This is a genomic window from Mesorhizobium sp. CNPSo 4671 (assembly GCF_057784245.1).
In genome coordinates, this window is the sequence record NZ_JBWLUW010000005.1 from 114,600 (window position 1) to 226,186 (window position 111,587).

Below are 111,587 nucleotides of genomic sequence, written 5' to 3' on the forward strand. Positions count from 1 at the left end.
CGACGTGCGCGCCGACATGCGCGGCCGCTATCCCAAGCATGTCTGGCCGGAAAATCCGCTGCTTGCCGCCGCTACCGCCCGTGCCAAGCCACGCGGGACCTAGCGCTCCTCCTTTCCCGGCTATAATCCTTGGCCATGATCAACATCCTGAACACGCCCGATTTCCAGCAGAGCCAGAGGCTGCGCCTCAACACGCTGATCCGGCTGCGCTGGCTGGCTATTGTCGGCCAGAGCGTGGCGGTGCTCGTCGTCGCCTATGGGTTGAAATTCCCGCTGCCGGTCAGCCTGTGCTTTGCGCTGATCGCCTGTTCGGCCTGGATGAACCTGTTCCTGGCCTTCCGCTTTCCAGCGGCGCACCGGCTCACCCCGTTCGCCGCCTTCGGCATCCTGATCTTCGACAGCCTGCAGCTTGCCGGCCTGCTCTACATGACTGGCGGCCTGACCAATCCGTTCTCGCTGCTGATGACGGTGCCTGTCGTCATTTCGGCGACGTCGCTGCCTCTGCGCCTCACCGCTATCCTCGGCGGGCTGGTGATGCTGGCGGCCACCTTGCTGGTGTTCTTCCATCTGCCGCTTCCATGGTATGAAGGCGCGCCGCTGGCCATGCCCTTCATCTATGTCGCCGGCATGTGGATAGCGGTGCTGTCGTCGATCGCCTTTACCGCCATCTATGCGTTCCGGGTGGCCGCCGAAGCGCGGCTTCTGGCCAATGCGCTTGCCGCCACCGAACTGGTGCTGCAGCGCGAACAGCACCTTTCGGCGCTCGACGGCCTGGCGGCGGCCGCCGCGCATGAGCTCGGCACGCCGCTCGCCACCATCACGCTCGTCGCCAAGGAGATGGAGAAGGCGCTCGGCAGTGATCCGAAGTACGGCGAAGACGTCAAGCTGTTGCGCTCGCAGAGCGAACGCTGCCGCGAAATCCTCAAGCGCCTGACCAGCCTGTCGTCCGAAGGCGAGGCGCATCTGTCCCGCTTGCCGCTGACCTCGCTGGTCGAGGAGGTCACCGCGCCGCATCGCGACTTCGGCATCTCGATCAAGCTTCGCCCGGGCGAGCGCATCGGGCCGGAGCCGGTCGGGCGCCGCAATCCGGGCGTGATCTACGGCCTCGGCAATCTGGTCGAGAACGCCGTCGATTTCGCCCGCAAGAACGTCACGGTGCGGTGGAGCTGGGACGAGGCCGCCGTCACCTTCTCGATCATCGACGACGGGCCTGGTTTCCCGCCCGAAATCATCGACCGTATCGGCGAGCCCTATATGTCGACGCGCCAGGGCACCGAAGCCGGCGGCGGCCTGGGGCTCGGCCTGTTTATCGCCAAGACTCTGCTCGAACGCTCGGGCGCCACGCTCGATTTCCGCAATTCGAGCGGCCTGGGCGAGGGCGCCGTGGTGCAGATTTCGTGGCCGAGATCGGTCTTCCTGAATCCCGAAACGGCCCCGGCCACCATGTTCGACACTGCATAAATTGGACAATAGCGGCGCAAAACTATATCTGCGTAAAATTAAGGCAGCAGGAATTCTTACGACGATGACAGGCGATGAAAATATTGGCGCAATGGTTGAGGGCGAGGACACCTCGCTTCTGATCGTCGATGACGACAAGCCGTTCCTCACACGCCTTGCCCGCGCCATGGAAACCAGGGGTTTTGTGGTCGAGACCGCCGAGAGCGTCGAGGAGGCCGTGGGCAAGGCCCGCGCCAATCCGCCGGCCTATGCCGTGGTCGACATGCGGCTTGGCGACGGCAACGGCCTGGATGTCGTTGCCGCCATCCGCGAGAAGCGCGAGGATTCGCGCACCATCATCCTGACCGGCTACGGCAACATCGCCACCGCTGTGACCGCGGTGAAGCTTGGGGCCGTCGACTATCTTTCGAAGCCCGCCGACGCCGACGACATCTTTGCAGCCCTCACCCGCACCTCGGGCGAGCGCGCCGCACCGCCGGAAAACCCGATGTCGGCCGACCGCGTGCGCTGGGAACATATCCAGCGCGTCTATGAAATGTGCGAGCGCAACGTCTCCGAGACCGCGCGCCGGCTCAACATGCACCGCCGCACGCTGCAGCGCATACTGGCCAAGCGCGCGCCGCGCTGAGACTGTTTGGAAATTCTACTCCGGCGGCCATCTGATGGCGTTTTCTGCGCTTCCGGTGCTCACGGACCCAAATGTCCGCTCCGCCCCGGTTCTCGAAACCACCACCATATGACTCGCCGGAGCGAATTTCGAAACAGTCTCTGAGGCACTGAAAGACGGTCCGATTACTTGCCCGGAGACTGGAGTTTGAGCATCATCGAGAATGACGCGGCTTAACGGAGGCGACATGCAGGATTTGAAGCAGCGGCCGGTTTCCGTCTTCCGCGAATTTCTCGACGGCGAGGCGGCCGGCGGCATCATCCTGATGGTGGCGGCGGCCCTGGCGCTGATCGTCGCCAATTCGCCGCTTGCCGGAACCTATTTCGCCGTTCTCCACGCCTATCTTGGCCCGCTCAGCGTGTCGCACTGGGTCAATGACGGGCTGATGGCGGTGTTCTTCCTGCTCGTCGGGCTGGAGATCAAGCGCGAGATGCTGGACGGCCAGTTGTCGACGTGGCCGCGCCGCGTGCTGCCCGGCATTGCCGCGGCCGGCGGCATGGTGGTTCCGGCACTGGTCTATGTCCTGATCAACCGCGACAATTCGGCGGCACTCTCCGGCTGGGCCATCCCGACCGCCACCGACATCGCCTTCGCGCTCGGCGTGCTGTCGCTGCTGGGCAGCCGCGTGCCGGCCTCGCTGAAGGTCTTCCTGACCGCGCTTGCCATCATCGACGACCTCGGCGCCGTCATCATCATCGCCATCTTCTATACGAGCGGGCTGTCGCTGGCCTATCTCGGCGCCGCCTTCGCCGTCATTGCGGTGCTTATCGTGCTCAACCGCATGCGGGTGATGACGCTGGTGCCTTATCTCGTGCTCGGCGCGATCCTGTGGGTGCTGGTGCTGAAATCGGGCGTCCATGCCACGCTTGCCGGCGTCGCGCTGGCGCTTACCATTCCACTCGAACGCTCCGCCGGCATCGGCCACGATCTCGACCATTCGCCGCTGCACCGGCTCGAGCATGGCCTGCACAAAATCGTGCCGTTTTTCATCATTCCGATCTTCGGCTTTGCCAATGCCGGCGTTTCGCTCGCCGGCCTGAGTTTTGGCGCGCTGATCGAGCCGTTGACGCTGGGCGTCGCCGCCGGCCTCGTGGTTGGCAAGCTGGTCGGCGTGTTCGGCTCCTCGGCGCTTGCAATCCGGCTCGGCCTGGCCGACCTGCCGGCCCATGCCGGCTGGCCGCACATGCTCGGCATCTCGCTGCTCTGCGGCATCGGCTTCACCATGAGCCTGTTCATCGGCCTGCTCGCCTTCGCCAGCGATGTGGCCCTGCAGGACGCGGTCAAGGTCGGCATCCTCGCCGGCTCCTTCATCGCCGCCATCCTCGGCGCCGCGGTGCTGTTGATGGCGCCGGCGACGGGTGAGGTGGAAGAGGGCGAGGAGTAGAGTTCAGCACTACTAAGTTGGAGCGCTCTTTTACACGCTGCGCCGCCCCTCATTGCCCTGCCGGGCATTTCTCCCCGTGAACGGGGAGAAAGAGGCTGGCCGCGACGCCGGTGCTTATCCTCCCACCTCGGCAATTGGCGAAATCCCCGGTGCGAGCGTCCTTCGCCCCGTTTGCGGGGAGAAGATGCCGGCAGGCAGATAAGGGGCAGCGCCGACCGTTGGAGGATATCTATTGGTGGTCCTGCGGGAACCTCCGCTACTCGCTCTCCCCCTCCAGCGCCGGCACCGAAACGCCGGCCAACTCCGCCGCCAGCAGCCGCGCCGCACCGGCCCGCGCGATGCGCAGCATCAGCGCCTTGCGCGTTGCCGCTGCCATGCGATGCTCCGGCGCCTCGCGCAGGATTTCGGCGCCATAGCCGTCGGAGAGGATGAAGCCGCATTCTTCCGGGAAGATTTCCGAGGGCACGCCGGGATGGGTGGCAAAGAAGAAGCGGTCGGAATGCAGCCGGTAATCGGGCCATTTGCGGTCGACCCGGAAATCCTCGATCGAGGATTTGATCTCGATGATCCAGATATCGCCCTGCCGAGTCAGCGCCACGAGGTCGGCGCGGCGGCCGGTGGCCAGCGACAATTCAGGCAGCACATGCGCGCCCATTTCCATGAGCAGCCGCTGCACCCCGCGCCGCACCAGCATGGCGCGTTCGGACTGGCGACCGTCGATGAGGGGGTTGATTGCGATGGGGGAAATGATCGGCATGGCGGGCACCATGCCAGATTTTGTTCACGGTTTGAACCCTCTTACGCAAGGCGATTATGTCGACATAATCGCCTTACGCAAGGCGATTATATATTTGACAGACCCGCCAAAATCATAGGAATATAATCATGACAGGCCGGCGATCCACCAACCACGTATCAGACTGCGCATTTCATGCTGACGAGGCGTGCGACTGTGGCGGTCTAGATCTGGCAATATATGAAGCTGAAGACTTTCGCCCCACGCTTATACCCAGTACGGGGCGCTTCGGATTTTTCGTCGATCACAGTGGGGGTGAATGCTTCATCGAGGAGCATAGTCTTCCAACCGGTACGCTCATTGCTATCGCTGCCGCCGCGCACTTGATAGACGCTCATGCCATCGTTGCCGGAGGTCAAGACGCCAACAGTATGGACCTCAACTACTCGAAAGAAGCCGTCATAGCGAAGCTCAAGGCGCTTGCCTTGGCGTAGCGCATCACAGGCCACCGACTTCCACATTCGCCGTCTCTACCCCGTCTTACCGGCAACGTGAGGGAGCAGCCAGGCTGTCTCTTGCGCAAGGAGCTTCAAGAGCAGACCGCGCTTTACGGGGTCTGTTTCCGTTTCCAGCATCTTCTCGAAGTGCTTGATATTCTCTCGGTGTATGAACTCGGCTTCGCTGACCGACATCTAGCACTCCTTTCAGGAGGCTTGAGGCAGACGGCACGGTACGCTTATTGCGGCGATGCGTCCAACGAATGAATCTGGCGTATGCGCTACCCAGCCGTAGGGGAATGGCCGGTGCAGGCAGGGGCACTTGGGGGTGGCGGACCACACCGGCCACTGCGGGAAGCATTTGACGTCCCTCCCACGCTGCCTAAACTATAGGCATATTAGCAATCGCGCAATTGGCCTATAGGCGCTACCCAGCCGTAGGGGAATGGCTACAGGGCTGGGCGTTTGCGTTACTTGTTAGGCCTCAATCTCCAGATGAGCCCAAACAGGAACGCGCCAATCAGAGCAGACATCAGAAGCCCGCCGAAATTGAAGTAGTCAGGGCTTTCTAAAAACCCGCGAGCACCAAATGCAGCGCCGCAAAGGGCCCCGATCAGGATAGCTTTGCGAGTGCCGCCCATTTCATTTGTTTTCCGGCTTTGGGGTCAAGTCCGAGGCAAACTCCTGGCCGACGCGGCGATAGATACCAGCCTCGTCAGTCATCAAGGCGCTTTCCTTGGCTATGTTGGCGCGAACGATAGGCATGACGGTGCCGATGCGGGCGATATCGACGTGGAAGGAGCGAGCGCGGCCACCACGCTCGACCAGCGTGACACGGTATTCTTGTGAGCGCCGCCACCCGACTTGACCGGGGTATCCTTCAAGCGACCGATATACGTCTCATCCACCTCGATGGTCTTGCCTTCACCGCCCATGGGCGAGAAGTCGCCCGAGCGCATGGCCTCACGAATGCGGTGGCAGAGAAACCAAGCGGTCTTGTAGGTGACTTCCAAGACGCGGTGCATCTGGTGGGCGCTGATACCCTTCTTGGACGATCACATGAGGTGGATAGCCTGCAACCACTTATGCAGGGGCAGATGGCTTTCCTCGAAGATCGTGCCCATGCGGACGGTGAACTTCTTGCGGCAATCGCTGCACTTGTAGAGGCCATGGATTTCGACGCCGTGAGGGTTCTTCTTGGACGCCTTCGTGCGACCGCCCTTCAAGGCGTAGTGCTTTTCCATAGAGCCGCAATGGTAGCAAACCGGACCCTGCGGCCAAAGCATACCCTCGACATGCTCGAAGGCGGCGGCTTCGTCGTGGAAGTAGGGGCGGGACAGGACGGACATAGCGATAACTCCTTGGATTCGTTACCGCATATCGAATTGGGTCTGTCAAATATATAATCGCCTTACGCAAGGCGATTGTATATTTGACAGACCTATAGCCCATACAGGTCCGAGGAGAGCCGGTAGGAGGAGGTCGAGTCTATCCAGTGGATCGGTTCGCCAACCTAAGGCTGGGGATCAGTTCGACTCACGCTGGAGAACTCTTTGTCTTTCGAGGAACCGCTTGGCGTGTTCCCCCCACTCCGCAGCCGTTGTTTTGTGCTCTTGAGCGTATGTTTCGAAAGCCCTGCGCAGAGCGTCCAAGTCCAAGGCCCAAAACTGCTTGTCTTTATCGTCGTTCAACATAGTGTCACCAACCCCATTGGGCTGACGGTATGCCCTTCAAATCAAGCCTTCAAGAACCGATCCTGACTTCTTTTGGGTGTATCGGCTCTGTCAAATATTCATCCAGTGAACAGCACAGAACGGTTTCTGCCCTCTGCAACTGGGCAGTCCGTGGGCGGGACTTCAGTCTCAATTGAGCTATTCCTAATATGCATATAACTTAGGCAGTGCGGAGACGATCCCAAAAGCCTGACCCGCAACGACCCGGCACGACCCCATGTCCCCCCGACTGAGCGTGCCGGGTCGTTCCTACGAGGTGCCTGGCAAGCGGCGCATCCAGGGCGCGATCGCTCACGCGACAAAGGTTTGTCAAATGTACAAACCGGCCCGCCCGAAGTTGCCTTCCGTGATCGCGCAATATTCGCCTGATTGCGGCCTAGTATTGATCCTTTGCAGAACGGCCTTATGTCGTGCCTATCAACTTCCGTTCTCTGTTAGGGAATGGCAGGACTAAGGTCTTGCGTGCCGAGCGCAAAGGTCTGAGGGGACTGCTTAGGTTCCGTCAATGTCTATTGGACGTTCCGTTACTTTAGTTAGTCGGCATATAATGGCTGGCGTTGGGAAATACGGCTGGCGAAATGGCCGGCGCAGCTTGGCTTGGGTTTATAGGGGGGCTGCACCGGCCATTGCGGGTGTGGCTTTTGGGTGTGATTGTCCCCGCGTCGATTAATCTATATGTATATTAGCAACGGCGCAAATAAGACTGAAGTCCCTTGTTCCTCCGAATGGGCCGGCCTTCCTCATTGTTTTGACTTCTGCAAGCCAGCCTCCGAGCTTCTTGTTCGGAACAGAACCAGCGTTCGCCCTTCCACAGGCTGATCCGGGTCTCGTTGTAGTATTGCTGTCCGGGAACGTGATAGATGCGCTCGCCCGTGCTGTAGCTGATATTGCCTTTGACGTTGCAACCGACGAGAGGCGGCCCGGCCTTGACGGCGATCAGGCTGCCAGGACAGTGATTGCCGTAGCGATCAATGTCCACGAGATGGCGTTTCGTGAGGGACGCCAGCGCCGGCGGCGCATGGTACGCTTTCGCCAGCGGTCGGAACGATTGTCGTGGCGAAACTTGTCCATTCCCCCTCCCGACGGGAGAATGCGGCTGTTGTTCCAAGGGGTTTATAAGCACGCGATTCCATCCGCCCGATGGCCAACAGCGGCATTCAATGCGGCGCCGGACGGAAAGCCACCTCGCCCGGCCCACCCGAAATCCCTTGCTATGGTCTCGCTGAAACGGCTTTGTCGCCAGGCGCCACTGCCCCCGCCATGTCATCCAGGATCGGGCAGTCCGGCCTGTTGTCCCCATGGCAGGCGTGGATCAGTTTCTGCAGGGTCGTGCGCATCGATTGCAGCTCGCGCACCTTCTCCTCGATCGCCGTGACATGGGCGGCGGCGATCTCGCGCACGTCGGCGCTGGCGCGGTCGCGATCCTGGTAAAGCGCCATCAACTGGCGGCAATCGTCGATGGAAAAGCCGAGGTTGCGCGCGCGGCGCAGGAAGGCCAGCCGGTGGATGTCGTCGCCGGAGTAATCGCGGTAGCCGTTGGCGGCGCGCGCCGGCGCGATCAGGCCGATCTCCTCATAGTAGCGAATGGTCTTGGCCGGCAGGCCGGACCGCTGGGCTGCATCACCGACGTTCATGACTGGTCCTCGATTCCCGGTAACCGTTTGATGTCGCCCTCATTGAATTTCCTTCACAATCCGGTGAGGGCTGTTGCTGAAATGCCATAGTGATACGCCTACCAGCATGTAGGGCCACGCATATAGGCATCGTGTGCTTGGCAAGCAAAGCAAATGCCAGCATGAATGATGGCCAAGAAAGCGGTCGACTCGTGCCGCTGCTATTTGGGCGGGGCTCCGGATCACCACATGCGCATGAAGTCGCTTGCAATAATTGCCGCATTGGCGCTGTCCACGGCCATCGCCGGTTGCAGTACCATTGGCGGGCAGATCTTCTCCAACGACTACGGCGCGGTGACCGATGCTGGTTACCAACTGCCGCGCATCCCGATCGAAAAAGTGCCGAGGCAGTACCACCGGCAGGAAGTCAATTACGACACCAAGGAAAAGCCCGGCACCATCATCGTCGATACGCAGAACAAGTTCCTCTACTTCGTCGAGGGCGACGGCCTGGCCATCCGTTACGGCATCGGTGTCGGCCGCGAGGGCTTCGAATGGCATGGCACCGCCCATATCGCCCTGAAGCGCGAATGGCCGACCTGGACGCCGCCGCGCGAAATGATCAAGCGGCAGCCGGAGCTGGCCAAGTTCGCCGATGGCATGGAGCCGGGCCTGAAGAACCCGCTCGGCGCGCGTGCCATGTACCTGTTCAACAAGGGCGGCGACATGGGTTACCGGCTGCACGGCAGCCCGGAATGGAATTCGATCGGCAAGGCGATGTCGTCCGGCTGCATCCGGCTGATGAACCAGGACATCATCGATCTCTATGACCGCGCCTCGGTCGGCGCCAAGGTCATCGTGATGTAGCACCAAGATCCCTCGCGGGATCATGGTCTAACGAGAAGACAAGTTTCGTACGCGGACCGTCTAGGCAACAACGGACGTCCCAAACAGAAAACCGGGCAATTCGGCCCGGTTTTTTGTTGTTTGCGGATAATTGAATGTATTGGCCGGTTCTGCGTCCGGTTGAACGGTCAGGAGACCTGTTCGACCTGCTGCACTTCGGGCACGAAATGGCGAAGCAGGTTCTGGATGCCGTGCTTCAGCGTCGCCGTCGATGACGGGCAACCGGCGCAGGCGCCCTTCATGTGCAGAAACACCGTGCCGTTCTCGAAACCGCGGAAGGTGATGTCGCCGCCGTCCTGGGCCACCGCCGGGCGCACGCGGGTATCGAGCAGTTCCTTGATGGTGATGACGAGTTCCTCGTCCGCCTTGTCGTAGAATTCGCCGGTCTGGCTGGTCTCGGCGGCCGGGCCGGTCTTGGCCATGACCGGCGCGCCGGACATGAAATGCTCCATGATGGCGCCCAGGATCGCCGGCTTCAGGTGCTGCCAGTCGGGACCGTCCTTGGTCACGGTGATGAAGTCGTAGCCGAAGAAGACGCCGGTGACGCCGGGGATTTCGAACAGCCGGCCAGCCAGCGGCGAGGCCGTGGCTGCACCGTCGGCATCGCGGAAGTCGGCGGTGCCTTCCAGCAGCACTTCCTTGCCGGGCAGGAATTTCAGCGTCGCAGGATTGGGCGTCGATTCGGTCTGGATGAACATGGCCGTCTCCGTGCCCGTCTTTGGGCAGCTAGTTTGGAATAGTTCTAAATAGGCTCTATCGGCTGGACATTCAAGCGAAACACATCGCTGGAAAGGCTGGCTGGCGGAATGTTTTGCCAAGGATCTGGCTGGCGAATCGAATCCCGGGCGGACCTCAGGCGAGACTGTCGATTTCCTCGTCCGAAAGGTTTTGCGGCACCACGGTCACTGGGATCGGGAAGGCGGCACCCTTGCCGGCCACCGCACCGACCAGCGGTCCGGGACCTTCCTTGCCGGCGCCGGCCGCCAGCACCAGGATGGCGATGTCCTGGTCTTCCTCGATCAGTTTGTGGATCTCTTCCGTCGGCTTGCCTTCGCGCACCACCATTTCCGGCTCGATGCCGAGCTTCTGGCGAACCTTGTTGGCATGGCCGTCGAGAGCCGCGCGCGCCGTGGCGTTCGCCTCCTCGCGCATGATCTTCTCAACACCCAGCCAGTGCTGGAAATCGTCCGGTACGATGACATAGAGCAGCACCAGCGTGCCGCTGGTGCTCTGCGCCCGTTTCGAGGCGTATGCGACGGCGCGCTCGCACTCGGGCGTGTCGTCGATGATCGTCAGGAATTTCCTGCGATGACCGGCTTCGCGGCTGAGGCGTTTGGAGACCATGTCTATCTACTCGGTGTCTATTCGGCCGCAATCTGCCACCGCGGCGGACCGGCGGCAAGCCGCCGGCCTTGGGCCAGTATCTGTTGGAGCCAGTCTGTCTTGGCGAGCGCAGTGCAACCGACGATGCGGATCAGCCCTGCAGCAGGCCGATAATGTCGCGCACGGTTTTCATGGTGGTCTCGGCCAGCACGCCGGCGCGTTCGCCGCCGTCCCTCAGCACCGCGTCGACATAGGCGCGGTCGCCTTCGATGCGGCGCATCTCGCCGGCGATCGGCGCCAGCTTCTCCACCGCGAGATCGGCCAGCGCCGGCTTGAACACCGAAAACTGCTGGCCGCCGAACTCCTTCAGCACATCGGCCTTCGACATCTCGGCCAGCCCGGCATAGATGCCGACCAGGTTTTCCGCTTCCGGGCGGCTTTCCAGCCCGCCGACCTCGCTCGGCAAGGCTTCCGGATCGGTCTTGGCCTTGCGGATCTTCTTCGAGATGGTGTCGGCATCGTCGGTCAGATTGATGCGCGACAGGTCCGACGGGTCCGACTTCGACATCTTCTTCGACCCGTCGCGCAGGCTCATGATGCGCGCCGCCGGCCCGCCGATGACCGGTTCGGTGATCGGGAAGAAGCCGTTCACCGTCTCCTCGCCGACCTGCATCTCGACGCCGACGCCAAGCTTGGCGATGCGGTCCGAAAAATCATTGTTGAATTTCTGGGCGATGTCGCGGGTCAGCTCCAGATGCTGCTTCTGGTCCTCGCCCACCGGCACATGGGTGGCGCGGTAGAGCAGGATGTCGGCAGCCATCAGCGAGGGATAGGCGAGCAAGCCCAGCGAGGCATTTTCGCGGTCCTTGCCGGCCTTGTCCTTGAACTGCGTCATCTTGTTCATCCAGCCGATGCGCGCGACGCAATTAAAAATCCAGGCAAGCTCGGCGTGCTGCATCACCCGCGACTGGTTGAAGACGATGTGCTTCTTCGGGTCGATGCCAGAGGCGAGGAAGGCGGCGGTGATCGAGCGCGTCTGGTCGGCAAGGTCGTCATGCACGAGCTGCGCGGTCAGCGAATGCAGGTCGACGACGCAATAGATGCAGTCGGACGTGTCCTGCAGCGCGACGAATTTCTTGATGGCGCCGAGATAGTTGCCGAGATGCAGATTGCCGGTCGGCTGGACGCCGGAGAAGACGAGTGGCTTGAAGGCGGACATGGGTTTCCTCATGGCTTGTGGAGGGCCGTTTCGCGCGCGGCGAAAGTCTTTCGACGGCGCGCTTATGAACGAGAGTTTGGAGAGGATCAAGAGGCTCTTCGGAGGTCCAAAGGCTTCTCCAGATGTTGACGCAATGATGTAGATAGCTACATAATATCTACTACATCGGATCGACGAGGCTGCGATGACGATCAACATCAACAACAAGGAGGCGGACAGCTTGACGCGTGCCTTCGCCAGAATCGAAGGCGTAGGCATCACCGAGGCGATCGTGATTGCCATGCGCGAAGCCCTGGAGCGGCGCCGCAATCGCGAGACGCCGCTGGAGACAGCGGCAAGGCTGCGCGCCGAGTTCGGAATCAAGCTGAGCGACCAGGCGCGCAAACCGCTTCCGCGCTCGGTATACGACGAATTCTCCGGCGAAGACTGATGTTTGTCGACGCGGGCGCTATCGTCGCGATGCTCAGCCGTGAGGCCGAAGCCCAGCGCTGTGCGCAGGCGGTCGTGGAAGCATCAGCTCCGTTCACATCGTCGATCGCCGTCTGGGAAGCGGCAATGGCCCTTTCGCGATCCGAAAAGCTGGCAGTGCCGGTCGAAGTGAGCCTTAAGATAGTCAGTCGTTTTCTCGAAGAGCGGGCTATCGCTTTGCGGGAGCTTCCGCCGGTCTCCGACGCAACGTCGTTGTCCATCGAGGCTGCGTCGCGGTTTCGCAACAACGCTATCCGATTGAACTTGGCGGACTGTTTTCACTACGCTTGCGCGCGTTACTACGCTGTTCCGATGCTTTCGACGGCCGACGAATTCAGGCTCACGGATCTGGAGACTGTTCCTTAGGCGCCGGCGATCCCTTGCGCTTCACATTGCGCCGGATCATGCCGAAATCGGCGCCGCCGGTGGCAAAGGCGGTGATGAAGTAGAGCAGCGCCCCGCCGGCCACCAGCGTCAGCAGCGTCGTTGCTTTGACGACCAGCGGCGAGCCGGGACCGAGCCTGACGGCCAGCCAGTGCTCGGCGAAATACAGCGCCACTGCCATCACCGCCGCCGACAGCACCAGCCAAGGAATGCGCTTCAGAAGCGGCACGTCGCGGCCCCAATGGCCGCGCCGGATCAAGACGGCAAGCAGCATCAGCGCGTTGACCCAGCCGGCCACGGCCGAGGCGACCGCAATGCCGGGCGCGCCCATCCTGGGAAACAGTGTCAGCGCGATGGCGACGTTCACCGCCACCGAGATGGCGGCGAAGGTCATCGGCGTGCGCGTGTCCTCGCGGGCGAAATAGCCCGGGGTGAAGGCCTTGATCAGCACGAAGGCCGGCAAGCCGAGCCCGAAGATCGCCAGGATCGCCGCCACGGTTGGGGTCGAATGGTTGGCGGCAAACGCGCCGCGCTCATAGACCAGCCGCACGATCGGCTCCGCCATCACCCAAAGCGCCGCCGCCGCCGGCAAGGTCATGAACAGGGTGAACTCGACCGAGCGGTTCTGCAGATTGGCAGCCTCAATGAGATTGCCTGATTTCAGTGCCCGCGACAGTTCCGGCAGCAGCACGATCGCCACTGCAACACCGACGACACCGAGCGGCAGCTGATAGACGCGGTCGGCATAGGCGAGCGAGGACACCGCACTGTCCTGCGCCGACGCGATCGCCGTGCCGATCAGCTGGTTGATCTGGGTGATGCCGCCGGTGATCGCCGCCGGCAGGGCCAGGATCAGCAGGCGCTTGACGTTCGGCGTCATTTTTGGCCGGCGGAAGCCGATCGCGATGCCGGCGTTGCGGACCGCCACCCAAACGATGGCGAGTTGCACGAGCCCCGCCGCCAGCACGCCCCAAGACAGGCTGAAGCCGACGGCATGGGCATCCAGCCCGTGATACCAGGCATAGCCAAGCACGCTGATCAGGATGATGTTGAGGAACGCCGGCGCGATCGCCGCAGCGAAATAGCGGCGCAGCGAATTCAGCATGCCCGCCATCATGGCGGCGAGCGACATGCAGATGAGGTACGGGAACATGATCGTCGCCAACAGGACGGTCGTCTCGAACTTGCCCGGCGTGTCGGCGAAACCCGGCGCCACCAGGTAGCGCACGATCAGTGGCATCGCCAGTTCCATGGCAATGGTCAGCGCCAGCAGCGCCGAAAACAGCACGCCGAACACTTCCTCCGAAAAGCGCTTGGCGCCGTCGGTGCCGTGCGTTTCGATCTCCTTGGCAAACAGTGGCACGAAGGCGGCGTTGAAGGCGCCTTCGGCGAACAGCCGGCGAAAGGTGTTGGGGAACTGGAAAGCGGCGTTGAAGGCGTCGGCGACCGGTCCGGTGCCGAGTGCGGCGGCCATCAGCATCTCGCGGCCAAAGCCGAGCGCGCGGCTCATCAGCGTGCCGGAAGCGACGGTGGCGAATTTCTTAACGAGGCTCATGCGTTCTAGGACTGCCTGTGGGATTGGGACAAAGTGAGGATGGCAGTCACTCGGCGGCCGCCTTGGCCTTGCCGCCGCGTTCGGGCGCGATGCCTTCGAGCGTCGCCATCAGCCGGTTGCGGATGGTGGCGATGCGGGCCGGGCTGTCGATCTTCTGGCTGGTGAGGTCGGTGACATAGAAGGTGTCGATGACCTTTTCGCCGAACGTAGTGATGTGTGCCGAAGCGATGTCGAGCGACAGGTCTGACAGCGTGCCGGTGATCTCCGACAGCAGGCCCGGGCGGTCGAGCCCCTCGACCTCGATGACGGAAAACCGGTTCGACAGCGTGTTGCGGATCTCGGCGCGCGGCGGGATTTTGAACACCTTGGCGCCGCGCTTTGGCTTGGTGCGCTTCTCGATCATCTCCGGCAGCCAGCTCTTGCCCGACAGCACGTCCTCGATCAGCCGGCCGACGCGCTCGGCACGACGGCGCTCGTCCTCGTCGCGGTCGAATTCCCGCGAGATCAGGATCGTGTCGAGGGCGCGGCCGTCCGAGGTGGTAAAAATCTGCGCGTCGACGATGTTGCCGCCGGCGCCGGCGCATGCTCCGGCAATGACCGAGAGAAGACGGGGATGGTCCTGCGCCAAAACGGTGATCTCGGTCACCGCCTCGAACTGATGGGTCTTGACCATGGTGGCAAGCTTGTTGCCGGCCGCGTCCGCCTCGCGGATGAATTCGGCGTGGCGAATCTGGTCCGGCAGGTCGACGGCCAGCAGATAGTTCTCGTAGTGCAGTCCGACATAGCGCTTGCGGGCCTTGTCGGGCCAGTCGGCGAGCGCCTCGGCCAGGCGTTCGCGCGCCGCCGCCGTGCGCTGTGCGCGCGACACTTCCGAGAAGCCGCCGGTCAGAAGCAGTTCGGTCTCGTAATAGAGCGTGCGCAGCAGCTGGCCTTTCCAGCCGTTCCAAACACCGGGTCCGACACCCCTGATGTCGCAGACGGTGAGGATCAAAAGCATCTTCAGCCGCTCGACCGACTGCACGATCGCGGCGAAATCCTCGATGGTCTTGCGGTCATTGAGGTCGCGGGTCTGTGCCGTCATCGACATGACGAGGTGGTTCTCGACCAGCCAGGCGACCGTTTCCGTATCCGCTGGCGACAACCCCATATGCGGGCAGATGCGCCGTGCGATGCGGGCGCCGGCCTCGGAATGATCTTCCGGCCTGCCCTTGGCGATGTCGTGCAGCAGCACGGCGACATAGAGCGCCTCGCGGCTCTTCTTCAGGCCCGGCATCAGCGAATGCGACAGCGGATGCACCTTCTCGCCGTCGCCGCGTTCGATTTCTGCCAGCACGCCGATGCAGCGGATCAGGTGCTCGTCGACCGTGTAGTGGTGGTACATCGAGAACTGCATCATGGCGACGATCTTGCCGAAGTCGGGGATCAGCCGCCCGAGCAGTCCGGCCTCGTTCATGCGCCGCAGATTGAGTTCGGCGTTGCGGTCCGAGGTCAATATGTCGAGGAACAGCCGGTTGGCTTCCTCGTCGCGGCGCAGCGACTTGTTGACCAGGCCGAGCGAGCGCGTCAGCAGCTTCAGCGCATCGGGATGGAATTCCAGCCCGTGCTTGTCGGCGAACCAGAACAGTCTCAAAAGATTGACGGGATCGCGCTCGAACACCTGGTCGTCGGCGATGTTGATGCGGTGGTTGTCGACAATGAAGTCCGACGTGCCGGCGAGCTTGCGCTTGCGGCGCTGGAAGGTCAGGAAGATGCGGTTGAACCCCGGCACATGCTTGGCCTGCTCTTCCTCAAGCGCGGCGCAGAAGATGCGGGTCAGGTCGCCGACATCCTTGGCGACGAGGAAGTAGTGCTTCATGAAGCGTTCGACGGCCGACAGGCCGGGATGGGTGGTGTAACCCAGCCGCCCGGCGATCTCGCGCTGGATGTCGAAATGCAGCCGCTCCTCGGCCTTGCCGGTGAGGAAATGCATGTGGCAGCGCACCGCCCAGAGAAAATCCTCGGCCTTCTGGAACTCGCGGTACTCGGCTTCGGTGAAGACGCCCTTTTCGACCAATTCCTCGCCGGTGCGCACCCGGTAGAAGTATTTGCCGATCCAGAACAGCGTCTGCAGGTCGCGCAGGCCGCCCTTGCCGTCCTTGACGTTGGGCTCGACCAGATAGCGGCTTTCGCCGGCCTTGGCGTGGCGCTCGTCGCGTTCGGCGAGCTTGGCCTGGACATATTCCGGCCCGGTTGTGCGCACCACCTCGTGGTCGAAGCGCAGCATCAGCTCGTCATAGAGCTTGCGTTCGCCCCACAGGAAGCGCGCTTCCAGGATCGAGGTGCGGATGGTGATGTCGGTGCGCGACAGCCGCAGGCACTCATCGATGTTGCGGGTGGCGTGGCCGACCTTTAAGCCGAGATCCCACAGCATGTAGAGCATGTATTCGACGGTTTGTTCGCCCCACGGCGTCTGCTTGTAGGGCAAGAGGAACAGGAGGTCGATGTCTGATCCTGGCGCCAGCGTGCCGCGGCCATAGCCGCCGACCGCGACGACGGCCATGCGTTCGGCCGACGAACGGTTCTTCACCCGGTAGACATGCGTCGCCGCGAAATCGTAGAGCGCCCGGATCAGCTCATCCATCAGGTGCGACAGCCGCTCGGCACAGGCATTGCCGCCGCCATCCGCTCTCAGCATGACCTCGGCGATCTTTCGGCCTTCAGCAAGCCGGGCCTTGAGAAGCTGCAGAACGCCGGCGCGGGCGGCCGCTCCGGAACCGTCGCCGGCGGTGGCCGTGGTCAGCGCGGTCATCTCGCGGCGCAAGGCTTCGCCGTCGATCAGTTCATCGAGCTTCAGGGAGATTTTCGCCATAGGTACCGGTTGGCCTTGCCTTTTGGGCGGCGTCTATAGCGCGTTTTCGCGGCGCTGGGTATGGGGCTGGCCGACAGCCGGTAAACGACCTAGTCCGTTGCCTCGATCGGGTCGAGCGGCACGACAATCCGTTGCCGGAATCTGCAGAAATCGGCGATCCACCGTGCGGTTCGCCCGGCCTCCCTGCTGATTCTCACAGCCATCGGCTTCCTCTGCCTTCCCATAAGCCCGCTCGCGGTCCGCGCGGCATCGCGTTCCTGGTCAAGCAGGCTAGGCAGCTTTCCGCCGACGAACTGATCCTGTGCGCAGAGCGCCGGAACAAGTTGGTAGATGGTCTTGCCGGCCGACAGGACGGGGTTGAAGATGAGATCATCGGTGGCAATGCTGACCTGCGCCGTTGCCTCCAGAAAGTCGCGCGCCGTCCGCCGCGAGAGCAGATAACCGCCGGCCCCCGGATGCCCCTTGCGGAGCCGGACCATGGAAAAACCATGTCCGGCAGAGGTCCTTCTCCTCTGGATCACGGTTGTGGAGAAGAATGTCTCGAGCTTCACGACGTCGGCGTCCGCCGGCACCCAACTCGTATCGGCCAGCAACGTCCCGGCCCTGCTGGAGAAGACCATGTCGTCCTCGAACACGGCGCCGTAGGGGGCCTCGTCCTGCGCAATGATCGTCCAGCAGGCTCGATGACTGTGCAAGCAGGCGATTTCGCTGCCGGAGAGCGGCCGGATGGCATGTATCGCGTGCTGCGGCTGCAGCATCAGGTCGGGATGTTCCTTGCCATCGATCCCCGCGACCCGCTCGAAGCCGATGCCGATACGGGCGAACTCGGCTGTCATATGGGCAAGCCGGTGGGGAGATCGATCGAGATTGATAACCAGGCGCTTCATTTTTCGAGCTATTTTGTATGAAAACTTTGTTTACGAAATTGTAAGGTTCACAGGAACCGCCAAGCACCGCAGGAGCCTTCTAGCGCAGGTGACGTCGTGGTTTGTTGACCGCCTCAGAAGTGGATATTATGCCACAACCTGAAAGACAAGCTTTTAAACCCAGCCATTTTCCCAGGATTACCGGGGGATTACATGTTTCTGGCGGCTGGGGGAATTTTCTATTCAAGGTCACCGGCGGCAAGATGGAGTTCGGCCGGAGCCCAGGATTTCTCTCGGTAGCTCAAGCGAACCTGAGCTTTTGCTGGGCGAACAGCCCGGTCGAGGCCCCAAATGCGAAAAATCGGAACAGCCCTTGACCTTCCAGTTACTGGAAGCACTACCTCCGTACCAGACAGAGGCATAGAGGCATTTTGGAATGACGCATCCAGACCATGATCACCACGGCAACCACCATGCACATGGCGCGCATGGCAGCTGTTGCGCACCGAAAGCTGTGGATGCAGCGGCCGTTCTGCGCGATCCGGTCTGCGGCATGACCGTGGATCCGGCCGCCGGCAAGCCGACATCGGAGCATGGCGGCCGCCTCTATCATTTCTGCAGTGAAGGCTGCCGTTCGAAATTCCAGGCCGGGCCGGAACAATATTTGACGGCCACCGACCCTGTCTGCGGCATGAGCGTCGACCGCGCCACCGCCAGACACTTTGTGCGCCATGAGGGGCAGGGCTTCTACTTCTGTTCCGCCGGCTGCAAGGCGAAATTCGAGGCGGCGCCGCAAACCTATCTCGGTGACAGGCCGGCGCCAGTGCCGGCGCCCAAGGGCACGCAATACACCTGCCCGATGCATCCAGAGATCATCCGCGACAAGCCGGGCTCCTGCCCGATCTGCGGCATGGCGCTGGAGCCGATGGGCGTACCATCCGGCGATCAAGGGCCAAATCCCGAGCTGGTCGATTTCACCAGGCGGCTCTGGGTCAGTGCTGTCCTGTCGATCCCGCTTCTGATCATCGCCATGGCGCCGATGGTAGGCCTGTCGTTCGAAGGCTTGGTCGATGACCGGACGAAGGTCTGGATCGAGCTGGCGCTGGCAAGCCCGGTGGTGCTGTGGGCTGCCTTTCCTTTCTTCCATCGCGGCTGGGAGTCGATCCTCAACCGCAGCCCCAACATGTGGACGCTGATTTCGCTCGGCGTCGGCGCGGCCTACCTCTACAGCGTCGTCGCCACCCTGTTTCCGGACATCTTCCCGCATCAGTTCCGCGGCCATGGCGGTGCGGTGCCAGTCTATTTCGAGGCCGCTGCCGTCATTGTCGCGCTGGTCTTTCTCGGCCAGGTGCTGGAATTGCGCGCCCGCGAAAAGACCGGATCGGCGATCCGCGCCTTGCTCGATCTGGCGCCGAAGACCGCGCGGCGTATCGCCGAGGACGGTTCCGAGACCGACGTGCCGCTGGACAGCGTCAAGGCCGGCGATCGCATGCGCATCCGGCCCGGCGATGCCGTGCCGGTCGACGGCACCGTGCTCGAAGGCCGCTCTTCCATCGACGAATCGATGATCACGGGCGAGCCGCTGCCGGTCGAAAAGGCCGAGGGCGACGCCCTGACTGGTGGTACGCTCAACAGGAACGGTTCGCTGGTCATGCGCGCCGAACGCATCGGCGCCGAGACCACGCTTGCACGCATCGTCGAACTGGTCGCCAAGGCACAGCGCTCGCGGGCGCCGATCCAGGGCTTGGCCGACCGCGTTTCCTTCTACTTTGTCCCGGCCGTCGTCCTTGTCGCGATCGTGGCCTTCATCGCCTGGTCGGTTTTCGGCCCCGAACCCAGCCTCATCTTCGCCATCGTCTCGGCGGTCTCGGTTCTGATCATCGCCTGTCCCTGTGCGCTCGGCCTCGCCACGCCGATGTCGATCATGACCGCCACCGGACGCGGGGCGCATGCCGGCGTGCTGATCAAGGAAGCCGCCGCGCTCGAACGCTTCGCCTCCGTCGACACGCTGATCGTCGACAAGACCGGCACGCTGACCGAAGGCCGGCCAAAACTGACGGATGTTGTCGCGGCGAACGGCTTTTCCGAAGACGGATTGCTGGGGCTCGCCGCGAGCCTGGAGAAGGGCTCGGAGCATCCGTTGGCCGAGGCCATCGTCGAAGCGGCTGGCGCTCGTGGCCTGAAGATTGCTGAAGCCAGCGATTTCGAGGCAGTCACCGGCAAGGGTGTATCCGGCACGGTGTCGGGCAAGACTGTCGCGCTCGGCAACGCCGCGATGATGCGCGATCTCGGCATCGACATTTCCGCCGCCTCAGTCAGTGCCGAAGCGCTGCAGGGCGATGGCAAGACGGCGATGTTCGTCGCCGTCGACAAAAAGCTGGCCGGCATCGTCGCCGTCGCCGATCCCATCAAGGCGACCACTGCCGAGGCGATCAAGGCGCTACATGACAGCGGCTTGAGGATCATCATGGCGACCGGCGACAATGAGCGCACCGCCAAGGCGATCGCCAAAAGCCTCGGCATTGATGAGGTTCGCGCCGGTCTGCTGCCGGAACAGAAGGCAGCCCTGGTCGAGGAACTGCGCGGCAGGGGCGCCGGCGTCGCCATGGCCGGCGACGGCGTCAACGACGCACCGGCCTTGGCCAGCGCCGATGTCGGCATCGCCATGGGCACCGGCGCCGATGTCGCGGTCGAAAGCGCCGGCATCACGCTGGTCAAGGGCGACCTCACCGGCATCGTGCGGGCCCGTACGCTTGCCCAGGCGACGATCGGCAACATCCGCCAGAACCTGTTCTTCGCCTTCCTCTACAATGTGCTTGGCGTGCCGGTCGCCGCCGGCGTGCTCTATCCGCTCACCGGCATGCTGTTGTCGCCGATGCTGGCGGCAGCGGCGATGAGCCTGTCCTCCGTTTCGGTCATCGCCAACGCATTGCGGCTGCGGACGTTGAAACTGTGATCCAAACCCCCAAATACGAAAACCTACAACAGGAGACCATGAATGACCTTAGCCAAGAAACTCGTGCTTTTGCTGATGGCGGCCGGAATGCTGCTCGCCGTTTTCCTCGAAAGCGTTCCGGCGCAGAGCGAAGAGATGAAACATGACATGGCCGGCATGGCGATGGGTGCGCAAAGCCCTGCCACCGCTGGCTACAAGAAGGCGATGGACAAGATGCACAAGGACATGATGGTCAAATACACCGGCAATGCCGATGTAGACTTCGTCCGCGGCATGATCCCGCACCATCAGGGCGCCATCGACATGGCCAAGGTCGAGCTTGCCAATGGCAAGGACCCGGAAATCCGCAAGCTTGCCGAAGGCGTCATCGCCGCGCAGGAAGCCGAAATCAAGCAGATGCAGGATTGGCTTGCCGCTCATCCGGTGAAGTGAGCCGTTTCGCGACAGGGAGATTTGGTGAGAACGCCTCTGGATTTCTCGCCCGCCCTGTGATGCGATCCGGCCTCGAACGGAGCCTGCCATGCCATCTGCCACCAGAACCACCATGCTGCCCTCTGGCGAAGCCATTGCGGTGCTCGGCCAGGGCACCTGGAAGATGGGCGAGGATTCGCGTCGCCGTGCCGATGAGGTGAACGCTCTCAAACTCGGCCTCGACCTTGGCATCACGCTGATCGACACCGCCGAAATGTATGCCAGCGGCGGCGCCGAGGAGGTGGTGGCCGAAGCCATTGCCGGGCGCCGCGCCGAAGTCTTCGTGGTCTCGAAAGTTCTGCCGTCAAACGCGTCGCGCGCGGGCGTGCAGCGCGCCTGCGAGAGCAGCCTGAAGCGCCTGCGCACCGACCGCATTGATCTTTATCTGCTGCATTGGCCTGGCAGCGTGCCTCTGGCGGAGACGGTCGAGGCTTTCGAGGCCTTGAAGAAGGCCGGCAAGATCCGCCATTGGGGCGTCAGCAATTTCGACACCGAGGACATGGAGGATCTGGCCGGCTTGCCCGACGGCGGCAACGTCCAGACCAATCAGGTGCTCTACAATCTGGTCCGCCGTGGCCCCGAGTTCGATCTCGCGCCCTGGAGTCGCAAGCGAGGCATCCCGCTGATGGCCTATTCGCCGGTCGAGCAGGGCGCGCTGGCGCGCAATGCCAGGCTCGATGCCGTCGCCGCCCGCCACAATGCGACCCCGGCACAAATCGCCCTGGCCTGGGTGATGCACCAGGACGGCGTCATCGCCATTCCGAAAGCCAGCAGCCAGGAGCATGTCCGTCAGAATGTCGCCGCACTCGACATCAAACTTACGCCGCAGGACATCGCCGATCTCGACCGTGGTTTTCCGCCGCCGACACGCAAGCGCGGCCTGGAGATGATCTGAGCGGCGATGAAGTTGCCAATCTCCCCCCTCGTGGGGGAGATGCCCGGCAGGGCAGAGGGGGGCGCTGTCCCGCCAACATATCAATTTTTTACAACGACTGTCCTGCCCGCCATTCTCTGCCGAGCACCATCGGAGGCAAGTTAAGCAAGGTCAGCACTCTACGACGCCCCCCTCTGTCCTGCCGGACATCTCCCCCCTCGAGGGGGAGATTGGCAGTTTCGGCGCCGCCCGGATGGGAAAATTATTTTCCGGCCAGTCCCTTCAGCCGGTAGAGCGCTTCCAGCGCCTCCCTTGGTGTCATCTCGTCGGGATTGATCTCGCCGAGGGCGGCGCCAAGCGCGTCGCTCTTCACCGGCTTTGGCGCTTCCCGCTTCACCGCCACGGAAAACAGCGGCAGGTCGTCGACCAGCCGGTTGGTCTTGCCGGAAACCTCGCCTTCCTCCAGCTGGTGCAGCACCTGCTTGGCGCGGTCGACCACCGCTTCCGGCAGGCCGGCGAGCCGCGCCACCTGGACGCCATAGGAACGGTCGGCCGCTCCCTTGCCGACCTCATGCAGGAAGACGACGTCGCCTTCCCATTCCTTGACCCGCATGGTGACGTTGTGGAGCCGCGCCAGCTTGCCGGCGAGCGAGGTCATTTCGTGGAAATGGGTGGCGAAGATTGCCCGGCAGCGGTTCTTCTCATGCAGATATTCCACCGCCGCCCAGGCGATCGACAGGCCGTCGAAGGTCGCGGTGCCGCGGCCAATTTCATCCAGGATCACCAGCGCCCGTTCGCCGGCCTGGTTGAGGATCGCCGCCGTCTCGACCATCTCGACCATGAAGGTCGAGCGGCCGCGCGCCAGATCATCCGAGGCGCCGACGCGCGAGAACAGCCGGTCGACGACGCCGATATGGGCCGATGCCGCCGGCACGAAGGAACCGGTCTGGGCCAGGATGGCGATCAGCGCGTTTTGCCGCAGGAACGTCGATTTACCGCCCATGTTCGGGCCGGTCAGCAGCCAGATCGCACCGTTCTTGGCACTCCCCTCCGGCGAGAGGTCGCAATCGTTGGCGACGAACGGGCCGTCGCCGGAACGGCGCAACGCCTGTTCGACCACCGGATGCCGGCCGCCCGAAATCTCGAAGGCAAGGCTCGCATCCACCACCGGCCGGCACCACGCCTCGCTTTCCGAAAGCAGCGCCAGCGCCGCCGACACATCAAGCGCGGCGAGCGCATCGGCGCCGGCGCGGATCTTTTCCGCCTCGCCGACCGATTCAGCCGTCAGCGCATCGAAGGCCGCCAGTTCGATGCTGAGCGCCCGGTCGGCGGCATTGGCGATCTTGGTCTCTAGTTCGGCAAGCTCGGTCGTGGTGAAACGCATGGCATTGGCCATGGTCTGGCGGTGGATGAAGCGCGCCTTGGCGCCATCGCTGCCGGTCATGACCGCGTGGTGGTTGGCGGTCACCTCGATGTAGTAGCCCAGCACATTGTTGTGCCGGATCTTCAGCGAGCGGATGCCGGTTTCCTCGATCAGCGAGCGCTCCAGCCCGGCGATCACTTTTCGTGACTCGTCGCGCAGCGCCCGCATCTCGTCGAGTTCCGGATGGTAGCCGCCGCGCAGGAAACCGCCGTCGCGCTTCAACAGCGGCAGTTCCTCGCCGAGCGCCTGCATCAGATGCTGGGCAAGCGCCTGGGGCAGCGCCTGGATGGCGGCCATTGCATCAGCCAATTCCTGGGGCAGGGCGGTCGCGGCGAAGATCTCGGCGATCGCGCCGGCCGCCTCGAAGCCGGCGCGCAGCGCGCCGAGGTCACGCGGGCCGCCGCGGTTGAGCGCCAGCCTGGACAAAGCGCGCGGCATGTCGGCGACCCTCTTCAGGCTCGTCCGCACCGCGTGGCACAGCCGGGTTTCGGAGCGGAAGAACGACACCGAGTCCAGGCGCGCGCCGATCGCCGCCGGGTCGGTCAGCGGCGCCATCAGCCGGTCGGCGAGCAGCCTGGCGCCGCCGCCGGTCACCGTGCGGTCGATCGCCTTGAACAGCGAACCCTCGCGGCTCCCCGACAATGTACGCAGCAGCTCCAGATTGCCGCGTGTCGCCGGATCGATGAACAGCGTCGAGCCCTGCTCCTCGCGCTCGGGCCGCGACAGCGGCGGCCGCTCGGCCTTCTGCGTCTTCTCGACATAGGCGATGGCACCTGAGATCGCCGACAGTTCGGCGCGCGAAAACGTGCCGAAACTGTCCGGCGTCGCCACATCGAAGAAGCGGGCGATGCGCCCGGTGGCCGAGGCCGAATCGAACAGCGATGGCGGCTGCGGGTTGGCGACACGGCCAAGCACGTCGAACACCGGCCTCAGCTCCGGATCGTGGAACACCGGCTCGGCGACGATCAGCTCGCGCGGATCGACGCGGAAGATGTCGGCGAGCAGCCGGTCGGCGGTGGTCTCGGCAACGCGGAAGGCGCCGGTCGAGATGTCGATCCAGGCAATTGCGAAGCTGTGGTCGCTGCCGCCCTTCACCCGTCCCAGCGCCATCAGGAAACTGGATTCGGACGGCGCCAGCAATTTGTCTTCGGTGATGGTGCCTGGCGTCACCAGCCGCACCACATCGCGGCGCACCACCGATTTGGAGCCGCGTTTCTTGGCTTCGGCCGGATCCTCGATCTGCTCGCAGACGGCGACGCGGAAACCCTGGCCGATCAGTTTCTGCAGATAGTCGTCGGCCGCATGCACCGGCACGCCGCACATCGGAATGTCGTGGCCCTGGTGCTTGCCGCGCTTGGTCAACACGATGCCCAGCGCCCGGCTCGCCTTTTCGGCATCGTCGAAAAACAGCTCGTAGAAATCGCCCATGCGGTAGAACAGCAGCGAATCCGGGTTCGCCGCCTTGATCTCGATGAACTGCTCCATCATCGGCGTCACGGCGGCAATGCCGGGCTGCGGCGGCGTCATCACCTCGGGGGCGTCGGGCTCGTTCGGGCTGTGCATGTTCATGGCGCGGCACGCTAGCAGATGTGATGGCCGGGTTTAATGCCGGGGCCTCGAAAAGCAGGGGAAGACCGAGGCGATCTCATGCACGCAATTGCCCCTCGGTCTGCGATTCCCGCGCACCGGCGGTTTACACGCGGCGGCGTGTGGTCTTAATTCGGACCGAAACAAAGCACCCGCCTCAAGGAGGTGCTGCACCGGCGAGGAAATCAAAAGCATCATGGCCAGGAAAACCGAAAACAGCGGTCCGTCCGTCAGCGCGCAGGAAGCGCTCGAATTCCACGCCATGGGCCGGCCGGGCAAGCTGGAAATCGTCGCCACCAAGCCGATGGCCACGCAGCGCGATTTGAGCCTTGCCTACTCACCTGGTGTCGCCGTACCCGTGCGTGCTATCGCCGAGGATCCCAGCCGCGCCTTCGACTACACGACGCGCGGCAACATGGTCGCCGTCATTTCCAACGGCACCGCCATCCTTGGCCTCGGCAATCTCGGCGCGCTGGCCTCCAAGCCGGTGATGGAGGGCAAGGCGGTGCTGTTCAAGCGCTTCGCCGATGTCGATTCCATCGACCTCGAGGTCGACACCGAGGATGCCGACGAGTTCATCAACTGCGTGCGCTTCCTGGGGCCGTCCTTCGGCGGCATCAACCTCGAGGACATCAAGGCGCCGGAGTGCTTCATCATCGAGCAGCGGCTGCGCGAGCTGATGGATATCCCGGTCTTCCACGACGACCAGCATGGCACCGCCATCATCTCGGCCGCCGGCCTGATCAACGCGCTTGAAATCACCGGCCGCGACATGAAGACCACGAAGATGGTCTGCAACGGCGCCGGCGCTGCCGGCATCGCCTGCATCGAGCTGATGAAGGCGATGGGCTTCGCGCCGGAAAATATCACTTTGTGCGACACCAAGGGCGTCGTCTTCCAGGGCCGCACCGAAGGCATGAACCAATGGAAGTCGGGGCATGCGGTCAAGACCGAGGCGCGCAGTCTCGCCGACGCGCTCGACGGCGCGGATATCTTCCTCGGCCTCTCGGCCAAGGGCGCGCTGACCACCGCCATGGTGCAGTCGATGGCCAAGAACCCGATCATCTTCGCCATGGCCAATCCCGATCCCGAGATCACGCCGGAGGAAGTGGCCGAGATCCGCACCGACGCCATCATGGCGACCGGCCGTTCGGATTATCCGAACCAGGTCAACAACGTGCTCGGCTTCCCCTACATTTTCCGCGGCGCGCTGGATGTCAGGGCAACCACCATCAATGACGACATGAAGATCGCCGCCGCCCAGGCGCTGGCGGCACTGGCGCGCCAGGACGTGCCCGACGATGTCGCCGCCGCCTATCAGGGCAACAGGCCGAAATTCGGCCCCAACTACATCATCCCGGTGCCGTTCGACCCGCGCCTGATCTCGGCCATTCCGCTGGCGGTGGCCAAGGCGGCGATGGAGTCGGGCGTTGCCCGCAAACCGATCCTCGACCTCGACCGCTACGCGCAGGAGCTGTCGGCCCGCCGCGACCCGATCGCCTCCACCCTGCAGCGCATCTACGACCGCGTGCGGCGCCAGCCCAAACGCATCGTCTTCGCCGAGGGCGAGGAGGAGCAGGTGATGCGCGCCGCCGTCTCCTATGTGAACCAGCGCCTCGGCACCGCCATCCTGCTCGGCCGCGACGACGTCATCAAGGAAAACGCCAAGCAAGCCGGCATCGACCTGAACAAACAAGGCATCGAGATCATCAACGCCCGGCTATCGCGCCGCAACGGCATCTACACCGACTATCTCTACGAACGCATGCAGCGCAAAGGCTTCCTGTTCCGCGACTGCCAGCGCCTGATCAACAACGACCGCAACCACTTCGCCGCCTGCATGGTGGCGCTGGGCGATGCCGACGGCATCGTCACCGGTGTCACCCGCAACTATTCCACCGCGCTCGACGACATCCGCCGCGTCATCGACGCCAAGCCCGGCCACCGCGTCATCGGCGTCTCGATCGTGCTGGCGCGGGGCAAGACCGTGCTGGTCGCCGACACCGCGGTGCACGACATGCCCAATGCCGAGCAGATCGCCGATATCGCCGAGGAGGCCGCAGGCTTCGCCCGCCGCATGGGCTATGAGCCGAGGCTCGCCATGCTCGCCTATTCCACCTTCGGCCATCCGCAGGGCGAACGCTCCGAACGCGTCCAGGAAGCCGTGCGCATCCTCGACAAGCGCCGCGTCGATTTCGAATATGACGGCGAAATGGCCGCCGACGTCGCGCTCAATGCGCGCGCCATGGCGCAATACCCGTTCATAAGGCTCACCGGCCCGGCGAATGTGCTGATCATGCCGGCGTTCCACTCGGCCTCGATCTCAACCAAGATGCTGCAGGAACTCGGCGGCTCGACGGTCATCGGCCCGCTGCTGGTCGGGCTGAACAAGCCGGTGCAGATCGTCTCCCTGAACGCCAAGGACTCGGATATCGTCAACATGGCGGCGATCGCGGCTTATACGGCTGGGACTTGAGGGGCGGGCCCCCCTAGACGGCGGGAGCCAACGATCCGGCTTTCGAACGAGGCGGCGCTTGAAACGCCGTCGCACCCCCATAACAGATTGATAAGATTCAGCTGATATACGGAAACTCTTGCCGCATGCCGTAACGGCATCCACGGCGCGCTCAGACCGCCAAAATGGGGGTGCGGCCATGAAGCATGACGGAGTTTCTGTATCCGTGGTCGGCGAGCGAGCCTACCACGACGAGCGGCTGGACGCCTTGCTCAGCATCACCGGCCGCATGGACGGTTATCTCTACCGCTGCCGCAACGACGCGTCCTACACCATGCTCTATATCAGCGACGGCATTTTCACCGTCAGCGGTTACCGGCCGAGCGATTTCATCCACAACGCGGTGCGCGACTATGTCTCGGCCATCCATCCGGATGACCTGCCGTCGGTCTATGCCGCCGTCGACGCCGCGCTCGAGGCGCGCTGCAACTGGAACGTCGACTACCGCATCGTGCCGCGGGTCGGCGAAGCGCTCTGGGTCCGCGAGATCGGCGGCGGTGTCTGGGACGAAGCCGGCGAACTCGAATTCCTGGAAGGCTTCGTCGTCGACATCAGCGACCGCAAGGTCGTCGAGGACCTCAACGCCCAGCTGGTCCTGGATCTGAAGACCGCCAACGAGGAATTGTCCGCGCAAAAACGCGAGATCGAGGTGGCCAAGCAGCAGAGCGACCATTCGGCCAACCACGATGCCTTGACCGACCTGCCCAACCGGCGTGCCTTCCACAACGAGCTCAAGTCGGTGGTTACCCGCTGCGGCGCCACCGGCAAGGCGGCCGGGCTTTTGTTCATCGACCTCGACCGGTTCAAGGAAGTCAACGACACGCTCGGCCACGAGGCCGGCGATGCGCTGCTGCAGCGCGTGTCGAGCCAGCTTCGCTCGATCCTGCGCAGTGCCGATTTCGTCGCCCGGCTCGGCGGCGACGAGTTCGCCTTCCTGTTCTCGGCCGACACCGAACTGGCACAGCAGAAGGCCGTGCGCGTCGCCGAGCGCATCCTGGAAAGGTTGCGGATCAAGGTTCCGACGCCCAATGGCGCCATCCAGGTCGGCTGCACCGTTGGCGTGGCGATGTATCCGGCGGAAGCCACCGACTCCGAAGCGCTGATCGCACTCGCCGACCGGCTGATGTACATCGGCAAGAAGAGTGGCCGAAACCGGCTGGTCACCGCCAGGGAAATGACACCGCAACAGCCGTCGTCCAGGCCCCGCCTTCGCAAGACGGCGTAGCGCGCCGACTCCGAAATCCGAGGGTTGACCGCGCCGGCTTCAGCCTGGCGCGAACGCCCGTGCCGCTTCGACCACGTCCTCGATCTGGTCCTGCCGCAGCAGGTCGATCGGAATGCGGCCGTCGAGTTGCGCTGCCGGCCGCGTCAGCCACAGCCAGGCCAGTCTCGGATTGCCGATCAGCGACTGCACGTCGCTGATGCCCGCAACCGGCCTGCCGTCGACGAACTGCGCCAGCGGAAAGACATGTTTGCGGCCGCCCTTGCGCAAGGCAATGACGTCGCCGCGCCTTTGCCAGCGATGCAGGGTCGAGCGGGCGATGCGCAGGTTTTCCTCGAGATAGGTCGAGCCGGCGACCCGGCCCGCCCAGTCCTCGATCAGCATCGATTCGAGGTCGTCGGACTGCGGCGACAGAGGAAGCGGCTCATCGGCCAACATAGCCGCCGGCAGGTTTGTGGCCCCGGCTTCGCTGCGACGCGCGGCTTCCGCCGCCAGCGCGCGCACGAATTTCGAGGCGAGGCCGGGAAGGTCGGCATGGATGGCATCGATGGCGCGCTGGTGCTTCGGTGACAGCAAGGTGACGGCTGACGCTATGCTGCCGGCGATCTTGCCGACCGAGACCACGGTGGATTGGTTTATGGCTTCGTCATAACGGGCAAGCGCGCGCTCGACATCCTCCGCGACCATCTCCGCGAAGTCGTCCTGTCCAAGACCGGTTGGCTGAAATCTGCTCATGAATCTGTCTTCCGGCCGCGCGCTCCTCCCTTAGCCGCGGCCGATTGCTGAATTTCTAGTGCGGAAAACGGAAATCATGGCGGCAACGAAACGCGCCGCCCGACAGCTTGCTGTCTTGCATCTTTTCAACATCCCATCTGACTGCGGGCGCGCCCCGAAATGTCAGTCACGGGACGCTCTCGATTTCGTGTAGGAGCGATGTGTGACAGTCACGCGACGGTGAGAAGCGAGGCGCTCTTCCTTCTCCCCCTGTGGGAGAAGGTGGCCTCGCGAAGCGAGGTCGGATGAGGGGTGTTCCAGCTTGGCAAAGCCGGCGCTCCGTCACGCACCCCTCAACCGTCTTGGCGCTGCGCGCCAATCCACCTTCTCCCACAGGGGGAGAAGGGAAAGGCGCCCTACAACAACCCGGCCTGTTCCGCTTCACGGCGCAAATTCTGCCTTGGCCTTGGGCCGAGCTGCTGGATCACCAGGCCGGCGGCCAGGGAGCCGAGGTCGCCGCAGGTCTTGAGGTCGCGGCCTTGCGTATAGCCGTGCAGGAAACCGGCGGCGTAGAGATCGCCGGCGCCCGTCGTGTCGACCAGCTCCCGGATGGCGGTGGCCTGGATGACCACGGTCTCGTCGCCGCGCACGATGACCGAGCCCTTTTCCGAGCGGGTCACGGCAGCGATCTTGCAGTCCTTGCGGATTTGCGCCAGCGCCTCGTCGAAGGACGATGTCTGGTAGAGTGACTTGATCTCGTGGCTGTTGGCAAAGACGATGTCGACCGTGCCCGAGCGCATCAGCTCGAGGAACTCGTCGCGGTAGCGGTCGACGCAAAAGGAATCCGACAGCGTCATCGATACTTCGCGGCCTGCCGCGTGGGCCAGCCTGGCCGTCTGCCGGATCGCTTCCTTGGCGCGCGGCGGGTCCCACAGATAGCCCTCGAAATAGGTGACCTTGGCGCCAGATGCCTTATCGGCCTCGACATCCTCCGGTCCGAGCTCGACGCAGGCGCCGAGATAGGTGTTCATCGAGCGTTCGCCATCGGGCGTGACGAAGATCATCGAGCGTGCCGTCGGCGGCTCGCCGGTGAGCGGTTTGGTGTCGAACGCGACGCCCTGCGCATGGATGTCGTGCGCGTAGATTTCGCCCAGCGCATCATCGGAGACCTTGCCGAAGAAGGCGGCGCGGCCGCCGAAGGAGGCGACGCCGGCCGCCGTGTTGCCGGCGCTGCCGCCGGAAGCCTCGATCGCCGGGCCCATGCGGCTGTAGAGCAGTTCGGCGCGCTGGGTATCGATGAGGTTCATCGCGCCCTTGATGATGCCGTTGGTTTCGAGGAATTCCTCCTCGCACTGGGCGATGATGTCGACAATGGCATTGCCGATGCAAAGCACGTCATAATCCGGCATCAATGTCTCCGCCAAAAACCCGAGCCGGCTTCTTGCCACGCTCGGGCGGGTCTACAGCATGACCCCGAAAATTGGCAACCGATTTTCTATCGTCGGCGGTGTGCTGGCGACAAGCCAGGCGCTACGACAATTCGACCGTGGACGAAGCATTTATTCGCGGCGTTGCCTACAAGTCAGGCCCGATCGACCGCATCCGAAGACGGCAGGCCCATGACCGCAAAGAACGACACGACAACCGACCTGGCCTTGCTCGGCGTGCTGGCGATGCTGTGGGGCGCCTCCTACACCTTCATCAAGATCGGCGTCGAAACGATCCCACCGGTTACCTTCATCGCCGCCCGCACCTTGATCGCCGGCGGCATCCTGTTCGCCATCATCCGCTGGCGCGGGCTCGCCTTGCCGCGCGATGCCGCCATGTGGCGCCGCTTTGCGTTCCAGGCCTGCCTCAACAGCGTCATACCGTTCACGCTGATCGCCGCCGCCGAGCGCTCGGTCGATGCCGGCCTCGCCACCATCCTCAATGCAACCTCGCCGATCTTCACCTTTCTACTGACGGCGCTTATCACCCGCCACGAACCGGTCACGGTACGCAAGCTTATCGGTGCCGGCGCCGGCATAGCCGGTATCTGCCTCATCGTCGGCACCGAGGCACTGGGCGGTCTCGGCCACGAATTGTGGGCGCAGGTGGCCATCGTCGTGGCAACGATCTGCTATGCCGGCGCCGCCATTTTCGGCCGCGGCTTCAAGGGTCTCGATCCGATGCTGCCGGCGGCAGGTTCGATGCTCTGCGGCGCGGTTATGCTGGTGCCGCTCAGCCTGGTGGTCGACCAACCCTGGACGCTCACGCCCTCGATGGCATCGATCCTGGCCCTGCTCGGTCTGTCGGTGTTCTCGACGGCGCTCGCCTTCGTCATCTATTTCCGCCTCATCCACACGCTGGGTTCGGTCGGCACGACGTCGCAGGCCTATCTGCGCGTGCCGATCGGCGTCGGCATCGGCGCCGTCTTCCTCGGCGAAAGCCTGGGGCCGACGGCATGGCTGGGCATGGGTTTTGTCGTGGCTGGCGTTGCCGCCATGACCATTCCGGTCAGAAAGCCGGCGTTTGCCCGCTAGCAATACGCGCTTGTGCTCAAGACCCGCGCTGCCTATCTCGGGAGCGTCCGCCTTTCCGGCGGCGTCCGCTGACCTGGGATTGAAGCACGGTGATATTCGACGCTGCCCGCACCGCGGCCCTCGAGCTGCTCTCGCCGCCGTTTCGTGCTGTGTTCCTCAAGACGCTGGGCCTGACCGTGCTGGCGCTGGTCGCCTTGTGGTTCGGCCTGACCAGCCTTGTCGAGTGGCTGGCCCTGCCGTGGCTCCAGGCCTTGTTGCCCGGCATACCGTCATGGGCCGGCTGGCTGGGGGGCATCATCGCGGCAATCGCGCTGGCCTTCGGCATGGCGCTGCTCATCGCGCCGGTCACGGCTGTCATCGCCGGCCTGTTCCTCGACGATGTTGCCGAAGTGGTCGAGCGCACCGACTATCCCCGCGACCCGGTCGGGCGCCCCATGCCGGCGTTGCGCTCGCTGGTGCTGGCGATCAAATTCTTCGGCGTCGTCATCTTCGGCAACATCGTGGCGCTTCTGCTGCTGCTGGTGCCGGGCATCAACATCGCCGCCTTCTTCATCGTCAACGGCTATCTGCTCGGGCGTGAATTCTTCGAATTCGCCGCCATGCGCTTTCGCCCGGAGGACCAAGCCAGAGCCCTGCGCCGGCAGTATGCCGGCACGGTGTTTCTCGCCGGGCTGGTCATCGCGGCCTTCCTGGCCGTGCCGCTGCTCAATCTGCTGACGCCGCTCTTCGCCGCCGCCATGATGGTCCATCTGCACAAGGCGATCAGCGCGCGGGAAAGCCGCCGGTGACCGCAAGTGTCATGCAGTCGGCCCTTTAGGCTGAGGATTTGCCGTACAGCGCTTGCAATTTGCCGAACGGCATGGCGGCGCGGGTGAAGCCGAACGTGCCGTCCTGCTGGATCTCGCGCGCCGCCGTCTCTAGCATGCCGTAAGCGAAGTTGGTCAGCCATGGCCCGAGCGAAATGCGCTTGACGCCGGCCATCGAAAGATCGGCGATGGTAAAGCCCGGCTTCGCCATGACGTTGACCGGCTTGCTGACCGCCGAGCAGAGCGTGCGCACCATCTCGACGTCACCGATGCCCGGCGCATAGAGCACGTCGGCGCCGGCCTTCTCGAAGGCTTGCAGCCGCTTGATGGTGTCGTCGAGATCGGGCTTGCCCCACAGGAAATTCTCGGCCCGCGCCGTGAAGACGAAATCGCGTTTCAGGGCCCGCGCCGCCTCCACCGCCGCCGCGACGCGCTCGACCGCATGGGAGAAGTCATAGATCGGCCTGTCCGGATCGCCGGTGTGGTCCTCGATCGAGCAGCCGGCAAGGCCGGCCGCTTCCGCCGCGAAGATGGTTTCGGCCGCTCGCTCGGCGCTGTCGCCCTTGCCTTTCTCGAGATCGGCCGAGACCGGCAGGTCGGTCGCCGCCGTCACCTCGCGGCAGTGATGGATCATCTGCTCGAAGGTCACCGCGCCGTCTGGCAGGCCGCGCGAAAAGGCAAAGCCGGCGCTGGTGGTCGCCAGTGCCTTGAAACCGAAGGACCCGAGCAGCTTGGTCGTGCCTGGATCCCAGGGATTGGGCATGACGAAGGTTGAGGCATGCAGGTCGCGAAAGATCTTGCCCTTGTCCATGAATGCTCCCCATCACAAGTGTTTGGGGGCGGATGCTATCGCGCCGTCTTCGGTCGGGCAAATAAATGCGCTTGGTTCAGAAGCGTTTCTCGTTCTCTGCTGACAATTTCTCGAAGGCGTCGGAATCCGCGACGTAGCGCGATGTCTTCTTGTCCCAATGATAGGTGACGGAAATGTCGTGTGATGCCGCCTCGGGCGGCGCGTCGTCGCAGCTTTCATCGCTCGGAATGGTGCTGTCGGTCACCGTTACCTTGAAGGCGGCATAAGGCTGGCCGTTGGCGATGGCCTGGAAAGCCACATCCTGCTTGCGGCTGTAGGCGCAGAGCCTTTCGTCGAACGTGTAGATCATGTCGATCAACTCGAATTTGTCGTCGCGGACCATGATCAGCGGCGTGATCACATAGCCCTGGCTCGAATTGAAATGCGTGCTCATGGTGATGAGCATGTCGTCGCCGGCGCCGATCGAAAGCTTGTTCGGTTCGCGGAAATAGGTGCTGCGGTCGACCGCGACATTGGCCGCATCGAGCAGTTTCGGCTTGGCCGTGACGTCGTAGAGCGCCAGTATTGCATAGCCCTCGGCGCTGTCGGGAGAATCGCCGAGGTCGAACAACATGGCCAGCCGGTCCTTGCCGGCGGCTCTGATGGGCAGCACGGCGGCGTTGGGGAAACTGGATGTCTCGGGCGGTGAACCGCCGCTATCCGGCCCCGCGATGTGGCGCATCTCGATCGGCAGCCCGCCCTTGTAGAAGCCCTGCCCGTCCGAGGCGAGATCCGGGATGACCATTTTGGCCAGGTCGAGGTAAGTCACATCGGTGCGGCCGGGCAGGGTGCTGCTGAGTTCGGGAAAGCTCACAGTTTGCGCGCCGGCCGCGGTCCACAGCAGCGGCAGCAGCATCAGGGCGAGAATGAAGCGGAGAAGGTTCGTCGGCATGAGGCTCCCCAAGATCAGGCCACTCACGCTAGCACGGGTTTCCGGTTCCATGCAGCCGTGCCGAAATCAGTGGATCGGCACCAGCCCGGCCAGTTCGCGCATGTCGTCGAACAGGATGCCGCCGGCCTCGGTCAGGCCGTCGCGGTCCGAATAGGGGTCGCCATGATAGGAAAACACCCGCATGCCGGCGGCGATCCCGGCCTGTGTGCCGGCAACGCTGTCCTCGATGACGATGCAATCGGCGGGCGCGAAGCCCATGGTCTTGGCCGCATGCAGGAACAGGTCGGGAAACGGCTTGCCGCGCCCGACCATGGTCGCGGAAAACATTGCGTGTTCGAACAGCGGCAGCAGCCCGGTCTGGCCAAGCGTGATGTGCATCTTCGAAATCCTGGCCGAGGTCGCGACGCAATAGGGAATGCCGGCCGCGCGCACCGCCTCGATGAACTCCCGCACGTAGGGGATCGCCTCGACGCCATGGGAAAACAGGTCCGGCAGGCCGGCATTCCAGCGATCGACGAAATCGGCACCGAGCCGCACCTCGGTCTGCTCTTCGATCTCCTTCTGCACCGAGGCCATGCTGCGGCCGGAGAAATTCTTGCGGCAATATTCAAAGTTCGTCGAATAGCCGGCAGCCGTCAGCCATTCGGCGAGGCGCCGGTTGGCGAGATTTTCGGTGTCAACGAGGATCCCGTCGCAGTCGAAGATAACGAGTTTCGGAATTTGCATTCAGGCGGTGCCGGTCGATCCGAACCCGCCCGAGCCACGCGCCGTGCCGCCGGCCAGCGAACGCTCTTCCACGGCCACTTGCGTCACCGCGGCGAAAACGATCTGGGCGATGCGCATGCCGCGCGTCACCGCAAAATCCTCATCGCCGTGGTTGATCAGCAGCACCTTCACCTCGCCGCGATAGTCGCTGTCGACCGTTCCCGGTGAGTTGAGGACGGTCAGGCCATGCTTGAAGGCAAGCCCGGAGCGCGGCCGCACCTGGCCTTCCATGCCTTCCGGGATTTCCAGGATCAGCCCGGTCGGCACCAAAGCACGTTTGCCCGGCAGGATCAGCAGCGGCCGGTCGTCGGGCACCGCCGCACGCAAATCCATGCCGGCGGCGCCGGCGCTTTCATAGGCGGGGAGGGGCAGTCCTTCAGCATGCGGCAATCTGACGAAGCCGACAGTGGGACCGATGACGGAGGAGTTTTGGAGGGCTGCGCGCATAAAATCGATCCTATCGGCGCGAATGCCGATTCGGTCAATTCGCCCGCACCGCTATCAACGGCTTTCTTTCAGGCATCACTATGACCTGGCCATCGGAACCACCGTCGTCTCCTTGATCTCCTCCATCACGAAGGAGGCCGACACATCCGACAGCGCCACCTTGGCGATCAGCCGCTGGTAGAGCCGGTCATAGGCCTTCACATCGGCGACGCGGGCGCGCAGGACATAGTCGAGGTCGCCTGACATGCGGTAGACGCCGGTGATCTCGGGAAAGCCGGTCACCGCCGCCCGGAATTTCTGCAGCCAGTCGGGATCATGGTTGGACGTGCGGATCAGGATGAACACCGAAAGGCCGAGCCCGAGCTTGTCGGCATCGACCAGCGCCACGCGGCCGGTGATGACGCCATCCTCCTCCAGCCGTTTGACGCGCCGCCAGCAGGCATTGCGCGACAGGGCCACCCGTTCCGACAGCTGGTCGACCGACAGCGTGCCGTCACGTTGCAATTCGCTCAGCAGTTTGCGGTCGATTTCATCGATATCCAACGCCATATTGGGATGCTTGTCCCATAAAATGGCAAAAGACAAGGACATTTTGAGATCGATGAACCGGCGAGGCGTGTCAGGATACTCATATCGGAACGCAAGCGCTGAAGGGGACCTCAATGTCGCTCGCAAGCATCTTCACCTCCCATCCGGCCAAGGTCGGCGAAACCTATTTCGGCCATATGGGTTTTGCCGCCTGGTTCTCCTCGCGCCTGCTGATGGCGGCCGGCGCCGCGCTTGTTCACGCTTTCTTGCCATTTCTCTTCGAGACTACCGCCAGCCGAATCGTCCGCGAGCTTTACGAGCGGACGCACAACAGAGGCACACACGCGACCAAGGGGCCTGCGGCTCTTCCGGATCGCGCCTAGAGGACGACAGAAGCGATGTGCCGGTGGGCGGCCTATCTCGGTGAAGCGGTCTTTCTCGAAGACATTCTCACGGCACCCTGTCACTCGCTGATCGCCCAGAGCCATTGTGCCCAGGAAGCCAAGTCGCCGACCAATGGCGACGGTTTCGGCCTTGCCTGGTATGGCGAACGGCCGGAGCCTGGCCTCTATCGCGATATCCTGCCGGCCTGGTCCGATCCCAATCTGAAGAGCCTGTGCCGGCAGATCAAATCCGGCCTGTTCCTCGCCCATGTGCGCGCCTCGACCGGCGGCGCCACCAGCCGCATGAACTGCCATCCTTTTATCTCGGGGCGCTGGTCGTTCATGCATAACGGCCAGATCGGCGGCTTCGAAAAGATCCGCCGCGCGCTGGAGAACTCGCTGTCCGACGTCGTCTTCGACCAGCGCGAAGGCACCACCGATTCCGAACTGTTTTTCTTACTGATGATCGACGAGGGATTGGCTGGCGATCCGCAGGGCGCGGTCTCGCGCGCCACTGCCCGCGTGCTCGAAGCCTCGCGCCGGGCCGGCCTCGAACCGGTACTGAAGCTCACCGCCGCTTTCTCCGACGGGCAAGCGCTGCACGCGGTGCGTTATGCCACCGACGCCCACGCGCCGACGCTCTACACCTCCTCCTTGCGCAAAGGCGGCGGCCGCTGCATCGTCTCCGAGCCGTTCGATCGCGAGGGCGGCGACTGGCAGGCGATCCCGCCATCGAGCTTCGTCACCATGACCGGGGATGGGATCGCTATCAGGCCTTTTGCTCCGGCCGCGGCGAAGCTGGCGCTGGTCGGGTAAATCCTTCTCTAGAAACGCCGCGGGCCAGGGTGGCGCCGTAGAGTGCCGAACTCAACAGACGGCCGGCACAATTCCGATCAAACGCAGCCAAGCTCCGAATGTTTCAACTTCGCTTGAAGTCGTGTCGCTGTCCGCCATTTTCCAGGCAAGCGGCCAAGCCGGAGCATTTGCCATGGACATCGCTTTCTCCTCGACAACCGAACTCGCTGCCGCGATTCGCAACCGCAAAATCTCCGCCGTCGAAGCACTCGACGCCCATCTGGCGCAAATCGACAGCCACAACGCGGCGATCAACGCCGTCATCTCGCTCGACAGGGAAGGCGCGTACGAGCGCGCTGAAAAAGCCGACGCTGCACTCGCGCGCGGCGCCACGCCCGGACCGTTGCACGGCGTTCCCTTCGCGCTGAAGGACACGCACGAAACCGCCGGCATGAAAACCACGGTCGGCTTCCCGTCCTTCGCCGACTATGTCGCCAGCCACGACAGCCCGGTCGTCGCCCGGCTCAAGGCGGCCGGCGGCGTGCTGATGGCCAAGACCAATGTCGCGACCATGCTGTCGGACTGGCAGTCGAACAACCCGTTGTTCGGCCGCACCGACAATCCATGGAACCTTGAACGCACCGCCGGCGGCTCCAGTGGCGGTGCGGCAGCGGCGGTCGCGGCTGGGATGACGCCCCTCGACGTCGGCACCGACATGCAGGATTCGATCCGGCTGCCCGCCGCCTTTTGCGGTGTCTACGGCCTCAAGCCGACCGAACACCGCGTCTCGCTGGCCGGCGCCTTTCCCGGTCCAGGCGGCGCAGCGCGCAGCGTGCGGCTGATGTCGTGTCTCGGACCGCTGGCGCGCGGTGTGGACGATCTGTCGCTGATCTATCAAATCATCGCCGGGCCGGACGGGCGCGACACCGATCTGGCGCCGGTGCCGGTCGAAACCATGCCGAAGCTCGACCTCAAGGCACTGCGCATAACCTTCGCGCCGTCCTTTGCCGGCTTCCCGGTGGCCGGCGACATTGGCGCCGCGGTTGAAAATCTCGCAAAACAGCTGCAATCGGTCGGCGCGATCGTCGAGGAAGCGAACCTGCCCAGGCTCGACCTGCACGACGATCTTGCGCAAGGCGGCGCGCTGATCGGCATGATGATGGAGGCCGCGCAGCCCGAACCGCCGGAGCAGCCGACGTCAGTCTCGTGCTGGTTTGAGGCGCTCGCCCGGCGCGACAAATCCATTCTCGCCTGGGAACAGTTCTTCGAAAACTGGGATGCGCTGCTTTGCCCAGTCGCCATGACCACGGCCTTCGGCCATTGCGAACCGGGCGCGCCGATCAAGGTGGACGGCAAGGACCAAAGCTACTGGATACTGCCGGCCTACGGCGCCGTCTTCAACTACAGCAGTCACCCAGCACTTTCGATACCGTGCGGAGAAGATCGCGACGGCCTGCCGATCGGCCTGCAACTGGTCGGCAAGCGCTGGTCGGAGGCGCGGCTGCTTGGTATTGCAGCGGCGATAGAGCCGCTCACCGGCGGCTTTCGCCGTCCGCCGGGTTATTGAGCGAAGCGCGACAACCCATACGGCGCCAGCAGCGGATCGCGTTCGCCGCCAAGAATTTCCCTTGTAGCAAACAAACCAACAGCCGGCGCCAGCGTGATGCCGGAATGCATGACCGCGACATAGAGGCCGTCCATGCCCTCGGCACGACCGACAATCGGAAAGCCGTCGATCGGATTGGGGCGGTAGCCGATGGTGTGGAAATCGAGTTCCAGCCCGTCGGCGCCGCGCAACGCTGCCTTCGTGACCGCGAACAGATCGCGCGCCGTCGCTTCGGGGTTCTCGCCGGGATCGCCGCCGGCAAAATCCGAGCCGGCGATGATGCGGCCTTCGGTCGTCTGGCGCATATGCAGCCTATCGGCGTGCACCAGACCATTGAGCAGCTTTTTGTATGGCCGCGAATGGACAATCAAGCCAGGCGGCGTTTGGATCGGCAGGTTGATGCCCGCCGTCGCGGCGATGGCCGGGGCGCCAACGCCGGCGGCGATCACCACCTCGTCGGCGGCAATCAGCCCATGCGATGTGTCCACGCCGGTCGTCCTGCTGTTGGTCTGGGCCAGCGCCGAGACCGTGCCGGCGATGACCCGCGCGCCACGCCGTTCGGCATCCGCCAGCAGAGCCCTGGCCGTCGCGACCGGCTCGGCCACGCCTTCCTCCGCGACATAGACGGCGAATTCAGGAGGCGCGACGAGGTTTGGTTCGATCTGCGCCGCCCGCTTGGCGTCGACGCGCTCGATGCCGTAGCCCCAGGAAGAATGTTCGGCCGCATAGGCTTCGAGCCGGTCGGCCGGCAGGTCCCAGCAGAGCCCGCCGCACCAGGCGAGCGGCAGCCCTGGTAGCTCGTTCGCCAGCCGTTTCCATTCGGCCATGGCGCGGATGCGCAGCCGAAAATAGATTTCGGGGTTGCCCCAGCTGGCGTTGATCCAGGCAAAGGAATTGGGCGTCGCGACGCCACCTGCCCCGCTTTCGGAGACGACCGTCACCCCCGCGCCCGCCTTGGTCAGATGCCAGGCGATGGAGGCGCCGATGATCCCGGCGCCGATGACGATCACTTGTTTCGCCGCAGCCATGTTCGCTCCTTGCCTGGTGGTCCGCCGAGGAGGTTCTTCCAGTGCCACCCCATTCGTCACTTGCCAACATCGGACACGGCAAAAATATGCGCTTGACGACAATACGTACGTACGTATTATTACCACCATGGCTAGACAATCACTCCGCGAGAAACTCCTCGACGCCGGGTTCCGGACCATCTGGGATTCAGGCTATGCCGCCGCCGGCGTGCGCGACATCGTTGCCGCCGCCGCCGCGCGGCCGGGCTCCTTCACCAATCATTTTGCCTCCAAGGAGGCGTTCGCCGGCGAGGTGCTGGACCGCTACTTCGCCTATGTCAGCGGACTGGTCGAGAAAGCGCTGGCGCAGGACGGCACGCCGCCCATCGGCAGGCTGCGCCGCTATCTCGATCTCATCACCTCGAAGCTCGAGGCGCATGACTGGGCGCGCGGCTGCATGATCGGCAATCTCAGCCTCGAGACCGCGGTGCACAGCGAGCCGCTGCGTTTGCAGCTCGTCGCCATCTTCGAGCGCTGGCGCCAACCATTCGCCGCCTGCATCGCCGAAGGCCAGGCAGCCGGCGACATCACCAAGGCTTTCGACGCCGACGACCTCGCCGACTTCCTGCTGTCGTCCTGGCAAGGCGCCATGCTGCGCATGAAGGTCGAGCGCAGCCCCGAACCGCTCGAGCGGTTCAAGAAAATCATCTTCAGCACAGTGTTCGCAAAGGAGACGACCCCATGAGTTCGAAAGCCAACCCGTCTCAGCCCGTCGCCACCACGCCCAGACGTTCGCAGGTTCCCGTACTCGATTCGACCATGTCCTATGTCGAGGCCGGAACATCCGGCCCGGCCGTGCTGTTCCTGCACGGCAACCCGACTTCATCCCATATCTGGCGCAACATCATCCCGCATGTCGCGCCGTCCGGCCGCTGCATTGCGCCGGACCTGATCGGCTACGGCCAGTCCGGCAAGCCCGATATCGACTATCGCTTCTTCGACCATGTCCGCTATCTCGACGCTTTCCTCGACGCGCTCGACATCCAAGATGTGGTGCTGGTCGCGCAGGATTGGGGCACCGCGCTTGCCTTTCATCTCGCGGCAAGGCGGCCGCGGCGCATTCTTGGCCTCGCCTTCATGGAATTCATCCGGCCCTTCGCGCGCTGGGAGGATTTTCATCAGCGCCCGCGCGCCCGCGAAATGTTCAAGGCGCTGCGCACGCCCGGTGTCGGCGAAAAGCTCGTCCTGGAAGACAACGTCTTCGTCGAGAAAGTGCTGCCGGCCTCGGTGCTGCGCACGATGAGCGACGAGGAAATGGCCGCCTATCGGGCGCCGTTCCCGACGCCGCAATCGCGCAAGCCGGTGCTGCGCCTGCCCCAGGAATTGCCGATCGAGGGTCAGCCCGCCGACGTTGCCGCCATCAGCGCGCACGATCATCGGGCGCTGCGGCTGTCCACCTATCCAAAACTGCTGTTCGCGGGCGATCCTGGCGCGTTGATTGGGCCGCAGGCCGCGCGCGAATTCGCGGCCGGTTTGAAGAACTGCAGTTTCATCAATCTCGGGCCCGGTGCGCACTATCTACAGGAGGATCATGCCGACGCGATAGGCAGCGCCATTGCCGGCTGGCTTCCGGAGATCGTTTTGGCGAACCGGATGGGCGAGTTGGCCTGAGCGGCCAATAGCATCCGGCGGCACCCGCGCCGCCGGACCGGTCGACAGCCCGGCACTACGCTGCTAGAAGCCCGGCCTGTCACACGGAAATCCCAGACGAATGCCCGAAACAATACCAGAAGAAGTGTCGCGCCGCCGCACCTTCGCGATCATCGCGCACCCCGACGCCGGCAAGACGACGCTCACCGAGAAGCTGCTGCTGTTCGGCGGCGCCATCCAGCTTGCCGGCGAGGTCAAGGCCAAGAAGGACAAGATCCAGACGCGCTCGGACTGGATGAAGATCGAGCGCGAGCGCGGCATTTCGGTCGTCACCTCGGTGATGACCTTCGAGTATGAGGACAATGTCTTCAATCTGCTCGACACGCCCGGCCACGAGGATTTCGCCGACGACACCTATCGCACACTGTCGGCAGTGGACTCGGCCGTCATGGTCATCGACGCCGCCAAGGGCATCGAGCCGCGCACGCTGAAACTGTTCGAGGTCTGCCGGCTGCGCGACATCCCGATCATCACCTTCGTCAACAAGATGGACCGCGAAAGCCGCGATCCGTTCGAGATTCTGGACGAGATCGAGCAGAAGCTGGCGCTGGATACGGCCCCCATCACCTGGCCGATCGGCCGCGGCAGGACATTTTCCGGCACTTATCATCTGGCGTTGAACGCGGTGCGCAAGGGCGACGACGAGAAGGAGCGCACGCCGGTCAACGGTCCCGATTCCAACCGCGTTGCCGGGCTGCTGCCGGAAAACGAGCGCGAGGCCTTCATCGAGGAACTGGAACTCGCGCGCGAAGCCTGTCGGCCGCTCGACATCGACGCCTTCCGCGAGGGCCATCTGACGCCGGTCTATTTCGGCTCGGCGCTGCGCAATTATGGCGTCCGCGACCTGATCGAGGCGCTCGGCGCCTTCGGGCCGCCGCCGCGCGCACAGGAGGCCGACACCCGCAAGGTCGAGGCGACCGAGGACAAGATGACCTCCTTCGTCTTCAAGATCCAGGCCAATATGGACCCCAACCACCGCGACCGCATCGCTTTCGTGCGCGTCTGCTCGGGCAAGCTCGAGCGCGGCATGAAGGCCAAGCTGGTGCGCACCGGCAAGCCGATGAGCCTGTCGGCGCCGCAGTTCTTCTTCGCCCGCACCCGCGTCACGGCGGATGAAGCCTTCGCCGGCGACGTCGTCGGCATTCCCAACCACGGGACGCTGCGCATCGGCGACACGCTGACCGAGGGCGAGGAGATTCTTTTCAGGGGCGTGCCGAACTTCGCCCCGGAAATCCTGCGCCGTGTCCGCCTCGGCGACGCCATGAAGGCGAAAAAACTCAAGGAAGCGCTGCACCAGATGGCCGAGGAAGGCGTCGTGCAGCTGTTCTCGCCCGAGGACGGCTCACCGGCCATCGTCGGCGTCGTCGGCGCCCTGCAGCTCGACGTGCTGAAGGAACGGCTGAACTTCGAATACACGCTGCCCGTCGAATTCGAAATGTCGCGCTTTTCCGTCTGCCGCTGGATATCGGCCGACGACAAGGCCGAAGTGCACCGCTTCATCGAAGCGCATCGCGGCGACATCGCCAGGGATCTCGACAACGATCCGGTGTTCCTGGCCCAGCACGCCTTCTCGCTCAACTACGAAGCCGAACGCTGGAAAGCGATCCGCTTCGCCACCGTCAAGGACTACCAGGTCCGCGACAAGGCAGCGTAGGCGCCAGTTTTTCCTTCTCCCCTTGTGGGAGAAGGTGTCGCCGAAGGCGATGGATGAGAGGTGTTCTGGAACACCCCTCATCCGTCTCGGCGCTGCGCGCCGATCCACCTTCTCCCATAGGGGGAGAAGGGAAGATCGCGCAGCTCTCACCCCTTCGCCGCCTCTTCGATCTTGGCGATGTCGATCTTGCTCATCTGCATCATCGCCGCCATCACCCGGCCGGCTTTGGCCCGATCCGGATCCATAAGCAGGCGCGGCAGTTGCTCCGGCACGACCTGCCAGGAAACACCGAACCTGTCCTTCAGCCAGCTGCATTGCGATGGTTCGCCGCCACCTTCGAGGAGCCTGTCCCAGAAATAATCCACCTCTTCCTGCGTCTTGCAGTCGATCGACTGTGACATCGCCTCGTTGAACTTGAATTGCGGTCCACCGTTGAGCGCCTGGAACTGCACGCCGTCGAGCTCGAACGTGGTCACCAGCGCCTTGCCCTCATCGGCGTGGCCTTCGGGCCAACGCATCACGCTCAGCACCTTCGAATTCTTGAAGATGGAGACATAGAAATTCATCGCCTCTTCGGCCTGGTCGTCGAACCACAGGCAGGTGGTGATCTTTTGCATGTCATGCTCCTCGGGTTGCTTTTTTGCTGTTGCGGTGAAACGGCTGACTCCGAGAATGGTGCCATTTCGTTTGCCGTCTGCCCAAGGACGCTTGTGCGGCTCGCGATCCGACAGCGGCATGCGATTTTTTCGGCGGCTCTCGTTTTTTCGTGGAATCTGGCGCATTGCAAAAATGTGGCCAGACCATACTTGCGAGTCTATAAAGCCAGCGATCCAAATTCAGCTCCGCCGCGCCATTCCTCGGCTGCGGCCAGCCACCAAGGAAAAGACATGCCTGCCTATCGCTCCCGCACCACCACCCATGGCCGCAACATGGCCGGCGCCCGCGGCCTCTGGCGCGCCACCGGCATGAAGGACAGCGACTTTGGCAAGCCGATCATCGCGGTGGTCAATTCGTTCACCCAGTTCGTGCCGGGCCATGTGCATTTGAAGGACCTCGGCCAGCTGGTCGCGCGCGAGATCGAAAAGGCCGGCGGCGTCGCCAAGGAATTCAACACCATCGCCGTCGATGACGGCATCGCCATGGGCCATGACGGCATGCTCTATTCGCTGCCGTCGCGCGAGCTGATCGCCGACTCCGTCGAATACATGGTCAACGCCCACTGCGCCGACGCCATGGTCTGCATCTCCAATTGCGACAAGATCACCCCCGGCATGCTGATGGCCTCGCTACGCCTCAACATCCCGACCGTGTTCGTGTCCGGCGGGCCGATGGAAGCCGGCAAGGTGGTGCTGGCCGGCAAGACCCAGGCGCTCGACCTGGTCGACGCCATGGTCGCTGCGGCCGACGACAAGATCTCCGACGAGGACGTCAAGGTCATCGAGCGTTCGGCCTGCCCGACCTGCGGCTCTTGCTCGGGCATGTTCACCGCCAATTCCATGAACTGCCTGACCGAGGCGCTCGGCCTGTCGCTGCCCGGCAACGGCTCGACATTGGCGACGCACGCCGACCGCAAGCGGCTGTTCGTCGAAGCCGGCCATCTCATCGTCGATCTCGCCCAGCGCTATTATGAGCAGGACGACGAAACGGCGCTGCCGCGCAGCATCGCGTCGAAAGGCGCCTTCGAGAATGCCATGACGCTCGACATCGCCATGGGCGGCTCGACCAACACCGTGCTGCACATCCTGGCCGCCGCCCATGAGGGCGAGGTCGACTTCACCATGGAAGACATCGACCGGTTGTCGCGCCGGGTTCCGGTGCTCTGCAAGGTGGCGCCGGCCAAGTCCGACGTCCACATGGAGGACGTCCACCGCGCCGGCGGCATCATGGCGATCCTCGGCCAGCTCGACAATGCCGGGTTGGTCAATCGCGAGCTGCCGACCGTGCACACGGCCAGCCTCGGCGAGGCGCTCGACCATTGGGACATCTCCCGCACCTCCAGCCAGAATGTCCGCGACTTCTTCCTCGCCGCGCCCGGCGGCGTGCCGACACAGGTCGCCTTCAGCCAGGACCGCCGCTGGGACGATCTCGACCTCGACCGCGAGAAGGGTGTCATCCGCTCGGCGGAAACGCCGTTCTCGAAGGACGGCGGCCTTGCCGTGCTGAAAGGCAATTTGGCGGTCGACGGTTGCATCGTGAAGACGGCCGGCGTCGACGAGTCGATCCTGAAATTCACCGGCCCGGCGCGGGTGTTCGAAAGCCAGGACGCCTCGGTGAAGGCCATCCTCTCCAACGAGATCAAGGCCGGCGATGTCGTCGTCATCCGCTATGAGGGGCCGCGCGGCGGCCCCGGCATGCAGGAAATGCTCTATCCGACCAGCTATCTGAAGTCGAAGGGCCTGGGCAAGGCCTGCGCACTGGTCACCGACGGCCGCTTCTCCGGCGGCACGTCTGGCCTGTCGATCGGCCATGCCTCGCCGGAAGCCGCCGAAGGCGGCACGATCGGGCTGGTCCAGGAGGGCGACACGATCGAGATAGACATCCCCAACCGCACCATCCGTCTCGCTGTCAGCGACGCCGAACTTGAAGCGCGCCGGGCGGCGATGGTGGCCAAGGGTGCCCTGGCCTGGAAGCCCGAGGAAAAGCGCAAGCGCAAGGTGACAACGGCGCTGCGCGCCTACGCCGCCTTCGCCACCAGCGCCGACAAGGGCGCGGTGCGGCACGTGCCGGAGTGAATAAAGGCGGCGACTCCTACCTCCCCCTTGTGGGGAGGTCGGACCGAAGGTCCGGGTGGGGGCGGCGCCGCACCCCCGCCCCGCTGCTGAGCAGCGACCCTCCCCACAAGGGGGAGGGTAAGGCTCACGGCATCAACTGATACTCATAAAGCTTCTGGTAAAGCCCGCCCTGCTTGAGCAGCGCCTTGTGCGGTCCGCTCTCCACCACCTTGCCGCCCTCCAGCACCACGATCGTGTCGGCCTGGTGCACGGTCGACAGGCGGTGGGCGATGACGATCGTCGTGCGGCCTTCGGTCAGCTGCTGCAGCGCGTCGCGGAACAGCGCTTCCGATTCGGCGTCGAGCGCGCTGGTCGCCTCGTCCAGCAGCAGGATTTCGGCGTTGCGCAGCATGGCGCGCGCGATCGAGATGCGCTGGCGCTGGCCGCCCGACAAGAGCCCGCCATTCTCGCCGACATCGGTCTCGTAGCCCTTCGCCTGCGCCATGATGAAGTCATGCGCGTTGGCGGCCTTGGCCGCAGCGATCACCTCGTTGTCGGTCGCGTCCTGCCGCCCAAGCCGGATGTTGTGCATGATGGTGCCGGCGAACAGGAATGTGTCCTGGCTGACATAGGCGATCTTTTCCCGCAGTGAGGCGAGCGTCGCATGGGAAATGTCCTGGCCGTCAAGCAGCACCTTGCCGCTCTTGGGGTCATACATGCGCATGATCAGGTTCAGGATCGTCGACTTGCCGCCTCCGGAAGGGCCGACCAGCGCCGTCATCTTGCCGGGCGCAAGGGTGAGGTCGAACCGGTCGAGCACCGGCGGGCCATTCTGGTAGGCGAAGCTGACGGCATCGAACCGGATCTCGCCCGGTCCGGCCCGGAGCGGTTTTGCATCGGGCTTCTCGGCCAGTGTCAGCGGCGCGTCGGCGAGCTGGAACATCATGCGCACGCCGACGATGCCGCTTTCCAGCGAGATGCGCACGCGCGCCAGGCGCTTTGCCGGCTCATAGGCGAGCAGCAGTGCTGCGATGAACGCCATGATGTTGCCCGGCATCTGCCCGCCCTGCAGAACCAGGAGACCGCTGACCATGACCGCGCCGGCGATCGCCAGCCCGGCCAGCGTCTCCATCACCGGGCTGGTCACCGCTTCCAGCGCGGCAATGTTGTTGGCCCGATCCTCGACGTCTGCCACCGCCTTGTACATGCGCTTGCGCATCAAGCCTTCGAGGTTGAAGGATTTGACCACACGCACGCCGATAGCGGTTTCCTGCATCACCTGAATGATCTGGCCAACCGAGCGGAACTCCATGGCGGCGAATTTACGCACGCGCTTCAGGATGCGGTTGACGCCATAGATGGCCACGGGCCCGGCGACGAAACAGATCAGCGACAGCACCGGCTGCTGCCACACCATGACACCAATCAAGGCAAGCAGGGTCACCAGATCGCGCACATAGGAGGTGACGATCAGGTCGAGCACGTTGCGTGCCGCCTGGGCATTGTTGGTCATGCGGGTGATCAGGTCGGATGACGAGGTCGAATGGTAGAATTCGATGCCTTGCGCCAGGATGCGGTCGTAGATCTTGCGCTGCCGGTCGGCAATGATGGCATTGCCGACCCGGCTCATGAAATAGGCCTGGACGAAATTGGCGAGGCCCTTGAGGATGAAGATCCCGGCGACCGCCGCGGCAATCATGTTGACGCGGTCGACCCGCTTGTCGATCACGAATTCATTGGTGATCTCGCGCAGGATCCAGGCGCTGGCGGCCGTCATGCCGGCCACCACCAGCATCGACACAATGGCGGCGCCATATCCGAACATATGCTGCCGGAAGGACTCTTTGACCAGCCTCACGATAAGGCGCTGGTTCTCCGCCGAGCGTTCGTCGCGTTTCAGGAACGGCAAGTTCAAGTTCACACGGGACTTCCATGGTTTGCGACTATGGCCTTGGGTCCGAAGCCGATCGCTGCGTGGGCGAAAGGCGGCTTATAGAGCGAGTTACCGCCAGAGGGAACCTTTCGCGGTCGCCTAAAGAAACGGCTGCGGCAAGCTGTCTTTTGCGCCACCATGGCTGGGTGATTCTGGAAATGGGATGACGACAGATGGATTTCGACCTTATCGTTCGTGGCGGCACGCTGCCGGATGGCCGGATTGCCGATATCGGCATCAGCGGCGAGACGATCGCGGCGATCGAGCCCAATCTGCAGGGTTCCGCCCGGGCCGAGGTCGATGCAAGCGGCAATCTGGTCTCGCCACCCTTCATCGATCCGCATTTCCATATGGATGCCACGCTGTCCTATGGCATTCCGCGCATCAACGCCTCGGGCACGCTGCTCGAAGGCATCGCGCTATGGGGTGAGCTGAAACCGCTTTTGACGCATGAAGCGGTACGCGACCGGGCGCTCGCCTATTGCGACTGGGCAGTGTCGATGGGCCTGCTCGCCATCCGCACCCATGTCGATGTCTGCGATGACAGGCTGCTGGCGGTCGAGGCCCTGCTCGACGTCAAGAAAACGATCGCGCCCTATATCGACCTGCAATTGGTGGCTTTCCCGCAGGACGGTTTCTACCGCTCGCCAAAGGCGCGTCAAAACACCATTCGGGCGCTGGACATGGGCGTCGACATCGTCGGCGGCATCCCGCATTTCGAGCGCAGCATGGCGGACGGCACGCGCTCGGTGACCGAGCTTTGCGAGATCGCGGCCAAACGCGGCCTGATGGTCGACCTGCATTGCGACGAGACCGACGACCCGCTGTCGCGCCACATCGAGCAACTGGCCTATGAAACGCAGCGCCTCGGCCTGCAGGGCAGGGTTGCCGGCTCGCACCTCACCTCGATGCACTCGATGGACAATTACTACGTCTCGAAGCTTCTGCCGCTGATTGCCGAGGCCGGCGTTTCGGCCATCCCCAATCCTTTGATCAACATCATGCTGCAGGGCCGTCACGACACTTTCCCGAAGCGGCGTGGCCTGACCCGGGTCAAGGAGATGCAGGCGCTGGGCATTCGTGTCGGCTGGGGCCAGGATTGCGTGCTCGATCCCTGGTATTCGCTGGGCACCGCCGACATGCTCGACGTCGCCTTCATGGGCCTGCACGTCGCGCAGATGTCGAGCCCCGCCGACATGGCGCGCTGCTTCGACATGGTCACCAACGTCAACGCCGCCATCATGGGGTTGGATCATCTTGGCCTGGCTGTCGGCAAGCGCGCCAGCCTTGTCGTCCTCGACGCCGGCAATCCGATCGAAGCCCTGCGCCTGCGCGCCGAGCGCGTCTGCGTCATTGCCAGGGGCAAGGTGGTGGCGGAACGGACGAGGCAGGATACCAGGCTTTCCATCCCTGGCAGGCCGGCGCAGTTGAACCGCAGGCACAAAGCCATGTAGGCCCAGCCGATTCCCGGTTCTGGTCCCGCGATTTCCCGGATTCTTCTCGTCAAAGCCGCTGCTTCCGTCTAGGACGCGGCTTAGAGCAATTCCAGGAAAAGTGTGAAACGGTTTTCCCGGGCAAAGCACGCCTTGCCCTTGGGAATTGCGTCAAAATAAAGAGTTAGAGCGGTTCGCCGTTTCCGTGAAACGGTGAACTGCTCTACGCGAGGGAGGAATCGGGATCGGCATGACGCAACCCGTGGCGCAGAATTCCACGATCAGGAACGTGCTTCTGGCCGGCATTCTGCTGATGCTGGCCGGTGACTTCCTGTTTGCGTTGAACGACGCGATGGGCAAGTGGCTGGTCGCCAGCTTCTCCGTCGGCCAGGTGGTGCTGATCCGCTCCATCGGCGCCTTTATCGTGCTTGGCCCGATGATCGCTAATCAGGGCGCCGGCAGACTGTTCCGGATGGAGCGGCCCGGGCTGCAGATCCTGCGCGTGCTGGCGACGACGCTGGACACCGCTTTGTTCTATGCAGCCGTCGTCTATCTGCCGCTTGCCGATGTGATGAGCTTCTACATGGCCGGGCCGATCTATGTCGCGGCGCTGTCGCATTTCCTGCTTGGCGAAAAGGTCGGCTGGCGCCGCTGGGTGGCGATCCTGCTCGGCTTCTGCGGCGTGGTGATCATGCTGAAGCCTTCCTCGGCGGCATTCTCGCTGTCGTCGAGCTTCGCGCTCGTCGGCAGCCTTGCCTTTGCCTTCGCCATCATCCTCAACCGGCGGCTGCGCGGCACCAGCGACACCAATCTGGTGACATGGCAGACGATCGGCACGCTGCTGGTCGGCGGGGTGCTGACCATCGGCGCCTGGCAGACGCCCTCGGCGCTCGATTTCAGTGCCATGCTGCTGCTTGGCATCGTCTCCTGCAGCGCCCATCTGATGATCACGCGGGCACTCAAGCTGGCGCCGGCCTCGACGCTGGCGCCGCTGCATTACACGCTGCTGCTGTGGGCGGTGGTGTTCGGGCTGGTGTTCTTTGGCGATGTTCCCGGCCCGCGCATCCTGATCGGTTCCGGCATCATTGTTCTCGCCGGTCTGTTCATCTTCCACCGCCAGAAGGTGGTCGACACCGCGGTGCCACCCGAAAATGTCCCGAAGGGCGTCAATTAGGGCAGTTCCAGGAAAGTGTGAAATCGCTTTCCGTCCGCGACTGCATCCAAACAAAGCATACAGCGCGTCGCACGAAACGATGCGCTTAGCCGCTGAAGGCTATCACCCGGAATTGCCTAGGTTTCCGGTCAAGCAGTTCGGTATTTACATCGATATTTTGCGGTGTACGTTGCTTTTCGGGCGCAATACGGGATTGATTCTTCGCCGGGAGAGGCAAGAACAATATCTCCGCAAAGACTGCGATAGAGGGGGGATAATGGGCAGTTTCTCTATATGGCATTGGCTGATCGTTCTAGTCCTGATCGGCTTACCATTGGTGTTTGTTCTAAGAGCGGCACCAGCTGGCGGCAATCGCTTCGGAGAAATGCCGCCTCCGATGAGTTTTAGTGAAGCTGTTTCAAGTTTCTTTCGAAATTATGTGAATTTTTCAGGCAGGGCCAGTCGCTCGGAGTTCTGGTATTCCTACCTCTTCCTTTTCATCGTCGGCGTCATTCTCGTCATAGTCGATGCCGTTGTGAAGAATGAAATTATCTCATCGATATGGAATCTGGCCGCCCTCCTGCCGACACTGGCCATGACCACCCGCCGGCTGCATGACATCAACCGAAGCGGTTGGCATCAGCTCCTGGTGGGATTATTCCCCATCGGCACCATCGCGCTGATCATCTGGTATTGCAAAAAGTCTGACGACACAGTGACGTTGAGTGAAATAGAGCGGGTTTTCAGGTAGACGCGGCAACAGGCATTTGGGCGCTTGATGGAATCGCGGGAACGCCAAAACCGCTGTCACTTGGAATTGCTCTCCCCCAAACGCACAGCCGCCAGGTGCCGGGAAAATTCCGGGGCTTCCATCAGTGCCTTGCAGCGGGCGAAGCGGCCATCGGCATAGGCGCGGAAATCGTCGACCGGGTTGTTGTTGGCGAGCTGGATCAATCCCCATAGCGTCCACAACAGATCGCACATTGCCTTGTAGATGACGACCCGGCCGCGCTCGGCCGGCCTCGCCTCACCGCCGAAATAAGCTCGCATCAGCTCCTCGTCCTGGTCCGCATCGAACTTGCCTTCCACGCTGAGGTCGCCGAGATCCCAGAGCGGGTCGTTCATCCCCGAATATTCCCAGTCGACGATCCACATCCGCTCGCCCGTATCGAGAAAGTTCTCGCACAGCGGGTCGCAATGGCAGGCGACGAGCGGCAGCGGATGGGCGGCCAGCGCCGAGCGCACGCTGCCGGCCTCGCGCACCACGTCGTGATAGCCGGCGGGCAGCGCGACGTCCTTGGTCGACAGCACCTTGAGATAGTCGTCGATCATCGAAAACAGTTCGAAGCGAAAGGGAAACACCGCGCCAGACGCATGCAGCTTGCGGAAGGCCTCGCCGGCGCGAGCCGGACTGCCTGGGCGCTCTTTGAATTTCTCTGGTGACATCGTCTCGGCTCCGGCGATGAAGCGTGTCACCATCACGCCGGTGCCGGCATCGGCATGCAGCACTTGCGGGCTGACGCCGGCTTTAGCCGCCTCGCGCGCGGCCACTGCTTCGTTGGCGCGGTTGATGTATTCCTCGGTGCCTTTGCCTGGAATGCGCAGGCAGAGATCGCCGGCCCTGAAGACAAGGTTGGTGAGGCCACCAAGCCGCTCCAACGGCCCGGTATAGCCGGCCAGCACCGGAATGGCGGCCAGTTTTGCCCGCGCCTCTTCTGTCACCATGCCCACGCCCCCACGCCGTTATTTCTCACCGCAACGGTTCCACAATTTTCGCGGTTTGGCTATCATTGGTCGAAGGCAACTCGATCAGGCGACAGACCAGCGATGACGGACGGCAAACATTTGGGCGCGCTCAGCGCAGCCTATGCAGCGACGCGGCCCGAAGAAGTGGCGGCGCTGTATGACCGCTGGTCGCAGACCTATGACGCCGACATGTCGGCCGCCGGTTATCGTCATCCGACGATCTGCCTCGCTCTGATCGCCCGCCATTTGCCGCGCGGCGCGGCCCCGCTGCTCGATGCCGGCGCGGGCACCGGGCTCATCGGCGAATGGCTCGATATTGCAGGCTATCCGCAAGTCGAGGCGCTGGACATCTCGCAGGGCATGCTGGACCAGGCCGCTCGCAAGGGTGTCTATTCCGCGCTGCATTGTCTCGCGCTCGGCAACACGCTGCCCTTTGCCGACAATGCCTATGCCGGGATCGTCTCGGCCGGGGTCTTCACCTCAGGCCATGTCGGTGTCGAAGGGCTGGACGAGCTGATCCGCATATGCCGGCCCGGCGGGATGATCGTGCTGACGGTCAAGAACACACTGTGGGATCAGGGTTTTGCCGCCCGCATCGCCGAGCTCGAAGCGCAGGGCCTCCTCACCAGCGTTGAGGAAACGCGCCCTTACGTCTCGATGCCGGGCGAAGCTGACACTGTGCCCAGCCGTGGTCTCGCCCTGCGGGTGAACTAGGCCTTTACCCGCTCCGCTGCCGGATCGTACATTGGCTCGAGATGGATTTGGGCCGGCGTCCGCTCCATCGCGACCACCAATTCATAGTCACCCGAAGCAAGGAAATCGTCGCTCACGCCGTCGCCGTTGCGCACATAGCCGTAGCCGATGTTTTTGCTCACCGTGTAGCCATAGCCGCCGCTGGTCAGATAGCCGACCGGCTCGCCATTGCGCAGGATGGTCTCGCGGCCGAGCAGCACGATTTCAGGATTGTCGACCGTGAAGCCGGCAAAGCGTTTCTTCAGAGGCGCCCCGCCGATCGTCTCCAGCGCGCGCCGTCCGACGAAATCGGTGTTCTTGCGCAGCTTGACCGCCCAGCCGAGCCCGGCCTCCTGCGGCGTGTCGTTGGGGGTGATGTCGGAGCCCCAGGCGCGGTAGCCCTTTTCCAGCCGCAGCGATTCCAGCGCCCGGTAGCCGACCGGACGGATGCCGTGCGTCTTGCCTGCCGCCATCAGCGCGTCGAAGACCTCGCCGGTCGCCGCGATCGGCACATGCAGTTCCCAGCCAAGCTCGCCGACATAGGTGACGCGCAGCGCCCGGATTGTGTGGCCGGCGATGGTGATCTCGCGGACATGGCCGAACGGGAAAAGAGCATTCGACACATCCGCATCGGTCACATCGGAAAGCACGTCGCGGGCGCGCGGACCCATCAGCGACAGCGTGCCGAAATCCTCGGTGACATCGGTCAGCTTGGCATCGAGGTCCTCGCCTATATGGTCGCTGATCCATGAGGCATCATGCGTGCGGAAGCCGGTGCCGGTGACGATGTAGAATTTTTCCTCGGCCAGCCGCGCCACTGTCAAGTCGGCCTCGATGCCGCCGCGCGTGTTGAGAAGCTGGGTGTAGGTCAGCCTTCCCACCGGCTTGCTGACATCGTTGGCGCAGATCCAGTCCAGTGCCTTGGCCGCGTCGGGTCCGCTCAGCTCGTATTTGGCGAAAGACGATTGGTCGAAGATGCCGACCTTCTCGCGCACATGCCGATGCTCGTCGCCGACCGCCGCGAACCAGTTCTGCCGGCCCATCGAATAGACGTCCCGCGGTTCGACGCCTTCGGGTGCAAACCAGTTCGGTCGCTCCCAGCCGAGCTTGGAGCCGAACACGGCACGCTGCTGCTTCAGCCTGTTGTAAAGCGGCGAGACGATGCGCGGCCGGCCTGAGGCATACTCCTCATGCGGGAAGCCGATCGTGTAGTGCTTGCCATAGGCTTCCAGCGTGCGTTCGCTTACCCATTGCCGGTCGCGGTGCAGGTTGGAAAAGCGCCTGATGTCGACGACCCACAGGTCTAGCGGCGCCTCGCCGTCGACCACCCATTGCGCCAGCACCCAGCCGGCGCCGCCGCCAGACGCGATGCCGAAGGCATTGAAGCCGGCGCCGACGAACATATTGGCGCATTCAGGCGCCGTGCCGAGAATGAAATTACCGTCCGGTGTGAAGCTTTCCGGCCCGTTGATCATCTGCTTGACGCCGACGGTTTCCAGCGCCGGAACGCGCGCGATCGCCTGGCTCATATGCTGCTCGAAATGGTCGTAGTCGTCGTCGAACAGCCGGAATTCCCAATCGTTGGGCACGTCGCCGCCGGGGAGACCAGTCGTCCACGCCTGCGGGTTCGGCTCATAGCCGCCCATCACCAGCCCGCCGACCTCTTCCTTGAAATAGGTGCGCCGGTCAGGGTCGCGCAGCGTCGGCGCATCGGTCGCCAGGCCATCGATCTTCTCGGTGATGATGTATTGGTGCTTCACCGGCTGCAGCGGCACGTTGATGCCGGCCATGGCGCCCACTTGCCGCGCCCACTGACCGGCGCAGTTCACCACCTTCTCGCAGGCGATGTCGCCTTGATCGGTCTTCACCGCTGCGATGCGGCCGCCCTTCATCTCGAAGCCGGTGACGCAGACATTCTCATAAAGCTTCGCGCCATGCATGCGCGCGCCCTTGGCCAAGGACTGGGTGATGTCGGAGGGGCTTGCCTGGCCGTCGGTCGGCAGCCAGGAGGCGCCGACAAGATCGCCGGTTTCCATCAGCGGCCACATCGCCTTGACCTCGTCCGGCGACAAAAGCTGCATGTCCATGCCGAAGCTCTTCGCCGTCGTCGCCAGCCTTTTGTACTCGGTCCAGCGGTCGGCATTGGTGGCGAGCCGCAGGCAGCCGGTCATCTTCCAGCCGGTGGCAAGACCGGTTTCGGCCTCCAGCCCCTTGTAGAGGTCGACCGAGTATTTGAGCACGCGGGTGATCGAGGCAGAGGAGCGCAATTGTCCGACAAGGCCAGCCGCGTGCCAGGTCGAGCCCGAGGTCAGCTTGCCCTGTTCGAGCAGCACCACGTCGGCCTTGTGGTCGCGCGCCAGATGATAGGCCGTCGAGCAGCCGATGATGCCGCCGCCGATGACGACGATGGCGGCGTGGCTGGGCAAGGTCATGATTTCAGGATCCCGTATTTTGTCCGGTAGTTTTCCAGCGCCGCGTCGAGCCGCACCAGATTTTCCTCGGTGTAGGCGACGTAGTCGATGCCGGGCGCGTCGAGATAGAGTTCCGACACCATGCTCCACATCGCCTCGCGCAGCAGCGAGGCGCATTGCATGGCGGCGTGCGAGCGGCGGATCGCCTCGTCCGGCTCCTTCATGAAATAGGCGGTCAGGAAGGCGAAGGATTCCTCGTCGCTCATGCCGGCATTCGAGGCGACGCCGGCAAGGTCGAACATTGCCGTGTTGAAGCCGGCATATTCGAAATCGATCAGCCACAGCCTGCTGCCGTCGTCGAGAATGTTGGCTGGCAAGAGATCGTTGTGGCCAAAGACGATCGGCAGCAATTTCTGCGCGCGCTCCAGCTCGTCCGCCAGCGTCAGCAGGCGCGGCAGGTCGTTGCGCTTGCGGCTGTTGCCTTCCTCGAGCGTGCGCGCGTAGTCGCGGATGACGTGGAACACCCAGAACATGAAGCCGGCGCCGGAGACATGGTTCGGCATCTCGCGATGGAAGGATCGCAGCAGAGCCGCCACGCGGCCGAGATTGGCACGCACGTCTTCGGCGAGGAAGGTCCTGGCGCCGAGAAACTGCGTCACCAGGATGCCGGGTTCGGAATAGTGCACGGCAGGCGCGAAACCGGCGGCATGGGCCGCGCGCGCGGTCATCACCTCGCGCTCGCGGAAGACATGGTGGAACGGATAGTCCTGGCCGAAGCGCACGACATGCCGTCCGGCAGCGTCGCTGACCACATAATTGGCGTTGCTCAGGCCGCCGGGCAGCGGGGCGATCTCGATGGCGCCGGTCCAGCAGGGCAGGGCGCGGATGCGATCTTCGGCAATCACGGGCTCATCCCTGGTTTGCTGGGCTTCGACTAAAGCGCGTCGCGTTGAAACGGGTCCATGCGACGCGCTTTAGGTCCTTGTTTTTATGCATGTCGTTCTCCCAAAACCGAGGTCACTTTTGGGCGACATGCATTAGGCGCCATGGACAGCGCGACGAGAGCGGGGAGAAACGCAAATAATCTCGCCGGTGCGGGACGCCAGGATCGGTATCCCGCACCGCACCGACGAGCCCCTTGGCCAGGACTTTGAGCCTGGCATCCGCCCCCGCGGATCTGAAAATTCCTTGCGCCAGACGCATTCAAGGCTGTCCGGCCACTGAGTTGCGGCTCTGCCATCACCCTCCCGTTGCAGTTCCGAAACCCCTGTTGATGCCTTGGATTTCACGCCAGGGTTGCCCGGTTGTCAATAAAAAGATGTGACTTTTTTTGGGTGTTTTGCCCGAAAGCAAGAGTTGATCCCTTTAAAAGCGCTTGAATTGCCTTAAAACCGGTCAAAAGGTTCGGGAAACCCAATGGTCCATTCCAAACGCCACGGCGAGATCCTGCGGCTGTTGCAGGAAGAGGGAACCGTCACCATCGCCAGCCTGGCCGACCGGCTGGGTGTTTCACTGGAAACCGTGCGCCGCGACGTCAAGCCGCTCACCAATGATGGTTCGGTTCTGAAAATGCATGGCGCCATCGGCCTGCCGTCGATGGTCGGCGAGGCGCCGTTCGAACGGCGCATGCGCGAGAATGCCGATGCCAAGCGCATCATTGCCCGCATGGTCGCCGCCACTATCCGCGACGGCGAATCGGTTATGCTCGACACAGGCACCACGACCTCGTTCCTGGCCCGGGAACTGCTCGGCCACCGGCGGCTGACGGTCGTTACCAACTCGTCCGACATCGCCCGCACGCTGGCCACCATCAACGGCAACAAGGTCTATATGGCGGGCGGCGAATTGCGCAGCGATTCAGGCGCTGCCTTCGGCACCTCGGCCATCGAGTTCGTCAGCCGCTTCTCGGTCAGCCACGCCATCATCTCCACCGGCGCCGTCGATGCGGTGACGGGTGTCATGGACTACGATCTGGAAGAGGCCGAATTCGCCCGCATGGTGCTGTCGCGCGGCCAGCGTTCGCTCGTCATCACCGACCACACCAAATTCGGCCGCCATGGCCTGGTTCAGGTCTGCGGCTTCGATGGCTTTTCCGAACTCGCCACCGACCGTTCGCCGCCGCATGACATCGCCGCGGCGCTGGCACAGGCCGGCGCGCGGCTCAGCATTGCCGGCGGCGAAGCCGGATTTTAACTGAACACCAGCGATTGGTGGGCACACACGCCCGCGAAGGTCCCGCCCGATACGGCGAAGGCGATGTTGTGCATCGCGCGTGCCGCATCGCCTGCGGCGTAGACGCCGGGAACCGTCGTCTGCTGCCTGTCATCGACAGATATCACCGGGCCGAGGAGGCCGTCCGTGAAGCCGCAGCCGAGCTGCTCGGCCAGCGGGCTTGCCATCGTGTTGCGCGGTGCGGTGAACATCGCCCTGACGCCAGCCTTTCGGCCGCCGTCGAGGTGGACGATCAAGCCGCCGGCGCCGTCTTCCCGTAGCTCGCTGACGACTGCGGGTTCGAATCTGACATTCTTGCCCTCCAGGGAGAGCATCTGCTCGGTGTCGGGTTCTATCTGGCCGTTGCCGAACAGAGTGACGTCGCCCCAGTCGGCGATCAACTGCGCCTGATGCATGGACATCGGGCCGGTCGCGAGCACGCCGATCGGCCCGCCGGACACCTCATAGCCGTGGCAATAGGGGCAGTGCAGCACGGTCTTGCCCCATTGTCCGGCAAGCCCGGGAACCTCCGGCAGGATGTCGCGCACACCGGTGGCCAACACCAGCCGCGCGGCGCCGTATGTCTCGCCGCCATCGGTGGTGATCTCGAAATCGCTGCTGCTGTTGGCGACGGCTTTGTCGGCATGCGCCTGGACAAATCTGGCTGTCGGATAGGCCAACAATTGCCGCCTTGCATCGTCGAGGATGGCACCAGGCGAGCGCCCGTCCTGGCCGAGAAAACCGTGCGAATGCGCGGCAAAGCGATTGCGTGGCTGGCCGGCGTCGATCACCAGCACGTTGCGCCGGGCCCGCGCTGCCTGGATGGCGGCGGACAGGCCGGCGAAGCTGCCGCCCACAATGGCGAGATCATACTGCATGGCTCGAAACTCCGATGAGATCGTAACGGCGGCGGAAATCGGCGGTCAGGTCGGCCAGCGTGATGCGGCTGAGCTTCTCCGCCAGCAGCTTCTCCGCCGCGATGCGGAAATCGTCGAGTACGGCGATCACCGCTTGCTCGACGAGGCAGCCCGGGCTTTCCGGCTGGGTGCTGAACGGCAGCAGCGTCTCGCCCAGGGCGGCGCTGATCTCGGCCAGCGAGATGTTTCCGGGCGCACGCCTGAGCAGCCAGCCACCGCCATGCCCGCGCGACGAGGTGACGATGCCGGCGTTGCGCAAGCCGGCGATGGTGCGGCGCACCACCACCGGATTGGTGTGGATGAAGGTGGCAAGCTGCTCGGAGGTCAGCGCGTGGTCCGGCTTCTCGGCCATGTGGACGAGAATGTGCAAGGTGGAGGACAGCCGGCTGTTGCGTTTCATGTAACTTAGTTAGTTACGATTTCGGCGATGTCAAACACGCCAACGCGATTTTGTCGGTGCTATGCGGCACAGCGTGAAAAGTCATCCTGAAGCAGGCGCCGCTCGGCTTGCCGTCGAGGATATCGATGCGCCCGCCATGCAGTTGCATGATTTCCTGCACGAGGTTGAGCCCGAGCCCGGCGCCGTGATCCTGCGGACGCAGCCGGTAGAACGGCTCGAAGATGCGTTCGCGCTCGGCTGGCGGCACGCCGTCGCCTTCGTCCCGCACCTCGATGACGGCCGACGCTGTGACACTGACGGTGATCTTGCCCGTGCGGCCGCCATGCTCGATGGCGTTCTGGACGATGTTGGTCACCGCGCGCTCGATCGCGACGCGGTCGCCGGTGGCGAAGACCGTTTCCCGTTCCGGCTCGAACGACATCTCGTATCCGGCCGAGAACGCCATTGGCGCGAGGTCGACGATGACGCCGCGCGCGATCGCGACGAGATCGACCTTCTCGAACGGCGAAGTCTGTCGGTCGAGGCGTTGCAGGTCGAGCAACTGGTCGGTCAGCGTCGAAAGCCGCGCCGCGTCCTGCAGCAGCCGTGCCCGCTCCGGTGTTGCCGGCAGCGAGGCCAGCCGCGTGTTGAGGATGGCCACCGGTGTCCTCAGTTCATGGGCGGCGTCGGTCAGGAAGCGCTTGTGGCGCTCATAGCCCTTGTCGAGGCGCGCAAGGGCTGCGTTTACCGCCTTCACCAGCGGCGTGACTTCCGTCGGCACATCCTTCAGCGGCAGTTGCACGCCGCGCTGGTCTATGTCGATGCGCTCGGCCTCGGCGGCCGCATGGCCAAGGCCCGACAGCGCGCCGCGCACCACCCAGGGCGTCGCGAACAGCGTCGCTAGCGCCATCAGTCCGGCCAGCGGCAATATGCCCTGCAGGAAGAACTGCGGCGCCTGTCCAAGCAGGCGCAGCAGCGAAAGCCCGCCCTTGGTGCCGGTGAAGATCTGGACATTGCCGGCGGCCGTGTCGGTCCAGCGGATCTTTGCATCCGGCGGCGCGCTCTCGCCGATGGAATTGTCGATACGCGCGTCGCTGATGGTGTCCAGCAGTCCGGCGAAAGGCAGGAAGAGGGCCGGCACCGTGCCCTCCTGCAGCCGCTGCCCCTGCTTGTCGCGGATGATGAACCAGAGGTCGGGGACGTCGGATCGCAGCTTGGTCAGATCCGAAGTCTCGCGCAGCACAAGCTTGCCGCCCGCATCGCGCGCCACGGCATCCGCCAGCACGTCCATCGTGCCGTCCTCATAGTCGTGTGGGATGAGGCCGGTGGCCAGCAACGCGCCGAGAATGCCGACAATGATCAGCGTCAGCATCGCGCATTGCAGCAAGGCGATGCGCAGCACCAGGCTCCATTTGAGCGAACGTGGTCGTTTGAGGCTCATCCCTTGGCGCTCACGTCGTTTCGCGCAGCAGATAGCCGACGCCGCGAATGCCGTTGATCGTCACCCCGGCATCGGCGTCGGCCAGTTTGCGGCGCAGGCGTGAGACATGGGTGTCGAGCGCATTGGACTGGATCTCGTCGTCGAGGCCGAACACCGCTTCCATCAGCGCCTCGCGCTGCACCATGCGGCCGGTGCGCCGCATCAGCGCCTCCAGCACCAGCAGTTCGCGGCGCGGCAGGCTGAGCGGCTCGCCACGGATCGCCGCTTCGCGATGTCCGACATCGAGCACCAGATGGCCGGCGCGGATGAATTGCGACTGCATCGGCGCCGGCCGCCTGAGCAAGGCGCGCAAGCGGGCCAGCAATTCCTCGAAGGCGAACGGCTTGGCCAGATAGTCGTCCGCGCCCATGTCCAGCCCATCGACCTTATCGGACGTGTCGCCCTTGGCCGTCAGCACCAGCACCGGCGTGGTGTTGTTCGCCGAGCGCAATCTCGGCACCAGCGACAGCCCGTCGCCATCCGGCAACTGGCGGTCGAGCAGGATGGCGTCGTAGCCGTCGACGGCAACGAAGCCCTCCGCCTCAAGCAATGTGCCGGCGTGATCGACCACCATGTCGTGGCGCTTCAGCGCGGCACGCAACGCCGAGACCATTTCAGGCTCGTCTTCGACCAGCAAGATGCGCATCCACACTCCCCAGGCAACGAACTCAGCATCGGGCGTTACCGCGCCAACATTGCGTAGACATGGCAAAGCCGAATGGACCGGGGCCGGCAAGGTCTTTCTTTACGCCCGCACTATTGCGCAATGTCTATGCAATCCAGCCACGGCAAACAGCGTCGGTCGGCAGGAACCGCCCATGCCGGCGTCAAGGCGTCGGGCCTGACAATGCAACAGGTTCGGGTCCGACGCCGAAACGAAATCAAGTGGTCGCGCCAAACTGGTTGGCGCGCCACTGTTCGGGATTGAGGTTGGTTATGCCTGCACATGATGCCCTGTCTTTTCTCATGGCGTGGACCGTTGCGCCGTTCAGGGTCGGCTCCGTCACGCCGTCCAGTTCCAGCCTGGCGGCCTTGATGACGCGCGACATCGGTCCAGAGACGGGCTCCGTGCTGGAGCTCGGTCCCGGAACCGGCCCTTTCACACGGGCGCTGCTGTCACGCGGGGTGCGGGAGGAGGATCTGACGCTGATCGAATCCGATCCGGATTTTGCCGCACTTCTCATGCGGCGCTTTCCCGCCGCCCGGATTTTCGAGATGGATGCCGCCGGGCTGCGCCATCTGTCGCTCTTCCCTGGGCCGGTGGTTGGTGCCGCCGTCAGCGGGCTGCCCTTCCGCCTGATTTCGCCGCGCAAGACGCTTGCCATTCTCGAAGGCGTTTTCGCGAGTCTGCGCCCGGGTGGGGCGCTCTACCAGTTCACGCTCGGCCGGCGCTGCCCGTTCGACCAGTCGCTGCTCGACCGGCTCGATCTCGAAGTCACGCGGGTCGGCCATACCTTTCGCAATTTCCCGCCGGCGACGGTCTATCGCGTCACGAGGATCAAGACGCTCGGGACCTATGACTGGCGCTTCGCATGACGGGTCCGCTGTCGGCCATTCTCGGCTTCGGCCTGTTCGGCGTCTTCTGCCTCGCCTTCACCGAAAAAATCCTGCCGATTCCGCCCTCGCATGTGCTGCTGCTGTTCCTCGGCATGACGGCGGCGCCGGATGCCTTCACACTGGCAATCCTGCTGGCGGTGACGACGTTCGCCTCCTTCGCCGGTTGCCTTGTCTGGTATGGGGTTGGTCGCCGGATCGGATTTGACCGTGCCGACAGGCTGATCGAACGTGTCGGCAGATATGTCTTCCTGCGCTCCGCAACCTACCGCAAGCTCGGCCAGGCCTATCGCCGCAATCATGTGCGGGTGTCGCTGCTGGCGCAGTTCATCCCGACGGTGCGCAATTATTTGCCGATCGCGGCCGGCGCGCTCTGTCTGCCTGCTCTGCCCTTCGCGATCGCGACGCTGCTCGGCGCCACTATCTGGAATGCGGGCTTTCTCGTAACCGGCTATCTCTTGCACGGCAGTGGCCAGGATTCTTTCACGGTGGGTTTGCGCATCATCGTCATCGTCGTGGCGCTGGAGACGGCCTTCATGCTGGCGCTGCGCTATGGTCCCGCATGCCGGCGGCGCGTCAGACTGATGCTCGGCTGAGCGCACAGCACCAGTCATTGGATAAGCTCCGCCATCGGCTTTCCTTCGCTCGGCCGCCGGTGTTTAGTCCGGCCATGGCCTTCACCATCCGCCAGTTGCAGTTCTTCATCGCCGTCGCCGAGCAAGGCACGGTGTCGGGCGCGGCACAGAACCTCTCCATCTCGCAATCGTCCGTCACCGAAGCGATCAAGGAACTCGAAAGCGATCTCGGCGTCGAATTGTTCGAGCGCCATCCGCGCGGCCTCAACATCACCCACAAGGGCCACCAGTTCCTGCGTCACGCGACGAAGATCCTCGCCGACGTGTCCGACGCCCGCCGCTCTTTTTCTGGCGAACAGGCGGTAGCGGGCGGCCGGCTGCAGCTCGGCGTCACCTCGCTGGTCGCTGGCTATGTGCTGTCGGATCTGCTCTCCCGCTATCGCCGCGCCTATCCCGGCGTCGAGGTCTCGGCCATCGAGGACAATGGCGACTACCTCGAACATCTCCTGATCGGCGGCAAGCTCGACATCGCCGTCATGGTCACTTCCAATTTGCGCGACCGCACAGCGCTGCAATCGGAAATCCTCGAAGTCTCGGCCTACCGCCTGTGGCTGCCGCTCGGCCATCCGCTCGCCAGCGCCGACATCATCAGCATTGGCGATATCGCTGGCGAGCCACTGATCATGCTGACCGTCGACGAAATCGAGGAGAATACGGGAAAACTGCTGACGGCGATCGGCGCCAAGCCGCATGTCGCTTTCCGCACCCGTTCCGTCGAAGCCGTGCGCAGCCTGGTCGCCACCGGCGCCGGCGTGGCGCTGCTGCCCGACCTCGTCTACCGGCCATGGTCGCTGGAAGGCGACCGCATCGAATCGCGCGATATTTCCGGCTCCTTGCCGGTGGTGCAGGTCGGCATGGTCTGGCGGCGCGGCTCCGGCCTGCCGCAGGCGGCGCGCGATTTCATCGGCCTTGCCCAGTCGCAGCGGACGGTTCGTCGCTAGTGTGGCCTACTCCAGACTGACGTGGCCAGTCTACGCTTGCGCCTTGTGACGGAAACCGCCTCCGCCTTGAACGGCCCGATTGGAGCAACCTCGAAGCGGCCGGCGCCGGCAAGCCTGACGGCGCGGCGGAACGTTGGACATTCCATCGGCCGGGCGGCCGGACATTGGGCGGCGTGACGCAAAGCCTCTCGGATCGTCGTCAGCCGTTGGATGATTTGGTCCAGTTCCTTCGCTTTGGCATCCAGGCGCCCTCGATCCATTTTCGGCAGGCCGTCGGGCGTCAGCATCGAGGAAATCTCGTCCAGTGCGAATCCACCGGCGCGTCCGAGTGCGATCAAGGCGAGCCGGTCGAGGACGGCAGGGTCGAACAAACGGCGCTGGCCGCGACGGCCGATCGAGGCGACGAGGCCCTTCTCCTCGTAGTAGCGAAGTGTCGAGGCGGGCACGCCGGTGCGGCGCGACACTTCGGCAATGTCCATATCTTTCATACTTGACCTCAAGTCGGCTTGAACTCGTAGAGTGCTCGCGACGATCGGTGAGAGCAACACGAAAGCGAGGTCCGTTATGCCGCAATCCGCGCCGCCCAACACACGCCAAGCCGCGCTCTGGAACGATGCCAGCGGAAAAGCCTGGGTCGAGATGCAGCCGATCCTCGACGAGATATTGGCACCGTTCGAGCGGCTGGTGGTCGATGCCGGCTATCCCGGGGAAGGGGGCAATGTCCTGGATGTCGGCTGCGGTGCCGGCGCCACAACTCTGGCGATGGCGCGCCGCGTGGGCAAAGGCGGAAATTGTGTGGGGCTCGACATCTCGCAGCCGCTTGTCGCCCTGGCGACGGAGCGCGCGAGGGTGGAAGACGTGGCAAACGCAAGTTTTGAAGTGGGCGACGCCCAGGCGTTTGCGTTCGAATCCGGGTCCTTCGACGCTGTTATCTCGCGCTTCGGTGTCATGTTCTTCGACGATCCCGTGGCCGCGTTCACCAACATAAGAAAGGCCGCGAGGCGCGGCGGCAAACTCGCCTTTGTTGCGTGGCGCAGTCCGCTCGAGAATGATTTCATGACGACCGCCGTGCGAGCGGCTGCGCCTTTCCTGCCGCCCGCACCGGCGCCAGACCCCGATGCTCCGGGTCAGTTTGCCTTTGCCGACGGCGCCAAGGTGAAGCGAATCCTGGAAGCAAGCGGCTGGGCTTCAATCGAAGTCGAACGGGCGGACGTCCCGTGCCGGATCGCCCAACGCGATCTGATGACGTTTGTCACCCGGCTAGGGCCGCTCGGCGCCGCGCTGCGCGAGGTTGACCGGGCGACGGCCGAGAGAATCGCCACGGTGTTGCCGGCGGCGTTCGCTCCTTTCGTTGAAGACGGTGGGGCTCGCTTCAATGCCGCTTGCTGGCTGGTGACGGCGCTTGCTTGAAGCGGCGTCGAGCTATCGGAAAAACCGATATCGCCTTTCTGATAAATGAATTTGCGAAACCGGAATTTTCCAAGCACCTTCCGTTTCAGGGACCAAAGCCGCCATCAGAGCGGCATCAAGTCCATAGGACGAACTGATACGTTTTTCAGTCCGCGCGTGATCTGGCGAAAACCGGAGCGGTTTCGGGGTCATCCGCCAAAATGGGAGATCGATGATGAATTCATTCCTGAAGTCGTGCACGGCGCTGACGGTCGCCCTGACCTTCTCCGGTCAGGCCATCGCCCAGGTCAAGGAACTCGGCAAGGGCGAAGGTCAGGTCAACATCGTTGCCTGGCCGGGCTATATCGAGCGCGGCGAGACCGACAAGGGCTATGACTGGGTCACCGCCTTCGAGAAGGAGAGCGGCTGCAAGGTCAACGTCAAGACCGCCAACACGTCGGACGAGATGGTCTCGCTGATGAACGAGGGCGGCTTCGACCTCGTCACGGCTTCGGGCGATGCCTCGCTGCGCCTCGTCGCCGGCAAGCGCGTGCAGCCTATCAACACCGATCTCATCCCGAGCTGGAAGACGGTCGACGACCGGCTCAAGGACGCGCCTTGGTTCACCGTCGACAAGGTGCATTACGGCGTTCCCTATCAGTGGGGCCCCAACATCCTGATGTACAACACCGAGGTGTTCAAGGACGCGCCGAAGAGCTGGAACGTCGTCTTCGAGGAGATGAAGCTGCCGGACGGCAAGTCCAACAAAGGCCGCGTCCAGGCCTATGACGGCCCGATCCACATTGCGGATGCCGCCAACTACCTGATGTTCCACAAGCCGGAACTCGGCATCAAGGACCCCTACGAGCTGAACGAGGACCAGTACAAGGCAGCGCTCGACCTGCTGCGCGTCCAGCGCACGCTGGTCGGTCGCTACTGGCATGACGCTGCTATCCAGGTCGACGATTTCCAGAATGAAGGCGTCGTCGCCTCGGGTTCGTGGCCGTATCAGGTCAACACGCTGGTTGCCGCCAAGAAGCCGGTTGCCTCGACCGTGCCGGAAGAAGGCGTCACCGGCTGGGCCGACACCACCATGATGGAAGCCGACGCGGCTCACCCGAACTGCGCCTATATGTGGCTCGAGCATTCGCTGTCGCCGAAGGTGCAGGGCGATGTCTCGGCCTGGTTCGGATCGCTCCCCGTGGTGCCCGCCGCCTGCAAGGGCAATGAGCTCTTGACCGACGAAGGCTGCAAGACCAACGGCTACGACAATTTCGACAAGATCAAGTTCTGGAAGACGCCGGTTTCGAAATGCGTCACCCAGAACGACCAGTGCGTGCCTTACTACCGCTGGGTGTCGGACTATATCGGCGTCATCGGCGGACGGTGATTTCTCTTACCCTCCCCCTTGTTGTGGGGAGGGTCGACGTCCAGCGTCGGGGTGGGGGCTGTCCGATAGATTCGCGCCATCACCCCCACCCGCGGCTTCGCCGCGACCTCCCCCATCGAGGGGGAGGTGAAGCGGCGCGCGAATTTCGCGATCCTAGCCAGATTTGTAGCTGAGGATGATTTTGATAAACCGGCAACAGACTGACAGCCCATGACCTCTGCCGTCTCCTTCCAGAAAGTCTCGCGCCATTTCGGCAGCGTTCGCGCCGTCGATGCGGTCGATCTCGACATTGCGCCGGGTGAGTTCTTCGCCATGCTCGGGCCGTCCGGTTCCGGCAAGACCACATGCCTGCGGCTCATCGCCGGTTTCGAGCAGCCGACGGCGGGTTCCATCTCGATCTTCGGTGAGCGCGCCGAGGGCGTTCCGCCCTATCGCCGCAACGTCAACACCGTGTTCCAGGACTATGCGCTGTTCCCGCATCTCAATGTGCTCGACAACGTCGCCTACGGGCTGATGGTCAAGGGCGTCGGCAAGGCCGAGCGGCACAAGGCGGCCGAGGAAGCGCTGTCGCTGGTGCGGCTGCCCGGCTATGGCGCCCGCCGCCCCGGCCAGTTGTCTGGCGGCCAGCGCCAGCGGGTCGCGCTGGCCCGCGCTCTGGTCAACCAGCCCAAGGTGCTGCTGCTCGACGAACCGCTCGGCGCGCTCGACCTCAAACTGCGCGAAAACATGCAGGAAGAGCTGAAATCGTTGCAGAAGGCGCTCGGCATCACCTTCGTCTTCGTCACCCACGACCAGGGCGAGGCACTGTCCATGGCTGACCGCGTCGCCGTCTTCAACGACGGCAGGATCATGCAGATCGGCACGCCCGAAGATATCTATCAGCGGCCTCGCACGCGCTTCGTTGCCGATTTCGTTGGCTCCTCCAATGTGCTGCCGCCGGATTTCGTCCAGCGTTATTCCGGCCAGCACCGCTGGGGCAGCCTTCGCCCCGAATCCATTCGCGTCAGCCGCGCAGCCAGCGGCGAAGGCGTCGCCGCCCGTCTCGTCTCAACCAACTATCTCGGCGCCACCACCAGGCTGGCGCTCGATGCCGATGGGTTGAAACTGCACGCCGTGGTGCCGGCCGGCACGGCCCTACCGGCGGAAGGCGAGGCGGTCATGCTCACCTTCAACCGCGAGCACCTGCATCTGATGGACGAACCGGCATGAGCGTCGACGTCACCATGCCGCGCGCCACGGCCCCTGCCATCCTGCCCGGCAGCGGCGGCATGCGCGGTGCGCTGTCGGATCTGTTCTGGCGCCGGCCGCAACTGCTCCTGCTTCTCATGCTGTTGCCGCCGGTGCTGTGGCTCGGCATCGTCTATATCGGCTCGCTCTTCGCGCTCTTGGCACAGAGCTTTTTCTCCATCGACGAGTACTCCGGCCTCATCAACCGCCAGTTCACGCTGAAGACCTATGGCGATCTGTTGCAGGCCGCCAATCTCGACATCATCCTGCGCACGGTGACCATGGCGGCCCTGGTGACGCTGGCCTCGGCCATCGTTGCCTTCCCCATCGCATATTACGCAGCGCGTTATGCGCGCGGCCGTTGGAAGGCGCTGTTCTATCTCGGCGTCATGCTGCCGCTGTGGTCGAGTTATCTGGTCAAGATCTACGCCTGGAAGCTGATCCTGGCCAAGGAAGGCATCCTCACCTGGCTCTTCGCCAAGCTGCATTTGCTGTGGATTCTCGATGCCTGGCTCTCGCTGCCGGTCGTCGGCGGCAACTCGCTGTCGGTCTCGTTCACCGGCACCTTCATCGTTTTCGTCTATGTCTGGCTGCCCTTCATGATCCTGCCGGTTCAGGCGGCGCTCGAGCGCGTGCCCGGCAATCTGGTCGAGGCTTCCTCCGATCTCGGCGCCTCGCCGGGACAGACCTTTCGCAACGTGCTGTTCCCGCTGGCGCTGCCCGGCATTGTCGCCGGCTCGATCTTCACCTTCTCGCTGACTCTCGGCGACTACATCATTCCGCAGATCATCGGCACGTCCCGGCTGTTCATCGGCCAGGCCGTCTATTCGCAGCAAGGCACCGCCGGCAACATCCCGCTCGCCGCCGCCTTCACCGTGGTGCCCATCGTCATCATGGGCTTCTACCTCTGGGGCGCCAAGCGCATGGGGGCCTTCGATGCGCTCTGACCGTGGCCAATCCGCTCCGCTCGGCCTGAAGATCGCTGCCGCCTGCGGCCTGCTGTTCCTGCATTTGCCGATCCTGCTGATCTTCGTCTACGCCTTCACCACCGAGGAGAAGAGCTTCGTCTGGCCGCCGCCCGGGCTGACCACGCAGTGGTTCGCCGTCACCTGGAACCGGCCCGACGTATGGGAGGCGCTGTCGCTGTCAGTGCGCGTCGCCGCCATCTCGACGGCGATCGCGCTGGTGCTCGGCACGCTCTGCGCCGCCGCGGTGTCGCGGACAAAATTCTTCGGCCGCGAGACCATCTCGCTGCTGGTCATTCTGCCGATCGCCTTGCCCGGCATCATCACAGGTATCGCGCTGCGCTCGGCCTTTTCGCTCGCCGACATTCCTTTCTCGTTCTGGACGATCGTGCTCGGCCACGCCACCTTCTGCGTGGTCGTCGTTTACAACAATGCGGTAGCCCGTTTCCGCCGCACCTCCGGCTCGATGATCGAGGCCTCGATGGATCTCGGCGCCGACGGTTTCCAGACCTTCCGCCATGTCGTGCTGCCCAACATCGCCACCGCGCTGCTTGCCGGCGGCATGCTGGCCTTTGCCCTGTCTTTCGATGAGGTCATCGTCACTACCTTCACCGCCGGCCAGCAGCAGACCGTGCCGATCTGGATGCTGGAGGAACTGATCCGTCCGCGCCAGCGCCCTGTCACCAATGTCGTGGCCATGGTCGTCGTGCTGGTGACGCTGCTGCCGATCCTGTTTGCCTACTACCTGACCCGCGACGGCGACCAGATTGCCGGTTCGGGCAAATAATCTAAAGGGAGAGACTTCCATGGACACCCAGATGCTGATCGGCTCGAAATTCGAGAACGGCGCCGAGACCGAGGAGCCGATCCTCAATCCGAAGACCGGGGCGACCATTCTCAACCTGCCCGAAGCCAGCCAGGCGCAGATCGAGGCAGCGGTCAGTGCCGCCGAAAAGGCATTCGTCTTGTGGTCGCGCTCCACGCCGGCGCAGCGCTCAGGTTGTCTCTTGAAGATCGCCGACCGTATCGAGGCCGAGGCCAAGGAATTCGCCGCGCTCGAGGCTCTCAACTGCGGCAAGCCGATCAATGCAGTGCTCAATGACGAGATCCCGGCCATCGTCGACTGCTACCGCTTCTTCGCCGGCGCGGTGCGTTCCATGCCGGGCGTGGTCGCGGGCGAATATCTGCCCGGGCACACCTCGATGGTACGGCGCGACCCGATCGGCATCGTCGCCTCGATCGCACCCTGGAATTATCCGCTGATGATGATGGCCTGGAAGCTGGCGCCGGCAATCGGTGGCGGCAACACCGTCGTCTTCAAGCCGTCGGAGCAGACGCCACTGACGGCGCTGAAGCTGGCAAAAATTCTGGCCGAAATCCTGCCCGAAGGCGTCGTCAATGTCGTGCTCGGCCGTGGCGACAGCGTCGGAAACACGCTGATCAACCACCCCAAGGTCAACATGATCTCGATCACCGGCGACGTCGCCACCGGCAAGAAGGTGCTTCAGGCGGCCGCCAAGTCGGTCAAGCGCACGCATCTTGAGCTTGGCGGCAAGGCGCCGGTCATCGTCTTCGACGACGCCGACCTCGGCGCCGTCGTCAGCGGCCTGCGTGCCTTCGGCTATTACAATGCCGGCCAGGACTGCACCGCCGCCTGCCGTATCTATGCCGGCAAGAAGATCTACGACAAGCTCGTCGCCGATCTCTCCTTGGCCGTCTCGACCATCAAGTACAATCGTCCCGACGATACCGAAAACGAGATCGGCCCGCTGATCTCGCGCCGCCAGCGCGACCGCGTGTCGAGCTTCGTCGAACGCGCCTCGGAATTGAAGCACATCGAGATCACCACCGGCGGCAAGCCGGGCGAAGGCACGGGCTTCTACTACCAGCCGACCGTCGTCGCCGGCGCGCTGCAGGAGGACGAGATCGTGCGCCGCGAGGTGTTTGGCCCGGTCGTCTCGGTCACCCGTTTCACCGAAGTCGACGAGGCGGTGACCTGGGCCAATGACAGCGACTATGGCCTGGCGTCGTCGGTTTGGACCAAGGACGTCTCGCGCGCCATGGCGACGGCCGCGCGCCTGCAATATGGCTGCACCTGGATCAACACCCATTTCATGCTGACCAACGAGATGCCGCATGGCGGGCTGAAGCAGTCCGGCTACGGCAAGGACATGTCGCTCTACGCGCTGGAAGACTACACCGCCGTGCGGCACGTGATGGTGGCGCATGGGTGAGAAGCGGTCCGCGTAGTGGACGAAAAGCCCCTAAATGGGCTTTTCGAGCGACGAACGGTGAAGGTCCGGTTCGCCTTCGGGCGAATTAAAAGGTCCAGTGGACCTTTTAAAGGAGCTGAACGCCCGAAGGGCAGGGAGCCATAGCGAAGGGCCGGGCGGTAGCCATTTTCCCTTCTCCCCTTGTGGGAGAAGGTGGATCGGCGCGTAGCGCCGAGACGGTTGAGGGGTGTTCCAGCTTGGCGCCAGCCCACCCCTCACCCGGATTGCCAACCGATTTGTGAAGAACAAATCGGGGCAATCCGACCTCTCCCACAAGGGGAGAGGTAAGACCGTTGCGCGCCGCTACTCGACGATGCGATAGATGTTCCACAAGCTGCTGCCCGACACGACATAGGGCTCGATCTCCTTGCCCCATTTGGCATGGGCGTCGATCTTGCCGATCTTGGCAAACATCGCCTCCAGCTGGGCCAGGCTTTCGACCTGGTGGTGTGACTCGACCGTCGCTTCCCGCGCGCCGATCGATCCGGTCATGATCTGGAACTTCAGCTCGGCCAGGCCGACCTGCGAGCCGATCTCGCGTTCCCATTTTTTCAACAGGTCGAGCACGGTCTGCTTGTGCCCGAACTTGGCGTCGATCTGCCATCTGGCGCTGAACATCTTCTTCTCCTCCGCGTTTGCGGCCAGGCCGCTGTTGATCTACCTGCTACTCGTCCCAGGCCTGCACGACGGTCTGCCGTGCGATCTGCCCGTTCTTCAGTTCCAGCATCGCGGCGGCGAACACCTTGGTGCCATCCGGATAGGCGCAGGCCTGGGTGAAGGCCAGGCTGTTGCCGTCGGCGATCGTGGTGTCGACCTTGTGGGTCATCGCCCGGCTGCAGATGTCGTCCCAGAAGGTGGTGATCGCCGCGCGCCCGCGGATCTCGCGCGGCTTGCTCGGTGGGTTGTTGCGGTCGATCACGCGCACCAGCGCGTCATCGGTATAGAAGCTCGAAAGCGTCTTGCCGTCGCGGGTCTCGATCGCCTTCTTGATGGCCGCGCCATCCACGGTTTGGGTCTTGGTCAGCATTTCATCCTCCATGGCCCGTCTTCGGGCGGTTGATGTGCGCAAATCTGCCCGGCGCTTATCGACGGGCAGTATCGTTCACTGCGACTTCGCCTTGACGGCCGCGAAGACGTCGTCGGTCTGCTTCTTGAAAGTCGCGAGATCGACCTGACTGCCGTTAAGCATCGTCGACCAATGGCGCACGATCGCCGCCATCGCGATCGTCTCCTTGATCTCCTCCTCGCTGGCGCCGTTGAGCTTGGCCGCCTCGGTGTGGAAATAGATGCAGTACTGGCAGGGGATCTGCGCGGCGACCGCAAGGCCTATCAGCTCCTTGGTCTTGCCGTCGAGCGCGGTCTTGGGGTTGAGCTGCACCCCCTTGATCTCGCCCCAGGCGCCGGCGACGGCGGCGTCAGGCAGCGTCTTGAACATATCCGGCACCGAGCCGAGTGTCGCCTGGATGTCCTTGTAGGCGGCTGTCGCCGATGCATCCTCGGCCTTTGCGGGAGAGATCGTGAACAGCGCGCCAATGCCTGCCGCGATCACGAATGATCTGACATTCAGTTTTGACTTGAGCATTTCATCCTCCGTTCGCAGGGCCTTCCCGGCGGCATCCGCCTGGCCTGCATGGGGGAATTGATAGCGCTTACATCGGCGTGCCCGCTTCGCCCGAAAGCGCCATGGCTCTCATGGCCCGTCTGGGCCAGCGTGCCTGGCGGAAAATGCCGCTGCTGCCGCTCGCGATGGCAGGTCGAGCTTGAGCAGTATGTTGGCGACGTGACGTTTGACCGTGTGCTCGCTCAGCCTGAGTTCGGCGGCGATCGCGGCATTGCTTTTGCCATCGGCGATCAGGTTCACCACCTCGCTTTCCCGTGCCGTCAACACGGCGGGTTCCGTTGGCCTGGACTTCGAACGGCAGGCCGGTTCCAGATGCTGCTCCGATGTCGCATGCACCACCGGCAATGGCTCGTCCAGTTCGCCGAGGCTGACGCGGCCGGCGTCGACGAAATGCAGGCCGGACCCCACCGCCAGATCGGCAACCAGCCGGGAAGCCAGAATGTCGCCACGCCCGGCATGGTTCGCCAACTGCATCGCCACGCGCGCCGTCAGTCCGACCGGCGGGCCGCGCGCTTCGATCTCGCCGACATGGACCCCTTGCGCACTCGCCACGCCGATCTGCTGCGCCGCCTCGCGCAGCGTCGCCGCGCAGCGTACGGCGCGCGCCGGCCCGTCGAAGCGCGAGATCATCAATTCGCCATGCATGCCCACCGCGCGCCCGCCATGGCGCCCGACCAGCAGCCGCCAGCTCTCCTGAAAACGCTGACTGCGCTCGAGCCACATGCGGTCGCCAAGCTTGGCCGTGTCGGAGATGCGCGTCACCAGCAATGCGGCAAGCACACGCTCCGTGTCCGCCACCGCCGGCTGGCCGGTAAGAAATTCCTCGATCAGATCGGCAACGCGGTCGACATCGCCGGTCCAGACCGGATGGTCGCGCCCGGCGATCTCGACCAGCCGTGCATTCGGGATCTTCTTCGCCAGGAAGCGGCTGGCCTCGGGATCGACGCGAACATCGTTGCGGCGATGGATCAGCAGTGTCGGCGCGCTGATCGCGCCGAGGATGTCTCGCACGTCGATCCCGGCATTCATGCGGGCAAGCGCGGCTGCCGCGGTCGGGCTTGCCGACAGGCGTTCGAAACGTCCCCACCATGTTGAAAAGTGGGTATCGTCCACTCGGCCCGGTGCAAAATTCGGCAAGGTCGCGCCGGTGCCCCAGGCCGTTTCGGCCGTAGCGATGAAGGCATCGAGGCGTTCCGGCGACATCACCCATTTGTGGAAATGCGCATAGCCGCCATAGAGCACCAGCGCCCGCGTCCGCTCCGGATAGGTGGCGGCGAACAGCATCGCCATCGGCGCGCCCTCGGAAGCGCCGAGCAATGCGGCCCGGCCGCTGCCGGCCGCATCCATCACCGCGCGCACATCGTCCATGCGGGTTTCGAGGCTCGGCAGATGATGGGCATCGACACGGTCTGAAAGACCGGTGCCGCGCTTGTCGAACAGGATCAGCCGCGAGAATGCCGACAGTCGCCTCAAGAGCCTTGTATAGCCCTCGTCCTCCCAATGCAGGTCGAGATTGGAAATGAAGCCCGGGACGAAGACGAGATCAAGCGAACCCTGGCCGACCACCTGATAGGCGATCCGCACCTCGCCACTGCGGGCATATCGGGTCTCGATCGGCCTCACGAGGTTTCTTCCGCCCGGCCTGACGATTTCTGATCGTCGACCATAGCAGAGCCGCGTCGATAGCGGCAGATCAAACTTTAGCGGAAAGGAATATTGGCCCGCGTGGCGGCTCGCGGCTACTTCTGCGACGCGGCGACGTCTGCCGGGGAGGGCTTGAGCCCGAGCTTGAGATCGGCCTCGGCTGGTGTGATCGGCCGCTTGATCCTGGCCGACGCAGCCACGACGAGTTCGTCGAAGCCTTCACCGCTGTCCAGCAGTTCGAAGAACTGCCGCCGCATCCGGGGTTCCCAGAACTTGTTGATATGCTCGGCGACGCCGGCAATCCCTTCCTCGCGCGACTTGGAATGGAAGAAGGCCGCGATCTGGTTGGCCATACGCACCAGCTTTTCGCTGGTGCTCGTGATGTGGTCTTCGTCATGCGACATGCTGGGCAACTCCCAAAACCACCCGGTCGGGGTGGGTGAAAACATCGAAATCTTCGCCGCGCACCAGCGCCACCAGTGTCATGCCGGCCTCGTCGGCGGTGCGGATGGCAAGCGCGGTCGGCGCCGAGACGGCAATGATGAAGGCCGAGCCGATCGCCGCCGTCTTCTGCACCATTTCGACCGACACGCGCGACGTCACCACGACGGCGCCCGACGCGCCGTCGATGCCTGCTTTGGCCAATGCGCCGGCCAGCTTGTCCAACGCATTGTGGCGGCCGACATCCTCGCGCGCCATGACGACGCCCTTGCCGGGAATGTAGAAGCCGGCGGCATGCACGGCCCCGGTCTCCTGATGCAGCGGCTGCACCTTCGACAACAGCTTGACGGAGCGCACGATGTCGTCGGCACCAAGCGTAAGTTTTGACGCACCAACCGCATCGACCGAGCGCATCGCTTCCTCGATGGATTCAATGCCGCACAGCCCGCAGCCGACCGGCCCGGCGAGCCTGCGCCGCCGCGCTTCGAACCGTGTATTGGCCTGATCTCTCAGCCGGATCTGGATGTCGATGCCGGCGCCATGATCCTCGACCTCGATCGCCTCGATCTCTTCAGGGGAAGAGATGATGCCTTCTGTCAACGAGAAGCCGAGCGCGAAATCCTCGAAATCGGCCGGGCTCGCCATCATCACCGCATGGGTTGTGCCGGCGAAGGAGAACGCCACCGGCGTCTCCTCCGGCACCATGCGATTGGCGGCAGCCGTACCGCTGGCGCGATGCGCCAGCCGCGATATCTCGGTCGTTGCTTTGCGGCGCGCGGCCACGGCTACTCCGCTGCCTGCAGCGAGGCGATGCGGCGGCTGTTCCTGGCCTGCTCATCATACTCGCGCTGCCAGTCCGACGGGCCATTGGAGGCGCCGACCTGCACCGCCGTCACCTTGTACTCCGGACAGTTGGTCGCCCAGTCCGAGAAGTCGGTGGTGATGACGTTGGCCTGCGTGTCCGGATGGTGGAAGGTGGTGTAGACCACGCCCGGCGACACTCGGTCGGTGATGAGCGCCCGCAGCGTCGTCTCGCCGGAGCGGCTGGTAAGCCGCACCCAGTCGCCGTCGCGCAGGCCGCGATTCTCGGCATCGTGCGGGTGGATCTCCAGCCGGTCTTCCGAGTGCCACATGACGTTGTCGGTGCGCCGCGTCTGCGCGCCGACATTGTACTGACTGAGGATGCGGCCTGTGGTCAAAAGCAGCGGGAAGCGCGGCCCGGTCCTCTCGTCCGTCGCCACATATTCGGTGCGGATGAACTTGCCCTTGCCGCGCACGAAGCCGTCAATGTGCATGATCGGCGTGCCGAGCGGGGCCTTCTCGTTGCAGGGCCACTGCACCGATCCCACCCGGTCGAGCAGATCGAAGGAGACATTGGCGAAGCTCGGCGTCGTCTGGGCGATCTCGTCCATGATCTGCGACGGATGCGTGTAGTTCCAGTCGAGCCCGATGGCGCGGGCAAGCTCCTGCGTCGCCTCCCAGTCGGCATAGCGCGCCTTCGGTTCCAGCACCTTGCGCACCATGTTGATGCGGCGCTCGGCATTGGTGAAAGTGCCGTCCTTTTCCAGGAAGGTCGAACCCGGCAGGAAGACATGCGCGTAGTTCGCCGTCTCGTTGAGGAAGAGATCGTGGACGACGACGCATTCCATGGCCGCGAGACCGCCGGCAACATGCTTGGTGTCGGGATCGGACTGCAATATGTCCTCGCCCTGGATGTAGATGCCCTTGAAGGAGCCGTCGACGGCGGCATCGAGCATGTTGGGAATGCGCAGGCCGGGTTCATCGTCCAGCTTTACGCCCCACAGGCTCTCATAGATGTCGCGCACGGCTTCGCCGGAGATGTGACGATATCCAGGCAACTCATGCGGGAAGGAGCCCATGTCGCACGAGCCCTGCACGTTGTTCTGGCCGCGCAACGGGTTCACGCCGACGCCCGGGCGGCCGATATTGCCGGTGGCCATGGCGAGGTTGGCGATCGCCATCACCGTGGTCGAGCCCTGGCTGTGCTCGGTGACGCCGAGGCCGTAATAGATCGCGCCATTGCCGCCCTTGGCGTAGAGCCGCGCGGCACCCCGGATCAGCTCCGGGTCGACGCCGGAAAGCTTGCCGACGGTCTCGGGGCTGTTTTCCGGCAAGGCGACGAACGAGGCCCAGTCCTGGAACTCCGTCCAGTCGCAGCGTTCGCGGACGAAGGCTTCGTTGAAAAGCCCTTCGGTGACGATGACATGCGCCAGCGACGTCAGCACCGCCACGTTGGTGCCGGGCTTCAGCGGCAGGTGATAATCGGCCTCGACATGCGCCGACTTGACCATCTCCGTGCGGCGCGGATCGAGCACGATCAGCTTGGCGCCCTGGCGCAGCCGCTTCTTCAGCCGCGAAGCGAACACTGGGTGCGCCGAAACCGGATTGGCGCCGATGACGACGGCGACGTCAGTGAATTCGACGGAATCGAAATCCTGCGTGCCGGCCGAGGTGCCGTAGGTCTGGCCGAGCCCGTAACCGGTCGGCGAATGGCAGACGCGGGCGCAGGTGTCGACATTGTTGTTGCGGAAACCCTGCCGCACCAGCTTCTGGACGAGATAGGTCTCTTCGTTCGTGCAGCGCGAGGAGGTGATGCCACCGATCGAGGTGCGGCCGTACTGATATTGGATCCGGCGGAATTCCTTGGCCGTATGGGCGATCGCCTCTTCCCAGCTCACCTCGCGCCACGGGTCGGAAATCTTCTCGCGGATCATCGGCGACAGGATGCGGTCCTTGTGGGTGGCGTAGCCATAGGCGAAACGGCCCTTGACGCAGCTATGGCCGTGGTTCGCCTTGCCGTCCTTGTAGGGCATCATACGGATGACTTCGTCGTCCTTCACCTCGGCCTTGAACGAGCAGCCGACGCCGCAATAGGCGCAGGTGGTGACGGCCGAGCGTTCCGGCATGCCCTTTTCGAGCACCGTCTTCTCGCGCAGCGCATCGGTCGGGCAAGCCTGCACACAGGCGCCGCAGGACACGCATTCGGAAGCGATGAAATCCTCATGCATGCCGGCGACCATGCGCGATTCGAAACCGCGGCCCTCTATGGTCAGCGCGAAGGTGCCCTGTACCTCCTCGCACGCCCGCACGCAGCGCGAGCAGACGATGCACTGCGCCGGATCATAGGTGAAATAGGGGTTGGATTCATCGCGGGCGATGTAGTCGACCGCCAGCGAGCCATGGCCGGGCGCGACGCCGTCTTCCTGCTTGACGTGGTTGCGGCCCTCGACGCCGTAGCGGTTCTCGGTCAGGCCGACTGATTTCGCCACCGTGTCGAATTCGCTGGCGCCGGTGCCGGCCTTCTCGTTCCAGCCGGTCGGATGATCGGAGACGTAAAGCTCCATGACGCCGCGGCGGATCGCGTCGAGCCGGTCGGACTGCGTGCGCACCACCATGCCTTCGCCGACCGGCGTCGTACAGGAGGCCGGCGTGCCGCCACGGCCTTCGATCTCGACCAGGCAGACGCGGCACGAGCCGAAGGAGTCCAGCATGTCGGTGGCGCAGAGTTTCGGGATCTCGACACCGCCTTCCATCGCCGCGCGCATGATCGAGGTGCCTTCCGGCACCGTGATGCTGCGGCCGTCGACGTTCAGCGTGACCTGCTTTTGCGCTCGCGACTCCGGGGTTCCGTAGTCGATCTCTTCGACCAGCGATGGGAAGTCGGCCTTGATGTTCATCTGCCAGCTCCTACTCAGCAGCCACGCGCGCCGGCGCGGGCTTGAAATCTTCGGGGAAATGCGTGATCGAACTCATCACCGGGTAGGGCGTGAAGCCGCCCAGCGCGCACAGCGAACCGAACTTCATCGTGTTGCAGAGATCCGTGACCAGAGCGAGGTTCTTTTCCGGCTCGATGCCGGCGGCAAGCCTGTCGATGGTCTCGACGCCGCGCGTCGAGCCGATGCGGCAGGGCGTGCACTTGCCGCAGCTTTCGATGGCGCAGAATTCCATGGCGAAGCGCGCCTGCTTCAGCATATCGGCCGTGTCGTCGAACACGGTGATGCCGGCATGGCCGATCAGCCCGTCGCGCTTGGCGAATTCCTCGTAGTCGAACGGCGTGTCGAACAGAGCGCGCGGGAAATAGGCGCCGAGCGGTCCGCCGACCTGCACTGCCTTCACCGGACGGCCAGTGGCCGTGCCGCCACCGATGTCATCGACGATTTCGCCCAGCGTCAGGCCGAAAGCGGTCTCGAACAAACCGCCATTCCTGACATTGCCGGCGATCTGGATCGGGATCGTGCCGCGCGAGCGGCCCATGCCGAAATCCTTGTAGAAGGCGGCGCCCTTGTCCATGATGATGGGCACGGAGGCCAGGCTGATCACGTTGTTGATCACCGTCGGTTTGCCGAACAGGCCCTGGATGGCCGGTAGCGGCGGCTTGGCGCGCACCACGCCGCGCTTGCCTTCCAGGCTGTTCAGAAGCGAGGTTTCCTCGCCGCAGACATAGGCGCCGGCGCCGACGCGGATTTCCATGTCGAAGGCGTTCGGCGAGCCCAGCACATTGACGCCGAGCACACCGGACTTGCGAGCGATTTCGACGGCCTTGTTCATTGTCGCCACCGCATGTGGATATTCCGAGCGGATATAGACAAAACCCTTGGTCGCGCCGGTGGCGATGCCGGCGATCGCCATGCCTTCGATCAGCACGAAGGGGTCGCCTTCCATGATCATGCGGTCGGCGAAAGTCGCGCTGTCGCCTTCGTCGGCGTTGCAGACGATGTATTTGCGCTCGGATGTCGTATCCAGCACCGTCTTCCACTTGATGCCGGTCGGGAAGCCGGCGCCGCCGCGGCCGCGCAGGCCTGAGTCTGTCACCTGCTTGACAATGTCGGCCGGGGCCATGGCAACCGCGTTCTGCAGGCCCTTCAGCCCGCCGAGCGACTTGTAGGCGTCGAGCGACAGCGGATCGTTGATGCCGCAGCGGGCGAAGGTCAGCCGGGTCTGTTTGGCCAGGAATGGGATTTTGTCTGGCGCGCCGAGCCAGCGCTTGTGATGGCCGCCGGTGAGGAAACCGCTGTCGAACAGGCTCTTGACGTCGGACGACTTCACCGGCCCGTAGGCGACGCGGCCCTTTTCGGTCGCCACTTCGACCATCGGCTCGAGGAAATAGGCGCCGCGCGAGCCGTTGCGCACGATCTTGGCCTCGATGCCACGCTCGGCGAGTTCCTTGGCGATCGCCTTGGCGACCTTTTCGGCACCGAGCGCCAGCGCGCCGGAATCGCCGGGAATGTAGATGCGGGGGATCATGAGCGCACCTCGGCAAGGATCTCGTCGATCTTGTCGTCATCGAGCCGCCCGATCACCTTGCCGTCGAGCATCGCCGACGGCGAACAGGCGCAAAGCCCGAGGCAATAGACCGGCTCGAGTGTAACCGATCCGTCGCTGGCGGTCTCGTGGAAACCGATGCCCAGCAACTGTTTGATCTTGGTAGCGACGGCATCCGAGCCCATCGACTGGCAGGCTTCCGCCTGGCAGAGCTTGAGCACATGCCGCCCGGCCGGCCGGGCACGGAAATCATGGTAGAAGGTGACGACACCGTGCACCTCGGCCCTGGAGAGATTCAGCCCATCGGCGATGACCGGCAGCGCTGCCTGCGGTACATGGCCGAATTCTTCCTGGATCTCGTGCAGGATCGGCAGCAACGGGCCTTCGAGGCCCTTCAGCTCTTGGATAATCGCCGCCGTGCGCGATGCGATCTCGGTACTTGCAGGCTGCATCGTCATGCAGCGCCCTCCCTGGTCGGTGGTAGCGTTCTAGCGCTAAGTCGTTACAAAAACAGAGGAAACCCGCGAAATCAATAAAGCTGATCCGTTGCTTGATAGAAATCTTCTATCAAGCACTGTCAGCCGCCATTCTCTATCCTAGCGGTGGGCGCGGAAATCGTCTGCCAGCGCCATCGCCTCGTCCAGCAGCGCCTGCACCAGCGGCGTGTGCGGCTCGCGCGGCGCGGCCACCAGGCCGACCGTGTGGCTGGCATCCGGCTCGACGATCGGAATGGCTCGGATCGGCTCGGAAAAGCCGAACGTTTCCGCGAGGTTGAGCGGCATGATCGACGACCATTTGCCGGTGTGGATATGCGAGAACAGCACGATCATCGAGTTGGATTCGAGCGTCGGCCGCACCTGCACCCCGGCCTCGGCCAGATGCTGGTCGATGATGCGACGGTTCTGCATGTCCGGCGTCAGCAGGCAGAGCGGCAACCGGCTGATCTCGGCCCATGTCACTTTGTCGCGGTCGGAATAGGGGTTTCCGACCGCCGTGATCAGCTGATAGCGCTCATCGTAAAGCGGCACGCTGGTCACCCGCCCGAGCGGTTCGTTGTCGAGATAGGTGATGCCGGCGTCGATGTCGAAATTGCCGAGCAGCGACAAGACTTCGATCGAGGTGCGCGACAGAACCGAAAAGGTGACGCCCGGGTGCTTTTCGCGAAACGGCGTCGTCAGCCGCGCCACCATGGCAAGTGCCGTCGGAATGGCGGCAATGCGGATGCGGCCGGAAAGACCGTGGCGCGCCGCCCGCATCTCCTCGCGCATGGTCCTTGAATCGCCGACGATGCGGCGCGCCCAGACCAGCACCTGCTTGCCTTCCGGCGTCAGCCCCTGGAACCGCGACCCGCGATTGACCAGCATGACGCCAAGCTGCCCCTCCAGCTGCTTGATGCCGGCCGACAGTGTCGGCTGGGTGACGCCGCACACTTCCGCTGCCCGGCCGAAATGCTCTTCCTTGGCCAGTGCGATGAAGAATTCGAGTTTGTCGATCATGCCATCCTTCCGGTCGTCATGCGCAGACTCGGGGAAATTCTTCCTTGCCGCAAGCGCTGTGCGTAATCGTTCCGCATCCACATCTTTCAGCCGGCTTACTGTTTCCCGCGGCGTCAGGCGGCGCTATGTCAATGAAACGGTCGTGAACAGGGCGCGATGGGAGACTGACATGCTGGGCTGGTTCCGCAAGCTGCTGCCACGCGAAGATCGTTTCTTCGAATTGTTCGAGCGGCATTCCCGTACGGTGGTCGGCGGCGCGGAGGCGCTGCAGCAGCTGCTTCAGGGCAAGGACATCGATCGCTGGTGCGAGAAGATCGTCGATCTCGAGGACGAGGCTGATCATATCACGGCGGAAGTCCTGCTTGCCGTGCGGCGCTCCTTCATCACGCCTTTCGATCGCGGCGACATCAAGGATCTGATCCAGTCGATGGATGACGCCATCGACATGATGCACAAGACCGTCAAGACGGTGAGGCTATTCGAGAAGCGGGAGTTCGACCCGCTGATGCAGGAAATGGGCGCCGTCATCGTCGACGCCGCCCGTTTGGTCGCGGAAGCGATCCCGCTGCTCGCCAAGGTCGGCGCTAACAGCGCACGCCTCAACGCCCTTGCCGAGGAGGTGATGCGTGCCGAAGGCCGGGCCGACGATTTGCACGAGCAGGGCCTGAAGGATTTGTTCAGGCGCCATGGTCGCGGTGACGCGATGGCTTATCTGATCGGCAGCGAGATCTATGGCCAGCTGGAGAAGGTGGTCGACCGTTTCGAGGACGTCGCCAACGAGATCAGCGGCATCGTCATCGAGAACGTCTAGGCGATGGACGTCGCGATCGCTTTCCCCCTGCTGGCCGGCCTCGTCGCCGTCGCGCTGTTCTTCGATTTTCTCAATGGCCTGCACGATGCGGCAAATTCCATCGCCACCATCGTCTCGACACGCGTACTCAGGCCGCAATATGCAGTGCTGTGGGCGGCCTTCTTCAACTTCATTGCCTTCATGTTCTTCGGCCTGCATGTCGCTGAGACCGTGGGGAAAGGCATCGTCGACGTCAGCATCGTCACGCCGGCGGTCATCTTCTCGGCCCTCGTCGGCGCCATCGTCTGGAACATCGTCACCTGGATCGCCGGCATTCCCTCGAGCAGTTCTCACGCGCTGATCGGCGGGCTGGTCGGCGCCGGCGTTGCAAAGGGAGGCATCGGCGCCATCGTCTGGTCGGGACTTGGCAAGACGGTCGCCGCGATCGTGCTCTCGCCGGCGACCGGTTTTGTCTTGGCACTCGTGCTGATCCTGGTGGTTTCGTGGCTGTTCGTGCGCCAGACGCCGTTCGCCGTCGACAGCACCTTTCGCGTCCTGCAGTTCTTTTCCGCCTCGCTCTATTCGCTTGGCCATGGCGGCAACGATGCGCAGAAGACCATGGGCATCATCGCCGTGCTGCTCTATTCGCAAGGCATGCTCGGCGAAAAATTCTACGTGCCGCTGTGGGTCGTCCTGACCTGCCAGTCGGCGCTGGCGCTCGGCACGCTGTTCGGCGGCTGGCGGATCGTCCACACAATGGGTTCGAAGATCACCAGGCTCAATCCGATGCAGGGCTTCTGCGCCGAAACCGGCGGCGCAATCACACTGTTCGCCGCCACCTGGCTTGGCGTTCCCGTATCGACCACGCATACGATCACCGGCGCCATCATCGGCGTCGGCGCCGCCCGCCGCGTCTCGGCGGTGCGCTGGGGCATTGCCGGCAACATCGTCATCGCCTGGATCGTCACCTTGCCGGCGACGGCGGCGATTTCGGCTCTCACCTATTTCGTCACAAACCTGGCAGGCTGACGCGCAGCGCCGAAGCCTATTTGTCGACTAGATTCAGGATGTTGCCGTCGGGGTCCTTGAACCATGCGACCTTCATGCCGTCGCCGACATGGACGTCGCCCTCAAGCGTCAGGCCGGGCATCTCATAATGTTCGAAGGCCACGCCCTTTGATTTCAGCGATTTGACGACATCGCCGATCTGGTCGCCAACCGTCCAGGTCAGTGCCGTCGCCTTGTTGGTTCCGGCAAATTGCGAGTGGTAGACATTGATGAGCGTGTCACCGCTTTTGTAGACGATGAGCTCGCCGCCCATGTCGTCGACCTGCTTGAGGCCTAGCGTGCCCTCATAAAAGGCCTTTGCCCTTGCCAGGTCCTTGACGGCGAGATTGGCCGTTGCGTTGCTGTTTTGGAGCATGACCCGTCTCCTTCCCGGATTGTCGTGTCCTCGCTCAGGCAACCGAAATAGGGCAGGCGGCCCGTTTGGCCATCGGCAACCATCCGACCGGGAGCGTCACCCGGCAAAATCCGACAGCATCGGTCGTTTTCCGTGGCACGCCGGACAAGCCTTTGCGTCACGGCTTGGTTCTCGCTGGAAACTGCACTATCTGGATCGCAAAACGCCGAGGAAAGATCATGACCGTTACCAAGGAAATCGTCACCGAGCGCCTGAAGACGGTCAACGGGCCGGACTTCACCGGCAACATCGTCGACCTCGGCATGGTTTCCGAGATTTTCATCGCCGATTCGAAAGTGTTCTTCTCGATCACGGTTCCCGCCGCTAGGGCGCAGGAGATGGAGCCGCTGCGTGCCGCCGCCGAGCGTGTCGTCAAAGCGATCCCCGGCGTTGCCGGCGCCGTGGTGGCGCTGACGGCGGAGAAAAAGGGGGGCGGCATGGAAGCGCCGGTGCCGGCGCGCCCCGCGCCCAGGCCGGCATCGCCTGCAACCGCCGCCCCGCGCCCCGCGCCGCATGCCCCCGCCTCGCACAGCTCGGGCAAGCGCGGCGTGCCCGGCATCGAGGCGATCATCGCGGTTGCTTCCGGCAAGGGCGGCGTCGGCAAGTCGACCACCGCCGTCAATCTGGCGCTTGGCCTTGCCGCCAATGGCTTGCGGGTCGGCGTGCTCGACGCCGACATCTATGGCCCGTCCATGCCGAAACTGCTCAACATTCACGGCCGGCCGCAGACGGTCGACGGTAAGATCCTGAAACCGATGGAGAATTACGGCCTCAAGGTGATGTCGATGGGCTTCCTCGTCGATGAGGAGACGCCGATGATCTGGCGCGGGCCGATGGTGATGTCGGCGCTGACGCAGATGCTGCGCGAGGTCGAATGGGGCCGGCTCGACGTGCTCGTCGTCGACATGCCCCCCGGCACCGGCGACGCGCAATTGACCATGGCGCAGCAGGTGCCACTGGCCGGCGCCGTCATCGTCTCGACGCCGCAGGACCTGGCGCTGATCGACGCTCGCAAGGGTTTGAACATGTTCAAGAAGGTCGACGTGCCGCTGCTCGGCATCGTCGAGAACATGAGCTATTTCATCGCCCCGGACACCGGCAAGCGCTACGACATTTTCGGCCATGGCGGCGCACGCCGCGAAGCCGAACGCCTCGGCGTCACCTTCCTCGGCGAAGTGCCGCTGGAAATGGGCATCCGCGAAAGCTCGGATGCCGGTGAGCCGGTTGTTGCCTCGAAGCCCGATAGCGCCGAGGCAAAAACCTATCGCGACATCGCCGCCAAGGTCTGGGACAGGGTCAATGAAGAACGCGGCGCGGCCGAAGCGGCGGTGCCGAGCATCGTCTTCGAGTAAGCCTTCCGAGGGGGAGGGTCAGCCGCCGACCTTCTCGCCGAAGCTGGAAAAGAACTGGCCGGCCAGTTTCTTCGAAGTCGATTCGATCAGCCGGCTGCCGAGCTGGGCGATCTTGCCGCCGACCTCGGCCTTGGCCGCGTATTTGAGCACCGTCGCATCCGCTCCATCCTCGGTAAGCGTGACGTCGGCGCCGCCCTTGGCAAAGCCGGCAATGCCGCCCTTGCCTTCGCCCTGGATGGTGTAGGAATGCGGCGGCTTGAGGTTCTTCAGCGTCACTTCGCCGTTGAAGGTCGCCTTGATCGGTCCGATCTTCACCACCACGGTCGCCGCCATCTCGGTCGGCGACTTCATCTCCAGACTCTGGCAGCCGGGAATCGTCGCCTTCAGCACATCGGGATCGTTTAGCGCTTCCCAGACTTTTTGCAGGGGTGCGGCAATGCGTTCCTCGCCTTCGATCACCAAAGCCATCAAGAACCTCCCGGAAAGAATGGTTTCAAGCCCTAGCGCAGGGGCGCAGTTGTGTCTATCGCACCAAAGTGCGGGTTAGGAACGCGCGTGCCCCTTGCTTGCAGTGACGCGTTGTCATATCGATTTGTCATACAAATACGGAGACCGTGATGGCCGGCGCCCCCACCAAGAAGAAAAAATTCCGCTCACAGGAGTGGTTCGACAACCCAGACAATCCGGGAATGACCGCGCTCTATCTGGAGCGCTACCTGAATTACGGGCTGACCCGTGCCGAGCTGATGTCGGGCAAGCCGCTGATCGGCATCGCCCAGACAGGCTCGGATCTGTCGCCTTGCAACCGGCACCATATCGAGCTCGCCAAGCGCGTACGCGAGGGCATCGTCTCGATGGGCGGCATTCCCTTCGAATTCCCTTGCCATCCGATCCAGGAGACCGGCAAGCGCCCGACCGCGGCGCTTGACCGCAACCTTGCCTATCTCGGCCTCGTCGAGGTGCTCTACGGCTATCCGCTCGACGGCGTCGTGCTGACCATCGGATGCGACAAGACGACGCCGGCGCTGCTTATGGCCGCGGCCACCGTCAACATCCCGGCCATCGCGCTGTCGGTCGGTCCGATGCTCAATGGCTGGCACAAGGGCAAGCGCACCGGCTCCGGCACCATCGTCTGGGAATCGCGCCAGCGCCTGTCGGCTGGCGAGATCGACTATGACGAGTTCATGGACATCGTCGCCTCTTCGGCGCCCTCCACCGGCTACTGCAACACGATGGGCACCGCCACCACGATGAATTCGCTGGCCGAGGCGCTCGGCATGCAACTGCCGGGCTCGGCCGCCATCCCCGCGCCTTACCGCGAGCGCGGCCAGATCGCCTACGAGACGGGAAAACGCATCGTCGACATGGTGCATGAGGATCTGAAGCCGTCCGACATCATGACGCGCAAAGCCTTCGAAAACGCCATCGTCGTCAATTCGGCGATCGGCGGTTCCACCAACGCGCCGATCCATCTCAACGCCATCGCCCGCCATCTCGGCGTGCCGCTCGACAATGACGACTGGCAGAAGATCGGCCTCAAAGTGCCGCTCATCGTCAATCTGCAGCCGACGGGCGAATATCTCGGCGAGGATTACCATCATGCCGGCGGCGTGCCGGCGGTGGTGGCCGAACTGATGAAGGGCGGGCTGTTGCCGCATCCCGATGCCCTGACCGCCAATGGCAAGTCGATCGGCGACAATTGCAAGGCGGCGGTCGTTGAAAACGCCGACGTCATCCACAGCGTCGACAAGCCGCTGAAGGTCAATGCCGGCTTCATCAACCTCAGCGGCAATCTGTTCGATTCGGCGATCATGAAGACGAGCGGCATCTCGCCGGAATTCCGCGAACGCTATCTGTCCAACCCGAAGGACCCGGAAGCGTTCGAAGGCAACGCCATGGTCTTCGACGGGCCGGAGGATTACCACGCCCGCATCGACGATCCGGCGCAAGGCATCGACGAGCACACCATCCTGTTCATGCGCGGCGCCGGCCCGGTCGGCTATCCCGGCGGCGCCGAGGTCGTCAACATGCAGCCGCCGGCCTACCTCATCAAGAAGGGCATCCATGCGCTGGCGTGCATCGGCGATGGCCGCCAGTCGGGCACGTCGGGCTCGCCGTCGATCCTGAACGCCTCGCCGGAAGCGGCAATAGGCGGCGGCCTGGCGCTGCTCAAGACAGGCGACCGCGTCCGCATCGACCTGAACAAGGGCACCGCCAACATCCTGGTCAGCGACGACGAGATCGCCAAGCGGCGCGCAGCACTCCAGGGCAATGGCGGCTACCATTATCCGCAGCACCAGACGCCATGGCAGGAAATCCAGCGCGGTATGGTCGACCAGTTCGACCAGGGCATGGTGCTGAAGCCGGCGGTGAAATACCAGGATGTCGCGCACACCCGCGGCGTGCCGAGGGACAATCACTGATTGCTCCGGAGACAATCGCTGATTGCTCCGGAGACAATCGCTGATTGTTCCTGGGATAGTCACCGATTATTCCAAGGGGCAGTCATCGATTATTCCTGGCGGCAATCACTGATGTTGGATCGACCGGCTGACGGCCCAGCGCAATCGGGCCGCCAGCCGTTTTTCGTTTTCGCGGTGGCGCGTTCCGGTCACGATCCTTGACAAGCGCGCCCAACAAATCCACGATCATGGCAAGGGGTGCATCGCGACGACCCCGTGAGGCGTCAGCCCAACGTTCGCGTCCAAGCTTCTCTATCAGGAGGTGGACGCTATGCCGTCAACAACAGCTATCACCGTATCGCAACTGTCCCGTGTCGTCGGTCTGCCGGGTGCGCCTGTCATCATCGATGTCCGCGTCGATGAGGATTTCGACGCCGATCCGCGCCTGCTGCCGGCGTCGGTCCGGCGCGATTTCAAAACCGTTTCGACCTGGGCACCCGATTTCGCCGGCAAGCCGGTGGCGGTCGTCTGTCAGAGAGGTCAAAAACTCTCGCAAGGCGTGGCCGCTTGGCTGCGGCACGAGGGAATTCCCGCTGAATCCCTCGAAGGCGGCTTTGAGGCCTGGCGCGATGCCGGGGGGATTCTGATCCGCACCGACAAATTGCCGCCACGCGACGAAAAGGGCCGCACCGTCTGGGTGACACGGTCACGCCCGAAGGTTGACCGCATCGCTTGCCCCTGGCTGATCCGGCGTTTCGTCGACCCTCATGCGGTGTTCCTGTTTGTCGAACCCGCTGAAGTATTGGCTGTTGCCGACCGCTTTCAGGCCGTGCCATTCGACATCGACAATGTGTTCTGGAGCCATCGCGGCGAACGCTGCACCTTCGATACGATGATCGAGGAATTCGGGTTGGAATCCACCGCACTCGACCGTCTAGCCGCGATCGTGCGCGCGGCCGACACCGCAAACCTCGATCTGGTGCCCCAGGCCGCCGGCTTTCTGGCTGCCTCGCTTGGCTTGTCACGGATGTTTCGCGACGATCTGGAGCAACTGGAAGCAGGCATGCTGCTCTACGATGCGTTCTTTCGTTGGTGTCGTGACGCCACCGAAGAAACGCACAACTGGCCCAGCGCGGGGAAACCGTCATGAGCGCTGTTGCGCCTCTACATGAGGCGGGGAACGTCGAGGCGCCGGCTGCGCCGACCTTTGCCGAAGCCGTGAAGGTCTGGGCGAAGATCGGACTGCTCAGCTTCGGCGGGCCGGCCGGGCAGATCGCCCTGATGCACAGGGAATTGGTCGAGGAGCGGCGCTGGATCGGCGAACAGCGTTTCCTGCATGCGTTGAATTACTGCATGCTGCTGCCCGGCCCGGAAGCCCAGCAACTCGCCATCTATATCGGCTGGCTGCTGCACAGGACGGTCGGCGGCCTTGTCGCCGGCATCCTGTTCGTTGTGCCCGGCGCGCTCGTCATCCTGATCCTGAGCAGCCTCTACGTGCTCTATGGCGACATGCCGCTCGTCGAGGCGCTTTTCCTCGGGGTGAAGGCGGCGGTGCTTGCCATCGTCATCGAGGCGGTGATCCGCATCGGACGGCGCGCCTTGAAAAACCGGGCCATGGTGCTGATCGCGGTCGCGGCTTTCATCGCCATCTATGCGTTGAATGTGCCGTTTCCGCTCATCATCCTGCTCGCCGGCCTGACAGGATGGCTGGGAGACCGCATTGTTCCCGGCCTGTTTTCCGGCTCCGCGCATGGCAAGGGCGACGTTGTCGACATCAAGGGCGCGGTCGACCTGATGTTCGAGCGCGGCGAACTGGCCCATGTCAAGCCGACCAGATGGCATGCGCCGCGCACGATCGCCATCTGGCTACCGATCTGGCTCGGACCGGTTCTCGTCATCTGGTGGTTCACCGGCGCCAGTGTGTGGACCGAGATCGGCCGGTTCTTCAGTCTGATGGCGGTCGTCACCTTCGGCGGCGCCTATGCGGTGCTTGCCTATGTCGCGCAGGCGGCCGTCCAGTCCTTCGGCTGGCTCGCCCCCGGCGAAATGGTCGACGGGCTTGGACTAGCCGAGACCACGCCCGGCCCGCTCATCCTGGTGCTGCAGTTTGTCGGCTTCATCGCCGCGTTCCGCCACTCCGGGTCATTGAACCCATTGCTTGCCGGATCGCTTGGAGCGCTGCTGACGCTGTGGGTGACGTTCACGCCGTGCTTCTTCTGGATATTCCTTGGCGCGCCCTATATCGAGGCCCTGCGCGGCAACAGGGCCTTGTCGGCGGCACTCGGCGCGATCACCGCCGCTGTTGTCGGCGTCATCATGAATCTCGCTTTGTGGTTTGCCTTGCACGTGGTTTTCCGCGAGGTGCACGCATTGAGCCTCGGCATGAATGTGCCGGTGCTTTCGTCAATCGACTGGCGTGCTGCGCTGCTTTCCTTGGCCGCCATGATCGCCATCCTGAAGCTCAAGATCGGCATGCTGCCGACGCTCGCCGGATCAGCGCTTGCCGGTGTCTTGCTTCTGGCGGTGGGTGGCTAATGCATGTCGCCCAAAAGTGACCTCGGTTTTGGGAGAACGACATGCATAAAAACAAAGACCGCCCGCCTTTGTATTCCGCTTTCCGACCACTTAAGTGGTTGGAAACGGATTGGACCATCATGGCGCAACGACGCTCTTCCCTCGGTTTCCTTGGCATGTTCGGCCGCTCGGGCGATCTGAGGCAGCTTGATACCGCCTTGCGCGGCGCCGACCTGCATCCCGCCCTGGTGCCTGAGGGCGTGAAACTCACCCTCGTCAATCTGATGAAGGATCGCTGGCCCGACGAACCGCCGCCACAGGCCTATCCGGACGTGGCGCGGCTGTTCAGCTATTGCATTGCCGGACCGGAAACTTTCGAAAGCGCGCATGGCTTGCAGCAGCGGCAGGACGTCGAGCGCCGGATCGAGGCCGCTGTCGAGGCCGGCGACAGTTTCGACGCGCAAATCGTGCTGATGGCGCTACACGCCAAGCTGATCAATGCCGAAGTCGTCGAGCGTTATGGGCTCGGTACGGACTGACCGGAAACGAGCTTATCCGCCCATATTGGCGCGCGGCAGCTTGATCATGTCGCCGAAGCGGGCGCGCAACTTGTCGTCGAGAAGTTTTGCGACATGGCGCGGGAAGCGTTCGGCCAGGATGCGCTTCTTCTCGATGATCGCGCGCTGCAATATATCGGGCCGGCCCTTCTCGTTCCATTCCTTCGGCGAAAACCGGTCGCCGACGGCAGGATAAAAATACTCCGTCTGCATCAGCCGCAGCGTCTGTTCGTTGCCGAGATAGTGGCCCGGGCCGTTCAGGCAGACCTCGGCGATGGTGTCGATCGACAGTGCCTCGTCGGTCACCTCGATGCCTCGCACGCAGCGCAGGCAGTGGCCGAGCATGTCATTGTCGATGATCAGGCTTTCCAGGCAGAAGCCGAGCAGCGAGGCATGCATGCCGGCCGACTCATAGACCAGGTTGAGGCCGGCAAGGCCGGCCATGACATCGGTGATGCCCTTTTCGTAGCCGGACTGGATGTCGGGCAATTTCGAATCCGTCATGCCGGCGGCCGAGCCGCCCGGCAGATCGTAGAATTGCGCCATCTGCGCGCAGGCCGCGGTCAACACCGCCTGCTCGGCCGAGCCGCCCGACATGGCGCCGGTCCGCAGATCCGATACGAACGGCCAGGTGCCGAAGATCGCCGGATGCCCCGGCTTGATGGCGTTGACATAGACCAGACCGGCCAGCACTTCGGCCACGGCCTGCACCACCGCGCCGGCGATCGCCGCCGGTGCGGTCGCGCCGGCCTGGCCGGCCGACAAAAGCAGGATCGGGATGCCGCCCTCGACACACGCCTCGAGCACGCCGCAGGCGTCCTCGGCGAATTTCATCGGCGGCACGACGAAGCAGTTGGAGTTCGACACGAACGGCCGGGCGCGGAAATTCTCCTCTCCGCCGGCAATGGCGTAGAGCATTTCCAGCGCCGGCTGCACGTTCTCGCGCACCGTGAACGAGGTGCCGACATGCTTGGACGTGCCCATCACGCAGGCATAGAGCGTGTTGAAGTCCATTTCGAGCGGATCGGGAATGTCGCGCGGCACCATCGGCCGCTGGAAGAAATGGATGTTGTCGAGCCCGTCGACGATGCGGGCGGCGTCATAGATGTCCTGCAGCAGCGATTCGCGGTATTCGCGCTTCTCGACATCGACCAGATGGACCGCGGCACCCGCCGTGCCGTAATGCACGCGCTTGCCCTGGATCACCATGTCGTGTTTCGGGTCCTGGCCGTGCAAGGTGAAATTCCGTGCCGCTTTTTTGATCGTGTCGAGCACCAGCGCGCGCGGGAAACGGATGCGGCCGTCATCGCCATAGGTGGCGCCGGCCTTGGTCAGGGCGTCTATGCAGGAGGGGATGGCATTGGCGAAGCCGACGGTCTCCAGCAGCGTCAGCACCGCCCCGTGGATGCGCTCCTGATCGTTCCCGCGCAACGGTCCGTAGCTGCCGCCCTCGAGGCCCGCGCGCACCGGCCTGATGTCGTCGGCGAGCGGCGCTGCCCGCATCGCACGGCGCGCTTCGCGTCCACCGGAACGGCGCGAGCGCTGATCCGCCGCCGCTTCTTGCTTTTCAAGAGCCACTGACATGGAGACACTCCACCTTTTCTCGGAAACAGGGCGGCGGTTGGTCCACCATCGGCTGTTTCTTCCCCTTTGTGCCACGACTATGCCGCCGGCATTGGCACAGACTATGAGCCAGCCGGTCTGGTTGCATATGCCAGAGCTAAAGATTACGGAGCCGCACTCATGCGGCTCCGGTCAGGGATAGGGCGAGTGGTTCAGGCAGCCGCCGGCCTGCGGCCGGCCGCGGTGGCGAGTTCGCGGATGCCGGGCTCGATATGCTGCAGCGCGATCGACGAAATGCCCAACCGCATGAAACGCGAAGGCTTTTCGGTGCGGTCGAAGAAGCGGTCGCCCGGCTCGATGATGACGCTGCGCGAGGCGGCGGCCTCGGCCAAACCGCGGGAATCGGTACCGCGCGGCCCTTCGAGCCAGAGCGACGTGCCGCCGGCCGAGTCGGTCGAGCGCCATTCCGGCAGGAAAGCGGAAATCGCATGGACCAGGCGCTTGCGCCGCTCGTCGAAGGCGCTCGACAGCCGCCGCACCAGGGCCTCGTGATGGCCGAGCGACAGGAAGAGTGCGACGGCGCGCTGGTTGTTGGCCGGCGGATGGCGCAGCATGAAACGGCGCAGCGCCCTGAGCTCCGATATCAGCCCAGCCGAGGCGACGATGTAGCCAAGCCGCAGGCCGGGAGCCAGCGTCTTCGACATCGAGCCGACATAGACGACGCGACCGGAGCGATCGAGGCTCTTCAGCGCCTGCTGCGGCGCCTCGTCGAGAAGCTGGCTGTCATAGCCGTCCTCGATGATGATCTGGTTGTGCCGGTTGGCGCGCGCCAGAAGATCCTGCCGCCGCTCCGCCGACAAAGGCACCATGGTCGGGCAATGATGGCTGGGCGTGACGAAGACGAAGCCGGAATCATTGGGGATAGAAGAGGTTACGATGCCGGACTGGTCGACCGGAACCGGCTGGATCTCGGCGCCCGCAAGCCGGAAGATCGAGCGAGCGTCAGGATAGCCAGGATCCTCCATCGCCACCTTCGAGCCCTTGGTCATCAACAGCGAAGCCAGCATGTAGAGCGCGTTCTGGGCGCCCAGCGTGACGATGATCTCGTCGGGATTGGCGAAGATGCCGCGCCGGGGCAAGAGCCGCGCCTGGATCTGTTCGATCAAGAGCGGATCGTCGCGGTCGACCATGTCGGACGCCCAGTTGCGGATTTCGAGCACGGCCAGCGCCATGCGGTTGCACTCGCGCCATTCAGCGGTCGGGAACAGCGCCGGATCGAACTGGCCGTAGACGAAGGGGTAGGACGACTTGATCCAGTTCTCGTGCTTGGCTGGCGGCGGCATGTCGCTGGCGGCGATCTGCCGTCGCGCCTTCCAGTCGATCTCGTTGGCCTGGTCGGGCGCCTTCTGGTGCGGCTTGGCCGGCGTCGCCAGCACGTCCGGATTGACGAAATGGCCGCGCCGCTCGCGCGCCACCAGGAAACCCTGGTCGACGAGCTGCTGGAAGGCCAGCACCACCGTCCCGCGTGCGACGCCGAGTTTTTCGGCCAGGATGCGGCAGGAGGGAAGCGGCATCGAAGCGGCGATCTGGCGGTCGAGAATGGCGGCCACGATGGCTTGGCGGATCTGCGCCTGCAGGGTTTGGCCGGATTCGGCCGAAATCCGGAACAGGCCGGACCATATGGCCGTGTCGTTGCGCTGTGGCATGGGAAATCTTCCTCGGATGGCCAGCCATTTTCATTTGGCTGGACCAGTCGAGTGTATGGGTGGCACAAGGGGTTGCGCCAATCAATTTTTCTGATCGTTGGGATTTATGCCAGTGATCCTTCAGCCAAAAATCGGGCTCTGTGGCCGCCCGCAGTGACACATTGTGTCATCGCATCGTGATGCGATGCGGCATCGCCGCGTATTGACCGCACGGAATTCGGCTCACTAGGTTTGTCGCGACGACACGCGCCGGAAACATCCGGTCTGATAAAGTACGTCGAAAAACGCCAGGAGCCCCCCGCCAGTGGATAAGTCAGCCTTCCAGAAACAGCTTGCCGCCTTGCGCGATCATCGCGCTGCGGCACCTGCCAGCATGCGCCAGGCCTTCGCCGCCGATCCGCAGCGGTTCCAGACATTCTCCGCCAGCGACGGCGACCTCTTGCTTGACTGGTCGAAATGCGCCGTCGACGCAACCACCATGGACTTGCTGGAAAAGCTCGCCGGCGCCGCCGATCTCGAAGGCCGCCGCGCCGCCATGTTCGCCGGCAAGAAGATCAACATCACTGAAGACCGCGCCGTGCTGCACACGGCGCTGCGCAATCTCAGCGGCAAGGGCGTCACGGTCGATGGCCAGGACGTCAAGGCGGATGTTCTTTCCGTGCTCGACGCGATGGGCGCCTTCGCCGATGCCATCCGCTCCGGCAAAGCGGCCGGTGCCACCGGCAAGAAGATCACCGACATCGTCAACATCGGCATTGGCGGCTCCGACCTCGGCCCGGCCATGGCGACGCTGGCGCTCGCCCCCTATCATGACGGACCGCGCGCGCACTATGTCTCCAACATCGACGGCGCCCATATCCATGACACGTTGAAAGGCCTGTCGGCCGAGACCACGCTGTTCATCATCGCCTCCAAGACCTTCACCACGGTCGAGACGATGACCAATGCGCAGACGGCGCGCGACTGGGTGCAGAAGGCGCTGGGCAAGGAAGCGGTCGGCAAGCATTTCGCCGCCGTTTCGACGGCGCTCGACCTGGTGGCCAAGTTCGGCATCGAATCCGATCGCGTCTTCGGCTTCTGGGATTGGGTCGGCGGCCGCTATTCGGTCTGGGGCGCCATCGGCCTGCCCGTCATGATCGCTATCGGCCCGAGGAATTTCCGCGCATTCCTCGATGGCGCCCACGAAATGGACGAGCATTTCCGCACCGCGCCGCTCGCCAACAACCTGCCGGCGCTGCTCGGGCTGGTCGGCTGGTGGCATCGCGTGATCTGCGGCTACCCGGCCCGCGCCGTCATCCCCTATGACCAGCGCCTGTCCCGGCTGCCCGCCTATCTGCAGCAACTCGACATGGAATCGAACGGCAAGGGCGTCACCCTTGACGGCACACCGGTGGCGACGCCGACCGGGCCGCTGGTCTGGGGCGAGCCGGGCACCAATGGCCAGCACGCCTTCTTCCAGCTTCTGCACCAGGGCACCGACTTCATCCCGGTCGAATTTCTCGCCGCGGCCGTCGGCCACGAGCCGGAGCTCAAGCATCAGCATGATTTGCTGCTCTCCAATTGCCTGGCGCAGTCGGAAGCCCTGATGAAGGGCCGCACGCTGGACGAGGCGCGCGCGCAGATGCTGGCCAAGGGCATGAAGCCGGCCGATGTCGACAAAATAGCGCCGCATCGTGTCTTCTCCGGCAACCGGCCTTCGGTGACCATCCTCTATCGCAAGCTCGACCCGCACACTTTCGGCCGGCTGATCGCTCTCTACGAGCACCGCGTCTTCGTCGAGGGCACGCTGTTCAACATCAATTCCTTCGACCAGTGGGGCGTCGAGCTCGGTAAGGAACTGGCGACCGGCCTGCTGCCTGTCGTGGAAGGCAAGGAAAGCGCCGCAAACCGGGACGCCTCGACCAGGGGCCTTGTGGAACGCATCCACCAATTGCGTGGTTCGGAGTAACTGATTTGGCAGACATCAAGGGGATATTGTTCGACAAGGACGGGACACTTGTCGACTTCAACGCGACCTGGCTCGGCGTCGCCGATTTCATGGCTATGGACGCATCCGATGGCGACCGCTGGAAGGCCGACAGGCTGCTGGCGGCGGCCGGCTTCGATTTCGCCAACCGGCGTTTCAAGCCCGATTCGATCTTTGCCTCGGGCACCAACATGGACGTCGTCGAGCTGTGGTTCCCGCGCCTGTCCGACGAGGACCAGATGCTGGCTGTCGCCCGCTTCAACGAGATCACCTCGGTGCAGGGTTCATCGATGGCGGTGGCGCTGCCGGGCATCGTCGACACCTTGGCTACACTGCACAAAAGATCTTACCGGCTTGGCGTCGCCACCAACGATTCCACCAGCGGTGCGGAAAAGACCTTGGTTACGCTGGGCGTCGCCCAGCTGTTCGACGCCGCCTATGGCTACGACGCGGTGGCCAATCCGAAACCGGCGCCCGACACCATCCAGGCTTTTTGCGACCTCACGGGCCTGAAGCCGTCGGAGATCGCCATGGTTGGCGACAACCGTCACGATCTCGAAATGGCGCGCGCCGGTGGCTGCGGCCTGGCGGTGGGCGTGCTCTCCGGCACCGGCACGCGCGAATCGCTGGCCGAGATTGCCGACGTCATCCTGGATTCGGTTGCCGACCTGCCGGATTTCCTTTCGGCACGGGTCAGGGAGACTGTCTAACCGCCAGGTTCGGCCTCGAAACGAAAGACGCCGCTCGGCCTTGGGGCGGCGTCTTTCGCGTCGCCGAAATCCGGCACCTGATATTCGGCAAGCAGGCGCAATCGCGAGCGCGGCAGATAGGCCCGGCCCGGATCGCCGACCAGCACCTCAATGCCGGCGGTTAGGCAGCGGTCGAAAAAAGGCATGACGCGCTCGGCGACGTCCTGTCCGTAGAAGACATCGCCGGCGAGCACGAGATCGACCAAAGGCGGCGAGCCCCGGGTGATATCGCCATAGACAACTGTGATTGAGACGCCGTTCGCCGCCGCGTTGAGGGCGAGCGCGGCAAGGCCGTTGCGGTCGATTTCGGCGGCGATCACCTCGCGTGCCCCGGCCTTGGCGGCGGCGATGCCGACAATGCCGGAGCCGGCACCGAGGTCGAGCACGCGGCGGCCTGCCACTGTCATCGGATGGTCGAGGATATAGCGCGCCAGCACCGCACCACCGGCCCAGGCATAGGCCCAGTAGGGCGGCTGTGGTTCGGGCGCGCCGTCATCATCGTCTTCAGGGTCGACGAGGCGCCTCAACCCGCTGCCCGGATGGGCGGTGTAAAAACGGATTTCGGGAAGCGCCGGCACCGGCACAAGGCGCATGTTCGCCTTGATGAATTCCGCCGGGTCGAGGCGCGGACGCCGGTGAGGGAAATCGTCGCCCGGCGCGTCTTCCCCCATTAGGCGCGTAGCGCCCGCCGCAGGATCTTGCCGACCGGCGTCTTCGGCAATTCGGTCCTGAACTCGATATATTTGGGCCGTTTGTAGCCGGTCAGGTTCTCGCGGCAAAAAGCGGTGATGGCTTCCACGGTCAGGGCTGGGTCCTTCTTGACGATGAACAGCTTCGGCACTTCACCCGAATGCTCGTCCGGCACGCCGATCGCCGCCACTTCGAGCACGCCCGGATGCATCGCCACGACCTCTTCGAGCTCGTTCGGATAGACATTGAAGCCTGAGACCAGGATCATATCCTTCTTGCGGTCGACGATCTTGGTGTAGCCGCGCGCGTCCATGAAGCCCATGTCGCCGGACTTGAAGTAGCCGTCCTTGGTCATCACCTTGGCGGTCTCGTCAGGCCGGTTCCAGTAGCCCGCCATCACCTGCGGTCCCCGGATGCAGATTTCGCCGACCTCGCCGAGCGGCAAATTGTTGCCGTCGTCGTCGCGGATGGCGATTTCCGTTGACGGCAGCGGCAGGCCGATCGTGCCGGTGAAGTCGCCGGAACTGAACTTGTTGGCGGTGGCCACCGGCGAGGTTTCCGACAGGCCGTAGCCTTCGGTGACAGGGCAGCCGGTCAACGCCTTCCAGCGTTCGGCGACGCCCTTTTGCACCGCCATGCCGCCGCCCAGTGTCAGCACCAGCGGCTTGAAGTCGAGTTTGCGGAAATCCTCATTGTTGAGCAGCGCATTGAACAGCGTGTTGAGGCCGGGAAAGATGTGGGCCGGATACTTTGCCAGTTCCTTGACGAAGCCCGGAATGTCGCGCGGATTGGGAATGAGCACGTTGCGAGCGCCTTGCTGCATGCCCATCAGTGCGTTCACGGTCAGCGCGAAGATATGATAGAGCGGCAGCGCGCAGATGAAGTTCGGGTGCGCGGGTTTCGGTTTGATCGTATAGGCGTCTTCCATCCACTGCGCGTTCTGCATGACATTGGAGAGCACATTGCTGTGCAGCAGCGTGGCGCCCTTCGACACGCCGGTGGTGCCGCCCGTATATTGCAGGAAGGCGACGTCGTCGGCTGCGACCTTGGCTGGCTTGAAGCCAAGGCCGGCGCCGGCCTTCATCGCCGCGTTGAATTTGACATGCCCGGGCAGCGACCATGCCGGCACCATCTTCTTCACGCGGCGCACCACGAAGTTGACGATGGTGCCCTTGAGGCCGCCGAGCATGTCGCCCATGGCCGCCACCACGACATGCTTGACCGCGGTCCTGGCGACTACCGCCTGCAAGGTGTTGGCGAAGTTTTCCAAGATGACGATGGCTTGTGCGCCGGAATCCTTGAGCTGGTGCTCCAGCTCGCGCGGCGTGTACAGCGGATTGATGTTCACCACGACATAGCCGGCGCGCAGGATGCCCATCATCGCCACCGGATATTGCAGGACGTTCGGCATCATCAGGGCGACGCGCGCCCCCTTTTGCAGCCCCTTCGATTGCAGGTAGGCACCGAAGGCCGCCGACAACTGCTCGACATCGGCGTAGCTGATGGATTTGTCCATGCAGGTGAAAGCCGGCTGGGCGGAAAATTGCCTGCAGGCGGCGACCAGGAAATCGCCGATCGAACTGTAGGGCAACGCACCGATCTCAGCCGGCACATTTTTCGGATAGCTCTTGAGCCATGGCTTTTCGGGCAGGCCGGCGGCAAGTTCCGCCAGTGCCTTCGGCAGCCCCTTGGTGGCAGCCGGCGCCGGCTTCGATGTCGGCGCTGCCTTTGCAGGCGATGCGGCCTTCGTTGCCCCAGTCTTTGTGGGAGAAGTCTTTGCCGGAGAAGCCTTTGTGGGAGAAGCCTTTGTCGGAGAAGTCTTCGTCGCAGAAGTTTTTGCCGGGGTGGCTTTCACGGCTGGCTTCGCAGCGGCTTTGGCGGTGCTGGCCGCTTTTGCCGCCGGTGCTGTCTTGGCAGGCTTTGCCTCCGCCTTGGCGGTCGCGGCTTTGGCGGCAGCTTTACCTTGCCCGTCGGCGGCGGCTGGTTTCGAGACTGCCTTGGCCGACGCGTTCACCGGCGCCTTCGATGCTTTTGCCACCCGTTCCTCCCTAGCAATTCTTGTTCGCCGTCTGGTCGCCTGTGCCGCGCTTGCCTCCGAATTGACAGAGACATCCTCCGCTGCGGCCAGCATATCCATCTATGTATTGCCTCTATCGGCGGCGGTGCAAGTCTTGCCCCTGCGGCAAGGCGCCGAAAGATTTGCCGCCGAAAATCTTTCCCGTCGGCGACACTTGGAACCGGCATCTTTCCACATCGACGATCGGATGAAGGCGGACGCGGCATCGATGTCGCCAGATGCCAGATCAATAAAAAAATGCGGTCGTTAACAATCTCGTGAGTGGAAAAAACTGCTAATTTTTTCTGCCGTTTAGCAAAATGACGGATTTTTTTCCTGCTTCCCGCGGGGTAAGCAAACGGGGTGTTCCAAAGCCGGAAAAACGGTGCTTATATGCGCGCTTCGCGAGCCTGATAGAGGGGCTTGGAAGAACATCAGGGAGTGCTCAATGAAAAAGAAACTCGCTTTTGCGGCCGCGTTGCTGGCTGCAAGCGTCCTGAGCGGCATGGCCAATGCGAAGACGCTTGTCTATTGCTCGGAAGCGTCGCCGGCCAATTTCGATCCGGGTACGACGACCGGCGGCAACGACTTCGATGCCTCGTCGCGTACCGTCTATTCGCGTCTGGTCGAATTCAAGCATGGCGGCACCGAGGTCGAGCCCGGCCTCGCCGACAAGTGGGAAATCTCGGACGATGGCCTGGTCTATACGTTCCACCTGCATCCGGGCGTGAAGTTCCAGACCACCGACTATTTCAAGCCGACGCGTGACCTCAACGCCGACGACGTCGTCTTCTCCTTCGACCGCCAGTTCAACAAGGCGAATCCCTGGAACGGCGACAAGTATCTGCCCAACCTGACCTGGGACTACTACACCGGCATGGACATGCCGAAATACGTCGCCAAGTGGGAAAAGGTCGACGACCTGACCGTTAAGCTGACGCTGACCGAGCCGAACGCGCCGATGCTGGCCAACCTTGGCATGGACTTCGCGTCGATCGTGTCGAAGGAATATGCCGACCAACTGGAGAAGTCCGGCAAGATGGCCGATTTCTCGACCAAGCCGATCGGCACTGGTCCTTTCCAGTTCGTCGACTACCAGCTGGATTCGGTCATCCGCTACGCGGCCCATCCGGATTATTTCAAGGGCAAGGAGAAGATCGATGATCTCGTCTTCGCCATCACGCCCGACGCGACCGCCCGCATCCAGAAGGTGCTCGCCGGCGAGTGCGACATCGCTCCCTATCCGAATCCTGCCGACATCGGCACGATCAAGGCCAACAACGACGTGACCCTGATGGATCAGGCCGGCCTGAACATCGGTTATATGAGCTACAACACCACGATCCCGCCGCTCGACAAGCCTGAGGTGCGCCACGCGCTCAACCAGGCGATCGACCGGGAAGCGCTGATCAAGTCGCTGTTCCAGGATGCCGGCGCCACGCCTGCCGAAAACCTGATCCCGCCGACCATGTGGTCGTGGAACAAGGATGTGAAGGCCGACGCCTATAATCCGGATGCGGCCAAGAAGGTGCTTGAGGCTGCCGGGCTGAAGGAAATCCAGCTCTGGGCTTCCGATCGCGTTCGTCCTTACAACCCGAACTTCCAGCGCGCCGCCGAACTGATCCAGGCCGACTGGGCCAAGGTCGGCGTCAAGGCCGAGATCGTCAACTACGAGTGGACCAAGTATCGCTCGGAGGGCAAGAAGAAGGACCGTCCCGGCGCGTTCCAGATCGGCTGGACCGGCGACAATGGCGATCCGGACAACTTCTTCGCCACCCTGTTCGCTTGCTCCGCCATCGGCGTCTCGAACTACTCCAGCTGGTGCGACAAGGACTTCGAAGACCTGATCCAGAAGGCCAAGAAGACCAGCGACCAGGCCGAGCGTGCCAAGCTCTATGGAGAGGCGCAGGTCGTCTTCCAGAAGCAGGCTCCGGCCTTCCTGCTGGCGCATAGCCAAGTCTACGCGGTGGTGCGCAAGAATGTCAGCGGTTTCATGATGGACCCGCTCGGCATTCACCGCTTCGACGGCGTCGACAAAGCCGAATAAGACATTGAGTGGGGCGGTGCTCTAGAGCGCCGCCCCCTTTGCCATGCTCAAATATATTCTTCACAGAATTGCACTTTTGATCCCGACGCTAGTCGGCATCACTATCTGTGCCTTCGCCTTCGTCAGGCTGCTGCCCGGCGATCCCATCCTTGCCATGGCCGGCGAACACGGCGTGGCGCCCGCGCGTTACGAGGAACTCAAGGAACAGTTCGGCTATAATCTGCCGATCTGGCAGCAATACGCACGCTATGTCGGCGAGGTCGCGACCGGTGATTTCGGGGTCTCGATTTCGTCCAAGCGCCCGGTACTTGAAGAGTTCAAGACGCTCTTCCCGGCGACGCTGGAACTGTCGTTCTTCGCCATGATTTTCGCCATGTTGCTCGGCATCCCGGCCGGCATCTTCGCGGCCGTCAAGCGCGGCTCGTGGTTCGATCAGTCGCTGATGGGCACCGCGCTCGTCGGCTACTCCATGCCGATCTTCTGGTGGGGCCTGCTGCTGATCATCTTTTTCTCCGGTTATCTCGGCTGGACACCGGTTAACGGCCGCATCGACCTGCAATACTTCTTCAAGCCGATCACCGGCTTCATGACCATCGACACCTTGCTCTACGGCAAATGGGATGCATTTCGCTCGGTATTGCGGCATCTGGTGCTGCCGACAATTGTGCTCGGCACCATTCCGCTGGCTGTGATAGCGCGCCAGACGCGCTCCGCCATGCTCGAGGTGCTGGGCGAGGACTACGTGCGGACGGCCCGAGCCAAAGGGCTTTCGTCGGCCCGAGTCATCGGCGTGCATGCTCTGCGCAACGCACTCATCCCGGTGGTCACCACCATCGGCCTGCAGGTCAGTACGCTGCTCGCCGGCGCCATCCTTACCGAAACGATCTTCTCCTGGCCTGGCATCGGCAGGTGGATGGTCGAATCCATATCCAAGCGCGACTATGTTGTCGTGCAGTCTGGCCTGCTCTTGATCGCCCTTGTCGTCATGGCCGTGAACCTGATCGTCGATGTGCTTTATGCCGTCATCAACCCACGCATAAGGGCGGCGTGATGAGCCAATCGACCGAAATCACCCCGATGGCCGCTGGCAACCCGGATCGCCTCACCGGCTTCAGGACCTTCTGGCATTATTTCTCGGTGAACCGGGGCGCCGTGATCGGCCTGTTCGTCTTCATCCTCTTGGTGCTGGCGGCGCTGTTTGCGCCGCTGCTCGCGCCCTATGCGCCCGACATCCAGGACAAGACCGCTTTCTTGAGGCCTCCGGCCTGGCAGGCCGGCGGTAGCGCCCAATATCTGCTGGGCACCGACCCGGTCGGGCGCGACATCCTTTCACGCCTGCTCTATGGCGCGCGCTTCTCGTTGCTCATCGGCGCGGTCGTGGTCACGCTGGCGCTCGCCGGCGGCATCACGCTCGGCCTGCTGGCCGGGTATTTCCGTGGCTGGGTCGACGTGGCGATCATGCGCGTCATGGACCTGATCCTGGCCTTCCCGTCGCTGTTGCTGGCGTTGGTGATGGTCACCATCCTCGGTCCCGGCCTGTTCAATGCGATGCTGGCCATCGCGCTTGTGCTGCAGCCGCATTTCGCGCGCCTTGTGCGCGCCGCGGTGATGGCCGAGAAGAGCCGCGAATATGTCGTGGCGGCGAAGGTCGCCGGCGCCGGCCACATCAGACTGATGTTGCGCACCATCCTGCCCAATTGCCTGGGGCCGCTGATTGTCCAGGGCACGCTGTCCTTCTCCAACGCCATCCTCGAGGCCGCCGCCCTAGGCTTCCTCGGCCTTGGCGCCCAGCCACCGACGCCGGAATGGGGCACCATGCTTGCTACGGCGCGGGAATTCATCCTGCGCGCCTGGTGGGTGGTGACCTTCCCCGGCCTTGCCATCCTGATCACCGTGCTTGCCATCAATCTGATCGGCGACGGCCTGCGCGATGCGCTCGACCCGAAACTGAGGAGGTCGTGATGGCGCTGCTCGACATTCAAAATCTCGTCGTCGAGTTCCAGACAGCGTCCGGTTCCTTCCGCGCCGTTGACGGTGTCTCGCTGCATGTCGACGAGCGCGAAGTGCTGGCGATCGTCGGCGAATCCGGTTCCGGCAAGTCGGTGTCGATGCTGGCGGTGATGGGCCTTTTGCCATGGACGGCCAAGGTCACCGCCGACCGCATGAGCTTCAATGGCCGCGATCTCCTGAAGCTGAGCCCGGCCGAGCGGCGCAAGATCGTCGGCAAGGACATGTCGATGATCTTCCAGGAGCCGATGGCCAGCCTCAATCCCTGCTTCACCGTCGGCTTCCAGATCGAGGAGGTGCTGCGTTTCCACATGGGCATGGACGGTGCGCAGCGCCGGGAGCGCGCCATCGAGTTGCTGACGCAGGTCGGCATTGCCGAGCCGGCGGAACGGCTGAACTCGTTCCCGCACCAGATGTCCGGCGGTCAGTGCCAGCGCGTCATGATCGCCATCGCCATCGCCTGCAATCCGAAGCTTCTGATCGCCGACGAGCCGACCACCGCGCTCGACGTCACCATCCAGAAGCAGATCCTCGATCTCCTGGTCTCGCTGCAGGCCAAATACGGCATGGGGCTGATCATGATCACCCACAATATGGGCGTGGTGGCCGAGACCGCCGACCGTGTCATCGTCCAGTACAAGGGCCGCAAGATGGAAGAGGCCGACGTGCTGTCGCTGTTTGAATCGCCGAAGAGCAACTACACCCGGGCGCTTTTGTCGGCACTGCCGGAAAACGCGGTCGGCGACCGGCTGCCGACCGTCTCCGACATGCTGTTCGAGCCGGCGCCCTCCGGAGCCGCAGCATGACCAAGGTCGTCGAAGGCAAGAATATCGTGCGCGACTATCATGTCGGCGGCGGGCTGTTTCGCGCGCAGCGCACCGTGCATGCGGTCAAGGGTGTCTCGTTCGGCGTCGACAAGGGCAAGACGCTGGCCATCGTCGGTGAGAGCGGTTGCGGCAAGTCGACGCTTGCCCGCATCATCACGCTGATCGATCCGGCAACGTCGGGCGAACTGTTCATCGACGGCAACAAGGTCGACATCGCCAAGGACGGGTTGACCAAGGAGATGCGCCGCAAGGTGCAGATCGTTTTCCAGAACCCCTATGGATCGCTCAATCCGCGCCAGAAGATCGGCGACGTGCTGGGCGAACCGCTGCTCATCAACACTGGCAAGCCGGCCGACGAGCGGCGCGACCTCGCCATGAAGATGCTGAAGAAGGTCGGCCTCGGACCCGAGCACTACAACCGCTACCCGCACATGTTCTCGGGCGGCCAGCGCCAGCGCATCGCCATTGCCCGGGCGCTGATGCTGAACCCCAGCCTGCTGGTGCTGGACGAGCCGGTCTCGGCACTGGATTTGTCGGTGCAAGCGCAGGTGCTGAATCTGCTCGCCGACCTACAGGACGAGTTCCAACTGACTTACGTCTTCATCAGCCACGATCTGTCCGTGGTGCGCTACATCGCCGACGATGTGATGGTGATGTATTTCGGCGAGGCGGTCGAGTATGGCTCGCGCGACGAGGTCTTTTCAGACCCCAAGCACAGCTACACCAAAACGCTGTTCGCCGCGACGCCGCGCGCCGATGTCGCCTCGATCAAGGCGCGGCTGGCGAAGAAGAAGGCGGCGGCCTGAGGCTGCCGACCGCAGCCTTCAGGCCATTTCCTCAACGATCACGACAGCTTCGCGATAATCGCACGTAGCGCTTCGCCGAAGCGGTGGATTTCCTCGACCGTGTTGTAATGCACCAGCGAAGCGCGGATGGCGCCGCTGTCCATCGAGAGGTTGAGGCGCTTCATCAGCCGTGGCGCGTACATGTGGCCGTCGCGGATGCCGATCTGCATCTCGGCCATCTCCTCGACGATGCGCTGCGGTGAGAGCTTGCCGATGTTGAAGCAGAAGGTCGGCACGCGCTCGTTGATGCGGGCCTCGTCGGCAACGCCATAGATGGTCGCCCCACAGTCTTTCAGCACGCCTAACATCTCACGCGCCAATAGCAGTTCATAGTCGCGGATGGCGCCCATGCCGGCGACGATGTTTTCGCGCCGCGAGCGGTTGTTGGAGGGTGCGAGATTGCGGCCGATCAGTTCCAGATACTGCACGGCGGCATCCATGCCCGAGACATTCTCATAGATGAAGGTGCCTGCCTCGACCTTGTAGGGCGGTTCGTCCGGAATGAAATCCTCGCGAAAAGTCGGCAACCGCTTCAGCGTATCGAAGCGGCCCCACAGGAAGCCCATGTGCGGCGAGAAATTCTTGTAGCCGGAGCAGACGAGGTAGTCGCAATCCCAGGCCTGCACGTCGATCAACCCGTGCGGTCCGTAATGCACGCAGTCGAGGAACACTTCCGCGCCAACTGCGTGTGCGATCTCGGCCACCGAGGCGACATCGACGATCGAGCCGATCGAATGTGCGGTGACCGTGCAGGCGACAAGGCGGGTGCGGTCGGACACCAGCGGGCGGAGATCGTCGACATGCAGATTGCCGTCCTCGCGCATGCGCCACCACTTGAACTTGGCGCCGGCGGATTCCAGCGCCAGCCAGGTCGCGATGTTGGCGTCATGGTCCATGTCGGTGATGACGATCTCGTCGCGCCCCCCATCTGTGTCTTTGGCGAGCATCTGGCCGATGCCGAGGCTGACCAGGCGGATGAACGAGGTGGCGTTCATGCCGAAGCAGATTTCCGCTGGGCTATAGGCATTGATCAGCAGCGCCACGCTTGTCCGGGCATCGGCGACCGACTGGTCGACGGTGACGCTGCGGCCATAGCGGCCGCCGCGTTGCACATTGTGCGAAACCAGATGGTTGGTCACCGCGTCGAGCACGCTCTGCGGAATCTGCGCGCCGGCGGCATTGTCCAGGAAGATGAAATCGCCGGCCCGCTGCAGAGCGGGAAACATGGCGCGGATGGTGGCAACCGGGAAGTCGCCGGCGGCGGTCTGGGGATTGCTCAAGGGTGGTCTCCTGCGAAGTGTTTTTTTGCGGCCGGGGTCAGCGCGTTTTTTCGGTCTTGAAGCGGTCTTCAAGCAGGCTGACGAGGCGAACCATCGGCCAGAGGAAAATGAGATAGACGAGTGCGGCGCCGATCAGCGGCGAGGGGTTGGCGTAGAGCGACTGCGCGTTGGTTGCTTCCTTGAGCAGCTCCGGCAGCGCCACGGTCGAGGCGAGCGAGGTGTCCTTGAACATCGAGACGCAGTTGCTGGTCATCGGCGGGATGACCACGCGGATCGCCTGCGGCAGCACCACCTTGCGCAAGGTCAAAAGGAACGGCAGGCCAAGCGCCTGCGATGCCTCGAATTGGCCTTTCGGAATGCTCTCTATGCCGGAGCGGAACACTTCCGCCGAATAGGCCGACATGATGATGGCGAACGCCGTGACGGCGGAGGCCCAGGACGACAGGCGGATGCCGAGGAAGGGCAGCGCGTAATAGATCAGGATCAGCACCACCAGCACCGGCAGCGCGCGAAAAATGTCGGTGTAGCCAACCGCCAGCCAGCGCAGCGGCTTGGGCGCATAGAGCCGCAGCAGGCTGATCACCAGGCCGATAGGGATGCCGATGCCGATGCTCAAAATGCCGAGCAGCAGCGTGTTCAGGAAGCCGCGCAGCAGCGCCGGCAGGCTGGACGCAATGACATCGGGATTAAAGAAGGTGTCGATCAGCGACATGGGAGTGTTCCCGCACCCCAGAGCAGAGGGTGCTCAAGTTAATACCAATCGACCGTGCCTACGGTGAGGCGGTCCATGCGGCAGCCAGCGCCAAAGCGTGAAATGAATCGTGCCGGCCTGGAAAAGCCGGCACGATTTCAGTGCATCGCCGCTCAGGCCTTCGGCAGCGGCATTTCCTTGACGGTCGAGGAGTCCGCCGGCGCGTCGCTGCCGAACCACTTCTTGTGGATCGCGGCCAGCGTGCCGTCCTTCTTCATCGCCGTCAGCGCGTCGTTCAGCTTGCCGAGCAGCGGATGGTCCTTGGTCATCATCAGGCCGTACTGTTCGCCGGTCTTGATGCGCTGCTTGACCTTCAAATCCTTCATCTTGGTGAAGGAGTATTCCATGCCGGGAATGTCGCTGACGGCGGCGTCGACGCGGCCGGCGCTAAGGTCGAGCAGCAGGTTCTGTTGCGTGTCATAACCCTTCACGTCGCTGAAGCCATCGGCTTCCTGATGTGCCTTGACCCAGGTTTCGCCGGTCGAGCCGGACAGCACGCCGACGATCTTGCCCTTGAGATCGGCCTCGGTGTTAACAGCGCTGTCGGTCTTGGTGGCGATGCCCATGTCGGAATCATAATAGGGCTGCGTGAAGGACTGCGACTTCAGCCGCTCCGCCGTGATTGTGATCGAGGAGATGGCGACGTCGATGCGCTTCGAGGTGGTAGCGGCGAACAGCGCCTGGAAGCCGAGATCGGCGATGTCGGTGGTCATGCCAATGCGCTTGGCCGCCTCATTGACGATATCGACTTCAAAGCCCTCGAAAGTGCCGCTCTCGTTCTTGTATTCAAAGGGCGGATTGGTCGGGTAGGCGCCGACATTGAGCACATCGGCGGCATAGGCGGTTGCTGGTCCGGCGACGACGCCGATGGCGGCGGCGAGAAGGATGAGATTGCGACGGTTGAGCTTCATTGGTGGTCCCTCTGGGGTGTTCCCTCTGGTTGTTCATCGGACGGGGCTCGCCCCGCACGGTTTCTTGCCGCCCCACCTCCCAGCGGGGCGTCAATTCATGGCAGCGACCATGCGGTCAAGCGCGGTCGCTATCTGGTCGCGGTCACGGCAGACACACATCCGCAGGAAGGCCGTTTCCGAACTTCCGAAGAGATGGCCGGGCGCCAGCCCGACGCGTGCCGTCTCCAGAATCCTGGCGCAAGCCTGGCGGGCGTCGCTTTCACCTTCCATGGCAAAGAAGGCATACATGCCGCCACGAGGTTTCGTCGCCAGGATGATGCCGGGAATCTGTGCCAGCCTGTCATAGGCGAGATCGAGGCCGGTCCTGATGCGCTGCCGAATTTCTTCGACCAGCGGCTCGCCCTGGCGGATCGCCGCGACGGCACCGGCCTGGATCGGAGCAGCGGTACCGCTGTTGACATACTGGGTCATGGCGCCGAGTTGGTCGGCCACGCCCGACGGATGCGTCAGCCAGCCGATGCGCCAGCCGGTCATCGCCCAGGCTTTTGAGAAGCTGTTGATCGACAGCGCCCGGTCGCCGTCCTCGGCGATCTGCAGGATGGAGGGGGCGACGCCGCCGTCGAAATAGAGCCGGCCATAGACCTCGTCGGAGATGATCCAGATGCCGGTGCGGCGGCTGAAGTCGAGCAGCGCCTGCATCTCCTCGCGCGACGCGGTCCAGCCGGTCGGGTTGGACGGCGTCGACAGGAAGATGGCGCGGGTGCGGGCGTCGCAGGTGGCAAACAGCCGGTCGAGGTCGAGGCGCCAGTCCCCCCTGAAGTCGAGCGAGAACGGCCGCGGCTCGCCGCCGATCAGATGGATGGCGTTATGGATGTTGGGCCATTGCGGCGCGACATAGACGACATTGGTGCCGGTATCGACCAGCAGCTCCAGCGCCAGATACAGCGCCTGCATGCCGCCCGGTGTGACGGTGGTGCGTGCGAAGGGGATGGAGCGGCCATGGATGCGCGTCTGGTATTCCGACAGCGCCTCGTTCAGCGGGCCGTGGCCGCGCATGTTGGGAACATAGAAGGTCAGCCCTTCATCGAACGCGGCCTTTGCCGCGTCGCGGATGAAGGCGGGCGTCACCATGTCGCCCTCGCCGTACCAGAGCGCGATCACGTCACCCAGCTCGCGCGCACGCACGGCAAGGTTGGCGATGTTTTCGGTGTGCAGATCGCGGATCTGGGCGCGCACGCCGTCGAACGCATAGCGCGCGCTGGATGATGACTGGGGCAGTATGAACGACAAGGACTGAACCTCTCCCACCCGGAGCACCACGATGGACTGCCCGAAAAGCCCCTCCGGCACGGCAGTCACCATCGACTTCGGATGCTATCCAAAGTGCCGCGCTTTTCAAGGCAAAAGTTTTAAGCTTAAAAAGTTTCGCCCGGCTGTTGCGCCGCCGATACGCCCGTTTTGCCTGGCTGTGCCCGTCTCATGCCAGTTCATCGCGCGCCGCGGCGCAGTTGGCCGCGGTGCCGGCGCCAAGAAACATCGTGTCGCTGGCCAGGATAAAGAAGCTGGCGCCGAAGGCAGCCCATTGGCCTACAGGCTGCGGACTGGCGAAAAAATACCGGCGGCCTTGTCGTGTGCGATCGTCGCGCCGATGATTGTGCGGATCGCCGCATTGAGCTTGTCGGCGCCTTTCGGCCCGATCGCATCGATCGACACCGAGAGATCGCCGGGGCCGACGAAGACCACATCGACGCCGTCGACGGCCGCGATCGCATCGATGTTGGCGAGCCCTTCCGCTGTCTCGACCTGGACCGCCACGACGGTCCTGTCATTGGCGCCGGCCAGATATTCGGGAATGCGATAGCCATAGCCGGCAGCCCGGCCAGGTCCGACGCCGCGCTCGCCGAGCGGCGGATAGCGACATGCCTTCACCGCCGCCTCCGCCTGGGCGGCGGTCGAGACGCGCGGCACCAGCACCCCTTGCGCGCCGCTGTCCAGCGCCGCCTGGATGGATTCCGGCGCATGGCCGGGAACGCGCACCATCGCCGGCACGCGGTGCACGTCGGCCGCGCGCACCAAGGTCTCGACCATGTCACGCGAAATCTGGGCATGCTCCCAGTCGATGCAGAGGAAATCGAGGCCGGCCAGCGCCATCACTTCGACCGCGACCGGATGCGGAATGGCGGCGAAGGAACCGACGATGTTCGTCTTGCCAATGCATTTCTGACGAAACTCGCTCATGCCGATCCCCTTTTTCGTGTGGCCCAAATTCATAGCCGCAATCGGCGGCAAGGCGAAGCTATTTCAGGCTTGAAATATTTTGCCGCGGGCCTAGCGTGTGGTCTCCCGCCGCGAGTTCCCGACATGATCAAAGCCCATCCCCTGCACGGCCCGAACAAACTGAAGCTCGGCGTCTTTTCGACCAACGCCGATGGCGGCCTCGCCATCACCGATGTGCCGGAGCGTTGGACGGCAAGCTGGCAGGACAATCTGACGGCGGCGCAAATCGCCGACCGCGCCGGGCTGGAATTCATGCTGCCGATCGCGCGCTGGCGCGGCTTTGGCGGCCGCAACAAGGTGCGCGAGTGGTCGTTCGAAACCTTCACCTGGGCGGCGGCACTTGCCGTGGCCACCGAGCAGATCGGCCTGTTCATGACCGTGCACGTGCCGCTGGTGCATCCGCTCTACGCCGCCAAGGCGCTGGCGACGGTCGACCACATCAGCCAGGGCCGCGCCGGCCTCAACATCGTCTGCGGCTGGAATCCAAAGGAATTCGGCATGTTCGGCACGCCGTTGGTCGAGAAGGGTTACGACCAGGCAGCCGAGTGGATCGAGATTCTTGAGAAGCTTTATGCGTCGACCGAGCCGCTCGACTACGAAGGCGCCTACTATCGCCTGAAGGAAGCTGTCAGCCGGCCGGCCAGCCTGCAGGTTCCGCGCCCGGTAACGATGAACGCCGCTTTCGGCGGGCCGGGCCGCGATTTCGCCGCCGCCAAATGCGATTATCTGTTCACGACCTTTTCCGAGATGAGCGATGCCGGCAAGCATGTCGCCGACATCCGTGAGCGGGCCGACAAGGTCGGCCGCGATGTCGGCGTCTACACCGTGGCGCATGTCGTCTGCCGTCCGACGATGGAAGAGGCGCAGGCCTATTACAACCGCTATGCGGTGACGCTGGCCGACCATGAGGCGGTCGACGCCCATATGGCCGGCAAGAAGGAATTCTCGCAGTCGCACGACCCGCACGCCTATGACCGCTACAGTCAGCGCTTCGCCGGCGGTGCCGGCACCTATCCGCTGATCGGAACCCCGGAAACGATCGCCGCCGACATGGTCGCGATTGCTGGGTACGGCTACCAGGGCATTGCGCTCTCCTTCGTCAACTACACGCAGGAATTGCCCTATTTCTGCGACCACGTGCTGCCGATTTTGAGGAAGGCTGGCCTGCGCGCATAAATTATTCCGGGCGAGCGGCTATTCCGGAGATTGGTTATTCCGGGATAACGGCGGTGGCCTGGATCTCCACCTTGGCGCGATCCTCGACCAGCGCCATCACCTGCATGGCGGCCATCGCCGGGAAATGCCGGCCGATCACCTCGCGATAGGCCTCGCCGATCCCCCTGAGATTGGACAGATACTCGGCCTTGTCGGTGAAATACCAGGTCATCGAGGTGATGTGTTGCGGCGTGGCACCGGCCTCGGCCAGCACCGCGACGATGTTTTGCAGCGTCTGCCGCACCTGGCCGACAAAGTCGTCGGTTTC

103 protein-coding genes and 2 pseudogenes (2 of these 105 cut by a window edge) are annotated in these 111,587 nt (G+C 63.6%); 51 read left to right on the forward strand and 54 right to left on the reverse strand.

Features of this window, described 5'->3' with window-relative positions:
* From hrpB to nhaA, 4 genes are all read left to right on the forward strand, one after another.
* Positions 1–103, forward strand: partial view of an ATP-dependent helicase HrpB gene (gene hrpB, locus AC04SF_RS16495; RefSeq protein WP_488478709.1) — the 3' end only. Its footprint begins 2,360 nt before the window's first position; only the last 103 of its 2,463 coding nucleotides appear in the window; its start codon lies off the left edge, out of view; its stop codon occupies positions 101–103.
* Positions 104–135: 32 nt separating this feature from the next.
* On the forward strand, positions 136–1,461 hold the full coding sequence (locus AC04SF_RS16500; RefSeq protein ID WP_488478710.1) for an ActS/PrrB/RegB family redox-sensitive histidine kinase: 1,326 nt from the start codon (positions 136–138) through the stop codon (positions 1,459–1,461).
* 64 nt (positions 1,462–1,525) lie between these two features.
* Positions 1,526–2,089 carry an ActR/PrrA/RegA family redox response regulator transcription factor gene (locus AC04SF_RS16505; protein ID WP_010913121.1) on the forward strand — a complete coding sequence of 188 codons (564 nt, stop codon included), beginning with the start codon at positions 1,526–1,528 and terminating at the stop codon, positions 2,087–2,089.
* 226 nt (positions 2,090–2,315) lie between these two features.
* The gene (nhaA, locus tag AC04SF_RS16510) at positions 2,316–3,512 is read left to right on the forward strand and encodes a Na+/H+ antiporter NhaA (RefSeq protein ID WP_488478711.1); all 1,197 of its coding nucleotides are present in this window, start codon (positions 2,316–2,318) and stop codon (positions 3,510–3,512) included.
* A gap of 256 nt (positions 3,513–3,768) precedes the next feature.
* Here the strand turns inward: nhaA and AC04SF_RS16515 are convergent, their stop codons facing one another.
* The 6 genes and pseudogenes from AC04SF_RS16515 to cueR all read right to left on the reverse strand — a co-directional run bounded on the left by AC04SF_RS16515 (position 3,769) and on the right by cueR (position 8,112).
* On the reverse strand, positions 3,769–4,269 hold the full coding sequence (locus AC04SF_RS16515) for an MmcB family DNA repair protein (RefSeq protein ID WP_488478712.1): 501 nt from the start codon (positions 4,267–4,269) through the stop codon (positions 3,769–3,771).
* Positions 4,270–4,472: 203 nt separating this feature from the next.
* On the reverse strand, positions 4,473–4,769 hold the full coding sequence (locus AC04SF_RS16520; protein WP_488478713.1) for a hypothetical protein: 297 nt from the start codon (positions 4,767–4,769) through the stop codon (positions 4,473–4,475).
* A 9-nt stretch (positions 4,770–4,778) separates the two neighbouring features.
* The gene (locus AC04SF_RS16525; protein WP_488478714.1) at positions 4,779–4,940 is read right to left on the reverse strand and encodes a hypothetical protein; all 162 of its coding nucleotides are present in this window, start codon (positions 4,938–4,940) and stop codon (positions 4,779–4,781) included.
* 477 nt (positions 4,941–5,417) lie between these two features.
* A pseudogene (locus AC04SF_RS16530) lies at positions 5,418–6,094 on the reverse strand (IS1595 family transposase); the annotation flags it as partial.
* A gap of 1,066 nt (positions 6,095–7,160) precedes the next feature.
* Positions 7,161–7,457, reverse strand: a complete 297-nt coding sequence (locus AC04SF_RS16535; RefSeq protein ID WP_488478715.1) for a sunset domain-containing protein — start codon at positions 7,455–7,457, stop codon at positions 7,161–7,163.
* Positions 7,458–7,689: 232 nt separating this feature from the next.
* The gene (gene cueR / locus AC04SF_RS16540; RefSeq protein WP_488478716.1) at positions 7,690–8,112 is read right to left on the reverse strand and encodes a Cu(I)-responsive transcriptional regulator; all 423 of its coding nucleotides are present in this window, start codon (positions 8,110–8,112) and stop codon (positions 7,690–7,692) included.
* Between the two features lie 228 nt (positions 8,113–8,340).
* On the opposite strand from cueR, the gene AC04SF_RS16545 reads away from it, so the two are divergent.
* The gene (locus AC04SF_RS16545) at positions 8,341–8,958 is read left to right on the forward strand and encodes a L,D-transpeptidase (RefSeq protein ID WP_096458423.1); all 618 of its coding nucleotides are present in this window, start codon (positions 8,341–8,343) and stop codon (positions 8,956–8,958) included.
* Positions 8,959–9,125: 167 nt separating this feature from the next.
* Here the strand turns inward: AC04SF_RS16545 and AC04SF_RS16550 are convergent, their stop codons facing one another.
* From AC04SF_RS16550 to trpS, 3 genes are all read right to left on the reverse strand, one after another.
* The gene (locus AC04SF_RS16550; RefSeq protein WP_488478717.1) at positions 9,126–9,695 is read right to left on the reverse strand and encodes a NifU family protein; all 570 of its coding nucleotides are present in this window, start codon (positions 9,693–9,695) and stop codon (positions 9,126–9,128) included.
* 154 nt (positions 9,696–9,849) lie between these two features.
* Entirely contained in the window at positions 9,850–10,341 is a 492-nt protein-coding gene (locus tag AC04SF_RS16555) for a universal stress protein (protein WP_095200929.1), read from the reverse strand.
* 130 nt (positions 10,342–10,471) lie between these two features.
* The gene (gene trpS / locus AC04SF_RS16560; protein WP_096453095.1) at positions 10,472–11,539 is read right to left on the reverse strand and encodes a tryptophan--tRNA ligase; all 1,068 of its coding nucleotides are present in this window, start codon (positions 11,537–11,539) and stop codon (positions 10,472–10,474) included.
* Positions 11,540–11,723: 184 nt separating this feature from the next.
* On the opposite strand from trpS, the gene AC04SF_RS16565 reads away from it, so the two are divergent.
* A complete protein-coding gene (locus AC04SF_RS16565; protein WP_096453097.1) occupies positions 11,724–11,969 on the forward strand; it encodes a type II toxin-antitoxin system VapB family antitoxin in 246 nt (81 codons plus the stop codon).
* On the forward strand, positions 11,969–12,373 hold the full coding sequence (locus tag AC04SF_RS16570; RefSeq protein ID WP_488478718.1) for a type II toxin-antitoxin system VapC family toxin: 405 nt from the start codon (positions 11,969–11,971) through the stop codon (positions 12,371–12,373). Before AC04SF_RS16565 ends, AC04SF_RS16570 begins: the two co-directional genes overlap by 1 nt.
* On the opposite strand, the gene murJ is transcribed toward AC04SF_RS16570, so the two are convergent.
* The 3 genes from murJ to AC04SF_RS16585 form a co-directional block, all read right to left on the reverse strand.
* Complete coding sequence (gene murJ / locus AC04SF_RS16575; protein WP_488478719.1) at positions 12,348–13,946, reverse strand: murein biosynthesis integral membrane protein MurJ; 1,599 nt, start codon at positions 13,944–13,946, stop codon at positions 12,348–12,350. The two genes, AC04SF_RS16570 and murJ, sit on opposite strands and share 26 nt — an antisense overlap.
* A 46-nt stretch (positions 13,947–13,992) precedes the next feature.
* Positions 13,993–16,794, reverse strand: coding sequence for a [protein-PII] uridylyltransferase (locus tag AC04SF_RS16580; RefSeq protein ID WP_488478720.1), 2,802 nt, complete (start codon positions 16,792–16,794; stop codon positions 13,993–13,995).
* 89 nt (positions 16,795–16,883) lie between these two features.
* A complete protein-coding gene (locus tag AC04SF_RS16585; protein ID WP_488478721.1) occupies positions 16,884–17,681 on the reverse strand; it encodes a glycosyltransferase family 25 protein in 798 nt (265 codons plus the stop codon).
* A gap of 415 nt (positions 17,682–18,096) precedes the next feature.
* On the opposite strand from AC04SF_RS16585, the gene AC04SF_RS16590 reads away from it, so the two are divergent.
* The 3 genes from AC04SF_RS16590 to AC04SF_RS16600 all read left to right on the forward strand — a co-directional run bounded on the left by AC04SF_RS16590 (position 18,097) and on the right by AC04SF_RS16600 (position 21,982).
* Positions 18,097–20,616: a heavy metal translocating P-type ATPase gene (locus AC04SF_RS16590; protein WP_488478722.1), complete on the forward strand. Its 2,520-nt coding sequence runs from the start codon at positions 18,097–18,099 to the stop codon at positions 20,614–20,616.
* 42 nt (positions 20,617–20,658) lie between these two features.
* Positions 20,659–21,048 (forward strand): CopM family metallochaperone, encoded by a 390-nt coding sequence (copM, locus tag AC04SF_RS16595; protein ID WP_183455786.1) that lies wholly within the window; start codon positions 20,659–20,661, stop codon positions 21,046–21,048.
* A gap of 88 nt (positions 21,049–21,136) precedes the next feature.
* Positions 21,137–21,982 (forward strand): aldo/keto reductase, encoded by an 846-nt coding sequence (locus AC04SF_RS16600; RefSeq protein WP_488478723.1) that lies wholly within the window; start codon positions 21,137–21,139, stop codon positions 21,980–21,982.
* 241 nt (positions 21,983–22,223) lie between these two features.
* Here AC04SF_RS16600 and mutS read toward each other — a convergent pair whose 3' ends face one another.
* Positions 22,224–24,911, reverse strand: a complete 2,688-nt coding sequence (gene mutS, locus AC04SF_RS16605; RefSeq protein ID WP_488478924.1) for a DNA mismatch repair protein MutS — start codon at positions 24,909–24,911, stop codon at positions 22,224–22,226.
* A gap of 256 nt (positions 24,912–25,167) precedes the next feature.
* Between mutS and AC04SF_RS16610 the strand changes: the two genes are divergently transcribed.
* On the forward strand, positions 25,168–27,447 hold the full coding sequence (locus AC04SF_RS16610) for an NADP-dependent malic enzyme (protein WP_488478724.1): 2,280 nt from the start codon (positions 25,168–25,170) through the stop codon (positions 27,445–27,447).
* A gap of 178 nt (positions 27,448–27,625) precedes the next feature.
* Positions 27,626–28,711 carry a sensor domain-containing diguanylate cyclase gene (locus AC04SF_RS16615; protein ID WP_488478725.1) on the forward strand — a complete coding sequence of 362 codons (1,086 nt, stop codon included), beginning with the start codon at positions 27,626–27,628 and terminating at the stop codon, positions 28,709–28,711.
* Positions 28,712–28,750: 39 nt separating this feature from the next.
* Here AC04SF_RS16615 and AC04SF_RS16620 read toward each other — a convergent pair whose 3' ends face one another.
* Together AC04SF_RS16620 and AC04SF_RS16625 are read right to left on the reverse strand one after the other, a co-directional pair.
* The gene (locus AC04SF_RS16620) at positions 28,751–29,443 is read right to left on the reverse strand and encodes an antitoxin Xre/MbcA/ParS-like domain-containing protein (protein ID WP_488478726.1); all 693 of its coding nucleotides are present in this window, start codon (positions 29,441–29,443) and stop codon (positions 28,751–28,753) included.
* Positions 29,444–29,838: 395 nt separating this feature from the next.
* Positions 29,839–30,831, reverse strand: a complete 993-nt coding sequence (locus AC04SF_RS16625) for an adenosine kinase (RefSeq protein WP_096453121.1) — start codon at positions 30,829–30,831, stop codon at positions 29,839–29,841.
* 210 nt (positions 30,832–31,041) lie between these two features.
* Here AC04SF_RS16625 and AC04SF_RS16630 point away from each other — a divergent pair, with 210 nt between their 5' ends.
* Together AC04SF_RS16630 and AC04SF_RS16635 are read left to right on the forward strand one after the other, a co-directional pair.
* Complete coding sequence (locus tag AC04SF_RS16630; RefSeq protein ID WP_488478727.1) at positions 31,042–31,944, forward strand: EamA family transporter; 903 nt, start codon at positions 31,042–31,044, stop codon at positions 31,942–31,944.
* Between the two features lie 89 nt (positions 31,945–32,033).
* Entirely contained in the window at positions 32,034–32,732 is a 699-nt protein-coding gene (locus AC04SF_RS16635; RefSeq protein ID WP_488478728.1) for a sulfate transporter family protein, read from the forward strand.
* A gap of 25 nt (positions 32,733–32,757) precedes the next feature.
* On the opposite strand, the gene AC04SF_RS16640 is transcribed toward AC04SF_RS16635, so the two are convergent.
* From AC04SF_RS16640 to AC04SF_RS16660, 5 genes are all read right to left on the reverse strand, one after another.
* A complete protein-coding gene (locus AC04SF_RS16640; RefSeq protein ID WP_096453127.1) occupies positions 32,758–33,561 on the reverse strand; it encodes an isocitrate lyase/PEP mutase family protein in 804 nt (267 codons plus the stop codon).
* A gap of 76 nt (positions 33,562–33,637) precedes the next feature.
* Entirely contained in the window at positions 33,638–34,492 is an 855-nt protein-coding gene (locus AC04SF_RS16645; protein WP_488478729.1) for a hypothetical protein, read from the reverse strand.
* 66 nt (positions 34,493–34,558) lie between these two features.
* The gene (locus AC04SF_RS16650) at positions 34,559–35,218 is read right to left on the reverse strand and encodes an HAD family hydrolase (RefSeq protein WP_096453131.1); all 660 of its coding nucleotides are present in this window, start codon (positions 35,216–35,218) and stop codon (positions 34,559–34,561) included.
* Complete coding sequence (gene dut / locus AC04SF_RS16655) at positions 35,219–35,704, reverse strand: dUTP diphosphatase (RefSeq protein WP_027052635.1); 486 nt, start codon at positions 35,702–35,704, stop codon at positions 35,219–35,221.
* A 78-nt stretch (positions 35,705–35,782) separates the two neighbouring features.
* The gene (locus tag AC04SF_RS16660; protein WP_096453133.1) at positions 35,783–36,253 is read right to left on the reverse strand and encodes an Lrp/AsnC family transcriptional regulator; all 471 of its coding nucleotides are present in this window, start codon (positions 36,251–36,253) and stop codon (positions 35,783–35,785) included.
* Between the two features lie 113 nt (positions 36,254–36,366).
* Between AC04SF_RS16660 and AC04SF_RS16665 the strand changes: the two genes are divergently transcribed.
* The 3 genes from AC04SF_RS16665 to AC04SF_RS16675 all read left to right on the forward strand — a co-directional run bounded on the left by AC04SF_RS16665 (position 36,367) and on the right by AC04SF_RS16675 (position 38,977).
* On the forward strand, positions 36,367–36,615 hold the full coding sequence (locus AC04SF_RS16665; RefSeq protein ID WP_488478730.1) for a DUF6356 family protein: 249 nt from the start codon (positions 36,367–36,369) through the stop codon (positions 36,613–36,615).
* 15 nt (positions 36,616–36,630) lie between these two features.
* A complete protein-coding gene (locus AC04SF_RS16670; RefSeq protein WP_488478731.1) occupies positions 36,631–37,431 on the forward strand; it encodes a class II glutamine amidotransferase in 801 nt (266 codons plus the stop codon).
* Between the two features lie 172 nt (positions 37,432–37,603).
* Positions 37,604–38,977 carry an amidase gene (locus AC04SF_RS16675; RefSeq protein ID WP_488478732.1) on the forward strand — a complete coding sequence of 458 codons (1,374 nt, stop codon included), beginning with the start codon at positions 37,604–37,606 and terminating at the stop codon, positions 38,975–38,977.
* Here the strand turns inward: AC04SF_RS16675 and AC04SF_RS16680 are convergent.
* Positions 38,971–40,044: an NAD(P)/FAD-dependent oxidoreductase gene (locus AC04SF_RS16680; RefSeq protein WP_488478733.1), complete on the reverse strand. Its 1,074-nt coding sequence runs from the start codon at positions 40,042–40,044 to the stop codon at positions 38,971–38,973. The two genes, AC04SF_RS16675 and AC04SF_RS16680, sit on opposite strands and share 7 nt — an antisense overlap.
* 127 nt (positions 40,045–40,171) lie before the next feature.
* Here AC04SF_RS16680 and AC04SF_RS16685 point away from each other — a divergent pair, with 127 nt between their 5' ends.
* The 3 genes from AC04SF_RS16685 to AC04SF_RS16695 all read left to right on the forward strand — a co-directional run bounded on the left by AC04SF_RS16685 (position 40,172) and on the right by AC04SF_RS16695 (position 43,387).
* A complete protein-coding gene (locus AC04SF_RS16685) occupies positions 40,172–40,768 on the forward strand; it encodes a TetR/AcrR family transcriptional regulator (protein WP_488478734.1) in 597 nt (198 codons plus the stop codon).
* Positions 40,765–41,694, forward strand: a complete 930-nt coding sequence (locus AC04SF_RS16690) for a haloalkane dehalogenase (protein ID WP_488478735.1) — start codon at positions 40,765–40,767, stop codon at positions 41,692–41,694. The genes AC04SF_RS16685 and AC04SF_RS16690 overlap by 4 nt, the downstream gene beginning before the upstream one ends.
* Before the next feature lie 100 nt (positions 41,695–41,794).
* Positions 41,795–43,387, forward strand: a complete 1,593-nt coding sequence (locus tag AC04SF_RS16695; protein ID WP_488478736.1) for a peptide chain release factor 3 — start codon at positions 41,795–41,797, stop codon at positions 43,385–43,387.
* Between the two features lie 146 nt (positions 43,388–43,533).
* Here the strand turns inward: AC04SF_RS16695 and AC04SF_RS16700 are convergent, their stop codons facing one another.
* Positions 43,534–44,004 carry a VOC family protein gene (locus AC04SF_RS16700; protein ID WP_488478737.1) on the reverse strand — a complete coding sequence of 157 codons (471 nt, stop codon included), beginning with the start codon at positions 44,002–44,004 and terminating at the stop codon, positions 43,534–43,536.
* Positions 44,005–44,274: 270 nt separating this feature from the next.
* Here AC04SF_RS16700 and ilvD point away from each other — a divergent pair, with 270 nt between their 5' ends.
* The gene (gene ilvD, locus AC04SF_RS16705; RefSeq protein ID WP_488478738.1) at positions 44,275–46,119 is read left to right on the forward strand and encodes a dihydroxy-acid dehydratase; all 1,845 of its coding nucleotides are present in this window, start codon (positions 44,275–44,277) and stop codon (positions 46,117–46,119) included.
* A 124-nt stretch (positions 46,120–46,243) separates the two neighbouring features.
* On the opposite strand, the gene AC04SF_RS16710 is transcribed toward ilvD, so the two are convergent.
* Positions 46,244–47,998: an ABC transporter ATP-binding protein gene (locus tag AC04SF_RS16710; RefSeq protein ID WP_488478925.1), complete on the reverse strand. Its 1,755-nt coding sequence runs from the start codon at positions 47,996–47,998 to the stop codon at positions 46,244–46,246.
* A gap of 206 nt (positions 47,999–48,204) precedes the next feature.
* On the opposite strand from AC04SF_RS16710, the gene AC04SF_RS16715 reads away from it, so the two are divergent.
* From AC04SF_RS16715 to AC04SF_RS16725, 3 genes are all read left to right on the forward strand, one after another.
* Positions 48,205–49,485: an amidohydrolase family protein gene (locus AC04SF_RS16715; RefSeq protein ID WP_488478739.1), complete on the forward strand. Its 1,281-nt coding sequence runs from the start codon at positions 48,205–48,207 to the stop codon at positions 49,483–49,485.
* 229 nt (positions 49,486–49,714) lie between these two features.
* Complete coding sequence (locus AC04SF_RS16720) at positions 49,715–50,638, forward strand: DMT family transporter (protein WP_488478740.1); 924 nt, start codon at positions 49,715–49,717, stop codon at positions 50,636–50,638.
* Positions 50,639–50,894: 256 nt separating this feature from the next.
* On the forward strand, positions 50,895–51,368 hold the full coding sequence (locus AC04SF_RS16725; protein ID WP_096458435.1) for a DUF805 domain-containing protein: 474 nt from the start codon (positions 50,895–50,897) through the stop codon (positions 51,366–51,368).
* Between the two features lie 56 nt (positions 51,369–51,424).
* Here AC04SF_RS16725 and AC04SF_RS16730 read toward each other — a convergent pair whose 3' ends face one another.
* Positions 51,425–52,342: a phosphotransferase gene (locus AC04SF_RS16730; protein ID WP_488478741.1), complete on the reverse strand. Its 918-nt coding sequence runs from the start codon at positions 52,340–52,342 to the stop codon at positions 51,425–51,427.
* 102 nt (positions 52,343–52,444) lie between these two features.
* On the opposite strand from AC04SF_RS16730, the gene AC04SF_RS16735 reads away from it, so the two are divergent.
* A complete protein-coding gene (locus tag AC04SF_RS16735; RefSeq protein WP_488478742.1) occupies positions 52,445–53,077 on the forward strand; it encodes a class I SAM-dependent DNA methyltransferase in 633 nt (210 codons plus the stop codon).
* Here AC04SF_RS16735 and AC04SF_RS16740 read toward each other — a convergent pair.
* Together AC04SF_RS16740 and AC04SF_RS16745 are read right to left on the reverse strand one after the other, a co-directional pair.
* Positions 53,074–55,527: a GcvT family protein gene (locus AC04SF_RS16740; protein ID WP_488478743.1), complete on the reverse strand. Its 2,454-nt coding sequence runs from the start codon at positions 55,525–55,527 to the stop codon at positions 53,074–53,076. The genes AC04SF_RS16735 and AC04SF_RS16740 overlap by 4 nt on opposite strands.
* Complete coding sequence (locus AC04SF_RS16745) at positions 55,524–56,411, reverse strand: phosphotransferase (RefSeq protein ID WP_488478744.1); 888 nt, start codon at positions 56,409–56,411, stop codon at positions 55,524–55,526. The genes AC04SF_RS16740 and AC04SF_RS16745 overlap by 4 nt, the downstream gene beginning before the upstream one ends.
* Before the next feature lie 511 nt (positions 56,412–56,922).
* Here AC04SF_RS16745 and AC04SF_RS16750 point away from each other — a divergent pair.
* Positions 56,923–57,699 carry a DeoR/GlpR family DNA-binding transcription regulator gene (locus AC04SF_RS16750; protein ID WP_488478745.1) on the forward strand — a complete coding sequence of 259 codons (777 nt, stop codon included), beginning with the start codon at positions 56,923–56,925 and terminating at the stop codon, positions 57,697–57,699.
* Here AC04SF_RS16750 and AC04SF_RS16755 read toward each other — a convergent pair.
* The 5 genes from AC04SF_RS16755 to AC04SF_RS16775 form a co-directional block, all read right to left on the reverse strand.
* The gene (locus AC04SF_RS16755; RefSeq protein WP_488478746.1) at positions 57,696–58,595 is read right to left on the reverse strand and encodes an NAD(P)/FAD-dependent oxidoreductase; all 900 of its coding nucleotides are present in this window, start codon (positions 58,593–58,595) and stop codon (positions 57,696–57,698) included. The two genes, AC04SF_RS16750 and AC04SF_RS16755, sit on opposite strands and share 4 nt — an antisense overlap.
* Positions 58,585–59,034 carry an RrF2 family transcriptional regulator gene (locus AC04SF_RS16760; RefSeq protein WP_488478747.1) on the reverse strand — a complete coding sequence of 150 codons (450 nt, stop codon included), beginning with the start codon at positions 59,032–59,034 and terminating at the stop codon, positions 58,585–58,587. Before AC04SF_RS16760 ends, AC04SF_RS16755 begins: the two co-directional genes overlap by 11 nt.
* A 13-nt stretch (positions 59,035–59,047) precedes the next feature.
* Positions 59,048–60,454, reverse strand: a complete 1,407-nt coding sequence (locus AC04SF_RS16765) for a sensor histidine kinase (RefSeq protein ID WP_488478748.1) — start codon at positions 60,452–60,454, stop codon at positions 59,048–59,050.
* Between the two features lie 10 nt (positions 60,455–60,464).
* Positions 60,465–61,139 carry a response regulator transcription factor gene (locus tag AC04SF_RS16770; RefSeq protein WP_488478749.1) on the reverse strand — a complete coding sequence of 225 codons (675 nt, stop codon included), beginning with the start codon at positions 61,137–61,139 and terminating at the stop codon, positions 60,465–60,467.
* Between the two features lie 235 nt (positions 61,140–61,374).
* Complete coding sequence (locus tag AC04SF_RS16775; protein ID WP_488478750.1) at positions 61,375–61,542, reverse strand: hypothetical protein; 168 nt, start codon at positions 61,540–61,542, stop codon at positions 61,375–61,377.
* Between AC04SF_RS16775 and AC04SF_RS16780 the strand changes: the two genes are divergently transcribed.
* The 3 genes from AC04SF_RS16780 (at position 61,529) to AC04SF_RS16790 (ending at position 63,623) form a co-directional block, all read left to right on the forward strand.
* Positions 61,529–62,029, forward strand: coding sequence for a class I SAM-dependent methyltransferase (locus AC04SF_RS16780; protein ID WP_488478751.1), 501 nt, complete (start codon positions 61,529–61,531; stop codon positions 62,027–62,029). The two genes, AC04SF_RS16775 and AC04SF_RS16780, sit on opposite strands and share 14 nt — an antisense overlap.
* The gene (locus AC04SF_RS16785) at positions 62,026–62,643 is read left to right on the forward strand and encodes a DedA family protein (RefSeq protein WP_488478752.1); all 618 of its coding nucleotides are present in this window, start codon (positions 62,026–62,028) and stop codon (positions 62,641–62,643) included. Before AC04SF_RS16780 ends, AC04SF_RS16785 begins: the two co-directional genes overlap by 4 nt.
* A gap of 74 nt (positions 62,644–62,717) precedes the next feature.
* The gene (locus tag AC04SF_RS16790) at positions 62,718–63,623 is read left to right on the forward strand and encodes a LysR family transcriptional regulator (RefSeq protein ID WP_095200970.1); all 906 of its coding nucleotides are present in this window, start codon (positions 62,718–62,720) and stop codon (positions 63,621–63,623) included.
* Here the strand turns inward: AC04SF_RS16790 and AC04SF_RS16795 are convergent.
* Positions 63,620–64,111, reverse strand: a complete 492-nt coding sequence (locus AC04SF_RS16795; protein WP_488478753.1) for a helix-turn-helix domain-containing protein — start codon at positions 64,109–64,111, stop codon at positions 63,620–63,622. The genes AC04SF_RS16790 and AC04SF_RS16795 overlap by 4 nt on opposite strands.
* A 31-nt stretch (positions 64,112–64,142) precedes the next feature.
* Here AC04SF_RS16795 and AC04SF_RS16800 point away from each other — a divergent pair, with 31 nt between their 5' ends.
* From AC04SF_RS16800 to AC04SF_RS16825, 6 genes are all read left to right on the forward strand, one after another.
* Complete coding sequence (locus AC04SF_RS16800) at positions 64,143–65,033, forward strand: class I SAM-dependent methyltransferase (protein WP_488478754.1); 891 nt, start codon at positions 64,143–64,145, stop codon at positions 65,031–65,033.
* A gap of 214 nt (positions 65,034–65,247) precedes the next feature.
* Positions 65,248–66,402: an ABC transporter substrate-binding protein gene (locus tag AC04SF_RS16805; protein ID WP_096458438.1), complete on the forward strand. Its 1,155-nt coding sequence runs from the start codon at positions 65,248–65,250 to the stop codon at positions 66,400–66,402.
* A gap of 210 nt (positions 66,403–66,612) precedes the next feature.
* Positions 66,613–67,611 (forward strand): ABC transporter ATP-binding protein, encoded by a 999-nt coding sequence (locus tag AC04SF_RS16810; RefSeq protein WP_488478755.1) that lies wholly within the window; start codon positions 66,613–66,615, stop codon positions 67,609–67,611.
* 14 nt (positions 67,612–67,625) lie between these two features.
* Positions 67,626–68,576 (forward strand): ABC transporter permease, encoded by a 951-nt coding sequence (locus tag AC04SF_RS16815; protein WP_488478926.1) that lies wholly within the window; start codon positions 67,626–67,628, stop codon positions 68,574–68,576.
* Positions 68,566–69,381, forward strand: a complete 816-nt coding sequence (locus AC04SF_RS16820; RefSeq protein ID WP_115141083.1) for an ABC transporter permease — start codon at positions 68,566–68,568, stop codon at positions 69,379–69,381. The genes AC04SF_RS16815 and AC04SF_RS16820 overlap by 11 nt, the downstream gene beginning before the upstream one ends.
* Positions 69,382–69,400: 19 nt before the next feature.
* On the forward strand, positions 69,401–70,828 hold the full coding sequence (locus AC04SF_RS16825; protein ID WP_488478756.1) for a gamma-aminobutyraldehyde dehydrogenase: 1,428 nt from the start codon (positions 69,401–69,403) through the stop codon (positions 70,826–70,828).
* Positions 70,829–71,170: 342 nt separating this feature from the next.
* Here the strand turns inward: AC04SF_RS16825 and AC04SF_RS16830 are convergent, their stop codons facing one another.
* From AC04SF_RS16830 to AC04SF_RS16875, 10 genes are all read right to left on the reverse strand, one after another.
* Positions 71,171–71,485 (reverse strand): hypothetical protein, encoded by a 315-nt coding sequence (locus tag AC04SF_RS16830; protein WP_096453170.1) that lies wholly within the window; start codon positions 71,483–71,485, stop codon positions 71,171–71,173.
* A gap of 46 nt (positions 71,486–71,531) precedes the next feature.
* Positions 71,532–71,894 carry a nuclear transport factor 2 family protein gene (locus AC04SF_RS16835; protein WP_095201056.1) on the reverse strand — a complete coding sequence of 121 codons (363 nt, stop codon included), beginning with the start codon at positions 71,892–71,894 and terminating at the stop codon, positions 71,532–71,534.
* 75 nt (positions 71,895–71,969) lie between these two features.
* Positions 71,970–72,449: a carboxymuconolactone decarboxylase family protein gene (locus AC04SF_RS16840; protein ID WP_488478757.1), complete on the reverse strand. Its 480-nt coding sequence runs from the start codon at positions 72,447–72,449 to the stop codon at positions 71,970–71,972.
* A 108-nt stretch (positions 72,450–72,557) separates the two neighbouring features.
* Positions 72,558–74,111: an alpha/beta fold hydrolase gene (locus AC04SF_RS16845; protein ID WP_488478758.1), complete on the reverse strand. Its 1,554-nt coding sequence runs from the start codon at positions 74,109–74,111 to the stop codon at positions 72,558–72,560.
* A gap of 116 nt (positions 74,112–74,227) precedes the next feature.
* Positions 74,228–74,536 (reverse strand): formate dehydrogenase subunit delta, encoded by a 309-nt coding sequence (locus tag AC04SF_RS16850; RefSeq protein ID WP_096453173.1) that lies wholly within the window; start codon positions 74,534–74,536, stop codon positions 74,228–74,230.
* Entirely contained in the window at positions 74,526–75,356 is an 831-nt protein-coding gene (gene fdhD / locus AC04SF_RS16855) for a formate dehydrogenase accessory sulfurtransferase FdhD (RefSeq protein WP_096453174.1), read from the reverse strand. The genes AC04SF_RS16850 and fdhD overlap by 11 nt, the downstream gene beginning before the upstream one ends.
* 2 nt (positions 75,357–75,358) lie before the next feature.
* Complete coding sequence (fdhF, locus tag AC04SF_RS16860) at positions 75,359–78,271, reverse strand: formate dehydrogenase subunit alpha (RefSeq protein WP_488478759.1); 2,913 nt, start codon at positions 78,269–78,271, stop codon at positions 75,359–75,361.
* A 10-nt stretch (positions 78,272–78,281) separates the two neighbouring features.
* Positions 78,282–79,838, reverse strand: a complete 1,557-nt coding sequence (locus tag AC04SF_RS16865; RefSeq protein WP_096453176.1) for a formate dehydrogenase beta subunit — start codon at positions 79,836–79,838, stop codon at positions 78,282–78,284.
* Entirely contained in the window at positions 79,835–80,314 is a 480-nt protein-coding gene (locus AC04SF_RS16870; protein ID WP_488478760.1) for a formate dehydrogenase subunit gamma, read from the reverse strand. The genes AC04SF_RS16865 and AC04SF_RS16870 overlap by 4 nt, the downstream gene beginning before the upstream one ends.
* Positions 80,315–80,452: 138 nt before the next feature.
* Positions 80,453–81,352, reverse strand: coding sequence for a LysR family transcriptional regulator (locus AC04SF_RS16875; protein ID WP_488478761.1), 900 nt, complete (start codon positions 81,350–81,352; stop codon positions 80,453–80,455).
* Positions 81,353–81,521: 169 nt separating this feature from the next.
* On the opposite strand from AC04SF_RS16875, the gene AC04SF_RS16880 reads away from it, so the two are divergent.
* Both AC04SF_RS16880 and AC04SF_RS16885 read left to right on the forward strand, forming a co-directional pair.
* Positions 81,522–82,163 carry a DUF47 family protein gene (locus AC04SF_RS16880; RefSeq protein WP_488478762.1) on the forward strand — a complete coding sequence of 214 codons (642 nt, stop codon included), beginning with the start codon at positions 81,522–81,524 and terminating at the stop codon, positions 82,161–82,163.
* 3 nt (positions 82,164–82,166) lie between these two features.
* Complete coding sequence (locus AC04SF_RS16885) at positions 82,167–83,171, forward strand: inorganic phosphate transporter (protein WP_096453180.1); 1,005 nt, start codon at positions 82,167–82,169, stop codon at positions 83,169–83,171.
* Between the two features lie 16 nt (positions 83,172–83,187).
* On the opposite strand, the gene AC04SF_RS16890 is transcribed toward AC04SF_RS16885, so the two are convergent.
* Positions 83,188–83,565 carry a VOC family protein gene (locus AC04SF_RS16890; RefSeq protein ID WP_096453181.1) on the reverse strand — a complete coding sequence of 126 codons (378 nt, stop codon included), beginning with the start codon at positions 83,563–83,565 and terminating at the stop codon, positions 83,188–83,190.
* A gap of 218 nt (positions 83,566–83,783) precedes the next feature.
* Here AC04SF_RS16890 and AC04SF_RS16895 point away from each other — a divergent pair, with 218 nt between their 5' ends.
* Entirely contained in the window at positions 83,784–84,956 is a 1,173-nt protein-coding gene (locus AC04SF_RS16895; RefSeq protein ID WP_488478763.1) for an Mrp/NBP35 family ATP-binding protein, read from the forward strand.
* An 18-nt stretch (positions 84,957–84,974) separates the two neighbouring features.
* Here the strand turns inward: AC04SF_RS16895 and AC04SF_RS16900 are convergent, their stop codons facing one another.
* Positions 84,975–85,424, reverse strand: coding sequence for an SRPBCC family protein (locus AC04SF_RS16900; protein WP_488478764.1), 450 nt, complete (start codon positions 85,422–85,424; stop codon positions 84,975–84,977).
* Positions 85,425–85,573: 149 nt separating this feature from the next.
* Here AC04SF_RS16900 and AC04SF_RS16905 point away from each other — a divergent pair, with 149 nt between their 5' ends.
* The 4 genes from AC04SF_RS16905 (at position 85,574) to AC04SF_RS16920 (ending at position 90,411) form a co-directional block, all read left to right on the forward strand.
* Positions 85,574–87,379: an IlvD/Edd family dehydratase gene (locus tag AC04SF_RS16905; protein ID WP_488478765.1), complete on the forward strand. Its 1,806-nt coding sequence runs from the start codon at positions 85,574–85,576 to the stop codon at positions 87,377–87,379.
* A 310-nt stretch (positions 87,380–87,689) separates the two neighbouring features.
* Positions 87,690–88,508, forward strand: a complete 819-nt coding sequence (locus tag AC04SF_RS16910; protein WP_488478766.1) for a chromate resistance protein ChrB domain-containing protein — start codon at positions 87,690–87,692, stop codon at positions 88,506–88,508.
* Positions 88,505–89,893 carry a chromate efflux transporter gene (chrA, locus tag AC04SF_RS16915; protein ID WP_488478767.1) on the forward strand — a complete coding sequence of 463 codons (1,389 nt, stop codon included), beginning with the start codon at positions 88,505–88,507 and terminating at the stop codon, positions 89,891–89,893. The genes AC04SF_RS16910 and chrA overlap by 4 nt, the downstream gene beginning before the upstream one ends.
* Before the next feature lie 119 nt (positions 89,894–90,012).
* Positions 90,013–90,411: a hypothetical protein gene (locus AC04SF_RS16920; RefSeq protein ID WP_488478768.1), complete on the forward strand. Its 399-nt coding sequence runs from the start codon at positions 90,013–90,015 to the stop codon at positions 90,409–90,411.
* A 12-nt stretch (positions 90,412–90,423) separates the two neighbouring features.
* Here the strand turns inward: AC04SF_RS16920 and AC04SF_RS16925 are convergent, their stop codons facing one another.
* On the reverse strand, positions 90,424–92,013 hold the full coding sequence (locus AC04SF_RS16925) for a trimethylamine methyltransferase family protein (protein WP_488478769.1): 1,590 nt from the start codon (positions 92,011–92,013) through the stop codon (positions 90,424–90,426).
* A 191-nt stretch (positions 92,014–92,204) separates the two neighbouring features.
* Positions 92,205–93,698 carry a MocR-like pyridoxine biosynthesis transcription factor PdxR gene (gene pdxR, locus AC04SF_RS16930; protein WP_095200991.1) on the reverse strand — a complete coding sequence of 498 codons (1,494 nt, stop codon included), beginning with the start codon at positions 93,696–93,698 and terminating at the stop codon, positions 92,205–92,207.
* Between the two features lie 304 nt (positions 93,699–94,002).
* Here pdxR and pgi point away from each other — a divergent pair, with 304 nt between their 5' ends.
* Together pgi and AC04SF_RS16940 are read left to right on the forward strand one after the other, a co-directional pair.
* A complete protein-coding gene (pgi, locus tag AC04SF_RS16935) occupies positions 94,003–95,646 on the forward strand; it encodes a glucose-6-phosphate isomerase (protein WP_488478770.1) in 1,644 nt (547 codons plus the stop codon).
* 5 nt (positions 95,647–95,651) lie between these two features.
* Positions 95,652–96,374, forward strand: coding sequence for an HAD family hydrolase (locus tag AC04SF_RS16940; protein WP_488478771.1), 723 nt, complete (start codon positions 95,652–95,654; stop codon positions 96,372–96,374).
* Here the strand turns inward: AC04SF_RS16940 and AC04SF_RS16945 are convergent.
* Both AC04SF_RS16945 and AC04SF_RS16950 read right to left on the reverse strand, forming a co-directional pair.
* Positions 96,371–97,084 carry a class I SAM-dependent methyltransferase gene (locus AC04SF_RS16945; RefSeq protein WP_488478772.1) on the reverse strand — a complete coding sequence of 238 codons (714 nt, stop codon included), beginning with the start codon at positions 97,082–97,084 and terminating at the stop codon, positions 96,371–96,373. The genes AC04SF_RS16940 and AC04SF_RS16945 overlap by 4 nt on opposite strands.
* Complete coding sequence (locus tag AC04SF_RS16950) at positions 97,084–98,787, reverse strand: long-chain-fatty-acid--CoA ligase (protein WP_488478927.1); 1,704 nt, start codon at positions 98,785–98,787, stop codon at positions 97,084–97,086. Before AC04SF_RS16950 ends, AC04SF_RS16945 begins: the two co-directional genes overlap by 1 nt.
* Between AC04SF_RS16950 and AC04SF_RS16955 the strand changes: the two genes are divergently transcribed.
* From AC04SF_RS16955 to AC04SF_RS16980, 6 genes are all read left to right on the forward strand, one after another.
* Complete coding sequence (locus AC04SF_RS16955) at positions 98,732–99,430, forward strand: hypothetical protein (protein WP_488478934.1); 699 nt, start codon at positions 98,732–98,734, stop codon at positions 99,428–99,430. The two genes, AC04SF_RS16950 and AC04SF_RS16955, sit on opposite strands and share 56 nt — an antisense overlap.
* 177 nt (positions 99,431–99,607) lie before the next feature.
* A complete protein-coding gene (locus tag AC04SF_RS16960) occupies positions 99,608–101,206 on the forward strand; it encodes an ABC transporter substrate-binding protein (protein WP_202351735.1) in 1,599 nt (532 codons plus the stop codon).
* A 43-nt stretch (positions 101,207–101,249) separates the two neighbouring features.
* A complete protein-coding gene (locus tag AC04SF_RS16965) occupies positions 101,250–102,257 on the forward strand; it encodes an ABC transporter permease subunit (RefSeq protein ID WP_096453191.1) in 1,008 nt (335 codons plus the stop codon).
* Complete coding sequence (locus AC04SF_RS16970) at positions 102,257–103,168, forward strand: ABC transporter permease subunit (protein WP_488478773.1); 912 nt, start codon at positions 102,257–102,259, stop codon at positions 103,166–103,168. The genes AC04SF_RS16965 and AC04SF_RS16970 overlap by 1 nt, the downstream gene beginning before the upstream one ends.
* Positions 103,168–104,019, forward strand: coding sequence for an ABC transporter ATP-binding protein (locus tag AC04SF_RS16975; protein ID WP_488478774.1), 852 nt, complete (start codon positions 103,168–103,170; stop codon positions 104,017–104,019). The genes AC04SF_RS16970 and AC04SF_RS16975 overlap by 1 nt, the downstream gene beginning before the upstream one ends.
* A complete protein-coding gene (locus AC04SF_RS16980) occupies positions 104,016–104,846 on the forward strand; it encodes a dipeptide ABC transporter ATP-binding protein (RefSeq protein ID WP_488478775.1) in 831 nt (276 codons plus the stop codon). The genes AC04SF_RS16975 and AC04SF_RS16980 overlap by 4 nt, the downstream gene beginning before the upstream one ends.
* A gap of 38 nt (positions 104,847–104,884) precedes the next feature.
* Here AC04SF_RS16980 and AC04SF_RS16985 read toward each other — a convergent pair whose 3' ends face one another.
* From AC04SF_RS16985 to AC04SF_RS17005, 5 genes and pseudogenes are all read right to left on the reverse strand, one after another.
* Positions 104,885–106,165 carry a cysteine desulfurase-like protein gene (locus tag AC04SF_RS16985; protein ID WP_488478776.1) on the reverse strand — a complete coding sequence of 427 codons (1,281 nt, stop codon included), beginning with the start codon at positions 106,163–106,165 and terminating at the stop codon, positions 104,885–104,887.
* A gap of 37 nt (positions 106,166–106,202) precedes the next feature.
* Positions 106,203–106,877 carry an amino acid ABC transporter permease gene (locus tag AC04SF_RS16990; protein WP_096453196.1) on the reverse strand — a complete coding sequence of 225 codons (675 nt, stop codon included), beginning with the start codon at positions 106,875–106,877 and terminating at the stop codon, positions 106,203–106,205.
* Between the two features lie 152 nt (positions 106,878–107,029).
* The gene (locus AC04SF_RS16995) at positions 107,030–107,827 is read right to left on the reverse strand and encodes an ABC transporter substrate-binding protein (RefSeq protein ID WP_488478777.1); all 798 of its coding nucleotides are present in this window, start codon (positions 107,825–107,827) and stop codon (positions 107,030–107,032) included.
* A 90-nt stretch (positions 107,828–107,917) separates the two neighbouring features.
* Entirely contained in the window at positions 107,918–109,117 is a 1,200-nt protein-coding gene (locus AC04SF_RS17000; protein ID WP_488478778.1) for a pyridoxal phosphate-dependent aminotransferase, read from the reverse strand.
* Positions 109,118–109,304: 187 nt separating this feature from the next.
* Positions 109,305–110,065, reverse strand: a pseudogene (locus tag AC04SF_RS17005) (HpcH/HpaI aldolase family protein).
* Between the two features lie 123 nt (positions 110,066–110,188).
* On the opposite strand from AC04SF_RS17005, the gene AC04SF_RS17010 reads away from it, so the two are divergent.
* Positions 110,189–111,280 carry an LLM class flavin-dependent oxidoreductase gene (locus AC04SF_RS17010; protein ID WP_488478779.1) on the forward strand — a complete coding sequence of 364 codons (1,092 nt, stop codon included), beginning with the start codon at positions 110,189–110,191 and terminating at the stop codon, positions 111,278–111,280.
* 34 nt (positions 111,281–111,314) lie between these two features.
* Here AC04SF_RS17010 and AC04SF_RS17015 read toward each other — a convergent pair whose 3' ends face one another.
* A protein-coding gene (locus tag AC04SF_RS17015) for a RidA family protein (protein ID WP_488478780.1) crosses the window boundary here: on the reverse strand, positions 111,315–111,587 show its 3' portion. Its footprint extends 123 nt past the window's final position; the window shows 273 of its 396 coding nt (coding positions 124–396); the start codon falls outside the window, past its right edge; it ends in the stop codon at positions 111,315–111,317.

What these genes read in the sequence shown, in the direction of transcription:
- AC04SF_RS16525 (WP_488478714.1), bottom strand. Translation starts at nt 4,940, where the DNA reads ATGTCGGTCAGCGAAGCCGAGTTCATACACCGAGAGAATATCAAGCAC.
- AC04SF_RS16920 (WP_488478768.1), top strand. Translation starts at nt 90,013, where the DNA reads ATGGCGCAACGACGCTCTTCCCTCGGTTTCCTTGGCATGTTCGGCCGC.
- mutS (WP_488478924.1), bottom strand. Translation starts at nt 24,911, where the DNA reads ATGACGCCGCCGCAGCCCGGCATTGCCGCCGTGACGCCGATGATGGAG.
- AC04SF_RS16795 (WP_488478753.1), bottom strand. Translation starts at nt 64,111, where the DNA reads ATGAAAGATATGGACATTGCCGAAGTGTCGCGCCGCACCGGCGTGCCC.
- AC04SF_RS16650 (WP_096453131.1), bottom strand. Translation starts at nt 35,218, where the DNA reads ATGCAAATTCCGAAACTCGTTATCTTCGACTGCGACGGGATCCTCGTT.
- chrA (WP_488478767.1), top strand. Translation starts at nt 88,505, where the DNA reads ATGAGCGCTGTTGCGCCTCTACATGAGGCGGGGAACGTCGAGGCGCCG.
- AC04SF_RS16645 (WP_488478729.1), bottom strand. Translation starts at nt 34,492, where the DNA reads ATGCCGACGAACCTTCTCCGCTTCATTCTCGCCCTGATGCTGCTGCCG.
- AC04SF_RS16850 (WP_096453173.1), bottom strand. Translation starts at nt 74,536, where the DNA reads ATGTCGCATGACGAAGACCACATCACGAGCACCAGCGAAAAGCTGGTG.
- AC04SF_RS16780 (WP_488478751.1), top strand. Translation starts at nt 61,529, where the DNA reads ATGACGCGCGACATCGGTCCAGAGACGGGCTCCGTGCTGGAGCTCGGT.
- AC04SF_RS16735 (WP_488478742.1), top strand. Translation starts at nt 52,445, where the DNA reads ATGACGGACGGCAAACATTTGGGCGCGCTCAGCGCAGCCTATGCAGCG.
- AC04SF_RS16580 (WP_488478720.1), bottom strand. Translation starts at nt 16,794, where the DNA reads ATGGCGAAAATCTCCCTGAAGCTCGATGAACTGATCGACGGCGAAGCC.
- AC04SF_RS16725 (WP_096458435.1), top strand. Translation starts at nt 50,895, where the DNA reads ATGGGCAGTTTCTCTATATGGCATTGGCTGATCGTTCTAGTCCTGATC.
- AC04SF_RS16805 (WP_096458438.1), top strand. Translation starts at nt 65,248, where the DNA reads ATGAATTCATTCCTGAAGTCGTGCACGGCGCTGACGGTCGCCCTGACC.
- AC04SF_RS16820 (WP_115141083.1), top strand. Translation starts at nt 68,566, where the DNA reads ATGCGCTCTGACCGTGGCCAATCCGCTCCGCTCGGCCTGAAGATCGCT.
- AC04SF_RS16785 (WP_488478752.1), top strand. Translation starts at nt 62,026, where the DNA reads ATGACGGGTCCGCTGTCGGCCATTCTCGGCTTCGGCCTGTTCGGCGTC.
- AC04SF_RS16910 (WP_488478766.1), top strand. Translation starts at nt 87,690, where the DNA reads ATGCCGTCAACAACAGCTATCACCGTATCGCAACTGTCCCGTGTCGTC.
- AC04SF_RS16515 (WP_488478712.1), bottom strand. Translation starts at nt 4,269, where the DNA reads ATGCCGATCATTTCCCCCATCGCAATCAACCCCCTCATCGACGGTCGC.
- ilvD (WP_488478738.1), top strand. Translation starts at nt 44,275, where the DNA reads ATGCCTGCCTATCGCTCCCGCACCACCACCCATGGCCGCAACATGGCC.
- AC04SF_RS16520 (WP_488478713.1), bottom strand. Translation starts at nt 4,769, where the DNA reads ATGTGGAAGTCGGTGGCCTGTGATGCGCTACGCCAAGGCAAGCGCCTT.
- AC04SF_RS16565 (WP_096453097.1), top strand. Translation starts at nt 11,724, where the DNA reads ATGACGATCAACATCAACAACAAGGAGGCGGACAGCTTGACGCGTGCC.
- AC04SF_RS16790 (WP_095200970.1), top strand. Translation starts at nt 62,718, where the DNA reads ATGGCCTTCACCATCCGCCAGTTGCAGTTCTTCATCGCCGTCGCCGAG.
- AC04SF_RS17010 (WP_488478779.1), top strand. Translation starts at nt 110,189, where the DNA reads ATGATCAAAGCCCATCCCCTGCACGGCCCGAACAAACTGAAGCTCGGC.
- AC04SF_RS16865 (WP_096453176.1), bottom strand. Translation starts at nt 79,838, where the DNA reads ATGATCCCCCGCATCTACATTCCCGGCGATTCCGGCGCGCTGGCGCTC.
- AC04SF_RS16640 (WP_096453127.1), bottom strand. Translation starts at nt 33,561, where the DNA reads ATGGACAAGGGCAAGATCTTTCGCGACCTGCATGCCTCAACCTTCGTC.
- AC04SF_RS16970 (WP_488478773.1), top strand. Translation starts at nt 102,257, where the DNA reads ATGAGCCAATCGACCGAAATCACCCCGATGGCCGCTGGCAACCCGGAT.
- AC04SF_RS16570 (WP_488478718.1), top strand. Translation starts at nt 11,969, where the DNA reads ATGTTTGTCGACGCGGGCGCTATCGTCGCGATGCTCAGCCGTGAGGCC.
- nhaA (WP_488478711.1), top strand. Translation starts at nt 2,316, where the DNA reads ATGCAGGATTTGAAGCAGCGGCCGGTTTCCGTCTTCCGCGAATTTCTC.
- AC04SF_RS16700 (WP_488478737.1), bottom strand. Translation starts at nt 44,004, where the DNA reads ATGCAAAAGATCACCACCTGCCTGTGGTTCGACGACCAGGCCGAAGAG.
- AC04SF_RS16615 (WP_488478725.1), top strand. Translation starts at nt 27,626, where the DNA reads ATGAAGCATGACGGAGTTTCTGTATCCGTGGTCGGCGAGCGAGCCTAC.
- AC04SF_RS16590 (WP_488478722.1), top strand. Translation starts at nt 18,097, where the DNA reads ATGACGCATCCAGACCATGATCACCACGGCAACCACCATGCACATGGC.
- pdxR (WP_095200991.1), bottom strand. Translation starts at nt 93,698, where the DNA reads ATGCCACAGCGCAACGACACGGCCATATGGTCCGGCCTGTTCCGGATT.
- fdhF (WP_488478759.1), bottom strand. Translation starts at nt 78,271, where the DNA reads ATGAACATCAAGGCCGACTTCCCATCGCTGGTCGAAGAGATCGACTAC.
- AC04SF_RS16825 (WP_488478756.1), top strand. Translation starts at nt 69,401, where the DNA reads ATGGACACCCAGATGCTGATCGGCTCGAAATTCGAGAACGGCGCCGAG.
- AC04SF_RS16830 (WP_096453170.1), bottom strand. Translation starts at nt 71,485, where the DNA reads ATGTTCAGCGCCAGATGGCAGATCGACGCCAAGTTCGGGCACAAGCAG.
- AC04SF_RS16550 (WP_488478717.1), bottom strand. Translation starts at nt 9,695, where the DNA reads ATGTTCATCCAGACCGAATCGACGCCCAATCCTGCGACGCTGAAATTC.
- AC04SF_RS16840 (WP_488478757.1), bottom strand. Translation starts at nt 72,449, where the DNA reads ATGCTCAAGTCAAAACTGAATGTCAGATCATTCGTGATCGCGGCAGGC.
- AC04SF_RS16500 (WP_488478710.1), top strand. Translation starts at nt 136, where the DNA reads ATGATCAACATCCTGAACACGCCCGATTTCCAGCAGAGCCAGAGGCTG.
- AC04SF_RS16815 (WP_488478926.1), top strand. Translation starts at nt 67,626, where the DNA reads ATGCCGCGCGCCACGGCCCCTGCCATCCTGCCCGGCAGCGGCGGCATG.
- AC04SF_RS16945 (WP_488478772.1), bottom strand. Translation starts at nt 97,084, where the DNA reads ATGGGGGAAGACGCGCCGGGCGACGATTTCCCTCACCGGCGTCCGCGC.
- AC04SF_RS16880 (WP_488478762.1), top strand. Translation starts at nt 81,522, where the DNA reads ATGCTGGGCTGGTTCCGCAAGCTGCTGCCACGCGAAGATCGTTTCTTC.
- AC04SF_RS16925 (WP_488478769.1), bottom strand. Translation starts at nt 92,013, where the DNA reads ATGTCAGTGGCTCTTGAAAAGCAAGAAGCGGCGGCGGATCAGCGCTCG.
- AC04SF_RS16555 (WP_095200929.1), bottom strand. Translation starts at nt 10,341, where the DNA reads ATGGTCTCCAAACGCCTCAGCCGCGAAGCCGGTCATCGCAGGAAATTC.
- AC04SF_RS16730 (WP_488478741.1), bottom strand. Translation starts at nt 52,342, where the DNA reads ATGGTGACAGAAGAGGCGCGGGCAAAACTGGCCGCCATTCCGGTGCTG.
- murJ (WP_488478719.1), bottom strand. Translation starts at nt 13,946, where the DNA reads ATGAGCCTCGTTAAGAAATTCGCCACCGTCGCTTCCGGCACGCTGATG.
- AC04SF_RS16885 (WP_096453180.1), top strand. Translation starts at nt 82,167, where the DNA reads ATGGACGTCGCGATCGCTTTCCCCCTGCTGGCCGGCCTCGTCGCCGTC.
- AC04SF_RS16965 (WP_096453191.1), top strand. Translation starts at nt 101,250, where the DNA reads ATGCTCAAATATATTCTTCACAGAATTGCACTTTTGATCCCGACGCTA.
- AC04SF_RS16600 (WP_488478723.1), top strand. Translation starts at nt 21,137, where the DNA reads ATGCCATCTGCCACCAGAACCACCATGCTGCCCTCTGGCGAAGCCATT.
- AC04SF_RS16765 (WP_488478748.1), bottom strand. Translation starts at nt 60,454, where the DNA reads ATGAGCCTCAAACGACCACGTTCGCTCAAATGGAGCCTGGTGCTGCGC.
- AC04SF_RS16900 (WP_488478764.1), bottom strand. Translation starts at nt 85,424, where the DNA reads ATGGCTTTGGTGATCGAAGGCGAGGAACGCATTGCCGCACCCCTGCAA.
- AC04SF_RS16670 (WP_488478731.1), top strand. Translation starts at nt 36,631, where the DNA reads ATGTGCCGGTGGGCGGCCTATCTCGGTGAAGCGGTCTTTCTCGAAGAC.
- AC04SF_RS16690 (WP_488478735.1), top strand. Translation starts at nt 40,765, where the DNA reads ATGAGTTCGAAAGCCAACCCGTCTCAGCCCGTCGCCACCACGCCCAGA.
- AC04SF_RS16875 (WP_488478761.1), bottom strand. Translation starts at nt 81,352, where the DNA reads ATGATCGACAAACTCGAATTCTTCATCGCACTGGCCAAGGAAGAGCAT.
- AC04SF_RS16890 (WP_096453181.1), bottom strand. Translation starts at nt 83,565, where the DNA reads ATGCTCCAAAACAGCAACGCAACGGCCAATCTCGCCGTCAAGGACCTG.
- AC04SF_RS16625 (WP_096453121.1), bottom strand. Translation starts at nt 30,831, where the DNA reads ATGCCGGATTATGACGTGCTTTGCATCGGCAATGCCATTGTCGACATC.
- AC04SF_RS16675 (WP_488478732.1), top strand. Translation starts at nt 37,604, where the DNA reads ATGGACATCGCTTTCTCCTCGACAACCGAACTCGCTGCCGCGATTCGC.
- AC04SF_RS16775 (WP_488478750.1), bottom strand. Translation starts at nt 61,542, where the DNA reads ATGTCGCGCGTCATCAAGGCCGCCAGGCTGGAACTGGACGGCGTGACG.
- AC04SF_RS16750 (WP_488478745.1), top strand. Translation starts at nt 56,923, where the DNA reads ATGGTCCATTCCAAACGCCACGGCGAGATCCTGCGGCTGTTGCAGGAA.
- AC04SF_RS16680 (WP_488478733.1), bottom strand. Translation starts at nt 40,044, where the DNA reads ATGGCTGCGGCGAAACAAGTGATCGTCATCGGCGCCGGGATCATCGGC.
- AC04SF_RS16980 (WP_488478775.1), top strand. Translation starts at nt 104,016, where the DNA reads ATGACCAAGGTCGTCGAAGGCAAGAATATCGTGCGCGACTATCATGTC.
- AC04SF_RS16720 (WP_488478740.1), top strand. Translation starts at nt 49,715, where the DNA reads ATGACGCAACCCGTGGCGCAGAATTCCACGATCAGGAACGTGCTTCTG.
- AC04SF_RS16545 (WP_096458423.1), top strand. Translation starts at nt 8,341, where the DNA reads ATGCGCATGAAGTCGCTTGCAATAATTGCCGCATTGGCGCTGTCCACG.
- AC04SF_RS16810 (WP_488478755.1), top strand. Translation starts at nt 66,613, where the DNA reads ATGACCTCTGCCGTCTCCTTCCAGAAAGTCTCGCGCCATTTCGGCAGC.
- AC04SF_RS16695 (WP_488478736.1), top strand. Translation starts at nt 41,795, where the DNA reads ATGCCCGAAACAATACCAGAAGAAGTGTCGCGCCGCCGCACCTTCGCG.
- AC04SF_RS16660 (WP_096453133.1), bottom strand. Translation starts at nt 36,253, where the DNA reads ATGGCGTTGGATATCGATGAAATCGACCGCAAACTGCTGAGCGAATTG.
- AC04SF_RS16835 (WP_095201056.1), bottom strand. Translation starts at nt 71,894, where the DNA reads ATGCTGACCAAGACCCAAACCGTGGATGGCGCGGCCATCAAGAAGGCG.
- copM (WP_183455786.1), top strand. Translation starts at nt 20,659, where the DNA reads ATGACCTTAGCCAAGAAACTCGTGCTTTTGCTGATGGCGGCCGGAATG.
- AC04SF_RS16585 (WP_488478721.1), bottom strand. Translation starts at nt 17,681, where the DNA reads ATGAAGCGCCTGGTTATCAATCTCGATCGATCTCCCCACCGGCTTGCC.
- AC04SF_RS16960 (WP_202351735.1), top strand. Translation starts at nt 99,608, where the DNA reads ATGAAAAAGAAACTCGCTTTTGCGGCCGCGTTGCTGGCTGCAAGCGTC.
- cueR (WP_488478716.1), bottom strand. Translation starts at nt 8,112, where the DNA reads ATGAACGTCGGTGATGCAGCCCAGCGGTCCGGCCTGCCGGCCAAGACC.
- AC04SF_RS16630 (WP_488478727.1), top strand. Translation starts at nt 31,042, where the DNA reads ATGACCGCAAAGAACGACACGACAACCGACCTGGCCTTGCTCGGCGTG.
- AC04SF_RS16755 (WP_488478746.1), bottom strand. Translation starts at nt 58,595, where the DNA reads ATGCAGTATGATCTCGCCATTGTGGGCGGCAGCTTCGCCGGCCTGTCC.
- AC04SF_RS16770 (WP_488478749.1), bottom strand. Translation starts at nt 61,139, where the DNA reads ATGCGCATCTTGCTGGTCGAAGACGAGCCTGAAATGGTCTCGGCGTTG.
- AC04SF_RS16740 (WP_488478743.1), bottom strand. Translation starts at nt 55,527, where the DNA reads ATGACCTTGCCCAGCCACGCCGCCATCGTCGTCATCGGCGGCGGCATC.
- AC04SF_RS16760 (WP_488478747.1), bottom strand. Translation starts at nt 59,034, where the DNA reads ATGAAACGCAACAGCCGGCTGTCCTCCACCTTGCACATTCTCGTCCAC.
- AC04SF_RS16665 (WP_488478730.1), top strand. Translation starts at nt 36,367, where the DNA reads ATGTCGCTCGCAAGCATCTTCACCTCCCATCCGGCCAAGGTCGGCGAA.
- AC04SF_RS16905 (WP_488478765.1), top strand. Translation starts at nt 85,574, where the DNA reads ATGGCCGGCGCCCCCACCAAGAAGAAAAAATTCCGCTCACAGGAGTGG.
- AC04SF_RS16975 (WP_488478774.1), top strand. Translation starts at nt 103,168, where the DNA reads ATGGCGCTGCTCGACATTCAAAATCTCGTCGTCGAGTTCCAGACAGCG.
- AC04SF_RS16990 (WP_096453196.1), bottom strand. Translation starts at nt 106,877, where the DNA reads ATGTCGCTGATCGACACCTTCTTTAATCCCGATGTCATTGCGTCCAGC.
- trpS (WP_096453095.1), bottom strand. Translation starts at nt 11,539, where the DNA reads ATGTCCGCCTTCAAGCCACTCGTCTTCTCCGGCGTCCAGCCGACCGGC.
- AC04SF_RS16995 (WP_488478777.1), bottom strand. Translation starts at nt 107,827, where the DNA reads ATGAAGCTCAACCGTCGCAATCTCATCCTTCTCGCCGCCGCCATCGGC.
- AC04SF_RS16870 (WP_488478760.1), bottom strand. Translation starts at nt 80,314, where the DNA reads ATGACGATGCAGCCTGCAAGTACCGAGATCGCATCGCGCACGGCGGCG.
- AC04SF_RS16895 (WP_488478763.1), top strand. Translation starts at nt 83,784, where the DNA reads ATGACCGTTACCAAGGAAATCGTCACCGAGCGCCTGAAGACGGTCAAC.
- dut (WP_027052635.1), bottom strand. Translation starts at nt 35,704, where the DNA reads ATGCGCGCAGCCCTCCAAAACTCCTCCGTCATCGGTCCCACTGTCGGC.
- AC04SF_RS16685 (WP_488478734.1), top strand. Translation starts at nt 40,172, where the DNA reads ATGGCTAGACAATCACTCCGCGAGAAACTCCTCGACGCCGGGTTCCGG.
- AC04SF_RS16505 (WP_010913121.1), top strand. Translation starts at nt 1,526, where the DNA reads ATGACAGGCGATGAAAATATTGGCGCAATGGTTGAGGGCGAGGACACC.
- AC04SF_RS16715 (WP_488478739.1), top strand. Translation starts at nt 48,205, where the DNA reads ATGGATTTCGACCTTATCGTTCGTGGCGGCACGCTGCCGGATGGCCGG.
- AC04SF_RS16610 (WP_488478724.1), top strand. Translation starts at nt 25,168, where the DNA reads ATGGCCAGGAAAACCGAAAACAGCGGTCCGTCCGTCAGCGCGCAGGAA.
- AC04SF_RS16620 (WP_488478726.1), bottom strand. Translation starts at nt 29,443, where the DNA reads ATGAGCAGATTTCAGCCAACCGGTCTTGGACAGGACGACTTCGCGGAG.